The organism is Bacillus sp. PK6-013, from assembly GCF_054161445.1.
Genome location: NZ_CP096417.1, coordinates 4122501 through 4237180 on the forward strand (window position 1 = coordinate 4122501; position 114680 = coordinate 4237180).

General features: G+C 45.8%; 120 protein-coding genes, 11 tRNA genes, 6 rRNA genes, 1 pseudogene and 2 other annotated features (2 of these 140 cut by a window edge). Of the genes and pseudogenes, 3 read left to right on the plus strand and 135 right to left on the minus strand.

All coding sequences use genetic code 11. From position 1 onward, the window contains the following. Positions 1 to 662, plus strand: the 3' portion of a protein-coding gene (gene pdaB / locus M1E03_RS20670) for a polysaccharide deacetylase family sporulation protein PdaB (protein ID WP_458110594.1). Its footprint begins 103 nt before the window's first position; only the last 662 of its 765 coding nucleotides appear in the window; its start codon lies off the left edge, out of view; its stop codon occupies positions 660 to 662. 8 nt (positions 663 to 670) lie between these two features. Here pdaB and M1E03_RS20675 read toward each other — a convergent pair whose 3' ends face one another. Then, a complete protein-coding gene (locus M1E03_RS20675) occupies positions 671 to 1270 on the minus strand; it encodes a KinB-signaling pathway activation protein (protein ID WP_458110595.1) in 600 nt (199 codons plus the stop codon). Between the two features lie 113 nt (positions 1271 to 1383). Here M1E03_RS20675 and gerD point away from each other — a divergent pair, with 113 nt between their 5' ends. Then, complete coding sequence (gene gerD, locus M1E03_RS20680) at positions 1384 to 1965, plus strand: spore germination lipoprotein GerD (protein WP_023855899.1); 582 nt, start codon at positions 1384 to 1386, stop codon at positions 1963 to 1965. 53 nt (positions 1966 to 2018) lie between these two features. Here the strand turns inward: gerD and M1E03_RS20685 are convergent, their stop codons facing one another. The 4 genes from M1E03_RS20685 to M1E03_RS20700 form a co-directional block, all read right to left on the minus strand. Continuing rightward, positions 2019 to 3080, minus strand: a complete 1062-nt coding sequence (locus M1E03_RS20685; protein WP_020449903.1) for an Mrp/NBP35 family ATP-binding protein — start codon at positions 3078 to 3080, stop codon at positions 2019 to 2021. Positions 3081 to 3165: 85 nt separating this feature from the next. Further along, the gene (gene cwlD / locus M1E03_RS20690) at positions 3166 to 3879 is read right to left on the minus strand and encodes an N-acetylmuramoyl-L-alanine amidase CwlD (RefSeq protein ID WP_023855900.1); all 714 of its coding nucleotides are present in this window, start codon (positions 3877 to 3879) and stop codon (positions 3166 to 3168) included. An 84-nt stretch (positions 3880 to 3963) separates the two neighbouring features. Next, positions 3964 to 4407 (minus strand): YbaK family protein, encoded by a 444-nt coding sequence (locus M1E03_RS20695; protein ID WP_023855901.1) that lies wholly within the window; start codon positions 4405 to 4407, stop codon positions 3964 to 3966. A 114-nt stretch (positions 4408 to 4521) separates the two neighbouring features. Next, entirely contained in the window at positions 4522 to 6060 is a 1539-nt protein-coding gene (locus tag M1E03_RS20700) for an SMI1/KNR4 family protein (protein WP_458110596.1), read from the minus strand. Positions 6061 to 6174: 114 nt separating this feature from the next. On the opposite strand from M1E03_RS20700, the gene M1E03_RS20705 reads away from it, so the two are divergent. After that, a complete protein-coding gene (locus M1E03_RS20705) occupies positions 6175 to 6633 on the plus strand; it encodes a DinB family protein (protein WP_026578981.1) in 459 nt (152 codons plus the stop codon). A gap of 48 nt (positions 6634 to 6681) precedes the next feature. Here M1E03_RS20705 and rpsI read toward each other — a convergent pair whose 3' ends face one another. The 130 genes and pseudogenes from rpsI to metG form a co-directional block, all read right to left on the minus strand. Further along, positions 6682 to 7074 (minus strand): 30S ribosomal protein S9, encoded by a 393-nt coding sequence (gene rpsI, locus M1E03_RS20710; RefSeq protein ID WP_023855904.1) that lies wholly within the window; start codon positions 7072 to 7074, stop codon positions 6682 to 6684. A gap of 20 nt (positions 7075 to 7094) precedes the next feature. Beyond that, entirely contained in the window at positions 7095 to 7532 is a 438-nt protein-coding gene (gene rplM / locus M1E03_RS20715) for a 50S ribosomal protein L13 (protein WP_003178393.1), read from the minus strand. Between the two features lie 161 nt (positions 7533 to 7693). Continuing rightward, on the minus strand, positions 7694 to 8437 hold the full coding sequence (gene truA / locus M1E03_RS20720) for a tRNA pseudouridine(38-40) synthase TruA (RefSeq protein ID WP_023855905.1): 744 nt from the start codon (positions 8435 to 8437) through the stop codon (positions 7694 to 7696). A 10-nt stretch (positions 8438 to 8447) separates the two neighbouring features. Further along, positions 8448 to 9245, minus strand: coding sequence for an energy-coupling factor transporter transmembrane component T family protein (locus M1E03_RS20725; RefSeq protein WP_023855906.1), 798 nt, complete (start codon positions 9243 to 9245; stop codon positions 8448 to 8450). After that, positions 9242 to 10111, minus strand: coding sequence for an energy-coupling factor ABC transporter ATP-binding protein (locus M1E03_RS20730; protein WP_020449878.1), 870 nt, complete (start codon positions 10109 to 10111; stop codon positions 9242 to 9244). Before M1E03_RS20730 ends, M1E03_RS20725 begins: the two co-directional genes overlap by 4 nt. Next, complete coding sequence (locus M1E03_RS20735) at positions 10087 to 10932, minus strand: energy-coupling factor ABC transporter ATP-binding protein (RefSeq protein WP_026578982.1); 846 nt, start codon at positions 10930 to 10932, stop codon at positions 10087 to 10089. The genes M1E03_RS20730 and M1E03_RS20735 overlap by 25 nt, the downstream gene beginning before the upstream one ends. A 141-nt stretch (positions 10933 to 11073) precedes the next feature. Further along, positions 11074 to 11436, minus strand: coding sequence for a 50S ribosomal protein L17 (gene rplQ, locus M1E03_RS20740; protein WP_020449876.1), 363 nt, complete (start codon positions 11434 to 11436; stop codon positions 11074 to 11076). Positions 11437 to 11513: 77 nt separating this feature from the next. Further along, complete coding sequence (locus M1E03_RS20745) at positions 11514 to 12458, minus strand: DNA-directed RNA polymerase subunit alpha (RefSeq protein WP_020449875.1); 945 nt, start codon at positions 12456 to 12458, stop codon at positions 11514 to 11516. A gap of 174 nt (positions 12459 to 12632) precedes the next feature. Continuing rightward, entirely contained in the window at positions 12633 to 13028 is a 396-nt protein-coding gene (gene rpsK, locus M1E03_RS20750) for a 30S ribosomal protein S11 (RefSeq protein ID WP_020449874.1), read from the minus strand. Between the two features lie 20 nt (positions 13029 to 13048). Beyond that, on the minus strand, positions 13049 to 13414 hold the full coding sequence (gene rpsM / locus M1E03_RS20755; protein ID WP_003178378.1) for a 30S ribosomal protein S13: 366 nt from the start codon (positions 13412 to 13414) through the stop codon (positions 13049 to 13051). 22 nt (positions 13415 to 13436) lie between these two features. Next, positions 13437 to 13550: a 50S ribosomal protein L36 gene (rpmJ, locus tag M1E03_RS20760; RefSeq protein WP_003156543.1), complete on the minus strand. Its 114-nt coding sequence runs from the start codon at positions 13548 to 13550 to the stop codon at positions 13437 to 13439. Between the two features lie 33 nt (positions 13551 to 13583). Beyond that, positions 13584 to 13802, minus strand: a complete 219-nt coding sequence (infA, locus tag M1E03_RS20765) for a translation initiation factor IF-1 (RefSeq protein ID WP_003178377.1) — start codon at positions 13800 to 13802, stop codon at positions 13584 to 13586. Then, positions 13780 to 14109 (minus strand): KOW domain-containing RNA-binding protein, encoded by a 330-nt coding sequence (locus tag M1E03_RS20770; RefSeq protein WP_020449873.1) that lies wholly within the window; start codon positions 14107 to 14109, stop codon positions 13780 to 13782. The genes infA and M1E03_RS20770 overlap by 23 nt, the downstream gene beginning before the upstream one ends. A gap of 10 nt (positions 14110 to 14119) precedes the next feature. Further along, positions 14120 to 14866: a type I methionyl aminopeptidase gene (map, locus tag M1E03_RS20775; RefSeq protein ID WP_023855909.1), complete on the minus strand. Its 747-nt coding sequence runs from the start codon at positions 14864 to 14866 to the stop codon at positions 14120 to 14122. After that, positions 14863 to 15516, minus strand: coding sequence for an adenylate kinase (locus M1E03_RS20780; protein ID WP_020449871.1), 654 nt, complete (start codon positions 15514 to 15516; stop codon positions 14863 to 14865). The genes map and M1E03_RS20780 overlap by 4 nt, the downstream gene beginning before the upstream one ends. Positions 15517 to 15569: 53 nt before the next feature. Beyond that, positions 15570 to 16865: a preprotein translocase subunit SecY gene (gene secY / locus M1E03_RS20785; RefSeq protein WP_020449870.1), complete on the minus strand. Its 1296-nt coding sequence runs from the start codon at positions 16863 to 16865 to the stop codon at positions 15570 to 15572. 1 nt (position 16866) lies between these two features. Continuing rightward, entirely contained in the window at positions 16867 to 17307 is a 441-nt protein-coding gene (gene rplO, locus M1E03_RS20790) for a 50S ribosomal protein L15 (RefSeq protein ID WP_020449869.1), read from the minus strand. Between the two features lie 30 nt (positions 17308 to 17337). Next, positions 17338 to 17517, minus strand: coding sequence for a 50S ribosomal protein L30 (gene rpmD, locus M1E03_RS20795; protein ID WP_020449868.1), 180 nt, complete (start codon positions 17515 to 17517; stop codon positions 17338 to 17340). Between the two features lie 13 nt (positions 17518 to 17530). Then, positions 17531 to 18031 (minus strand): 30S ribosomal protein S5, encoded by a 501-nt coding sequence (rpsE, locus tag M1E03_RS20800; protein WP_023855910.1) that lies wholly within the window; start codon positions 18029 to 18031, stop codon positions 17531 to 17533. Positions 18032 to 18055: 24 nt separating this feature from the next. Then, complete coding sequence (gene rplR / locus M1E03_RS20805; protein WP_020449866.1) at positions 18056 to 18418, minus strand: 50S ribosomal protein L18; 363 nt, start codon at positions 18416 to 18418, stop codon at positions 18056 to 18058. Positions 18419 to 18449: 31 nt separating this feature from the next. Then, positions 18450 to 18986: a 50S ribosomal protein L6 gene (rplF, locus tag M1E03_RS20810; protein WP_003178356.1), complete on the minus strand. Its 537-nt coding sequence runs from the start codon at positions 18984 to 18986 to the stop codon at positions 18450 to 18452. Between the two features lie 29 nt (positions 18987 to 19015). Further along, positions 19016 to 19414, minus strand: coding sequence for a 30S ribosomal protein S8 (rpsH, locus tag M1E03_RS20815; RefSeq protein ID WP_003178355.1), 399 nt, complete (start codon positions 19412 to 19414; stop codon positions 19016 to 19018). Between the two features lie 31 nt (positions 19415 to 19445). Next, entirely contained in the window at positions 19446 to 19631 is a 186-nt protein-coding gene (gene rpsN / locus M1E03_RS20820; RefSeq protein WP_003178353.1) for a 30S ribosomal protein S14, read from the minus strand. Between the two features lie 22 nt (positions 19632 to 19653). Continuing rightward, positions 19654 to 20193, minus strand: coding sequence for a 50S ribosomal protein L5 (gene rplE / locus M1E03_RS20825; protein ID WP_020449865.1), 540 nt, complete (start codon positions 20191 to 20193; stop codon positions 19654 to 19656). Between the two features lie 25 nt (positions 20194 to 20218). Next, positions 20219 to 20530, minus strand: a complete 312-nt coding sequence (rplX, locus tag M1E03_RS20830) for a 50S ribosomal protein L24 (RefSeq protein ID WP_003178350.1) — start codon at positions 20528 to 20530, stop codon at positions 20219 to 20221. Between the two features lie 35 nt (positions 20531 to 20565). Beyond that, a complete protein-coding gene (rplN, locus tag M1E03_RS20835; RefSeq protein ID WP_020449864.1) occupies positions 20566 to 20934 on the minus strand; it encodes a 50S ribosomal protein L14 in 369 nt (122 codons plus the stop codon). Positions 20935 to 20974: 40 nt separating this feature from the next. Further along, positions 20975 to 21238, minus strand: a complete 264-nt coding sequence (gene rpsQ / locus M1E03_RS20840) for a 30S ribosomal protein S17 (RefSeq protein WP_003178345.1) — start codon at positions 21236 to 21238, stop codon at positions 20975 to 20977. Positions 21239 to 21262: 24 nt separating this feature from the next. Next, entirely contained in the window at positions 21263 to 21463 is a 201-nt protein-coding gene (rpmC, locus tag M1E03_RS20845) for a 50S ribosomal protein L29 (RefSeq protein WP_003178343.1), read from the minus strand. Beyond that, positions 21453 to 21887 (minus strand): 50S ribosomal protein L16, encoded by a 435-nt coding sequence (gene rplP, locus M1E03_RS20850; RefSeq protein ID WP_020449863.1) that lies wholly within the window; start codon positions 21885 to 21887, stop codon positions 21453 to 21455. Before rplP ends, rpmC begins: the two co-directional genes overlap by 11 nt. A 1-nt stretch (position 21888) precedes the next feature. Beyond that, positions 21889 to 22545: a 30S ribosomal protein S3 gene (gene rpsC, locus M1E03_RS20855; protein ID WP_023855912.1), complete on the minus strand. Its 657-nt coding sequence runs from the start codon at positions 22543 to 22545 to the stop codon at positions 21889 to 21891. Between the two features lie 3 nt (positions 22546 to 22548). Beyond that, positions 22549 to 22893: a 50S ribosomal protein L22 gene (rplV, locus tag M1E03_RS20860; RefSeq protein ID WP_020449862.1), complete on the minus strand. Its 345-nt coding sequence runs from the start codon at positions 22891 to 22893 to the stop codon at positions 22549 to 22551. Positions 22894 to 22910: 17 nt separating this feature from the next. Beyond that, complete coding sequence (gene rpsS / locus M1E03_RS20865; RefSeq protein WP_003178334.1) at positions 22911 to 23189, minus strand: 30S ribosomal protein S19; 279 nt, start codon at positions 23187 to 23189, stop codon at positions 22911 to 22913. Positions 23190 to 23246: 57 nt separating this feature from the next. Beyond that, on the minus strand, positions 23247 to 24080 hold the full coding sequence (gene rplB, locus M1E03_RS20870; RefSeq protein WP_020449861.1) for a 50S ribosomal protein L2: 834 nt from the start codon (positions 24078 to 24080) through the stop codon (positions 23247 to 23249). 31 nt (positions 24081 to 24111) lie between these two features. Further along, positions 24112 to 24399, minus strand: a complete 288-nt coding sequence (gene rplW / locus M1E03_RS20875) for a 50S ribosomal protein L23 (RefSeq protein ID WP_020449860.1) — start codon at positions 24397 to 24399, stop codon at positions 24112 to 24114. After that, positions 24399 to 25022 (minus strand): 50S ribosomal protein L4, encoded by a 624-nt coding sequence (rplD, locus tag M1E03_RS20880; RefSeq protein WP_020449859.1) that lies wholly within the window; start codon positions 25020 to 25022, stop codon positions 24399 to 24401. Before rplD ends, rplW begins: the two co-directional genes overlap by 1 nt. Before the next feature lie 27 nt (positions 25023 to 25049). Further along, positions 25050 to 25679, minus strand: a complete 630-nt coding sequence (gene rplC, locus M1E03_RS20885; protein WP_020449858.1) for a 50S ribosomal protein L3 — start codon at positions 25677 to 25679, stop codon at positions 25050 to 25052. 38 nt (positions 25680 to 25717) lie between these two features. Next, positions 25718 to 26026: a 30S ribosomal protein S10 gene (gene rpsJ, locus M1E03_RS20890; RefSeq protein ID WP_003156464.1), complete on the minus strand. Its 309-nt coding sequence runs from the start codon at positions 26024 to 26026 to the stop codon at positions 25718 to 25720. 290 nt (positions 26027 to 26316) lie between these two features. Beyond that, on the minus strand, positions 26317 to 27507 hold the full coding sequence (gene tuf, locus M1E03_RS20895; RefSeq protein ID WP_023855913.1) for an elongation factor Tu: 1191 nt from the start codon (positions 27505 to 27507) through the stop codon (positions 26317 to 26319). 119 nt (positions 27508 to 27626) lie between these two features. Beyond that, complete coding sequence (gene fusA, locus M1E03_RS20900) at positions 27627 to 29705, minus strand: elongation factor G (protein ID WP_023855914.1); 2079 nt, start codon at positions 29703 to 29705, stop codon at positions 27627 to 27629. 49 nt (positions 29706 to 29754) lie between these two features. After that, positions 29755 to 30225, minus strand: coding sequence for a 30S ribosomal protein S7 (rpsG, locus tag M1E03_RS20905; RefSeq protein ID WP_003178317.1), 471 nt, complete (start codon positions 30223 to 30225; stop codon positions 29755 to 29757). 165 nt (positions 30226 to 30390) lie between these two features. Continuing rightward, positions 30391 to 30807: a 30S ribosomal protein S12 gene (rpsL, locus tag M1E03_RS20910; RefSeq protein ID WP_020449855.1), complete on the minus strand. Its 417-nt coding sequence runs from the start codon at positions 30805 to 30807 to the stop codon at positions 30391 to 30393. 104 nt (positions 30808 to 30911) lie between these two features. Then, positions 30912 to 31160, minus strand: coding sequence for a 50S ribosomal protein L7ae-like protein (locus M1E03_RS20915; protein ID WP_023855916.1), 249 nt, complete (start codon positions 31158 to 31160; stop codon positions 30912 to 30914). A 120-nt stretch (positions 31161 to 31280) separates the two neighbouring features. Further along, complete coding sequence (gene rpoC / locus M1E03_RS20920) at positions 31281 to 34880, minus strand: DNA-directed RNA polymerase subunit beta' (protein WP_020449853.1); 3600 nt, start codon at positions 34878 to 34880, stop codon at positions 31281 to 31283. A gap of 59 nt (positions 34881 to 34939) precedes the next feature. After that, positions 34940 to 38521 (minus strand): DNA-directed RNA polymerase subunit beta, encoded by a 3582-nt coding sequence (gene rpoB, locus M1E03_RS20925; protein WP_165425833.1) that lies wholly within the window; start codon positions 38519 to 38521, stop codon positions 34940 to 34942. A gap of 250 nt (positions 38522 to 38771) precedes the next feature. Continuing rightward, entirely contained in the window at positions 38772 to 39377 is a 606-nt protein-coding gene (locus tag M1E03_RS20930; RefSeq protein WP_020449851.1) for a class I SAM-dependent methyltransferase, read from the minus strand. A gap of 139 nt (positions 39378 to 39516) precedes the next feature. Continuing rightward, positions 39517 to 39888: a 50S ribosomal protein L7/L12 gene (gene rplL, locus M1E03_RS20935; protein ID WP_003178305.1), complete on the minus strand. Its 372-nt coding sequence runs from the start codon at positions 39886 to 39888 to the stop codon at positions 39517 to 39519. Positions 39889 to 39932: 44 nt separating this feature from the next. Further along, positions 39933 to 40433: a 50S ribosomal protein L10 gene (gene rplJ / locus M1E03_RS20940; protein ID WP_003178304.1), complete on the minus strand. Its 501-nt coding sequence runs from the start codon at positions 40431 to 40433 to the stop codon at positions 39933 to 39935. 69 nt (positions 40434 to 40502) lie between these two features. Beyond that, positions 40503 to 40644: a sequence feature (ribosomal protein L10 leader region), on the minus strand. Positions 40645 to 40694: 50 nt separating this feature from the next. Further along, positions 40695 to 41393 carry a 50S ribosomal protein L1 gene (gene rplA, locus M1E03_RS20945; RefSeq protein WP_020449850.1) on the minus strand — a complete coding sequence of 233 codons (699 nt, stop codon included), beginning with the start codon at positions 41391 to 41393 and terminating at the stop codon, positions 40695 to 40697. Between the two features lie 101 nt (positions 41394 to 41494). Further along, the gene (gene rplK / locus M1E03_RS20950; RefSeq protein WP_003178300.1) at positions 41495 to 41920 is read right to left on the minus strand and encodes a 50S ribosomal protein L11; all 426 of its coding nucleotides are present in this window, start codon (positions 41918 to 41920) and stop codon (positions 41495 to 41497) included. Between the two features lie 169 nt (positions 41921 to 42089). Further along, positions 42090 to 42623 carry a transcription termination/antitermination protein NusG gene (gene nusG, locus M1E03_RS20955; protein ID WP_003178298.1) on the minus strand — a complete coding sequence of 178 codons (534 nt, stop codon included), beginning with the start codon at positions 42621 to 42623 and terminating at the stop codon, positions 42090 to 42092. Positions 42624 to 42799: 176 nt separating this feature from the next. Next, on the minus strand, positions 42800 to 42979 hold the full coding sequence (gene secE / locus M1E03_RS20960) for a preprotein translocase subunit SecE (protein WP_003178291.1): 180 nt from the start codon (positions 42977 to 42979) through the stop codon (positions 42800 to 42802). A gap of 35 nt (positions 42980 to 43014) precedes the next feature. Continuing rightward, positions 43015 to 43164, minus strand: coding sequence for a 50S ribosomal protein L33 (gene rpmG / locus M1E03_RS20965; protein ID WP_020449849.1), 150 nt, complete (start codon positions 43162 to 43164; stop codon positions 43015 to 43017). A gap of 83 nt (positions 43165 to 43247) precedes the next feature. After that, positions 43248 to 43919, minus strand: a complete 672-nt coding sequence (sigH, locus tag M1E03_RS20970; protein WP_003178288.1) for an RNA polymerase sporulation sigma factor SigH — start codon at positions 43917 to 43919, stop codon at positions 43248 to 43250. 63 nt (positions 43920 to 43982) lie between these two features. Then, on the minus strand, positions 43983 to 44495 hold the full coding sequence (gene rae1 / locus M1E03_RS20975) for a ribosome-dependent mRNA decay endonuclease Rae1/YacP (RefSeq protein ID WP_020449848.1): 513 nt from the start codon (positions 44493 to 44495) through the stop codon (positions 43983 to 43985). A gap of 5 nt (positions 44496 to 44500) precedes the next feature. Further along, a complete protein-coding gene (gene rlmB, locus M1E03_RS20980; protein WP_023855918.1) occupies positions 44501 to 45250 on the minus strand; it encodes a 23S rRNA (guanosine(2251)-2'-O)-methyltransferase RlmB in 750 nt (249 codons plus the stop codon). Next, positions 45247 to 45663, minus strand: coding sequence for a Mini-ribonuclease 3 (locus M1E03_RS20985; protein WP_128823662.1), 417 nt, complete (start codon positions 45661 to 45663; stop codon positions 45247 to 45249). Before M1E03_RS20985 ends, rlmB begins: the two co-directional genes overlap by 4 nt. A 2-nt stretch (positions 45664 to 45665) precedes the next feature. Further along, positions 45666 to 47069, minus strand: a complete 1404-nt coding sequence (cysS, locus tag M1E03_RS20990; protein ID WP_035337469.1) for a cysteine--tRNA ligase — start codon at positions 47067 to 47069, stop codon at positions 45666 to 45668. Continuing rightward, positions 47066 to 47716, minus strand: coding sequence for a serine O-acetyltransferase (gene cysE, locus M1E03_RS20995; RefSeq protein ID WP_020449844.1), 651 nt, complete (start codon positions 47714 to 47716; stop codon positions 47066 to 47068). Before cysE ends, cysS begins: the two co-directional genes overlap by 4 nt. Before the next feature lie 74 nt (positions 47717 to 47790). Further along, positions 47791 to 48021, minus strand: a binding site (T-box leader). After that, positions 48022 to 49479 carry a glutamate--tRNA ligase gene (gene gltX, locus M1E03_RS21000; RefSeq protein WP_103750568.1) on the minus strand — a complete coding sequence of 486 codons (1458 nt, stop codon included), beginning with the start codon at positions 49477 to 49479 and terminating at the stop codon, positions 48022 to 48024. An 81-nt stretch (positions 49480 to 49560) separates the two neighbouring features. Next, on the minus strand, positions 49561 to 50037 hold the full coding sequence (gene ispF / locus M1E03_RS21005) for a 2-C-methyl-D-erythritol 2,4-cyclodiphosphate synthase (RefSeq protein ID WP_020449842.1): 477 nt from the start codon (positions 50035 to 50037) through the stop codon (positions 49561 to 49563). After that, on the minus strand, positions 50030 to 50725 hold the full coding sequence (gene ispD, locus M1E03_RS21010; RefSeq protein WP_020449841.1) for a 2-C-methyl-D-erythritol 4-phosphate cytidylyltransferase: 696 nt from the start codon (positions 50723 to 50725) through the stop codon (positions 50030 to 50032). Before ispD ends, ispF begins: the two co-directional genes overlap by 8 nt. Before the next feature lie 16 nt (positions 50726 to 50741). Continuing rightward, positions 50742 to 51830, minus strand: coding sequence for a PIN/TRAM domain-containing protein (locus M1E03_RS21015; RefSeq protein WP_009330350.1), 1089 nt, complete (start codon positions 51828 to 51830; stop codon positions 50742 to 50744). Positions 51831 to 51961: 131 nt separating this feature from the next. Further along, positions 51962 to 53038 carry a DNA integrity scanning diadenylate cyclase DisA gene (gene disA, locus M1E03_RS21020; RefSeq protein WP_020449840.1) on the minus strand — a complete coding sequence of 359 codons (1077 nt, stop codon included), beginning with the start codon at positions 53036 to 53038 and terminating at the stop codon, positions 51962 to 51964. 3 nt (positions 53039 to 53041) lie between these two features. Further along, positions 53042 to 54421 (minus strand): DNA repair protein RadA, encoded by a 1380-nt coding sequence (gene radA, locus M1E03_RS21025; protein WP_020449839.1) that lies wholly within the window; start codon positions 54419 to 54421, stop codon positions 53042 to 53044. A 79-nt stretch (positions 54422 to 54500) separates the two neighbouring features. Continuing rightward, positions 54501 to 56933 carry an ATP-dependent protease ATP-binding subunit ClpC gene (gene clpC / locus M1E03_RS21030; protein ID WP_020449838.1) on the minus strand — a complete coding sequence of 811 codons (2433 nt, stop codon included), beginning with the start codon at positions 56931 to 56933 and terminating at the stop codon, positions 54501 to 54503. After that, positions 56930 to 58021 carry a protein arginine kinase gene (locus M1E03_RS21035; RefSeq protein ID WP_023855926.1) on the minus strand — a complete coding sequence of 364 codons (1092 nt, stop codon included), beginning with the start codon at positions 58019 to 58021 and terminating at the stop codon, positions 56930 to 56932. Before M1E03_RS21035 ends, clpC begins: the two co-directional genes overlap by 4 nt. Next, the gene (locus tag M1E03_RS21040) at positions 58021 to 58575 is read right to left on the minus strand and encodes a UvrB/UvrC motif-containing protein (protein ID WP_003178271.1); all 555 of its coding nucleotides are present in this window, start codon (positions 58573 to 58575) and stop codon (positions 58021 to 58023) included. Before M1E03_RS21040 ends, M1E03_RS21035 begins: the two co-directional genes overlap by 1 nt. 14 nt (positions 58576 to 58589) lie before the next feature. Further along, positions 58590 to 59054, minus strand: a complete 465-nt coding sequence (locus tag M1E03_RS21045; protein ID WP_020449835.1) for a CtsR family transcriptional regulator — start codon at positions 59052 to 59054, stop codon at positions 58590 to 58592. Positions 59055 to 59229: 175 nt separating this feature from the next. Then, positions 59230 to 59345 (minus strand): 5S ribosomal RNA (rrf, locus tag M1E03_RS21050). A 132-nt stretch (positions 59346 to 59477) separates the two neighbouring features. Beyond that, a 23S ribosomal RNA gene (locus tag M1E03_RS21055) occupies positions 59478 to 62407 on the minus strand. A gap of 170 nt (positions 62408 to 62577) precedes the next feature. Further along, positions 62578 to 64126 (minus strand): 16S ribosomal RNA (locus M1E03_RS21060). A 154-nt stretch (positions 64127 to 64280) separates the two neighbouring features. Continuing rightward, positions 64281 to 64356: transfer RNA gene (locus tag M1E03_RS21065), tRNA-Ala, on the minus strand. A gap of 6 nt (positions 64357 to 64362) precedes the next feature. Next, positions 64363 to 64439: transfer RNA gene (locus tag M1E03_RS21070), tRNA-Pro, on the minus strand. 10 nt (positions 64440 to 64449) lie between these two features. Then, positions 64450 to 64526: transfer RNA gene (locus tag M1E03_RS21075), tRNA-Arg, on the minus strand. Between the two features lie 9 nt (positions 64527 to 64535). Further along, a tRNA-Leu gene (locus tag M1E03_RS21080) sits at positions 64536 to 64621 on the minus strand. Between the two features lie 9 nt (positions 64622 to 64630). Then, positions 64631 to 64705 (minus strand) — tRNA-Gly (locus M1E03_RS21085). Between the two features lie 15 nt (positions 64706 to 64720). Next, positions 64721 to 64803: transfer RNA gene (locus M1E03_RS21090), tRNA-Leu, on the minus strand. Between the two features lie 6 nt (positions 64804 to 64809). Next, positions 64810 to 64885, minus strand: a tRNA-Lys gene (locus tag M1E03_RS21095). Positions 64886 to 64920: 35 nt separating this feature from the next. Beyond that, a tRNA-Thr gene (locus M1E03_RS21100) sits at positions 64921 to 64996 on the minus strand. A gap of 21 nt (positions 64997 to 65017) precedes the next feature. Then, a tRNA-Val gene (locus M1E03_RS21105) sits at positions 65018 to 65093 on the minus strand. 20 nt (positions 65094 to 65113) lie between these two features. Then, positions 65114 to 65229, minus strand: a 5S ribosomal RNA gene (gene rrf, locus M1E03_RS21110). Between the two features lie 132 nt (positions 65230 to 65361). Next, positions 65362 to 68291, minus strand: a 23S ribosomal RNA gene (locus tag M1E03_RS21115). A 170-nt stretch (positions 68292 to 68461) separates the two neighbouring features. Continuing rightward, positions 68462 to 70010 (minus strand): 16S ribosomal RNA (locus tag M1E03_RS21120). The 16S, 23S and 5S rRNA genes sit together here with 9 tRNA genes alongside, the layout of an rRNA operon. 296 nt (positions 70011 to 70306) lie before the next feature. After that, positions 70307 to 71806 (minus strand): lysine--tRNA ligase, encoded by a 1500-nt coding sequence (lysS, locus tag M1E03_RS21125; RefSeq protein WP_128823686.1) that lies wholly within the window; start codon positions 71804 to 71806, stop codon positions 70307 to 70309. An 84-nt stretch (positions 71807 to 71890) separates the two neighbouring features. Further along, positions 71891 to 72892, minus strand: coding sequence for a tRNA dihydrouridine synthase DusB (gene dusB, locus M1E03_RS21130; protein ID WP_128823684.1), 1002 nt, complete (start codon positions 72890 to 72892; stop codon positions 71891 to 71893). 16 nt (positions 72893 to 72908) lie between these two features. Beyond that, a complete protein-coding gene (locus tag M1E03_RS21135) occupies positions 72909 to 73118 on the minus strand; it encodes a helix-turn-helix domain-containing protein (protein WP_031304995.1) in 210 nt (69 codons plus the stop codon). Next, entirely contained in the window at positions 73070 to 73570 is a 501-nt protein-coding gene (gene folK / locus M1E03_RS21140; RefSeq protein WP_020449832.1) for a 2-amino-4-hydroxy-6-hydroxymethyldihydropteridine diphosphokinase, read from the minus strand. Before folK ends, M1E03_RS21135 begins: the two co-directional genes overlap by 49 nt. Further along, entirely contained in the window at positions 73567 to 73929 is a 363-nt protein-coding gene (folB, locus tag M1E03_RS21145; protein WP_023855968.1) for a dihydroneopterin aldolase, read from the minus strand. The genes folK and folB overlap by 4 nt, the downstream gene beginning before the upstream one ends. Further along, positions 73922 to 74779, minus strand: coding sequence for a dihydropteroate synthase (gene folP / locus M1E03_RS21150; RefSeq protein WP_326455598.1), 858 nt, complete (start codon positions 74777 to 74779; stop codon positions 73922 to 73924). Before folP ends, folB begins: the two co-directional genes overlap by 8 nt. 5 nt (positions 74780 to 74784) lie before the next feature. After that, on the minus strand, positions 74785 to 75654 hold the full coding sequence (pabC, locus tag M1E03_RS21155; RefSeq protein WP_212109801.1) for an aminodeoxychorismate lyase: 870 nt from the start codon (positions 75652 to 75654) through the stop codon (positions 74785 to 74787). Next, entirely contained in the window at positions 75651 to 76235 is a 585-nt protein-coding gene (gene pabA, locus M1E03_RS21160) for an aminodeoxychorismate/anthranilate synthase component II (RefSeq protein ID WP_023855970.1), read from the minus strand. The genes pabC and pabA overlap by 4 nt, the downstream gene beginning before the upstream one ends. Further along, positions 76232 to 77662 carry an anthranilate synthase component I family protein gene (locus M1E03_RS21165; RefSeq protein WP_041817136.1) on the minus strand — a complete coding sequence of 477 codons (1431 nt, stop codon included), beginning with the start codon at positions 77660 to 77662 and terminating at the stop codon, positions 76232 to 76234. The genes pabA and M1E03_RS21165 overlap by 4 nt, the downstream gene beginning before the upstream one ends. A 197-nt stretch (positions 77663 to 77859) precedes the next feature. Next, positions 77860 to 78783: a cysteine synthase A gene (gene cysK / locus M1E03_RS21170; protein ID WP_458110597.1), complete on the minus strand. Its 924-nt coding sequence runs from the start codon at positions 78781 to 78783 to the stop codon at positions 77860 to 77862. A gap of 75 nt (positions 78784 to 78858) precedes the next feature. Beyond that, on the minus strand, positions 78859 to 79749 hold the full coding sequence (locus M1E03_RS21175) for a peptidyl-prolyl cis-trans isomerase (protein ID WP_026578991.1): 891 nt from the start codon (positions 79747 to 79749) through the stop codon (positions 78859 to 78861). 52 nt (positions 79750 to 79801) lie between these two features. After that, positions 79802 to 80671: an Hsp33 family molecular chaperone HslO gene (hslO, locus tag M1E03_RS21180; protein ID WP_020449824.1), complete on the minus strand. Its 870-nt coding sequence runs from the start codon at positions 80669 to 80671 to the stop codon at positions 79802 to 79804. An 11-nt stretch (positions 80672 to 80682) separates the two neighbouring features. Further along, entirely contained in the window at positions 80683 to 81459 is a 777-nt protein-coding gene (locus M1E03_RS21185) for a type III pantothenate kinase (protein WP_003178242.1), read from the minus strand. 200 nt (positions 81460 to 81659) lie between these two features. Then, on the minus strand, positions 81660 to 83579 hold the full coding sequence (gene ftsH / locus M1E03_RS21190; RefSeq protein WP_020449823.1) for an ATP-dependent zinc metalloprotease FtsH: 1920 nt from the start codon (positions 83577 to 83579) through the stop codon (positions 81660 to 81662). A gap of 96 nt (positions 83580 to 83675) precedes the next feature. Continuing rightward, entirely contained in the window at positions 83676 to 84215 is a 540-nt protein-coding gene (gene hpt / locus M1E03_RS21195; protein WP_003178236.1) for a hypoxanthine phosphoribosyltransferase, read from the minus strand. Further along, a complete protein-coding gene (gene tilS / locus M1E03_RS21200; protein WP_023855974.1) occupies positions 84199 to 85629 on the minus strand; it encodes a tRNA lysidine(34) synthetase TilS in 1431 nt (476 codons plus the stop codon). The genes hpt and tilS overlap by 17 nt, the downstream gene beginning before the upstream one ends. A gap of 102 nt (positions 85630 to 85731) precedes the next feature. After that, positions 85732 to 86766 carry a protein kinase domain-containing protein gene (locus tag M1E03_RS21205; protein ID WP_020449821.1) on the minus strand — a complete coding sequence of 345 codons (1035 nt, stop codon included), beginning with the start codon at positions 86764 to 86766 and terminating at the stop codon, positions 85732 to 85734. Further along, positions 86735 to 87472, minus strand: a complete 738-nt coding sequence (locus M1E03_RS21210; protein WP_020449820.1) for a vWA domain-containing protein — start codon at positions 87470 to 87472, stop codon at positions 86735 to 86737. The genes M1E03_RS21205 and M1E03_RS21210 overlap by 32 nt, the downstream gene beginning before the upstream one ends. A 76-nt stretch (positions 87473 to 87548) precedes the next feature. Continuing rightward, positions 87549 to 90038: a stage II sporulation protein E gene (gene spoIIE, locus M1E03_RS21215; protein WP_020449819.1), complete on the minus strand. Its 2490-nt coding sequence runs from the start codon at positions 90036 to 90038 to the stop codon at positions 87549 to 87551. A 210-nt stretch (positions 90039 to 90248) separates the two neighbouring features. Further along, positions 90249 to 90320: transfer RNA gene (locus tag M1E03_RS21220), tRNA-Glu, on the minus strand. Between the two features lie 10 nt (positions 90321 to 90330). Next, positions 90331 to 90404, minus strand: a tRNA-Met gene (locus M1E03_RS21225). A gap of 150 nt (positions 90405 to 90554) precedes the next feature. Continuing rightward, positions 90555 to 90953, minus strand: coding sequence for a S1 domain-containing RNA-binding protein (locus M1E03_RS21230; protein ID WP_003178226.1), 399 nt, complete (start codon positions 90951 to 90953; stop codon positions 90555 to 90557). Positions 90954 to 91032: 79 nt separating this feature from the next. Next, positions 91033 to 91410 carry an FtsB family cell division protein gene (locus M1E03_RS21235; protein ID WP_020449818.1) on the minus strand — a complete coding sequence of 126 codons (378 nt, stop codon included), beginning with the start codon at positions 91408 to 91410 and terminating at the stop codon, positions 91033 to 91035. Positions 91411 to 91426: 16 nt separating this feature from the next. Beyond that, entirely contained in the window at positions 91427 to 92053 is a 627-nt protein-coding gene (yabQ, locus tag M1E03_RS21240; protein WP_020449817.1) for a spore cortex biosynthesis protein YabQ, read from the minus strand. After that, on the minus strand, positions 92050 to 92358 hold the full coding sequence (gene yabP, locus M1E03_RS21245; RefSeq protein ID WP_011197470.1) for a sporulation protein YabP: 309 nt from the start codon (positions 92356 to 92358) through the stop codon (positions 92050 to 92052). The genes yabQ and yabP overlap by 4 nt, the downstream gene beginning before the upstream one ends. Positions 92359 to 92434: 76 nt before the next feature. After that, on the minus strand, positions 92435 to 92698 hold the full coding sequence (locus M1E03_RS21250; protein ID WP_003178218.1) for an RNA-binding S4 domain-containing protein: 264 nt from the start codon (positions 92696 to 92698) through the stop codon (positions 92435 to 92437). A gap of 6 nt (positions 92699 to 92704) precedes the next feature. Then, a complete protein-coding gene (gene yabN / locus M1E03_RS21255) occupies positions 92705 to 94174 on the minus strand; it encodes a bifunctional methyltransferase/pyrophosphohydrolase YabN (protein WP_224146597.1) in 1470 nt (489 codons plus the stop codon). Continuing rightward, a complete protein-coding gene (locus M1E03_RS21260; RefSeq protein WP_105980624.1) occupies positions 94164 to 95756 on the minus strand; it encodes a putative polysaccharide biosynthesis protein in 1593 nt (530 codons plus the stop codon). The genes yabN and M1E03_RS21260 overlap by 11 nt, the downstream gene beginning before the upstream one ends. Before the next feature lie 224 nt (positions 95757 to 95980). Continuing rightward, positions 95981 to 96517 carry a stage V sporulation protein T gene (spoVT, locus tag M1E03_RS21265; RefSeq protein WP_020449813.1) on the minus strand — a complete coding sequence of 179 codons (537 nt, stop codon included), beginning with the start codon at positions 96515 to 96517 and terminating at the stop codon, positions 95981 to 95983. Positions 96518 to 96654: 137 nt separating this feature from the next. Beyond that, positions 96655 to 100188 carry a transcription-repair coupling factor gene (gene mfd / locus M1E03_RS21270; protein WP_025809571.1) on the minus strand — a complete coding sequence of 1178 codons (3534 nt, stop codon included), beginning with the start codon at positions 100186 to 100188 and terminating at the stop codon, positions 96655 to 96657. 64 nt (positions 100189 to 100252) lie between these two features. Continuing rightward, complete coding sequence (locus M1E03_RS21275; protein WP_003178210.1) at positions 100253 to 100483, minus strand: anti-sigma-F factor Fin family protein; 231 nt, start codon at positions 100481 to 100483, stop codon at positions 100253 to 100255. 56 nt (positions 100484 to 100539) lie between these two features. Continuing rightward, a complete protein-coding gene (pth, locus tag M1E03_RS21280; RefSeq protein WP_025809572.1) occupies positions 100540 to 101106 on the minus strand; it encodes an aminoacyl-tRNA hydrolase in 567 nt (188 codons plus the stop codon). Between the two features lie 116 nt (positions 101107 to 101222). Further along, complete coding sequence (locus M1E03_RS21285) at positions 101223 to 101849, minus strand: 50S ribosomal protein L25/general stress protein Ctc (RefSeq protein WP_020449810.1); 627 nt, start codon at positions 101847 to 101849, stop codon at positions 101223 to 101225. Positions 101850 to 101929: 80 nt separating this feature from the next. Beyond that, the gene (locus M1E03_RS21290) at positions 101930 to 102880 is read right to left on the minus strand and encodes a ribose-phosphate diphosphokinase (protein ID WP_020449809.1); all 951 of its coding nucleotides are present in this window, start codon (positions 102878 to 102880) and stop codon (positions 101930 to 101932) included. 20 nt (positions 102881 to 102900) lie between these two features. Continuing rightward, positions 102901 to 104271, minus strand: a complete 1371-nt coding sequence (gene glmU / locus M1E03_RS21295) for a bifunctional UDP-N-acetylglucosamine diphosphorylase/glucosamine-1-phosphate N-acetyltransferase GlmU (RefSeq protein WP_026578999.1) — start codon at positions 104269 to 104271, stop codon at positions 102901 to 102903. A gap of 301 nt (positions 104272 to 104572) precedes the next feature. Next, the gene (gene spoVG / locus M1E03_RS21300) at positions 104573 to 104866 is read right to left on the minus strand and encodes a septation regulator SpoVG (protein WP_003178198.1); all 294 of its coding nucleotides are present in this window, start codon (positions 104864 to 104866) and stop codon (positions 104573 to 104575) included. A gap of 181 nt (positions 104867 to 105047) precedes the next feature. Then, positions 105048 to 105425 (minus strand): 2-iminobutanoate/2-iminopropanoate deaminase, encoded by a 378-nt coding sequence (ridA, locus tag M1E03_RS21305; RefSeq protein WP_020449807.1) that lies wholly within the window; start codon positions 105423 to 105425, stop codon positions 105048 to 105050. Further along, a pseudogene (gene purR / locus M1E03_RS21310) lies at positions 105423 to 106276 on the minus strand (pur operon repressor); the annotation flags it as partial. The pseudogene purR and the gene ridA, both read right to left, overlap by 3 nt. Before the next feature lie 56 nt (positions 106277 to 106332). Beyond that, positions 106333 to 107202 (minus strand): 4-(cytidine 5'-diphospho)-2-C-methyl-D-erythritol kinase, encoded by an 870-nt coding sequence (gene ispE / locus M1E03_RS21315; RefSeq protein WP_025809574.1) that lies wholly within the window; start codon positions 107200 to 107202, stop codon positions 106333 to 106335. Positions 107203 to 107618: 416 nt separating this feature from the next. Beyond that, the gene (locus M1E03_RS21320; protein ID WP_003178189.1) at positions 107619 to 107804 is read right to left on the minus strand and encodes a small, acid-soluble spore protein, alpha/beta type; all 186 of its coding nucleotides are present in this window, start codon (positions 107802 to 107804) and stop codon (positions 107619 to 107621) included. Between the two features lie 156 nt (positions 107805 to 107960). Beyond that, positions 107961 to 108221, minus strand: coding sequence for a biofilm formation stimulator Veg (gene veg / locus M1E03_RS21325; RefSeq protein ID WP_003178187.1), 261 nt, complete (start codon positions 108219 to 108221; stop codon positions 107961 to 107963). A gap of 224 nt (positions 108222 to 108445) precedes the next feature. Beyond that, positions 108446 to 109327, minus strand: coding sequence for a sporulation peptidase YabG (yabG, locus tag M1E03_RS21330; RefSeq protein WP_023855980.1), 882 nt, complete (start codon positions 109325 to 109327; stop codon positions 108446 to 108448). Positions 109328 to 109486: 159 nt separating this feature from the next. After that, positions 109487 to 110365 carry a 16S rRNA (adenine(1518)-N(6)/adenine(1519)-N(6))-dimethyltransferase RsmA gene (gene rsmA / locus M1E03_RS21335; RefSeq protein ID WP_020449803.1) on the minus strand — a complete coding sequence of 293 codons (879 nt, stop codon included), beginning with the start codon at positions 110363 to 110365 and terminating at the stop codon, positions 109487 to 109489. Then, positions 110358 to 110918: a ribonuclease M5 gene (rnmV, locus tag M1E03_RS21340; protein ID WP_020449802.1), complete on the minus strand. Its 561-nt coding sequence runs from the start codon at positions 110916 to 110918 to the stop codon at positions 110358 to 110360. Before rnmV ends, rsmA begins: the two co-directional genes overlap by 8 nt. A 167-nt stretch (positions 110919 to 111085) precedes the next feature. Beyond that, entirely contained in the window at positions 111086 to 112282 is a 1197-nt protein-coding gene (locus M1E03_RS21345) for a G5 and 3D domain-containing protein (protein WP_020449801.1), read from the minus strand. Between the two features lie 244 nt (positions 112283 to 112526). Next, on the minus strand, positions 112527 to 113294 hold the full coding sequence (locus M1E03_RS21350; RefSeq protein ID WP_020449800.1) for a TatD family hydrolase: 768 nt from the start codon (positions 113292 to 113294) through the stop codon (positions 112527 to 112529). 83 nt (positions 113295 to 113377) lie between these two features. Then, positions 113378 to 114680, minus strand: partial view of a methionine--tRNA ligase gene (gene metG, locus M1E03_RS21355; RefSeq protein ID WP_035337513.1) — the 3' portion only. The gene runs 686 nt beyond the window's last position; the window shows 1303 of its 1989 coding nt (coding positions 687–1989); its start codon lies beyond the right edge, outside the window; the stop codon is at positions 113378 to 113380.

Sequence of the window (114680 nt, forward strand, 5' to 3'; positions counted from 1 at the left end):
TCCCTCTTCCTGTGTTTTCTACAGAAAGCGGAGCAAAAGCGGTATATAGAGGAGACTCAGATACAAACGAAGTCGCTCTTACCTTTAATATTAGCTGGGGAGATCAAAAGGCCATGCCTATTTTAGATACATTAAAAGCAAACGGTATTAAAGACGCGACCTTTTTTCTTTCAGCTTCATGGGCGGAGCGACATCCGGATGTCGTGGAAAGAATCCGTAAAGACGGTCATCAGATCGGGAGCATGGGCTATGCTTATAAAAACTATTCGCAAATGAAGAAAAGCGAAATCAAAAAAGACTTAACAAAAGCACAAAACTCTTTTCAAAAACTCGGTCTTGAGGATCTCACGCTTTTAAGGCCGCCGACCGGCCAGTTTAATAAAGACGTACTTAATGTCGCTAAACAGTACGGCTATACCGTCGTTCACTACAGTATCAATTCGGATGACTGGACGAACCCGGGGGTTCAAAAGATCGTACAAAACGTAAATGAAACGGTGAGCGCTGGTGATATCGTGCTCTTTCACGCTTCAGATTCGGCCAAACAAACAAAAGAAGCCCTGCCTGAGATCGTGCACCATCTCAGAAGCAAGGGACTCAAAAATGTAACCGTTAGCGATTTAATTGCAAATACGGATGCAAAATCATCAGAAGTAAAATAGCAACCGGTCTAAGCGCGGGCCTGAAACTTTGGCAGCATTAAAAGTTGAAAAGCGTTGCAGGCTAATAAAGGAAGCAGCATTAAATAGAGCCAGTCCTCTTCATTGACCCTTAACGCCGGGAACCACTCCATCACAGTAAAAACAAACATTAGAAATAATGCGGAAACGAACGTTTTTTTAGAGGACTGTTTTTGCTTTGCATAAGCGGCCGCAATGCTTACCGCCAAAATAAAGAGCGGCAGCCAAATATACGGAATGATGGAGCCTCCCTCTTTTTCAAAAAACAGAAAACGCAAGTAAACCAAATCAAACGCGACAAATACAATCAAAAACAGCTGAATCGAATTCCACAAAGAATGAGATCTGAAGATTTCCAGTGCAAAACGGTGAATCGTTAAGAAAATCACAAACCCCATTTGAGCAATCACGCTAAAGATCATGCCAACCCCGATAAACCAAAATAGAACAGAAAGAATCTCCAATATCTCGAAGGAAAGAAACAGCTCCTTATATCTTCCCCACTCAATGGCAAAACCGACAATACTTGTAGTCAAAGCTCCGACACCCAACACGGAAAAGAAAAATCGGACGAGATTACGGCTTTTCATTGTAGACTTCCCAACCCCTAAGTAAACGCTGTAGCAGCGATATTTTGTTATGTATAAATTTATAAAAGACATTCATATTAAAGGTAAGACAAGTTTTCGAAAGGAGCTTAAGCATGTTCAAGACCACAATGCTATCGATAAGCTGTTTTCTGTTTCTATCTGTAACAGCTTGTGCTCCCACGGACCAAGCAGCTGAGATGGACTATGATCAAACCAAAAAGATGGTTGTCGATATATTAAAGACAGATGACGGAAAAAAAGCGATTCAAGAAATATTAAATGATGACAAATTAAATGAAACACTTGTGATGGATGAAAAAACCGTCAAAGAAACCGTTGAAAAAACAATGACCTCCAAAAAAGGAGCCGAATTTTGGAAAAAAGTCTTCGAAGATCCAAAATTCGCAGAAGGCTTTGCCAAAACACTTCAAAATGAACATGAAAAAGTGCTGAAAAAACTGATGAAAGATCCTGAGTACCAAAAAATGCTGATCCAGGTCATGCAGGATCCTGAAATGGCCAAAAAATACGGCGAACTTGTCAGAAGCCAGGAATTCCGAACCCACCTGCAGGAAGTAATATCCGACACTCTGTCAAGCCCGCTCTACAGAAAGCAGTTTGAAGAGGAACTGAAAAAAGCTGCTTCTGAAAGCATGAAAGAAGAAATGAAAGGCGGCGAAGAAAAACAAAGCTAAGCCGCTTTTCATTCACTAAAAGCTTCTTCCGCGGAGGAAGCTTTTTCTGCTCTTTAAGCTTTTACGCCAATGCTTTCGTCGATTTTTTTGGCGATATCCAAATAAATGGCACCGGTCGGATGACTTTCATCATAAACGGACGGCGCGAATTCGCTGTCATCCCAATCGGGCTGCTTCAGCGGAATTTTGCCCAGAATCGGAACACCGAGTTCTTCTGCGAGCTTCTCGCCTCCGCCTTTGCCGAATACGTATTCCTTTTCGCCTGTTTTGACGCTTTCGTAATAAGCCATATTTTCAACGATTCCCAAGATTTCATGATCGGTCTTCAAAGCCATCGCGCCCGCTCTTGCAGCGACAAACGCGGCAGTAGGGTGCGGCGTCGACACGATCACCTCTTTGCAGCTTGGAAGCATTGAGTGAACATCAAGCGCTACATCGCCTGTTCCCGGCGGCAGGTCTAAGATAATATAATCGACATCTCCCCATTCAACCTCATGGAAGAAGTTATTCAGCATTTTTCCAAGCATAGGGCCTCTCCAAATGACAGGGGCATTGTCTTCAACAAAAAATCCCATCGAAATTACTTTGACTCCGAATCTTTCAACCGGCACGACCTTTTCTCCTTCAATCGTCGGCCGTACAGTGATTCCCATCATATCCGGAACGCTGAATCCGTAAATATCGGCGTCGATTAATCCGACTTTCTTTCCGATTCGAGCCAAAGACACAGCCAAATTGACGGACACCGTCGACTTGCCGACGCCGCCTTTACCGCTTGCCACCGCTAAAAACACAGGCTGTTTTTCACTATTCAGCAGAGATTGATCTTGCCCTTGGGCAGACTCTTGATTATTCATCACGACTTCTTCAGGCAGCTCCTCAAAACGCAGGCCGACCGTCTCTGCACCGGCTTCTTTTAACCGTATGACGATTTCCTGCTGAAGCTGCATTTGTTCGGCAGATCCCGTTTTTGCGAGCGCCACCTTTACGCTGACGTGCCGTTTTTCGGGTTTTATTTTAATTTCCTTGACGGCATCCAGCTCTCTGAGCGGCTTGTGAAGAAATGGCTCGTCCAAATCGCCGACTATTTTTTTTACATCGTCTTCTCGCAACATTGATCTCACCCTTTGTTGTATTCGTTTACAAAATAAGTATAGCATATCTTTCCTTATAGTGTCTTTGACACAAAAAGAAACCCTCTTATTCAGGAGGGTCTCTGTCTTCTGTAAAGTAGCGCAATACACCTTTATATACGGATGCCGCGATTTTGTCCTGATATTTGGGCTTGGCCAGCTGTTTTGCTTCTTTCGGATTTGACAAAAACCCGATCTCGACGAGGGCCCCCGGTTTTTTCACATTTTGCATCAAATAAATGCCGTGTATCCGCTTTGCCTTCCGCGTCGTGTTTTCAAGATTATGTCTTAATTCATCCTGAATAAACTTGGCGGCCCGTTCGTTTTCTTCATATTGCCCGTAAAAGAAGCTTTGCGCACCGCTCCATCGCGCGGAAGGAATCGCATTCAAATGGATGCTGAGGTAAAGGTCGGCTTCAGAATCGTTGATCATGTCGACCCTTTTCCGCAAGTCTTCCGCTTTTCTTCTGCTGAGTCCCTTCGTTTCTTCAGGAGCGAGATCATGATCGTCCTCCCGCGTCAGCAACACCAAGGCGCCCTGCTCCTGGAGATAGTCCCTGATTCTAAGGGATACTTCAAGCGCCACATCTTTTTCAAGGAGTTCACCGCTTGATGCCCCTCCATCTGCGCCCCCGTGTCCAGGATCAATATAAATGATCTTGCCGCTCAACGGAAGATTCCATGACCGCCAAGAATCATCATTGTGAAATTGATATTGAAATAAACATAATAAAACGACAAAGCCGAGTAAAAACCCGAGCCATTTTATTTTTTTCTTCATCCCTTTCCCTCCCGCTCGTCCTTACTACAACATATGGGACAAGGAAAGGAAATATGATTCAGCTTGGCCGCACTTTTACATAAATTATCTGAGCCGAAGCTTAAAGCGTCTTTCACGCTGGCTGAAGCCTTCCTTCCACCAGCTTTGGATGAAGTATTCGCACGCATAATACAGCGGTTCATGAGCCGTTTGAATATTAAAAGCCTCAGACCAGCTCACCGCATATTCATAAAGCTCGTGCAGAAGCTGTTTTTCTTCTTTTTCTGAGCGGACCATCGCTCGTTGAACGGGTTCTCCGTGATAGCCGAACTTTCCGTACTCGGCTCCCAGCAAATAGGCCTCAATGGCAAAATCGATGCAGCCGTCATACAAAATATCCGTGTGCTTAGAAAAAAAGTGAAAAAGAGGAGCAAAGCATTCCTCCGCAGAATTCAGCATTTTTTCCAAAGACAGTTCGCGCAGAAGCTTTTTTTCCAAATTGATCTGCTTCTTTTGTTTTTCATTGTTAAAAGATACGACCGTCCCCATAGAACCGCCTCCTTTTTACCTTGTATTGTGCAGTCAGGAGCCGGAAATCATGCTTTTCTAAGGAAGGGAAACGGAGGAAGAAGCCGAAAATATTAGGAGCCGCGAGATGAAAAGCTATTCACTCACATAGCTGCTCCATATCTCCTCTTCTTCTTCAGACATATCGCCAATTACTTTAGAGAAATCCACTTTTTTCTTGCATATGTCCTTCAATACATAAAATTGGTCAAAAGAACCGGTAAACTCCTCTAACGAAGGAGATTGGGCCACCACTTTAAGGTTTACGATTTCAGAACCATCCAATTCCAGCCTTTTCAGATGTTCCAGGCCGGCAAGAACGGTTCCGTCTTTAACGGACGAATTTATAAGTTTTAGTGTTTGAAGCGTATGAATCGTGCCTAAGAAATCAACGTTTTCTAACGTAATATTTTCAACCGTTAAAGACCTTAATGTTTTCAAACCTGCTATCGCTTTTATCTCTTCTTCGGATACATGTTCATCTCCGCGTATATGTAATCGTTTCAACGTGCTGATTTGAGAAATATCGTTTATTTGCTTTTCGTTACAAACATCTACCTTTAAAAACTCAAGGTTTTTACAGTGAATGAGCGGCGCGTATTCTGCAGCTTGAATATCTGTCATATCCAATTCTCTCAAAGATGATAAATCCGCAAGCGGAGACAAATCGGTCACGCATGTTTTCTCCACATTTAAATACTGCAGATGTTTCAATTGAGCGATTGGCTTTAAATCTGCTACCGGGTTATTTCCAAGATAAAGCTTTTTCAAAAAGATCATGCTTTGCAAAGGCGTTAAATCATGAATACGATTTGCACTTATATTTAATTCCCTCATATCCGTACAGATTGATAGCGGTTTAATGTGTATCAGCTCCCTGCCAGCTAAACGCAGCTTTATCTTGTTACAAAATGCCTTTGGACTTTCAGCCATCGTTTCCACAATCGCAGTCCAGCGATCGTCCAGCTGACGAAGCCATCGGTCCGCATGTTCAAGATCGGCTTCCTGCGGCCTTGCATGCAACACCGGAAGTTCCATAGAACGGATGGCATCCAGGAAATGAAGCTCTTCCTCTTTGCCGTAGCTCCAGCTGACAGCATCATCATATTCATCAATTGTATAATGACCATTTTTGAGCGTATTTGTTATATGGATCAGTAGATCTGTCACATGATGAGCAATCACATACTTTATTTCTTCGTCACGCCCGAAATTGATCACTTGTCCGGCTTGCCCCTCCTGATCAGGATCAAGGTCTACACCAATATGATTTCCTCCGTAATCCCTGCTAATCGGAATCCATCGACGATTCACATATTTTTCTTTAATCCAACACGGCGGAACCGAATATGCATCGATCTCTCCCAATTCTTCATCTCCTTCAAGCTCCTTCCATATTCGCCACTCCGTGATCATTTCTTGTAAGGAAAGAAAAGGAAGTCCGAAAAATAATCCGGGACCCGATTCTTTTTCACCATTATGGGTAAGATAAAGCGCCCTGAGCTCTTCAGGAAACGTGACTTCCATTTCATTTTCAGCTTTTTGAATGTCTTCTTCTGCTGCAGGAGGATTCAAAAACGGACGGAAATGTTGTTTTAATTCAGTATGCAACTGTTTCATCATTGTTTGAATCATCTTTTCTCTCCTTCATGCTTTGTAAGACTAATTACATCATGAATGTGTATCCTTGGCAATCCGGGAAGGGAAACAGAGCGAAAAGCCGAACATATTAGGAGAGGTGAGCATGAGATGAAAGGTTTGTTTCAGTATAATTGGCAAGTTCGTGATGAATGGTTTGACTGGTGCCTGAAGCAGCAGCCGGAGGAAATCGAAAAGAAGCGTTCAGGCGGTATGGAAAGCATTTTGAAAAACTTGTTTCATATTGTCGATGTTGAGGTGAGCTGGATGTATGCCATTTTAGACAAGCCGGACTTCACTCCCGAGTTTTCCGACTACCCGTCGATTCAGCACATTATCAAGTTTTCTGAAGCGTATCGTCCCGAGGTTGAGAGTGTGGTTTTTCATTTTTCCAGCACAGCCGAACAAAAGCCTGTCAAAACGTCTTGGTCAGAAGATACCTATACACAAGACGACATTTTAAGGCATTTGATCGCCCATGAAATACATCACATCGGACAAATATCCGTCTGGGCGCGGGAGATGAACCGTGTTCCGGTATCCGCTTCATATGTAGGACGGCAGCAATAAAAAAGACCCCCAAGACAAAAGTCTTGAGAGCCTTTGAAACGCCATAAATTAACGTTTTGAGAACTGAGGTGCACGGCGTGCGCCTTTAAGTCCGTATTTTTTACGTTCTTTCATACGTGCGTCACGAGTCAGTAGACCGGCACGTTTTAGAGTTGAACGGTATTCCGGATCTGCTTCAAGCAAAGCGCGGGCGATACCGTGACGGATTGCTCCGGATTGACCGGATAAGCCGCCTCCATGAACGTTTACTAAAACGTCATAAGTACCAGCTGTTTCAGTCAAATTTAATGGTTGTTTGATATCTTCGATTAGAGCTGCAGATGGGATGTGCTCGCTGATTTCACGATTATTCACGATGATACGGCCTTCTCCTGGAACTAAACGCACACGCGCTACAGAGCTTTTACGACGGCCAGTACCGTAATATTGAACCTGTGCCAAATTGGTAACCTCCTTTTTAATTAACCGCGAAGTTCGTAAACTTCAGGTTTTTGTGCTTGGTGTGGATGCTCAGAACCACGGTATACGTTCAATTTTTTGAACATTTGACGACCTAGAGAACCTTTTGGAAGCATGCCTTTGATCGCAAGTTCAAGCATTTTCTCAGGGTAGTTTGTACGCATTTCAAGAGCAGTTCTTGATTTTAAACCGCCTGGATGTTGAGTGTGACGGTAGTAGATTTTGTCCGTTAACTTTTTACCAGTTAACTCGATTTTTTCAGCGTTGATGATGATCACATGATCTCCAGTGTCAACGTGTGGTGTGTAAGTTGGTTTATGTTTTCCGCGAAGGATAGATGCAACTTCTGTAGAAAGACGTCCTAGCGTCTTACCAGCAGCATCAACAACTAACCACTTGCGTTCAATATTACTTGCGTTAGCCATAGGTGTTGTACGCATTAAATTTCCCTCCTAAATAAATCTGCCATTTTCAATAAACTTCAATTACGTTCTATTTCAAAACACAATAAGTTTCCGGGGCTTATCGTGGGGTTGAAATACATACCATATGATATCTTATAACTTTCTGTACTCTCTGTCAAGAAAATGTTACACCTGGTTTAGTTGTCATAGATAACACGCCATAAATACAAGCCGTGCGCCGGTGCAGTGCGCCCTGCGGCATCACGGCTTCTGGCAAGAATCATCTTTTCAATGTCTCCAGGGGAAAATTTTCCGGTTCCTACATCAAGAAGCGTGCCGGCAATGATTCTAACCATGTTATACAAAAATCCGCTGCCCACAATCCTCATCTGCAGTCCGTCCCCTGTGTCAGACCATTCGAGTTCATAGACCGTTCTAACTTTGTCCTTCACTTCGGTTTTGGTTGCACAAAAGCTTGTGAAATCATGGGTTCCAACCAGAAAGCGGGAGGCTTCTTGGACTTTTTCCATATCAAGGTCATACGGAACATGGTATGCATAGTGGCGTTTAAAAACGTCCGGATGTCTGCCCCTGTAAATCATATACCGGTATTCTTTTCTTTTTGCAGAAAACCTCGCATGAAATTGATCATCGACAGCTTCCGCATTGTGGACCGATATATCATCAGGCAGCAGGGCATTCAAAGCATACGGCCATTTCGCCTCAGGGATGGATAGCGGACTGTCAAAATGAATCGTCTGTCCGACCGCGTGGACGCCGCTGTCGGTGCGCCCGGATGAAACAATAGGAATACGCTCCTTCGCTTTATGGAGCGTTTGCAGCGCTTTTTCAAGCTCATCCTGCACCGTTCTTTGACCAGGCTGCACTTGGTAGCCGTAAAAAAGGTGTCCGTCATATGAAATCGTACACTTCATTCTCATCGTCTATCACCTAAGTCCGCAATAAAATTAGCAATACGCCAAGACCAGCTAAAATGAGGAGCACGGAAGTATCCTTCCATTTCCACGTCAGCTGCCTGTATTTTGTACGGCCTTCCCCTCCCCTGTATCCTCGCGCCTCCATCGCAGTTGCAAGCTCTTCGGCTCTTTTAAAGGCACTGACAAACAGCGGAACAAGAAGAGGAACGATCGCTTTGACACGTTCTTTGACCGGGCCGTTCGTAAAATCAACGCCTCTTGCCATTTGCGCTTTCATGATCTTATCCGTCTCTTCGAGCAGAGTCGGTATAAATCTGAGGGAGATGGACATCATGAGAGCGAGTTCATGAACGGGAAGCTTTAATTTTTTAAACGGACCGAGCAAATGCTCCAAACCATCGGTCACTTCGATTGGAGTCGTCGTCAATGTTAAAATCGTTGTGATCATGATGAGGTAAACAAAGCGCAGCGAAATAAAAATCCCTTGAACAAGCCCCTGCTCATAAATTTTAAACAAGCCGAGATCGGCGAGAAGCGGCCCTTCCCTTGTCATAAAAATATGAAGCAGAAACGTAAACAGCACAATCCAGAACACGGGCTTCATCCCTTTTAAAAGGAATCGCACCGGAACGCCCGACAAAGCTGCGGCTGCGACCGTAAACAGGCCGAGCAGTGCATATGTTTCCGTATTATTCGCGAAAAAAACGATAAAGACAAAAAGGAAAATGGTTAACAGCTTTGTACGCGGATCAAGCCGGTGAATGATCGATGTCCCGGGTACATATTTGCCGATAATGATATTGTCCATCATAGGGCATTTTCCTCCTGAAAAAGAGCTTTAATTTCGGAGGCTGCTTCTTCAATCGTCAAGATCGGCGCTTTGAACGTAATGCCCAGCGTTTCTTCAAGACGTTTTTGGAATTTAATCGTTTCCGGCAAATCAAGCCCAAAGGCAGCGATATCGTCTTTCCTTGAAAAAAGCTCCCGCGGCGTCCCTTTTGCTTTGACCGTGCCTTTATGCATCACAATCAGTTCATCTGCATACGCCGCCGCATCTTCCATACTGTGGGTGACGAGAATCGTCGTCAGATTCCTCTGCTTATGGAGGCTGTAGAACATGTCCATGATCTCTTTGCGGCCTCTTGGGTCGAGCCCTGCCGTCGGTTCATCGAGGACGAGAACCTCCGGCTCCATCGCCAGCACTCCCGCAATGGCCACGCGGCGCATTTGCCCGCCGCTTAGTTCAAACGGGGACCTGTCGGACAGCTCCTCATCCAAACCTACAAGCTTCAGCATTTCCCTCGCCTTTTCTTCCGCCTTCTCCCGGCTCATGCCGAAATTGATCGGGCCGAATGAAATGTCCTTTAAAATTGTTTCTTCAAACAGCTGATGTTCAGGAAACTGAAAGACAATCCCGACCTTTTTCCGCAAAGCTTTTAAGTGTTTATTCTTTTTGCCTGCTTCGAGAACGTCCCCGCCGAGGCGTATCTGTCCTTTTGTCGGTTTTAAAAGCCCGTTCAGGTGCTGAAGCAACGTCGATTTTCCCGATCCTGTATGGCCGATCACTGCGACATAGCTTCCTTCTTTAATCACGGCGTTGACATCATAGATCGCAAGGCGTTCAAAAGGCGTTTTCATCTGGTATCGGTGCTCTACATCTTTGATTTCAATGTCCATAGCTCATTCACCAATCCTTCTTGTGTCAGATGATCGCCTTTCAAAGCCAGACCGCTTTCCTTCAGCATTTGGCTGAGCTGAAAAGAAAAAGGCAAATCAAGCCCGATTTTTATCAGGTCTTGATTCAGACGAAAGACTTCCTGCGGCGTGCCTTCGGCAAATTTTCTTCCGCCGTTCATGACGATGATCCGGTCGGCCTTAGCAGCTTCGTTTAAGTCATGTGTAATCGAAATGACCGTAACCATTCCCTGGTCTTTCAGCCTTCTGACCGTATCCAGCACTTCTTCCCGTCCCATCGGGTCGAGCATGGAAGTCGCCTCGTCGAGAATCATGATGTCAGGACGGGCGGCAAGCACTCCCGCAATCGCAACACGCTGCTTTTGCCCTCCAGAGAGATGGTGCGGCTCTTGATCGAGAAATTCTTGCATGTTCACCTGTTGAACGGCCCAATCCACCCTTTCCACCATGTCTTCTCTTGGAACTCCGTTGTTTTCTAAACCAAAAGCCACATCATCGCGGACGGTTGTCCCGACAAATTGGTTATCCGGATTTTGAAACACCATGCCGATTTTTTTTCGGACATCCCAGACCGTCTCTTCCGTCAGCTGAATACCGCCGACATCAATCGATCCTTCGTCAGGCAGGATCAGTCCGTTTAAAGCACGGGCGAGCGTCGACTTCCCTGAGCCGTTGTGACCTACGATCGCAAGCCATTCTCCTTTCGACACATGGAAAGATACATGATCAAGCGCAGGCCTGTCCGCATCTTTCTGGTAGCGAAACGTGATATCCTCTGCAGCTATTAATCGATCTTGATTCATTTGCCCGTCCGGCCTCCTCTCCTCTAAAGCTCTGCTTTTCTGACTATTCTTTTATCATAGAAAATTCCCCGGTATCTAAAAAAAGGGCATAGATCCAGTTAAAAACTGTCCCGCCCTTCTTTAGACACACAAAATATGTGATTAAACCAATTCGATGATAGCCATTGGTGCTCCGTCACCACGGCGAGGACCAAGCTTCATAATACGTGTGTATCCGCCTTGGCGCTCTTCATAACGAGGTGCTACATCAGAGAAAAGTTTTTGGAGTGCATCTTGGTCTTTCTCTGCATCTGCAACCTCATTGCGGATGTATGCAGCTGCTTGGCGGCGTGCGTGTAAATCTCCGCGCTTGCCAAGTGTAATCATTTTTTCTACAACAGAGCGAAGTTCTTTCGCGCGAGCTTCTGTTGTTTCGATTCTCTCGTTGATGATCAAGTCTGTTGTAAGATCACGCAGCATTGCTTTACGCTGTGCACTAGTGCGTCCTAGTTTTCTGTATGACATGTGGTGTCCCCTCCTTTATTGAAATACTCGATCTGAAATAAAAAACACACGAAAATCCTAGTTCACATGGAAACTAGTCAATCGTCTTTGCGAAGGCCAAGTCCAAGTTCTTCAAGTTTCGCTTTTACTTCTTCAAGCGACTTGCGACCCAGGTTGCGAACTTTCATCATATCTTCTTCAGTTTTGTTCGCAAGTTCTTGAACTGTATTGATTCCCGCACGCTTCAAGCAGTTGTAAGAACGGACTGAAAGATCGAGCTCTTCAATAGTCATTTCAAGAACTTTTTCTTTTTGGTCCTCTTCTTTTTCAACCATGATTTCAGCATGCTGAGCTTCGTCGGTCAAACCGACAAAAATATTAAGGTGTTCAGTCAAAATCTTTGAACCAAGCGCAATTGCTTCTTTTGGTCCAGTGCTTCCATCTGTCCATACGTCAAGCGTAAGTTTGTCATAGTTTGTAATCTGACCCACACGAGTATTCTCAACTTGATATGTTACACGAGAAACAGGTGTAAAGATGGAATCAATCGGGATGACCCCAATTGGCTGATCGTCTCTCTTATTCGAGTCAGCTGGTGTATACCCGCGACCTCTTTGAGCGGTTAAGCGAACTCGAAAACTCGCATTTTGGCCAAGAGTCGCAATGTGAAGATCAGGATTCAAAATCTCAACATCACTGTCGTGGGTAATATCAGCAGCTGTTACAACTCCTTCACCCTGTACATCAATCTCAAGCGTCTTCTCTTCTTCAGAGTAGATTTTCAGTGCAAGTTTTTTAATGTTTAAGATAATCGTTGTAACATCTTCAACGACGCCTTCGATCGTCGAGAATTCATGCAGTACACCATCTATTTGGATCGATGTTACAGCGGCACCAGGGAGTGAGGATAAAAGGATACGACGTAAGGAGTTACCCAAAGTTGTACCATATCCACGCTCAAGTGGCTCTACGACAAATTTACCATACTTGGCATCGTCGCTGATTTCAACCGTTTCGATTTTTGGTTTTTCAATCTCGATCATTTCATAAAACCCTCCTTCAAAACGTCGAAACCCCGGAAAGAATTTCTCTGATTCTATCCGAAATTCCCCATTGTTTAGTCCCGTATGTGCTCAGGCAACGAGTGTGCATTCGTTTTATAAATTAACTGTATCATAACCCATTATTGACAGGGACACAAAATCTATACAAACAAATTACACGCGGCGACGTTTTGGCGGACGGCATCCGTTATGAGGAACAGGCGTTACGTCTCTGATTGCTGTAACTTCCAGTCCAGCAGCTTGAAGTGCACGAATTGCAGCTTCACGGCCAGAACCAGGTCCTTTTACAGTAACTTCAAGAGTTTTAAGTCCATGTTCGATAGAACCTTTAGCAGCTGTTTCAGCGGCCATTTGCGCAGCAAACGGAGTGGATTTTTTAGAACCTTTAAATCCAAGAGATCCGGCGCTTGACCAAGAAAGAGCATTACCATGAACATCTGTGATAGTAACAATCGTGTTGTTGAAAGTTGAACGGATATGAGCAATTCCAGATTCAATATTCTTTTTCACGCGGCGTTTACGCGTGTTTGTTTTACGAGCAGCAGCCATTGTTTAATTACCTCCCTTGCTTATTTTTTCTTGTTAGCTACAGTACGACGCGGACCTTTACGAGTACGCGCGTTATTTTTAGTATTTTGACCGCGAACAGGCAATCCGCGACGATGACGAATTCCGCGGTAGCTTCCGATTTCGATCAGACGTTTGATGTTAAGAGACACTTCACGGCGAAGGTCACCTTCAACTTTCAATTTGTCAATCACGTCACGGATTTTACCAAGTTCTTCTTCAGTCAAATCACGAACGCGAGTATCTTCAGAAACTCCAGCTTCTTTTAAGATTTGCTGAGCCGTTGTACGACCGATTCCAAAGATGTATGTTAATGAAATAACAACACGTTTATCACGTGGGATATCTACACCAGCAATACGAGCCATCTCTCTCGCACCTCCTTAAAAATTATCCTTGTTTTTGTTTATGCTTTGGATTTTCACAGATCACCATTACTTTTCCTTTTCTGCGAATGACCTTACATTTTTCACAGATCGGTTTAACTGATGGTCTCACTTTCATGTGTTTCCAACCTCCTTCAATTTCCGGAGTGCTTTATTTGTAACGGTACGTAATTCTACCACGAGTTAAGTCATATGGAGATAATTCTACCGTAACTTTGTCTCCAGGTAAAATGCGAATGAAGTGCATGCGGATTTTACCAGATACGTGAGCCAAAACCGTATGACCATTCTCAAGTTCAACTTTGAACATTGCGTTTGGCAGCGTTTCGACTACAGTACCTTCCACTTCAATTACATCGTCTTTCGCCATTCAAGTGTTCTCCCTTCTTCAAATCAGTAACTTGCTCTCTGACAAATTTCAAAAGAGAAAATCTCAATTTTCCGTTTGTCACACGCCCTGTTTCGTTTATACTGTTCTGAACTTCCGGAGATACGCAATCATAAAAGGTTAAATGATTGATATTCTTTTTCTTAGGAGAATGAAATTTACGCTTTTCTCCGTCTGCTACCAGCACATGATGATGATCGACTATATCAATAACAACTGCGTATTGGTTCATTTCGCGGCCTTTTGCTATGCGTACGAACTGTCCAATTTCAGGTGTTTTCCGATACATCTCATTTCACCTAGGCTTTTGTCAGTATCTCAAAACCGGCTTCCGTTATGGCAATCGTGTGTTCAAAGTGAGCACACTTCTTCCCGTCCACAGTTACAACCGTCCAGTTGTCAGCCAATGTTTTGACATAGCGTGTGCCTGCATTGACCATCGGCTCAATGGCCAGGACCATGCCAGGCTTTAAACGCGGGCCTTTGTTCGGCGGACCGTAGTGAGGAATTTGCGGATCCTCATGAAGATCCTGCCCTACCCCGTGTCCTACATATTCCCTGACGACTGAAAATTGTTCGCTTTCGACATACGTTTGAATTGCGTGGGAAATATTCGACAAACGTTCTCCCGGTTTTGCTTCCTTCAAGCCTCTATATAAAGACTCCTCTGTCACATCCAGCAGCTTTTGATCATCATCGCTAATCGTACCCACTGGATAAGTCCATGCAGAGTCACCATGATAACCGTTCAGCTTCGCACCGATATCGATGCTGATGATGTCTCCGTCGCGAAGGACCCGTTTTCCCGGAATACCGTGCACGAGTTCTTCGTTGACCGAAACGCAAATGCTCCCGCGAAAACCATTATACCCTTTAAAAGACGGGATTGCACCTTGCTTTGTAATAAAACGTTCGGCAATTTGATCCAGTTCTTTTGTCGAGATGCCGGGTTTAATGTGCTTTTTCAGCTCCTGATGAGTTAAAGCGACAATTCTTCCGGCTTCCCGCATGATTTCGATTTCTCGGGGAGTTTTACAAATAATCATTTGTCCAGGCCTCCGAGAAGCTCCTTTATATCAGCGTAAACTTCATTGATGTGCTTCTGCCCGTCAATGTTTACGAGATATCCTTTATCCGCATAGAAATCGAGTAAAGGCTGGGTTTGCTTCATGTTGACCTCTAACCGTGTAGATACAGTAGCTTCATTATCGTCTTCACGCTGATAAAGCTCTCCTCCACACTTGTCGCATACATTTTCTTTCGCAGGCGGATTAAAGACTAAATGATAAGTTGCACCGCAGTTTCTGCAGATTCTGCGTCCTGTCAGACGTTCCATCAATGCATCTTTATCGACTTGAATGTTGATGACATGGTCAATCGACTTGCCAAGTCCTTTAAGAATTTCCTCAAGTGCTTCAGCTTGAGCGACTGTTCTCGGAAATCCGTCCAGAAGAAAACCTCCGTCACAATCATTCTTGCCAAGTCTCTCCCTGACAATACCAATTGTCACTTCATCCGGAACAAGCTCACCTTTATCAATGTATGATTTGGCTTCGAGTCCCAGATCCGTTTCTTCTTTCATCGCAGCGCGGAACATGTCTCCTGTTGAGATATGAGGTATCCCAAAATCTTCAACAATCCGTTCAGCCTGTGTCCCTTTACCGGCCCCAGGCAGTCCCATTAAGACTAAGTTCATTTCGGATTCCCCGTCCTCTCTATTTTAGAGGGAATGGGCGCGCCCCATTTCCTCTAGTGCTTCATAAATCCACGATAGTTTCGTTTTACCAGCTGGCTTTCAAGCTGCTTCATTGTTTCAAGTGCAACCCCGATGACAATCAGCAAACTTGTTCCACCAATTTGTGCAGATGAAGGCAGCCCAGCAATATTAACGAACAAGACAGGAAGAATGGCAATCACGGCCAAGAATATGGAGCCTACAAATGTAAGTCGATACAAAATGCTCGTAATTCTATCTTGAGTCATTTTTCCTGGACGAACTCCCGGAATATAGCCACCTTGTTTTTTAAGATTATCGGCCATTTGCTCAGGGTTTACCTGCACAAATGCATAGAAATAGGTAAAGGCGATGATCAACGCCGCATAAACTCCCATTCCGACCGGATGCGTGTAATCAAACGTTTTTTGAATCCAATTCGTGACGTCATTGGTACCAAAAAATGTTGCCACGGTCCGCGGAGTGGTGATAAATGCTACTGCAAAGATAACCGGAATAACTCCCGCCGGGTTAACCTTCAGCGGCAAGTGTGTAGACTGGCCGCCAGGAACCGGTGAACGGCCTGAACCTTTCGCATATTGAATTGAAATTTTTCTAACTGCCTGTTGGATGAAAATAACGCCAACGACAATCGCCAAAATCGCAACCAATATAACGACAACCTTTATGATTTGCAAGAATAACTGATCTCCAGCATCTACAAACTGCTGAGCGTAGATCTGATTAATCGTCTGCGGAATGCCGGCAACGATACCGGCGAAGATGATAATGGATATTCCGTTACCAACTCCATGAGACGTAATTTGTTCTCCCAGCCACATTAAAAAAGCAGTTCCAGCAGTTAGTACAACCGCAATAAGCAAATAAGTACCGACTCCAGGGTTTGTAATCAACGCGCCGCCGGCCATGTTGTTAAACCCGTAAGACATACCTAAAGCCTGGATAAATCCAAGAACGATTGTGAAGTACCTTGTGAACTGTGCTAGTTTTCGGCGACCAACTTCTCCTTGCTTAGACCATTCGGTAAACTTCGGCACAACATCCATCTGCAGGAGCTGAATGATGATTGAAGCTGTGATGTAAGGCATGATTCCCATTGCAAGAATGGAGAAGTTGAACAATGCACCGCCGCCAAATGTGTTTAGAATCCCAAATACGCTCATTTGATCCTGTGCCTTTAAAACTTCTGTGTTTACATGCGGCACAGGAATGAACGAACCGAGACGAAAGACGATAAGCATTAAAAGAGTGAAGATAATCTTATTCCGAATATCCTTCACACGCATAAAATTGGAGATTGTCTTAAACAAGTTAGATCACCTCAGCTGTACCGCCAGCAGCCTCAATTGCTTGTTTAGCAGAAGCGGAGAATTTATTGGCTTTAACAGTTAATTTCTTTTCTAATTGACCGTCGCCAAGAATTTTCACTCCAGATTTCAACTTGCTGATTACACCTGTTTCTAAAAGAAGTTCAGGAGTAACTTCCGTCCCTTCTGCAAAGCTGTTGAGTTTGTCTAGGTTGACTACAGCGAAATCCTTGCGGTTGATGTTTGTGAAACCGCGTTTAGGAAGACGTTGGAACAAAGGCATTTGTCCACCCTCGAATCCAGGACGTACACCGCCGCCAGAACGAGCGTTTTGACCTTTATGACCTTTACCTGCTGTTTTACCGTTACCAGAACCAATACCACGACCTACGCGGTTGCGCGTTTTACGTGAACCTTCTGCGGGCTTTAATTCATGAAGTTTCATTTGGACACCTCCTTAGCCTATCGTTTATTTTTAAAGTTCTTTAACAGAAACTAAATGAGATACTTTGTTAACCATACCGCGGATTGCAGCGTTGTCTTCATGAACGACAGTTTGGTTTGTTTTCTTTAAACCGAGCGTTCTTACAGTAATACGCTGATCTTCCGGGCGTCCGATTACACTGCGTTTGAGGGTAATTTCTAATTTAGCCATTAATGTTCCCTCCTTATCCTAACAGTTCTTCTACAGATTTTCCACGAAGCTTCGCAACGTCCTCAGCGCGTTTCAGCTCGCTTAAACCTTGGACTGTTGCACGGATCATGTTGATCGGTGTGTTAGAACCTAAAGACTTAGAAAGGATATCAGCTACACCTGCAAGCTCAAGTACCGCACGTACTGGGCCTCCAGCGATAACTCCCGTACCTTCAGAAGCAGGTTTTAACAAGATGTTTCCTGCACCGAAACGTCCGATGATTTCGTGTGGAATTGTAGTTCCAACCATTGGTACTTCGATCAAATTCTTTTTCGCATCTTCAACAGCTTTGCGGATCGCTTCTGGTACTTCTTGTGCTTTACCAGTACCGAATCCTACGTGTCCGTTTTTGTCACCGACAACGACTAGAGCTGCGAAGCGGAAACGACGACCACCTTTAACAACTTTCGCTACGCGGTTAACGGTAACTAAGCGTTCTTCTAACTCTAATTTGCTTGGGTCAATACGACGCATATTCATATGTCCCTCCTTCTTTTATTAAAATTCTAATCCAGCTTCGCGTGCAGCATCAGCCAATGCTTTTACACGTCCATGATAAAGGTAACCGCCACGGTCGAACACGACATTTGTGATACCTTTTTCAGAAGCGCGTTTTGCAACAAGCTCGCCAACTTTTGCAGCCGCAGACGTATCGCTGCCATTTTCAGCGTTAAAGTCTTTATCAAGAGTTGATGCACTCACAAGTGTAACACCGTTCACGTCATCGATCACTTGTGCGTAAATATGTTTGTTTGAACGGAAAACATTTAGACGAGGTCTCTCAGGGGTTCCTGAAAGCTTCGCGCGAACACGACCGTGTCTTTTAAGACGTGCAGCATTCTTGCTTGTTTTCGTAATCATCTGGGTCACTCCTTTCTCACATTAAGCGGTTTTACTTAGCAGATTTACCTTCTTTACGACGAACCATTTCTCCTTCATAGCGGATCCCTTTGCCTTTGTAAGGTTCTGGAGAACGTACAGCGCGAATGTTTGCAGCAGTAGCTCCAACACGCTCTTTATCTGTACCTTTTACAACCACTTTTGTTTGAGATGGAACTTCGATTTCAATTCCGTTTTCAGGAACGATTTCTACAGGGTGAGAGTATCCAACGTTCAAAACAAGTTTGTTTCCGGATTTAGAAGCACGGTAACCGACACCGACTAATTCCAAACCTCTTTCAAAACCTTTAGATACACCTTCAACCATGTTTCCGATGATGCTGCGAGTTGTGCCATGCAGCGCACGGTGTTCTTTATTATCTGAAGGACGCTCTACAGTAAGTACATTGTCCTCAATTTTAATCTTCATATCAGGATGAAACGTACGAGTTAATTCTCCTTTTGGTCCTTTCACGGTTACAGTGTTGTCGTTCAGAGTAACTGTAACGCCTGAAGGAATCTCAAGTAGCTTCTTACCTACACGAGACATACCAAACACCTCCATTCATGTTAAACTTCTTACCAAACGTATGCTAATACTTCTCCGCCAGCCTGTTTAGCGCGGGCTTCTTTATCTGTTAACACACCTTGTGATGTAGAAAGAATTGCGATTCCAAGTCCGTTCAGTACGCGAGGCACTTCGTTTGACTTAGCGTAAACGCGCAGACCTGGTTTGCTGATTCTCTTAAGGCCAGTGATGACACGCTCGTTGTTTTGTCCGTATTTCAAGAAAACACGGATGATACCTTGCTTGTTATCTTCAATGAATTCTACGTCACGGATGAAACCTTCTCTTTTCAAGATTTCAGCGATTTCTCTTTTCAACTTCGAAGCAGGAATTTCGAGCTTCTCATGACGTACCATGTTTGCATTACGAATTCGAGTCAGCATATCTGCAATCGGATCTGTCATAACCATTATTTAATAACCTCCTTCCCATAAACGGGGATTACCAGCTGGCTTTTTTAACGCCAGGAATTTGTCCTTTATATGCAAGTTCACGGAAACAAATACGGCAAAGTTTAAATTTACGAATAACAGAGTGCGGACGGCCGCAGCGTTCGCAGCGAGTGTACTCTTGTACTTTAAACTTCGGTGTGCGTTTTTGTTTCGCAATCATTGACTTTTTAGCCACGATTTCGCCTCCCTTTCATTGATTATTTCTGGAATGGCATACCTAATTGAGTTAACAGTTCACGAGCTTCTTCATCAGTGTTGGCAGTCGTTACGATAACGATGTCCATACCGCGAACTTTAGTTACCTTATCATAGTCAATTTCAGGGAAGATCAGCTGTTCTTTGATTCCTAGTGTGTAGTTTCCGCGACCGTCAAAAGATTTTTTTGAAATTCCGCGGAAGTCACGAACACGTGGTAAAGAAACAGAAATTAGTTTATCAAGGAAATCGTACATGCGCTCTCCGCGAAGAGTTACTTTCGCACCGATTGGCATTCCTTCACGAAGACGGAATCCAGCAATAGATTTCTTCGCACGAGTAACGACAGGTTTCTGACCAGCGATAAACGTTAGTTCTTCAACAGCGCTATCGATAGCTTTAGCGTTTTGAACAGCGTCACCAACACCCATGTTGATTACGATTTTTTCAATTTTAGGCACTTGCATCACAGATTTGTATTCGAACTTTTTCATTAATGCAGGTGTAATGTCTTTATTGTACTTTTCTTTAAGGCGGTTCATGAGATAGACCTCCCTTCCTTTATTACTAGTTATCTAGAACTTGCCCAGATTTTTTTGCAATACGAACTTTTTTGCCATTTTCCACTTTGTATCCTACGCGAGTCACTTCACCTGTTTTAGGATCGAGCGGCATTACGTTTGACACATGAATTGGCGCCTCTTGATTTAAAATTCCGCCTTGAGGGTTAGCTTGAGTCGGCTTTGAGTGCTTCTTCACCATGTTGACACCCTCAACGATTACGCGGTCTTTTTTAGGGAAAGCTGCAAGGATCACACCTTGTTTCCCTTTGTCTTTACCAGAGATAACCATTACTTTATCGCCTTTTTTAACATGCATCCTGATCGCACCTCCTTAGTCCGGCATTGATATCATTAAAGTACTTCTGGAGCTAGAGAAACAATTTTCATGAAGTTGTTATCACGAAGTTCACGTGCTACAGGTCCGAAGATACGAGTTCCGCGCGGGCTTTTGTCGTCACGGATGATAACACATGCATTTTCATCGAATTTGATGTAAGATCCGTCATTTCTGCGCGCGCCGCTCTTAGAACGTACGATTACAGCTCTTACGACCTCACCTTTTTTGACAACGCCTCCTGGTGTTGCTTGTTTAACCGTGCAAACAATGACATCACCAATGTTAGCTGTTTTGCGTCCAGAACCACCAAGCACCTTGATTGTTAATACTTCACGGGCACCAGAGTTATCAGCTACTTTTAAACGAGTCTCTTGTTGAATCATTATTTGTTACCTCCCTTCGGAAAAAGGTTTCCGAACTTTATTAGATAATAACAGCTTCTTCGACAACTTCAACTAGACGAAAACGTTTAGTCGCAGATAATGGACGAGTTTCCATGATCTTTACGATGTCTCCGATTTTAGCTTGGTTATTTTCATCATGTGCTTTGAATTTTTTAGAGTACTTTACGCGTTTACCGTAGAGTGAATGTTTTTTGTAAGTTTCTACAACAACAGTAATGGTTTTATCCATTTTGTCAGAAACAACACGTCCTTGGTAGACTTTGCGCTGATTGCGTTCGCTCATGTTTTAGAGAACCTCCCTCCGGAATTATTTGTTGGCAGCAATTTCTCTTTCCCGAATCACAGTTTTCATGCGCGCGATTGACTTGCGCACTTCACGAATGCGAGCAGTGTTTTCAAGTTGTCCTGTCGCTAATTGAAAGCGAAGATTGAAAAGTTCTTCTTTAAGAGACTTTACTTTTTGTTCAATTTCAGCAGTGGTAAGGTCACGAATTTCATTAGCTTTCATTTGATTCACCACCAATTTCTTCACGTTTTACGAACTTCGTTTTAATTGGCAATTTGTGAGATGCAAGACGAAGAGCTTCACGAGCGACTTCCTCAGACACACCAGAAATTTCAAATAAAACTTTGCCCGGTTTTACAACAGCTACCCATCCTTCAGGAGCACCTTTACCGGAACCCATCCGAACCTCTAGAGGCTTAGCTGTATAAGGCTTAGAAGGGAAAATTTTGATCCAAACTTTACCGCCACGTTTCATGTAACGAGTCATTGCGATACGCGCAGCTTCGATTTGACGGTTTGTAATCCAAGAAGCTTCTTGAGCCTGGATGCCGTATTCACCGAAATGCACTTCAGAGCCGCCTTTTGCACGGCCGCGCATTTTTCCGCGATGCTCTCTGCGATATTTAACGCGTTTTGGCATTAACATATTATTTTCCTCCTTCCTCAGTTTTCTTCTTAGTAGGAAGAACCTCTCCACGATAGATCCAGACTTTTACACCAAGCTTGCCGTAAGTTGTGTCAGCTTCAGATGTAGCATAGTCGATGTCTGCACGAAGTGTGTGCAATGGAACAGTTCCTTCACTGTAGTATTCAGAACGAGCGATGTCTGCACCGCCAAGACGACCGGAAACCATTGTTTTAACTCCTTGTGCACCAGCGCGCATTGTGCGTTGGATTTGTTGCTTTTGCGCACGACGGAAAGAGATACGGTTTTCCAATTGACGAGCGATGTTATCAGCAACTAGCTGAGCATCAAGATCAGCTCTTTTGATTTCAAGAATGTTAATGTGTACACGCTTGCCAGTAAGGCTGTTAAGGGCTTTGCGAAGCGCTTCGACTTCAGAACCGCCTTTACCGATAACCATACCAGGCTTAGCTGTGTGGATCGTAATATTTACACGGTTTGCCGCACGCTCGATTTCCACTTTAGAAACAGAAGCGTCAGACAGGCGTTGATTAATAAATTCACGGATTTTTAGATCTTCGTGAAGGAAGTCAGCGTAATCTTTGCCAGCGTACCACTTAGATTCCCAATCACGTATAACACCAATACGAAGACCGACTGGATTTACCTTTTGACCCACGAGTTATCCCTCCTTCTTTTCTGATACAACAATAGTAATGTGGCTCGTACGTTTGTTGATTTGGCTTGCACGTCCCATAGCGCGCGGACGGAATCTTTTCAACGTAGGGCCTTCGTTCACGTAAGCTTGAGTAACAACCAGGTTGTTTGCATCCATTTCGTAGTTGTGCTCAGCGTTAGCGATAGCAGATTTTAAAACTTTTTCAATAATCGGGGAAGCAGCTTTTGGCGTAAGGTTTAAGATCGATACTGCTTCACCTACTTGCTTGCCTCGAATCAGGTCCATTACTAGACGTGCCTTACGAGGAGCAATACGGACTGTTCTTGCGACAGCTTTAGCTTGTTGCATTTAAAAGCCTCCTCTCATTAGCGTCTTGTTTTTTTGTCATCACTAGCATGACCTTTGTAAGTGCGTGTCGGTGCGAATTCACCCAACTTGTGACCTACCATATCTTCAGAGATGTAAACAGGCACATGTTTGCGTCCATCATAGACTGCGATTGTGTGACCGATAAATTGCGGGAAAATAGTAGAACGGCGAGACCAAGTTTTCACAACTTGTTTCTTATCCGCTTCATTTAATTTCTCGATTTTTGTCATTAGATGATCATCGACAAATGGTCCTTTTTTTAAGCTGCGAGCCATTTTGGAACCTCCCTTCGTGATTGCACTACGGTCCGATATGAACCGTAGACAACCCCGTTATTTATTTTTACGACGACGTACGATAAATTTATCTGATTTGTTCTTTTTCTTACGAGTTTTGAATCCAAGAGTTGGTTTACCCCATGGAGACATAGGTGATTTACGTCCGATCGGAGCGCGTCCTTCACCACCACCGTGCGGGTGATCGTTAGGGTTCATAACAGAACCGCGAACTGTAGGACGGATGCCTTTCCAGCGTGAACGTCCTGCTTTACCGATGTTGATCAGTTCGTGCTGTTCGTTACCTACTTGACCGATAGAAGCACGGCAAGCAGAAAGAATCATGCGAACTTCACCGGAGTTCAGACGTACAAGAACGTATTTTCCTTCTTTACCAAGAACTTGAGCAGATGTACCAGCTGAACGTACAAGCTGTCCGCCTTTTCCAGGTTTCAATTCAATGTTGTGCACGACTGTACCAACAGGGATGTTGATCAGTGGAAGTGCGTTACCTACTTTAATGTCAGCTTCTGGTCCTGACATGATTTCAGTTCCTACTTGAAGGCCCTTAGGAGCCAGGATGTAGCGTTTTTCTCCGTCTACATAGTTAATTAGAGCAATGTTAGCTGAACGGTTTGGATCGTACTCAACTGTAGCAACGCGTCCAGGTATACCATCTTTATCGCGTTTGAAGTCGATAATACGGTATTGGCGTTTATGTCCGCCGCCTTGATGACGTACAGTTAATTTACCTTGGTTGTTGCGTCCGCCTTTTTTGTGAAGCGGGGCAAGCAAGGATTTTTCCGGCTGATCTGTCGTGATTTCCGCGAAATCAGACGTAGTCATGCCGCGACGTCCGTTAGAGGTCGGTTTGTACTTTTTAATCGCCATTTTGAATTTCCCTCCTTCTTTTTACAAGTGATTAAGCTTCAAAAATTTCGATTTCTTTGCTGTCTTCAGTAAGCTTAACAATCGCTTTTCTGCGTTTGTTTGTCATACCAGAGTAGCGGCCGACACGTTTGAATTTCCCTTTGTAGTTCATGATGTTGACTTTTTCAACTTTCACTCCAAAGATTTGCTCAACAGCGTCTTTCACTTCTGTTTTGTTAGCTCTTACGTCTACTTCAAACGTATATTTTTTCTCAGTCATTAAATCAGCAGAACGTTCAGTAATGACGGGGCGCTTTAGAACATCACGAGGATCTTTCATTATGCAAGCACCTCCTCTACTTTTTCAACCGCTGCTTTCGTGATCACAAGCTTCTCATGACCGACAACATCGAGGACGTTGATTCCGTTAGCTTCAACAACAGTAACTCCTGGAAGGTTACGAGCAGATAGTTCAACTGTCTCGTTTGCATCCGCAGTTACGATTAAAGCTTTCTTCTCGATAGACAGACCTTTAAGGATAGCTGCCATTTCTTTTGTTTTAACCGCATCAAGATTAAGATCTTCAAGAACGATCAAGTTGTTGTCATTCACTTTAGAAGACAATGCTGATTTGATAGCCAAGCGGCGAACTTTTTTCGGTAATTTATATGCATAGCTGCGTGGTGTAGGACCGAATACGATACCACCTCCGCGCCATTGCGGTGAACGGATAGATCCCTGACGAGCACGGCCGGTACCTTTTTGACGCCAAGGTTTGCGACCTCCGCCACGTACTTCCGAACGATTTTTTACTTTATGAGTTCCTTGACGTAAGGAAGCTCTTTGCATAAGAATAGCGTCGAATACTACGCTCTCATTTGGCTCGATTCCAAATACAGAGTCGTTTAATTCGATATCACCAGCAGTAGAACCGTTTTGGTTATATAAAGCTACTTTTGGCATGATCAATTTCCTCCTTTCCTAAGAGAATTATTTAGATTTAACAGCGCTTTTAACAGCGACTAATGATTTTTTCGCACCAGGAACGTTACCTTTAACTAAAAGAAGATTGCGCTCTGCATCCACTTTTACGATTTCAAGGTTTTGAACAGTGATTTGCTCTCCGCCCATACGTCCAGGCAACAGCTTTCCTTTGAATACACGGTTAGGGTCTACCGGTCCCATTGAACCAGGACGGCGATGGTAGCGTGAACCGTGAGACATAGGTCCGCGAGATTGTCCGTGGCGTTTGATAGCACCTTGGAAACCTTTACCTTTCGATGTTCCTGTTACATCTACGACTTCTCCGTTAGAGAAAATATCAACTTTGACTTCCTGACCAACTTCATACGCATCCATATCCACTCCGCGTAATTCTTTAACGAAGCGCTTAGGAGCAGTTTCCGCTTTTGCAACGTGTCCTTTTTCTGGTTTGTTGGCAAGCTTCTCACGCTTGTCGTCAAAACCGATCTGAATCGCTTCATAGCCGTCGTTTTCAGAAGTTTTCTTCTGAAGTACAACGTTAGGAGCAGCTTCGATAACAGTTACCGGAATAAGATCACCGTTTTCTGCGAAAACTTGCGTCATACCAATTTTTCTTCCTAAGATTCCTTTGGTCATTCGTCACACCTCCTATAAAAATCATTCTATATTTTAGATTAAAGTTTAATTTCGATATCGACACCAGATGGTAAATCTAATCGCATTAGAGCATCGACAGTTTGTGGTGTTGGGTTCACAATGTCGATTAAACGTTTATGTGTACGCATTTCGAATTGCTCACGAGAATCTTTGTATTTGTGCACCGCACGAAGGATTGTGTAAACTGATTTCTCAGTTGGCAACGGAATCGGACCAGAAACGCTGGCTCCGGAACGTTTAGCCGTTTCAACAATCTTCTCAGCAGATTGATCAAGGATTCTATGATCATACGCTTTTAAACGAATACGAATTTTTTGTTTTGCCATTATTTTCCCTCCTTTTCGCCTACTTACATTAGACAATTCTCCGTGAGAAAAACCTGAATCACCTTGCCATGGCAAAGCGGCCGGGTGTGTCAGCAACCTCTCACTTCATCGCAGTCAAAGACCAACATGCACTATTATACAAAATTTATAGGCATGATGCAAGGTAATATTGAATATTACCGGCTTTTGCACACTTTTTTTATTATACAGATTCCAGCAAGGATAATCAAGGACTTCAGGACAAATAAAAAACGAGACCCGGTCGGATCTCGTTTTTTATTTTATAAGTATTATTCAGTGATAGAAGATACTACGCCAGAACCAACTGTACGTCCGCCTTCACGGATAGAGAAGCGAGTTCCGTCTTCGATCGCGATTGTTGAAATCAATTCAACAGTCATTTCGATGTTGTCTCCAGGCATAACCATTTCTACGCCTTCTGGAAGCTGAATGATACCCGTTACGTCAGTTGTACGGAAGTAGAACTGAGGACGGTAGTTAGAGAAGAATGGAGTGTGACGTCCACCCTCTTCTTTAGAAAGAACGTAAACTTCAGCTTTGAACTTTTTATGTGGAGTGATTGTACCTGGTTTAGCAAGTACTTGACCACGTTGGATATCTTCACGAGATACACCGCGAAGAAGTGCACCGATGTTGTCTCCAGCTTCTGCATAGTCAAGAAGCTTACGGAACATTTCAACACCTGTAACAGTTGTTTTGCTGTTTTCTTCTTGAAGACCGATGATTTCAACTTCGTCACCGACTTTAACTTGTCCGCGCTCTACGCGTCCAGTAGCAACTGTTCCACGACCTGTGATTGAGAATACGTCCTCAACAGGCATCATGAATGGCTTTTCAGTATCGCGCTCTGGAGTTGGGATGTATTCGTCAACTGCATCCATCAGTTCGAAGATTTTAGCTTCGTATTCAGCGTCACCTTCAAGAGCTTTAAGTGCAGAACCTTTGATAACTGGTACATCGTCACCAGGGAACTCATACTCAGAAAGAAGATCGCGAACTTCCATTTCAACTAGCTCAAGAAGCTCTTCGTCGTCTACCATGTCGCATTTGTTCAAGAATACTACGATGTAAGGCACACCTACGTTACGAGAAAGAAGGATGTGCTCACGAGTTTGTGGCATTGGACCGTCAGCAGCAGATACAACAAGGATCGCTCCGTCCATTTGCGCAGCACCAGTGATCATGTTTTTAACATAGTCAGCGTGTCCTGGGCAGTCAACGTGTGCATAGTGACGAGTTTCTGTTTCGTACTCAACGTGTGCAGTAGAGATTGTGATACCGCGCTCACGCTCTTCTGGAGCACCGTCGATTTGGTCGTATGCCATAGCAGTACCTTTACCAGATTTCTTATGAAGCACAGTTGTGATAGCAGCTGTTAATGTAGTTTTACCATGGTCAACGTGTCCAATTGTACCAATGTTGGCATGTGATTTGGAACGGTCGAATTTTTCTTTAGCCATTCTGAAAATCCTCCTTAAAAAGGTTAGTTTTTGTTATATAGAGTGATAGAAAGTGAAAGCGATGTTTCACTTTCTCATCTTACAATAGTATTTATACTTTAATGAAGAGGCAAAATCAATTATTCACCTTGATTTTTTTTGATGATCTCATCAGCAATGCTCTTAGGCACTTCTTCGTAATGGTCAAAGACCATTGTGAACGTACCGCGTCCTTGTGTGTTTGAACGGAGAGCCGTAGCGTAACCGAACATTTCAGAAAGTGGAACCATCGCGCGAACGACTTGAGCGTTTCCGCGTCCTTCCATACCTTCTACGCGACCGCGGCGTGATGTAATATCACCCATGATGTCTCCCATGTATTCTTCTGGGATAACGACTTCAACTTTGGAGATCGGCTCAAGAATAACCGGGTTACACTTGCTTGCCGCGTTTTTAAGCGCCATTGAAGCAGCGATTTTAAACGCCATTTCGTTTGAGTCGACGTCATGGTAAGAACCGTCAAACAATTTCGCTTTGATGTCGATAACAGGGTAACCTGCGACTACACCGTTTTGAAGTGAATCTTCAAGTCCTGCTTGAACAGCCGGAATGTATTCACGAGGAACGACACCACCGACAATTGCGTTTTCGAACTCAAAGCCTTTTCCTTCTTCGTTTGGAGAGAATTCGATCCAAACGTGTCCGAACTGTCCGCGTCCACCAGACTGACGTACGAATTTACCTTCAACTTGCGCGCTCGCACGGAATGTTTCACGATACGCAACTTGAGGAGCACCAACGTTGGCTTCAACTTTAAATTCGCGTTTCATACGGTCAACGATGATATCAAGGTGAAGCTCACCCATACCGCCGATAATCGTTTGACCTGTTTCAGGGTCAGTATGCGCACGGAATGTTGGATCCTCTTCAGCCAATTTAGCCAGTGCAGTAGACATTTTGTCTTGGTCAGCCTTAGATTTAGGCTCGATTGCAACGTGGATAACAGGCTCAGGGAATTCCATAGATTCAAGAATAACAAGGTTTTTCTCGTCGCAAAGCGTGTCCCCTGTAGTCGTGTCTTTCAAACCTACAGCAGCAGCGATATCCCCTGCGTACACAGTAGAGATTTCTTCACGGCTGTTGGCGTGCATTTGCAGGATACGTCCGACGCGCTCACGTTTGCCTTTTGTTGAGTTTCTTACGTATGAACCGGAATCAAGTGTTCCTGAGTACACACGGAAGAACGTCAATTTACCAACGTAAGGGTCAGTCATAACTTTAAATGCAAGCGCTGAGAAAGGTGCGTCGTCAGAAGACTCACGAGTAACCTCTTCCTCAGAATCAGGCAGAGTACCTTTGATTGCCGGTACGTCAGTTGGAGCTGGCAGGTAGTCAAGAACTGCGTCAAGCACTAATTGAACACCTTTGTTTTTGAAAGCTGATCCACAAAGAACCGGATAGAACTCCACGTTACAAGTTCCTTTGCGGATTGCCGCTTTCAGCTCGTCAACTGTGATTTCTTCGCCTTCCAAGTACTTCATCATAAGCTCTTCATCAAGCTCAGCAACAGCTTCAATCAAGCTGGCGCGAAGCTCTTCAGCTTTGTCTTTGTACTCGGCAGGGATTTCACGCGCATCAGAGCGTGTTCCAAGATCATCTTCATAGTAGTACGCAACGTTTTCTACAAGGTCGATGATCCCTTCGAAATTGTCTTCGGCACCAATCGGTAATTGGATCGCGTGAGCGTTCGCCTCAAGACGGTCTTTAAGAGTTCCTACAGAGTAAAGGAAGTCCGCACCCGTTTTGTCCATCTTGTTGACAAATACGATACGAGGTACTCCGTAAGTTGTTGCCTGACGCCAAACTGTTTCAGTTTGCGGCTCAACGCCTGATTGTGCGTCAAGAACGGCAACGGCACCATCAAGTACGCGCAGGGAACGTTCAACCTCAACTGTGAAGTCTACGTGTCCTGGTGTGTCGATGATGTTTACGCGGTAACCTTTCCACTGTGCAGTTGTTGCAGCGGATGTGATTGTGATACCGCGTTCTTGTTCCTGCTCCATCCAGTCCATTTGGGAAGCCCCTTCATGAGTTTCACCAATTTTATGGATACGGCCTGTGTAGAACAAGATACGTTCAGTTGTTGTCGTTTTACCGGCATCGATGTGAGCCATGATTCCGATATTACGAGTTTTTTCTAAGGAGAACTCTCTTGCCATTGGGTCTTTTCTCCTTCCTTCTTAGGGAATAATATTTTGTCGTGTGAGATTACCAGCGATAGTGAGCGAACGCTTTGTTTGCTTCAGCCATCTTATGAGTATCTTCACGTTTCTTAACAGCTGCACCAGTGTTGTTAGCTGCATCAAGGATTTCGTTAGCTAAACGCTCTTCCATCGTTTTTTCTCCGCGAAGACGAGCGTAGTTTACTAACCAGCGAAGTCCAAGAGTCGTACGGCGTTCAGGACGAACCTCTACAGGTACTTGGTAGTTTGCACCACCTACACGGCGTGCTTTAACTTCAAGCACTGGCATAATGTTCTTCAATGCTTGTTCGAAAACCTCCATTGCATCGTTGCCGGTACGTTCTTTAATAATATCGAATGACTTGTATAGGATTGTTTGAGCTTTACCTTTTTTACCGTCGATCATCATTTTGTTGATCAAACGAGTAACCAGTTTAGAGTTGTAAAGCGGATCAGGTAAAACATCTCTTTTTGCTACAGGACCTTTACGTGGCATCTGATTATCCTCCCTTCTCTTGTTACGGGTTTACAGTAAGCAGAGGGATTTCACGGTTCAGCTGCCGGGATCAAACCAGCGCTAGGCGCGAAAAGCCTGATGCCCTTAACAGCATTGCCAGAACTCCTTGCTTTTAAAAACCCTTTTATTTGTATTTAAACGGAATTATTTTTTCTTAGGACGTTTTGTACCGTATTTAGAACGGCCTTGTGCACGGTTTTCAACTCCGGCAGTATCAAGCGCGCCACGCACGATGTGGTAGCGTACCCCCGGTAAGTCTTTTACACGTCCACCGCGGATCAATACGACACTGTGCTCTTGCAGGTTGTGTCCGATACCAGGAATGTAGGCCGTAACCTCGATTCCGTTAGTTAAACGAACACGGGCATATTTACGAAGCGCCGAGTTCGGCTTCTTCGGTGTCATTGTACCGACACGGGTACATACTCCGCGTTTTTGTGGTGAAGATACGTTAGTGTGCTCTTTCTTGAAGCTGTTGTATCCTTTGTTAAGTGCTGGAGACTTAGAATTTTCAACTTTGCTTACGCGTCCTTTGCGGACTAGCTGATTAATTGTAGGCATTTTGTAATTCCTCCCTTCATCATGTTTTATAACCCACATACCCAGGTGGTTCATTTAAAAGCAAAAAACAATGCCTTTGCATAAAAGCAAAAACAACGAGTACGTTATTGAATAATGGCAACAGCTGCAGCTCCGACTTCAATTCCGCAGGCTTTGCCGAGCTTTTTCATGGACTCTGCCATTGAGACGGGAATCCCTTGTTCATTTGCCAGGTTAATAACATCTGACGTCAGAAAAGGATCAGCGTCTTTTGCTACGACGACTTCCTTAACAGAATTGCGCTTCAGCGCTTTGACTGTCTGCTTCGTACCGATAATAATAGATTGAGCCTGTGATACTTTATCATAAGACATCATATATCCTCCAAAGTAACAGGTTTAAATTGAGCACCTTGGTTATATTATCATCCTGAAAGAAGGATGTCAACACATGATGACAATTTTTAGTGACATCCTTCTTTAGGATTTTTTCATTTATTCAGCCGGAACCATTTCATCAGATGATTGGACTTGCAATACCGGCTTCACTTTACGGTAGTTCAGCATACCCGTTCCAGCAGGAACAAGCTTACCGATGATAACATTCTCTTTCAGGCCGAGAAGCTCATCGCGTTTTCCTTTGATTGCTGCATCTGTCAGGACACGTGTTGTTTCCTGGAATGACGCGGCAGACAGGAAGGAATCCGTTTCAAGCGATGCTTTGGTGATACCGAGAAGCACCGGACGGCCTGTTGCAGGGCGTTTGCCTCCGAGCAGAACTTTTTTGTTCGCTTCGGTAAACTGGTGAATATCGAGCAGCGTGCCTGGCAGCACTTCCGTGTCGCCGGCATCGATGACACGCACTTTGCGAAGCATCTGGCGAACCATAACCTCGACGTGCTTATCCCCGATTTCAACCCCTTGCATACGATAAACCTTCTGCACTTCATGAAGGAGGTATTCTTGCACCGTCGTGATGTCAGTAACTTTCAGAAGCTCTTTCGGATCAACCGAACCTTCTGTCAGCACCTGGCCACGGGAAATTTTCTCTCCTTCAGTGACTTTCAGGCGCGCGTTGTAAGGCGCCGTATATGAACGGCTTTCGACTTCGCCCTGAACGACGATTTCCTGCTGTTTGTCACGCACTTCATTGATTTCAGCTACGACACCGTCAATTTCAGAGATCGTCGCTTGACCTTTAGGGTTTCGCGCTTCAAACAATTCCTGGATACGCGGCAAACCTTGTGTAATATCGTCTCCGGCAACCCCGCCCGTATGGAAGGTACGCATTGTTAACTGTGTACCCGGCTCACCAATGGACTGGGCAGCGATGATTCCGACTGCTTCCCCGACTTCGACGTCGGTTCCTGTTGCCAGGTTGCGGCCGTAGCATCGTTTACATACACCATGTGACGTATTACATGTAAATGCGGAGCGGATCCACACTTCTTCAATGCCTGCTTCGACAATTTCGAGCGCTTTATCTTCGTCGATCAGCTCGTTTTCATCCACAAGCACTTCACCTGTTTCCGGATGTTTAACAGGTTTTCTCGCGAATCGGCCGACAAGACGCTCTTCAAGACGCTCGATCACTTCTGTGCCTTCCGTGATGGCTTTGGCAAGAATACCTCGGTCTGTGCCGCAGTCAGTCTCACGAATGATGACGTCTTGGGCTACGTCTACGAGACGGCGTGTCAGGTAACCTGAGTCGGCTGTCTTCAGAGCCGTATCCGCAAGACCTTTACGCGCACCGTGAGTAGAGATAAAGTACTCGAGTACCGTTAAACCTTCGCGGAAGCTTGACTTGATCGGAAGTTCGATGATCCGTCCAGCCGGGTTGGCCATCAGACCGCGCATACCCGCAAGCTGCGTAAAGTTTGATGCGTTACCCCGGGCTCCGGAATCACTCATCATGTAGATCGGGTTGATTTCATCCAGGGATTTCATCAGCTTGCCTTGGATCGTATCTTTAGCTGCACTCCAGATGGAAATGACCCGTTCATAACGCTCTTCTTCAGTAATCAGACCACGTCTGAACTGCTTCATGACGTTATCAACTTTTCCTTGCGCTTCTTCAAGGATTTCCTGTTTGTCGTCCAATACGACGATATCGGAAACACCGACCGTAATTCCGGCTTTTGTCGAATATTTAAATCCAAGGTTTTTCATGCGGTCAAGCATTTTTGATGTTTCTGTAATATGGAATCTTTTGAAGATCTCCGCAATGATTTTACCCAAAATGCCTTTTTTGAACGGCTGGTTGATTTCCTGGTTCTTAATGGCTTCTTTAACATCTGCACCGTAATCCAAGAAGAAACGGTCAGGTGTTTTTTCTTCAATGTTGCTCTTCGTCGGTTCGTTCATGTATGGGAACGACGGCGGAAGAATCTCGTTGAAGATCAGTTTTCCGACAGTTGTAACGAGCAGCTTGGAACGCTGTTCTTCGGTAAATGTTTCATTTTTCAGGGAGTTAACCGCAACGGCTACTCTCGTATGCAAATGAACATATCCGTTTTGATACGCAAGAAGCGCTTCATCCGTATCTTTGAAAACCATACCTTCGCCGACTGCGCCTGGGCGTTCTAGCGTCAGATAGTAGTTTCCAAGCACCATATCCTGAGACGGCGTAACGACCGGTTTTCCGTCTTTAGGGTTCAGGATGTTTTGTGCGGCAAGCATCAAGATGCGCGCCTCAGCTTGCGCTTCTGCTGATAAAGGAACGTGAACCGCCATTTGGTCACCGTCAAAGTCAGCGTTGTATGCCGTACATACAAGCGGATGAAGACGGATGGCACGGCCTTCGACAAGCGTTGGTTCAAACGCTTGAATACCTAATCTGTGAAGCGTAGGTGCACGGTTGAGAAGCACAGGGTGTTCTTTGATAACTGATTCAAGGACATCCCAGACTTCCGGCTGAACGCGCTCAATTTTACGCTTCGCACTCTTAATGTTGTGGGCAAGACCTTTTTCAACAAGCTCTTTCATGACGAATGGCTTGAACAGTTCCAGCGCCATTTCTTTCGGAAGACCGCATTGATACATTTTCAGGTTCGGACCTACGACGATAACCGAACGGCCTGAGTAGTCAACACGTTTACCGAGAAGGTTTTGACGGAAACGGCCTTGTTTACCTTTCAGCATGTGAGAAAGGGATTTTAACGGTCTGTTTCCCGGACCTGTAACAGGACGGCCTCTGCGTCCGTTATCGATCAGCGCGTCCACGGCTTCTTGAAGCATGCGCTTTTCGTTTTGAACGATAATGCTTGGCGCTCCAAGATCCAAAAGACGTTTTAAACGATTGTTACGGTTGATGACACGGCGGTACAAATCGTTCAGATCGGAAGTTGCAAAACGTCCACCGTCAAGCTGTACCATCGGTCTCAGCTCAGGCGGAATGACCGGAAGAACGTCGAGGATCATCCAGGACGGCTTATTTCCGGAGTTGCGGAATGCTTCCAATACTTCCAAGCGTTTGATCGCACGTGTGCGGCGCTGTCCTTGTGACGTTTTAAGCTCTTCTTTCAGCATATCCACTTCTTTATCGAGGTCGATATCTTGAAGGAGCTTATGAATCGCTTCAGCACCCATTGATGCCTGGAATTTATTTCCGTATTTATCAAGGTACGCCCGGTACTCTTTTTCAGAAAGAAGCTGTTTTTTCTCAAGCGGTGTATTGGCCGGATCTGTTACGACATAAGAAGCAAAGTAAATGACTTCTTCCAATGCGCGCGGAGACATATCCAGCACAAGACCCATACGGCTCGGGATTCCTTTAAAATACCAGATGTGAGAAACAGGGGCTGCCAGCTCGATATGCCCCATTCTCTCACGACGGACTTTAGCCCGGGTTACTTCAACTCCACAACGGTCGCAGACTACGCCTTTATAACGAACCCGCTTGTACTTTCCGCAGTGGCATTCCCAGTCCTTTTGAGGACCGAAAATGCGCTCGCAGAATAGACCATCTTTTTCAGGTTTCAAAGTACGATAGTTGATTGTTTCAGGCTTTTTCACTTCTCCGTAAGACCATGAACGGATTTTGTCAGGTGAAGCGAGACCGATGTTCATATACTCAAAATTGTTCACATCCAGCAAGGGGCCTACCTCCCTTTTTATCTTCGGGTTATACCCTGTCACTTGCGTATAAAATTCGTTTATTCTTTTGTGACGACATCGCGCTCTGCGTCAGCAGAAACGAATTCTTCAGACTCTTCATCATTCGGCAGAGAAAGCCCTTCGTTTTGTTTCGCGTCTTCGTCGTCTTCCAAGTCTCTCATTTCGATTTCTTCTTCGTCGCTTGATAGGATTTTGACGTCCATACCTAAGCTTTGAAGCTCTTTGATCAATACTTTGAACGATTCCGGAACACCAGGTTCTGGAACATTGTCGCCTTTTACGATGGCTTCGTATGTTTTCACACGGCCTACGACATCATCCGATTTAACAGTCAGGATTTCTTGAAGTGTATATGCTGCACCGTAAGCTTCAAGCGCCCAAACTTCCATCTCTCCAAAACGCTGTCCACCGAACTGCGCTTTACCTCCGAGAGGCTGCTGGGTAACGAGTGAGTAAGGACCTGTAGAACGCGCGTGCAATTTGTCGTCAACCATGTGAGCCAATTTGATCATGTACATGATGCCGACAGACACCCGGTTGTCAAACGGCTCCCCAGTTCGGCCGTCGTAAAGGACTGTCTTTGCGTCCCTTGACATGCCGGCTTCTTCAAGCGTTTCCCACACATCTTCTTCGCGGGCACCGTCAAATACCGGCGACGCGACATGCAGACCGAGACGGCGTGCAGCCATACCAAGGTGCAGCTCCAACACCTGCCCGATGTTCATACGCGATGGTACGCCCAGCGGGTTTAACATGATGTCAATCGGTGTTCCGTCAGGCAGATACGGCATATCTTCCTCAGGAAGGATTTTCGAAATAACACCTTTGTTCCCGTGGCGTCCGGCCATTTTGTCCCCTTCAGAAATTTTACGCTTCTGAACGATGTAAACGCGGACGAGCTGGTTAACGCCCGGAGGCAGTTCGTCTCCGTCTTCGCGGTTGAACACTTTTACATCAAGGATGATACCGCCGCCTCCGTGAGGCACACGCAGCGACGTATCGCGGACTTCACGCGCTTTTTCGCCGAAGATGGCGTGAAGCAGGCGCTCTTCTGCAGTAAGCTCTGTAACACCTTTAGGCGTTACTTTACCAACAAGAAGATCTCCGTCTTTTACTTCAGCACCGACACGGATAATTCCGCGTTCATCGAGATTGCGAAGAGCGTCTTCACCGACGTTTGGAATATCACGTGTAATTTCTTCAGGTCCGAGTTTTGTATCCCGGGCCTCTGATTCGTATTCCTCAATATGAATAGACGTGTATACGTCGTCTTTTACAAGGCGTTCGCTCATGATGATGGCATCCTCGTAGTTGTAGCCATCCCATGTCATAAAGCCGACCATGACGTTGCGTCCAAGGGCAAGCTCACCTTTTTCCATAGACGGACCGTCAGCTAAAATTTCACCTTTTACAACCTCATCACCGACGCTTACGATCGGACGCTGGTTGTAGCAAGTTCCCTGGTTGGAACGAACAAACTTCAGCAGGCTGTATTTATCAAGGTTTCCTTTGACTTTCTGGCCGTCGACTTCTTCATAACGGCGCACCCAGATGTTTTTCGCTTCCACCCGTTCAACGATTCCAGGATGGCGGCAAATAACAGCGGCACCGGAGTCTTTTGCAGATACATACTCCATTCCGGTTCCGACGATCGGAGATTCAGGCTGCATAAGAGGTACAGCCTGCCGTTGCATGTTCGCTCCCATTAGGGCGCGGTTTGAGTCATCGTTTTCCAAGAATGGAATACATGCAGTCGCGGCAGAGACAACCTGTTTAGGCGAAACGTCCATATAGTCGACGCGGTCTTTCGGAACAACGGTGTTCTCCCCTCTGAAACGGGCGACGATGCTGTCATCCACAAAAGATCCGTCATCATTCAGACGTGCGTTAGCCTGGGCAACGACATAGTTGTCTTCTTCATCAGCTGTCAAGTAATCGATTCTCGGCGTTACTTTTCCAGTCTCAGGGTCAACGCGGCGATACGGCGTTTCGATGAAGCCGAAACGGTTCACTTTCGCGAATGAAGAAAGCGAGTTGATCAAGCCGATGTTTGGACCCTCAGGAGTTTCAATCGGACACATCCGGCCGTAGTGGGAATAGTGAACGTCACGGACTTCCATTCCGGCGCGCTCACGGGTCAAACCGCCCGGTCCGAGCGCTGACAGACGGCGCTTATGCGTCAGCTCAGCAAGCGGATTCGTCTGATCCATAAACTGAGAAAGCTGCGAGCTTCCGAAAAACTCTTTGATTGATGCGATGACAGGGCGAATATTGATCAGCTGCTGTGGCGTGATCGTGTTTGTATCTTGAATAGACATTCTTTCACGAACAACACGCTCCATTCTGCTTAAACCGATACGGAATTGGTTTTGCAGAAGCTCTCCCACTGAACGGAGACGGCGGTTTCCTAAATGGTCGATATCGTCGGTATCGCCCACTCCGTGAAGCAGGTTAAAGAAATAGCTGATGGAAGAGATAATATCAGAAGGTGTAATATTTTTAACGCCTTCTTCAATATAAGCATTTCCAATCACATTGATTGTCTGCTCCCCTTCTTGATCTGTCGGGGCATAGATTTTAATAGACTGAAGCGTCACTTCATCTTCGACAACTCCGCCGTTCGGATACAGCTTTTTAAAACCGATTCCGTTTTCAAGGTACGGAAGGACTTTGTCAAGCGTTCTTCTGTCTAAAATCGCGCCTTTTTCGGCAAGAATTTCGCCTGTTTCAGGATCGATCAGCGTTTCAGCAAGCCGCTGATTAAACAGTCTGTTTTTGATGTGAAGCTTTTTATTAATTTTATAACGTCCTACACTTGCAAGGTCATATCTTTTCGGATCAAAGAACCTTGAATCAAGCAGGCTTTTTGCGTTTTCTACTGTAGGCGGCTCTCCTGGACGAAGACGCTCGTAGATTTCAAGAAGCGCTTTATCGGTGTTTTCCGTATTATCTTTATCAAGCGTATTGCGCAAATACTCGTTTTCACCGACGAGATCAATGATCTCTTGGTCAGATCCGAAGCCAAGAGCACGCAAAAGAACCGTAACCGGCAACTTACGTGTGCGATCGATGCGTACATAAACAACATCTTTCGCATCAGTCTCGTATTCTAACCATGCGCCACGGTTTGGAATGACAGTCGCGGTAAAACCTTTCTTACCGTTTTTGTCTACTTTACCACTAAAATATACACTTGGAGAACGAACGAGCTGAGATACAATGACCCGTTCCGCACCGTTGATAATAAAGGTTCCAGTGTCTGTCATAATAGGGAAATCACCCATGAAGACATCCTGATCCTTTACTTCACCGGTCTCTTTGTTGATTAAGCGGACTTTAACACGCAGCGGAGCTGAGTAGGTCACGTCGCGCTCTTTTGATTCTTCTACCGGATACTTAGGCTCGCCCAAGCTGTAGTCGATAAATTCCAGAGAGAGGTTACCAGTGAAATCCTCAATTGGCGATATGTCTTGAAACATCTCTCTAAGACCCTCATCAAGAAACCACTGATAAGAAGAGGTTTGAATTTCAATGAGATTTGGTAATTCTAACACTTCGCTAATGCGTGCATAGCTTCTGCGCTGGCGGTGTCGTCCATACTGAACTAGTTGACCTGTCAACTGATTCACCCCTCAAATCATGCGTAATATATGTGTAACAAGCATTTCTTCCGCAAATATGTAAGAAATACTTTTACAAGACAAAAGAAAAAAGGGTTTCTAATTTAGAAAACCACATCCAAAAACAAAATACCGATTTTATTAGTGTTCCCAAAAATGTATATTTTATACAAACCTAGGCGTTTCTTAAAAACAGCAGCAAAATATATACATTGGCATTTTATAATATTAACATAGCTGAAAATCCGAGTCAAACTTTTTTTGCTTTGATGATATAGTACCCTTTCTTTTTGTGAACGACTTCAACGTCCGCAAAAAGTTCTTTTAATTTTTCAATGGCAGAAGGCCCGCCTTGTTTTTTCTGAATGACGACCCACAGCTCTCCTGAAGGCCGCAAATGTTCAGCGCTTTTTTCAAAGATGGCGTGCACAGTTTTTTTCCCGGCGCGTATGGGGGGATTAGTAATAATAGAAGCGAATTTTTTTGCAGGTTCGACGTTGGCAAACAGATCACTCTGATAGATCTTTGTGTTGTCGATCTGATTATTTAACGCGTTTTCCTTCGAAAGTTCGACAGCTCTTTCATTAACATCGATCATGTGAACCATTCGGTCTTCGAAATCCGCAGCAAGCGAAAGACCAATCGGGCCATAGCCGCAGCCTACATCCAAAAAATCACCTTCTGTATCCGGTTCCCGGAAAGCTTCAATCAGCAGCCTTGAGCCAAAGTCCACTTCTCTTTTTGAAAAAACTCCGCTGTCGCTGATAAAAGTAAACGTCCGGTTTCTCAAGCGAAATGCCCACGTTGATCTGCTGCTTTTTGCTGAAGGTTTTTCCGAATAATAATGGTCAGTCATCACAGAACCTCCTCAGTTGGTGAACTCTCCAGATATCTTGAAACAAGATGGCGTATCTTATGCGGAAGGGACTACAATTAATTAGCAAAGAAAAAGCCCGCTTTTAAAAGCGAGCTTTCCCCTAAAGATTAGGTGAAGATTACTTAACTTCTACAGAAGCGCCAACTTCTTCAAGTTTAGCTTTAAGCTCTTCAGCTTCTTCTTTCGCAATACCTTCTTTAAGAGGTTTTGGAGTGTTGTCAACAAGTTCTTTAGCTTCTTTCAAGCCAAGACCAGTGATTTCACGAACAACTTTGATAACTTTGATTTTTTGATCTCCTGCACCAGCAAGAACAAGATCAAATTCAGTTTTTTCTTCAGCAGCACCGCCTGCAGCAGCTCCGCCAGCTACAGCTACAGGAGCAGCAGCAGTTACGCCAAATTCTTCTTCGATTGCTTTTACTAAGTCGTTCAATTCAAGTACAGTTGCTTCTTTAACGGAAGCAATGATTTCTTCGATATTTAAAGCCATTTGTAATTCCTCCATTTTGTTTTATTTTTTAGATACTGATGCTATTAAGCGCCTTGTTCTTCCTTTTGTTCTGCAACAGCTTTAGTTGCAAGAGCAAGGTTGCGAACTGGAGCTTGAAGTACGCTAAGCAACATAGAAAGCAAGCCTTCGCGAGATGGAAGTTCAGCAAGAGCTTTCACTTCTTCAACTGTAGATACTTTGCCTTCGATTACGCCCGCTTTGATTTCAAGAGCTTCGTGCTTTTTAGCAAACTCGTTAAGAACTTTAGCTGGAGCGACAACATCTTCAGTGCTGAATGCAATCGCATTCGGTCCTGTTAAGAAATCGTTCAAACCATCAAGTTCAGCTTGTTCAACCGCACGGCGAGTCATCGTGTTTTTGTACACTTTGAACTCAACGTTAGCTTCGCGAAGCTGTTTACGAAGTTCTGTTACTTCAGCTACGTTAAGGCCGCGATAGTCAACGATGATCGTTGATTTACTTTCTTTCAGTTTAGAAGTAATTTCTTCAACAACAACTTTTTTTGTTTCAATTGCGCTACTCATGGTTACACCTCCTGTAAGATTCATCTGTGTAACACTTATACCGTTCGGTGATCACGTTCTTTAACGACATGTTCCATATAAAAAGCCTCCATTCGACATGGAGGCTGTATATACAAGCATACGTAACGCTAGAGCTGTGATATATATACACCTCGGTAGGAGATTAAGCCTTATGGGCACCTACTGTCTACGGTATAAATGGACATATTTTATTTTTACAACGTTTTGAATTATATCAGAACGTCTTATCAAAAGTCAATATTATTTTACGTTGAAAGTTGATGGGTCCACTTTGATTCCAGGTCCCATTGTAGATGTAACAGAAACGTTTTTCACGTATACACCTTTAGCAGCAGCAGGTTTCGCTTTCAAAATTGTGTCGTACATTGTCGCGAAGTTTTCTACAAGCTTGCCTTCTTCGAATGACACTTTTCCGATTGGAACGTGGATGTTTCCTGCTTTATCAACGCGGTATTCAACTTTACCAGCTTTGATTTCGTTGACTGCTTTTTCAACTTCGAAAGTAACCGTTCCTGTTTTAGGGTTTGGCATAAGACCTTTTGGTCCAAGCACGCGTCCGATTTTACCGACTTCACCCATCATATCAGGAGTCGCAACGATTACATCAAAATCAAACCAGCCTTGCTGAATTTTGTTGATGTAATCAGAATCGCCTACGTAGTCTGCACCAGCAGCTTCCGCTTCTTTCGCTTTTTCGCCCTTAGCGAAAACAAGAACGCGCTGAGTTTTGCCTGTTCCGTTTGGAAGTACAACTGCACCGCGGATTTGCTGGTCGTTTTTACGAGGGTCAACACCTAAACGGAATGCCGCTTCAACAGTGGCATCGAATTTAGCTGTGTTTGTTTTTTTCACAAGCTCAATCGCTTCGTTTACGTCGTAAGCTTTTGTACGCTCTACAAGCTTGGCAGCTTCGACGTATTTTTTACCTTTTTTAGCCATTTTAAAATTTCCTCCTTAGTGGTTTTAGCGGAATAACCTCCCACGAATAAGGGTTGCGAACTTGTCTGATCCAAACTCGCAACCCAGCAAAGAGACAAAAATTAGTCTTCGATCACAATACCCATACTGCGGGCAGTTCCTTCAACCATACGCATAGCCGCTTCAACATCTGCCGCATTTAAGTCAGGCATTTTTGTTTCGGCGATTTCACGTACTTTATCGCGTTTAACGGTTGCGACTTTATTACGGTTAGGCTCACCAGAACCTGACTCAATTCCAGCCGCTTTTTTAAGCAATACAGCAGCAGGCGGAGTTTTTGTGATAAATGTAAATGAACGGTCTTCGTAAACCGAAATTTCTACAGGAATGATCAGACCAGCTTGGTCAGATGTACGAGCGTTAAACTCCTTACAGAATCCCATGATGTTAACACCGGCTTGACCCAATGCAGGACCAACTGGCGGAGCTGGATTCGCTTTTCCAGCAGGAATTTGCAATTTTACAACTTTAACTACTTTTTTAGCCACGAGACACACCTCCTTAAGTCCGTGATGTGGTAATAGGGTGAACCCTCCCACTCAAGGTCTCATTCTTTATATGAATGATGAAAATATCAAGCTAGCTGCCTTGACCTTTTTGCCAAGACGCACCTTTGTATATTATCACTTTTATATAGTGATTTCAAGCGCTTTTCCATTACAATTTGTCAACTTGAGTAAATTCGAGCTCAACCGGGGTCTCTCTTCCGAACATATTAACGAATACTTTGACTTTATTTTTGTCGTGGTCGATCTCTTCGATCGTCCCTGTGAAATCAGCAAACGGGCCGTCGATCACCTTGACGGTTTCTTTTAATTCAAAGTCGATTTCTGTTTTTCTTTCTTCAAGCCCCATCCGCTTCAGAATTTTTTCCGCTTCGCCCGGAAGCAGCGCAGTCGGCTTTGAACCTGATCCGGCTGAACCGACAAACCCGGTCACGCCAGGCGTATTTCGAACAACATACCAGGAATCATCCGTCATGACTAGTTCGACAAGTACATACCCAGGGAATACTTTCTTTTTAACGACTTTTTTCTTGCCGTTTTTAATATCGGTTTCTTCCTCTTCAGGTACAACGACGCGGAATATCTTATCCTGCATCCCCATCGATTCCACCCGTTTTTCCAAATTCGCCTTTACTTTATTTTCATAGCCGGAGTACGTATGAACCACATACCATTTCTTTTCCATTCTCATTCAGGACCCTTTCAGTCCTTCCCTCCCCACACCTTAAAAGTTTTTGGCCGTACCGGGAAACTGACACTTTCTTTTATACGAGCCTCATATTTTGAAACAATGAAAAAACCCGTTAAACGGGTTTTTTGGCAAGTCATATTTAGATCTATTATAACACGTTATGCTGATCATTATTCAACTATTAAACGAATTAATTGCGTAATACCCGAATCGATGAGTGCAAAAAAGATAGCGAAAAAGATAACGGTGGTGATAACAGTGATCGTATAGCGCGTTAGTTCTTTTCCTTTAGGCCAGGTGACCTTTTTCATTTCTTTTCCGACATTCTTTAAAAATTTGATAATACCCATGGTAAGAAACCTCCACAACCTAAAAACAAAAACGCCTATTTTGTTTCCAGATGTACTGTATGTGAATTGCAGTTATTGCAGTATTTCTTTACTTCGAGCCGTTCAGCCAAAGCTGCGGAGCTTTTCATTGTCGTATAATTACGACTTCCGCAATTTTTGCAGGCTAACGTTACTTTTTTCTTCATGTTTACACCTTTTTCTGGACGATCATTTTCCTAAGTAACATATCACAGTCATAAAATGACTGTCAATATGCCATAAGCATTGGCTACAAGCTGATTTCGCGGAGCTCCAGGTACTTTTCAAGCTTTCTTTTGACACGCTGGAGCGCATTATCGATCGATTTTACATGGCGGTTTAGTTCTTCGGATATTTCCTGATAGGATCTTCCGTCGAGATAGAGCGCAAGAACTTTTCTTTCTAAATCACTAAGCAATTCTCCCATTTTCAGCTCGATATCATCGAATTCTTCCTGATTGATGATCAGCTCTTCAGGATTCATGACCTTGGCTCCGGAAATCACATCGAGAAGCGTCCGGTCTGATTCCTCGTCATAAATGGGCTTGTCCAGCGACACATAAGAATTGAGCGGAATATGTTTCTGGCGAGTAGCTGTTTTGATAGCGGTAATAATTTGGCGGGTAATGCATAATTCTGCAAAAGCTTTGAATGAAGTCAGCTTGTCCTCTCTAAAATCACGGATAGATTTGTAGAGTCCAATCATGCCTTCCTGAACGATATCTTCCCGATCAGCCCCGATTAAGAAGTAGGATCTTGCTTTTGCCCTTACAAAATTACGGTACTTTGTAATCAAGTAATCTAACGCATCACTGTCTCCGACATGAACCATTTCAATGACCTGCTCGTCTTCCAACTGGCAAAAACGTTCTTTGCTGAACTGTTCTTTGCTGAATTTTCCCTGGTTGTTTTGTAAGTTCACTCCGATCCCCCCGACCGCACGTAGATAGAAATATTATACAGTAATGGACAAAAAAGCGTCAACCTAATCCAAGTCGCCACGCCGCCATTTTTCGAAGATCTTCAAGACGTCTTCTGACAATGGAATTTTCCCCGCGGGACGTTCTGAAGTGATTTGTTTCACCCTTTTTTCGATTTGCCTTTCGATCGCTTCGACTTCCCTGAGCAGCTCCCTGGCTGATTTGCGCAGGGCCCCTTGGCCGAAAATCGCCCATTGCTCTGTGTAGTCAGATGTGGCAACATGGAGTTGCGTCTGAATATTATTCAAGTCTGACACCAGTTTTTCGATCCGTTCATCAGCCGTTTCATTTTCCCTTGTGAATATCACTTCTACGCGATGATTGACCTTCTTTTTCTCGATTCCTTTAACGAGATGCGCATCAAAGACAACGATTACCCGGAACCCAGTATACGATTGATATTCCGCCATCTTCTGTATCAACAGATCCCTTGCTTCTTCAAAACTGTTTTCTTTTAAATCTTTCAACTGAGGCCATGCCCCAATCATGTTATAACCGTCGACCAACAGGATGTCCATTCCGTCTATTCTCCCAGAGGGCTTCGTTTCCGGTACACTTCATACATCAGGAGGCCGGCTGCGACTGAGGCGTTCAGGGACGTAACTTTTCCCGCCATCGGCAGGCGGATGAGAAAATCACATTTCTCTTTTACAAGCCTTCCCATGCCTTTTCCTTCGCTGCCGATGACAAGCGCAAGCGGCATATTTCCGTCAAGCGACCTGTAGTCCTGTTTTCCAGACGCATCGGTACCGACTACCCAAATGCCCCGTTGCTTCATTTCTTCCAGGGTTCGCGACAGGTTGGTCACTTTGACGACCGGAATATGTTCGATGGCTCCTGTCGAGGCTTTGGCGACAGTCGTCGTAAGGCCGACCGCGCGCCTCTTCGGGATGATGATGCCATGAGCCCCTACCGCGTCTGCGGTGCGCATAATAGAGCCCAGATTGTGCGGATCCTCAATCTCGTCTAAAACGAGGATAAACGGCTGTTCATTTCTGTCTTCGGCCTTTTGAAAAAGATCATCCAGTTCGGCATACTCGTAAGCCGCGACCTGAGCGACGACGCCTTGATGCTGTCCGGAAACCATTTGATCAAGTTTTTTTCTTGGGACATAATGAATCGTGATGCCTTTTTTGGCGGCAAGTTCAACGACTTGCTGAGCCTGTCCCTTCACTGTGTTTTCCGCCATCCACAGCTTATACAATTCCCGGCCTGACTTTAATGTTTCGATGACCGCGTTTTTTCCTATGACGTAATCATGCTGCTCACTCATTTGACTTCCTCCCTGCCATCCCGTTTTTCCAGTGCTGCTTTGATGAGTTCATTAAGCCTATCTTCCCTGTTCTCAAGAAAAAGATACCCGATGACCGCCTCAAAAGCCGTACTGTAACGATATGTTTGAACATCCGTATTTTTCGGTACCGTTCCGGATTTGGCATTCCGTCCTCTTCTCAGCACAGCCTGTTCTTCCTCGGTGAAAAATTCCTGCTCCTCTAGCGCAAACAGCATGCTTGCCTGCGACTTGGCAGAGACATAGCGCCTCGACCGCCTGTGCAGATCATTGGGCCTTGTCCTGCCTTGCTTTAAGAGGTGATGCCTGACGTATACCTCTAATACGGCATCACCCATGTAAGCAAGCGCCAAACCATTCAGCTGTTTGGCGTCTTTAATGGTTTCCAAATTCATGTTTACGATTCTCCTCTTTTCCAGCGTGTACCCTGTGGAGTGTCCTCCAGGATAATGTTCATGCTTTTCAGCTGGTCGCGAATCTGGTCAGATGTTGCGAAGTCACGGTTTCTGCGGGCTTCATTCCGCTTCTCGATCAGTTCTTCAATGTCCTTATCCAAAAGTTCCTGTTCCTTGAGGGAGAAGCCGAGAACTGAGCAGATCTCGTCAAACAGCTGTAGAAATGCCTGAATGACATGTTCTGAAGTATTCTTTTCCTGCAGATAGTAGTTGGCGTGTTTGGCCAGATCAAACAGGACGGAAATTGCATTCGCTGTATTAAAATCATCATCCATTGCCGTTTCAAAGGCTTTTCGCTGCTCTTCAATTTTTCCAAGCCATTCTGAATCGCCCTCTGTTAAATTTGTACTGCTTTTCAGGCGATACTGCAAATTGCTATAAGCTGTTTTTAGACGACCAAAAGCATTTTTTGTGTTCTCAAGAAGTTCGACCGAATAGTTGATCGGATGTCTGTAATGAACAGACAGCATGAAAAACCGCAGCACTTGGGGATCATGCTCTTTAATAATGTCATGCACAAGCACAAAGTTACCGAGCGATTTTGACATTTTCTCATTATCGATATTAATGTAGCCGTTATGAAGCCAATACTTTGCGAAAGGCTTCCCTGTCAATGCTTCCGATTGGGCAATTTCGTTTTCGTGATGTGGGAAGGTCAAATCCTGGCCGCCGGCGTGAATGTCGATCGAATCGCCCAAATATTTTTTCGCCATCGCAGAGCACTCGATATGCCAGCCGGGACGGCCTTTTCCCCAAGGGCTATCCCAGGAGATTTCGTTATCTTTCGCCGCTTTCCATAATGCGAAATCGAGCGCATCTTCTTTTTTCTCGCCCACTTGAATCCGGGCGCCTGATCTCAGCTCATCGACTGATTGATGCGACAGCTTTCCATAACCTTCAAACGATCTTGTTTTATAATAAACATCCCCGTCTGCCTCATAAGCATAGCCCTTATCGATCAGCGTTCGAATAAAATCGATGATTTCATCCATGTTTTCAGTGACGCGCGGATGGCAATCCGCTTTTGTGCAGCCCAGTGAACCGACATCTTCGAAGTACGCCTTAATAAAGCGTTCGGCGATGACCGGCACTTCCTCTCCAAGCTCATTTGCCGCTTTAATTAATTTGTCATCGACATCTGTAAAATTGGAGACGTATTGGACGTCATAGCCTTTATACTCCAAATACTTTCTGACCGTGTCATAGACGATCGCCGGCCTCGCGTTTCCGATGTGAATGTAGTTATATACGGTCGGACCGCACACATACATTTTGACCTTGCCTTCTTCAAGAGGCACAAACGGCTCTTTTTTTCGTGTGAGAGTATTATACAGTGTTAGTGTCACAGCTCATCTTCCCTTTCTTTTCTCCGGAGCTCTTGTTTCAGCTGCCTGATTTCGTTTTCCAATTCTCTGAAGCGGTCAGCCACCGGATCCGGCAAGTCCTGGTGGTTCAAGTCGCGTCTGATTTTCTTTCCGTTTTGTACGACGACGCGGCCCGGGATGCCGACAACGGTGGAGCATTCAGGCACATCATGCAGGACGACGGAGCCGGCGCCGATTTTCGCCCCTCTTCCGATTGTAATGGATCCAAGCACTTTTGCCCCTGTTGAGATCAGGGCATGATCCTCGATTGTCGGATGCCTTTTGCCTTTTTCTTTTCCAGTTCCTCCTAGCGTTACGCCCTGAAAAACCGTGACATTGTTTCCGATCTCACAGGTTTCGCCGATCACAACCCCCATGCCGTGATCGATGAAAAACCTCCTGCCGATCTTGGCACCCGGGTGAATTTCGATGCCTGTAAAGAAGCGGGCGATTTGAGAGATCGTTCTGGCGATGAAAAACCTTTTTCTTTTATATAAAGCATGTGCAATTCGATGCGCCCATATAGCATGCAAACCTGAATAAGTTAAGATGACTTCAATGTAGCTTCTCGCAGCTGGATCTTGATCAAATACGACGTCTACATCTTCTTTCAGCATTTTAAAGAACACATGATTCCCCCCGTTCCCCGCTTCCTTTGTCTCTATCTATTGTCAAACCATATAAAAAAACGCCTCTGTCTAATGACAGAGACGCTTTTTGACGCGCGGTTCCACTCTGTTTAGAAAACAGCACAACTGTTTTCTCAACTCTCATCCATAACGGCGGATACCGCCTTTGAATACTTGTGTAAAAACGTTCTTCAAAGGTCTCAAGAGGTGCATTTCTAAAGCCCGGCGCTTAAGTCTTTTCCAGCCGATGAAGACTCTCTCTTTAAAGGCCCTGGCTTTATACTTATCCCTGTCAACGATTTATCTTATTGAATAATGTTATTCAGCCGTTTTAAAACGGTGTCTTTCCCCAATAATTCAATGGACTGAGGCAGTTCAGGACCGTGGGTCTGGCCTGTCGTCGCTACGCGGATCGGCATAAACAGCTTTTTCCCTTTATGTCCTGTTTCTTTTTGAACGGCTTTGATGGATGCCTTGATCTCATCTGCCGTAAACGAGTCAAGCTGCTCAAGCTTTTCGGCAAATACGCGAAGCACTTCCGGAACCTGCTCTTCTTCTAAAACTGTTCTTGCTTCACGATTATACTGGATATCGTCTTTAAAGAACAACTCTGTTAACTCGACGATTTCAGCGCCGTAGCTCAACTGTTCCTGATATAGAGAAATCAGCTTGCGAACCCATTCCTGTTCGCTGCCTGTTAGCTCTTCTGAAACCTTGCCCGCTTTTTGCAAATGCGGAACGGTCAATTCGATCACCTGATCAAGATCAAGTTTTTTCACATACTGGTTGTTGACCCATTTCAGTTTATGCGTATCAAATACCGCTGGTGATTTTGACAAACGGTGTACATCAAATATCTCAATAAACTGTTCTTTTGTAAAAAGCTCTTCTTCTCCGACCGGCGACCAGCCGAGAAGAGTGATGAAGTTAAACAATGCTTCCGGCAAATAGCCGAGCTCTTCGTACTGTTCGATAAATTGAATGATGGACTCATCCCGTTTGCTCAGTTTTTTACGGTTTTCATTGACGATTAATGTCATATGTCCAAATGCCGGGATGTCCCAGCCAAGGGCGTTGTAAATCATGATCTGCTTCGGCGTATTGGAAATGTGGTCTTCGCCGCGCAGGACATGCGTCATTTTCATTAAATAGTCATCGACAGCTACGGCAAAGTTGTAAGTAGGCGTTCCGTCTTTCTTCACGATAACGAAGTCGCCGATGCCGTCTGTTTCAAAAGAAATTTCTCCTTTGACGATGTCATTGAAGCTGATGACTTCTCCTTGAGGGACTTTAAAGCGGATGCTCGGCTGTCTTCCTTCAGCTTCGAGCTTTTCCTGCTCTTCTTTAGTTAAATTGCGGCACTTGCCTGAGTAGCGCGGCATTTCTCCGCGGGCAGCCTGTTCCTCGCGCTCTTTCTCAAGCTCTTCTTCCGTGCAGTAACATTTGTAGGCAAGCCCTTTTTCAAGAAGCTCCTCGTGATATGTTTTGTAAATGTCGTTTCTTTCGGATTGGCGGTATGGTCCGTATTCTCCGCCGACATCCACGCTTTCATCCCAGTCGATGCCCAGCCATTTTAAATAGTTCAGCTGGCTTTGCTCTCCGCCTTCAATGTTACGCTTCCGGTCCGTATCTTCAATGCGGATGATGAATTTTCCGCCTTGGCTCCGGGCAAACAAATAATTAAAGAGAGCGGTTCTGGCATTTCCGATATGTAAATGGCCTGTTGGGCTCGGCGCATAACGAACCCGAACTTCGTTTCCCATCTGTCTAACTTCCTTTCGTCTCTAACAGAGTTCAAATTTATTTCCTATTCTATCATCAAATGAACCTGTCTTCAAAATGAATTATACCTTTTGGAGCAGAACGGAAGCCTGAGCGGCGATTCCTTCGGCTCTTCCCGTAAATCCGAGCTTTTCGGTTGTGGTCGCTTTTACGTTAATTTGGGACATTTCCGCCTCAAGCCCTTCGGCAATTCTGGCTCTCATGTCTTCGATATACGGCGCCATTTTAGGCTTTTGGGCGATGATTGTACAATCCAGGTTCCCGAGCGTATAGCCTTTTTCCTTCACAATCATCCAGACGTGACGAAGGAGTTTGAAGGAGTCGGCATCTTTGAACTCAGGGTCGGTATCCGGAAAGTGTTTTCCGATATCGCCCTCGCCGACGGCGCCGAGACACGCATCCGCAATCGTGTGCAAAAGCACATCGGCATCCGAATGTCCGAGCAGGCCTTTTTCGTAAGGAATCGTAATTCCCCCGATAATGAGCGGCCTGCCTTCCACTAGTTGATGGACGTCAAATCCTTGGCCTATTCTAAACATGTTCATTCCTCTTTTCCGCTTCTAATATCGCTTCTGCGACAAGCAAGTCATCCGGGGTCGTCAGTTTGATGTTTTGATAATCCCCTTGAATGATTGCAACCGTACCTCCGGCTTCCTCGACCAGACTGGCGTCGTCCGTACCGAGGAAACCTTTTGTTTCAGCCTCAAGGTGAGCATTCATCAGAATAGAAAGACGAAAAGCTTGTGGGGTTTGAGCGGCCCACAAGCTTGAACGTTCAATCGTTCCGGCTACTTCACCGTCTTGAACGCGTTTGATCGTGTCTTTAACAGGTACGGCAACGATAGCAGCCCCTGTTTCCTTCGCTTTCTCGACAAGCTGTTCGATATATTCCCGTTTAATAAAGGGTCTTGCTCCGTCATGGACGAGGACCGTTTCCTCTTTGCCGGCCGCTTTAATACCCGCAAATACGCTTTGCTGGCGTTCTCTTCCGCCCGGAACCATCTCGATCGGAGTTGTAAAATGATAGGTTTTTAAAAGGGTGCTGAATTCACCGAATTCCTGTTCATTGATGACAAGAATGATCCTTTTGCAGGCATCATGGTTTTCAAACACCTTTAATGTATGAATAATCACAGGTATTCCTTTCGCCTCGATAAACAGTTTGTTTTTCCCGGCATTCATTCGTTTACCTTGTCCGGCGGCAGGAATGACGACTTCGTAATTCATTTTATTTCTCCCTTTTTCAAAGCGCCTTTTCCAGCAGTTTTGGCTTGGCGAATATCATTCTGCCAGCCGCTGTCTGCAGCACGCTGGTCACGAGCACGTCGATATGTTTGCCGATATAATTCCGCCCTTCTTCCACGACAATCATCGTGCCGTCGTCCAGATAAGCCACGCCCTGATTATGTTCTTTCCCGTCTTTGATGACCTGCACCTTCATTTCTTCTCCCGGAAGCACGACAGGTTTGACGGCGTTGGCAAGGTCGTTGATGTTCAATACGGCAACCTTTTGGAGCTCGCATACTTTGTTCAAATTGAAATCGTTGGTAACGACAACGCCTGAGGTCAATTTCGCCAGTTTGACAAGCTTGCTGTCGACCTCTTGAATATCTTCAAAATCGCCTTCATAAATTTCAACTTTGATATCGAGCTCTTTCTGGATCCGATTTAAAATATCCAGTCCTCTCCGTCCTCTGTTTCGTTTGAGGACGTCTGAAGAGTCGGCGATATGCTGCAGCTCCTCAAGCACAAACTGAGGAATCACAATGACGCCTTCAAGAAATCCGGTCTGACAAATATCAGCAATTCTCCCATCTATAATAACACTTGTGTCTAAAATTTTCAGCTTTTTGTCTTCTTCAGGACGCTCTTCCTCAGCAGAACCTTTTTTCTTTCTCGATGTGAAAAGTGTCAGCATTTCATCCTTTTTCTTGAAACCTACACGGAATCCGAGATAGCCGAGAAATGCGGCCAACACAATCGGAATGACCGTGCTGATCAACTGATAAGGGATGTCTTTTAACGGAATGACGTTGACGATAAGATAAGCGAGCATAAGTCCGAAGATTAATCCCAAAGAGCCGAACAATAAATCTGAGACAGGTGCTTTGATCAAGGAATCCTCAATTTGTTTCACCCAGTTGATGACATGATCCGCACACCAGATGCCCAGAAGAAAAAAGATGATAGCTCCTAAACAAGCGGACGCATACGGGTTTGTTACTAAAGGTATGTCCTGTACATTTAACAGCACAAACAATTCCGGTATGAGAAAAATACCGATAACGCCTCCCAAAATCGCAAAGAACGCTTGAACTATTCGTTTCAACATACCTTCACCTCCTTTAAAATAATCGTTTTAATTTTTATGAATGCAGCTGTTTCAACCGGAAAAAGGGAAAACAAAAAGTAAGAATAATATACCCATAAATTGCAAATTTTAATCACTTTTAGAAATTTTTCTCACAGCTGCCTGTCAGTATAATGTTTCTCCTGAAGTCTCTTTAACCCTTTCTTTATCTTTTGGGCACGGACCGCCCCAATTCCTTCCACTTCATCCAATTCTTTTACATCCGCTTCGATAATGAGCTTTAAATGGCCAAATGCTTCGACAACATTTTCTACGATCGGCATCGGGAGACGGGGGATTTTGTGAAGGAGCCTGTAGCCTCTCGGGAAAACGTATTCCTCCATATTCGTAGTTGCTGAATAGCCTAAAAGCTTAAGGAGAATCGAGTCATCCAGCAATTCGAAACTCGACATATCCTGTAGCTGCTTCAGCAGGACAAACGGGTCTTTGATTTTTTCTTTCACATAATCTTTAACGAACAGCGCCGCTTCCTGCTCCATATCAGTGATCAGTTCACTAACCTGGAGCCTGATGAGATGGCCTTCTGTTCCAAGCTCTTTAATATACATATTAATTTCGTTTTTGATTCTGAGCACCATTTCATATCGATGCAGAACAGAGATGACATCCCCAAATGTCACAAGCTCTTCAAACTCCAGCGCATTCAAATTGGAAATCGCATGGTCCAAAATGAGTTTGTATTTTTCGAGTGTCTGAATCGCCTGATTGGCTTTTGTTAAGATAAAGCCGATATCTTTGAGTATATATTTCATATTTTCCTGATAGAGCGTAATCACATTCCGCCTTTCAGAAATCGCAATGATCAGACAGCCGGTCTGCTTGGCCACACGCTCGGCCGTTCTGTGCCTCATGCCCGTCTCAGAGGATGGTATCGTCGCCTCAGGCATAAGCTGCGTATTGGCATATAAAATTTTCTGCCCTGAATCGCTGAGAATAATCGCCCCGTCCATTTTAGCCAGCTCGTACAGATGAGCCGGAGAGAAAGAAGAATTAATGTGGAACCCTCCATCAACCACTTCTTTCACTTTATCATTGAAGCCGACCACGATTAATCCGCCTGTTTTGGCCCGAAGGACGTTTTCGATTCCCTCGCGAAGAGGTGTGCCGGGGGCGACAAACTGCAATATTTCTGAAAGATCCTGTTTCGCTCCTTTTTTGTCTTTTTCCATATATTATGATCCTCCTAATGAAGCTCGAAGGGCCTCAGCTACATTTTCAACGCCGACGACTTCAATTCCTTTCGGCTTTGTCCATCCTTCCACATTTGCAGAAGGAATAATCATTCTTTTAAAACCAAGCTTCGCCGCTTCCTGCACCCTCTGTTCTATCCTTGATACTCTGCGGACTTCCCCTGTCAAGCCGACTTCGCCGATAAAACAATCCGTCGGATGAGGCGGGGTGTCTCTGAAGCTTGAGGCGATGCTCACAGCAACGGCGAGGTCGATCGCCGGCTCGTCCAGCTTGACGCCGCCGGCGACTTTTAAATAGGCGTCTTGATTTTGCAGCAGCAGCCCAACCCTTTTCTCTAAAACCGCCATCAGCAATGAGACGCGGTTATGATCAATTCCGGTTGCCATCCTGCGCGGATTTCCAAAACTTGTCGGGGAAATCAGCGCCTGAATCTCTACTAAGACCGGCCTCGTGCCTTCCATTGAAGCCACGACACTCGAGCCGGCTGCTCCAGCCGAGCGCTCTTCGAGAAAGATCTCCGACGGATTCAGCACTTCTGTCAGGCCCTCTTCCCTCATTTCAAAGATTCCCATTTCATTCGTTGATCCAAACCGGTTTTTGACGGCTCTTAAAATCCGAAATGTATGATGCCGCTCACCTTCAAAATAAAGGACGGTGTCGACCATATGTTCCAGAAGTCTCGGTCCGGCAATCGAACCTTCTTTTGTGACATGCCCGACGATAAATATCGGAATCCCTTTTGTTTTTGCAATTCTCATCAGCTCAGCGGTGCATTCCCTGACCTGGGACACGCTGCCTGGAGCAGATGTAATATCACTTTGGTAAACGGTTTGAATCGAATCAACCACCACGAATGATGGATTCATCTCTTCTATAGAAGACGTAATATACTCCATATCGGTTTCAGATAAAACGTGAAGAGTGGGACTGTTGATGCCTAGACGGTCTGCTCTCAGCTTTGTCTGCTTGACCGATTCTTCACCTGAGATGTACAGGACATTTTCTTTTGAATCAGCGAGCTGGGCAGATACTTGAAGCAGCAAGGTTGATTTCCCGATGCCGGGATCGCCTCCGATTAAAACGAGTGAACCTTTGACAATACCGTTTCCCAAGACGCGGTTGAATTCGCCCAGTTTCGTTTTAATTCGCGGCTCTTCTGTTGTTTCGATTGAAGTGAGAGGTGAAGGCTTTTGCACCGTTTGAACGGAATGTGAAAAAGCGGTTCTTCTGTTGGCGGCGGGTTTTTTTATCGTTTCTTCCACCATGGTATTCCATGTGCCGCATCCGGGGCACTTCCCCATCCACTTGGCGGATTCGTAACCGCATGAGTGACAAATGAATTTAGTCTTTGTTTTAGCCATTGATTTTTCAAAACGCTCCCTTTATAAGAAAGTGAGGCATACTGATGAACATCGTATGCCTCTTTCTTTTGTCTCTATATTAGTTCGTTTTAGCTTCGGTTTTTACGACAAATTCTCCGCCTTCTACATCCAAAACAATATGCTGGCCTTTTTCAATATGGCCTTTCAGGAGCTCTTCAGACAGCCGGTCCTCCACGTGTTTTTGGATTGCTCTTCTGAGAGGGCGCGCCCCGTATTCGAGATCCACGCCTTCATCGGCAATTTTTTCTTTAGCCGCTTCAGTCAGCTCAATTGACAGATCCTGTTCTTTCAGACGCTTAGTTAATTGTTCTGACATGAGGGATACAATATCTTTCAAATGTTTTTTCTCCAAAGAGTGGAAGACGATAATCTCATCAATCCGGTTGATAAATTCAGGTCTGAAGGCGCGTTTTAATTCGCCCATGACTTTGTCTTTCATATCTTTATAATTCTGGGTTTCATCCTGCACATTAAACCCGACGTATTTATTTCTTCTCAGTTCGCTCGCACCGACGTTTGATGTCATGATCAAAATCGTATTTCTAAAGTCGACCGTGCGCCCTTTTGAATCAGTCAGGCGACCGTCTTCAAGCACTTGCAGCAAAATATTGAAGACATCAGGGTGCGCTTTTTCGATTTCGTCAAGCAAGACGACGGAATACGGTTTTCTTCTCACTTTTTCAGTGAGCTGTCCGCCTTCATCATAGCCGACATATCCCGGAGGGGAACCGACGAGTCTTGATGTTGAATGTTTTTCCATATACTCGGACATATCGATGCGAATCATGGCTTCTTCATCGCCGAAAATGGACTCGGCAAGTGCACGGGCAAGCTCCGTTTTTCCTACGCCTGTAGGGCCGAGGAAAATAAACGAACCGATAGGACGTTTTGGATCTTTTAAGCCGGCACGTGCGCGTCTGACTGCTTTGGCAACCGCAACGACAGCCTCATCTTGGCCGATAACGCGGGAATGAAGAATGCTCTCCATGTTCAGTAATTTGTCTGTTTCAGTCTGCGCAATTTTCGAAACCGGCACTCCGGTCCAGCTTGAAACAACCATTGCAATATCGTCGACGGTCACTTCGGAATTTTCCTGTCCCTGCTTTTCTTTCCAGGTTTTTTTGGTTTCTTCGACCTGTTCGCGCAGGCGCTGCTCCGTATCCCGTAATGACGCTGCTTTTTCGAATTCCTGGCTTTGGACAGCGGCATCTTTTTCTTTCCTTACCTCATCAAGCTTTTGTTCAAGCTCTTTTAAGTTCGGAGGCGTTGTAAATGAACGCAGGCGAACCTTTGAACCGGCTTCATCGATTAAGTCGATCGCCTTGTCAGGCAGAAAACGGTCCGAAATATACCGGTCTGACAGCTTCACAGCCGCTTCGATCGCTTCATCCGTAATCGATACGCGGTGGTGGGCTTCATAGCGGTCTCTGAGACCTCTCAATATTTGAATGCTCTCTTCAGGAGACGGCTGGTCAACCTGAATCGGCTGAAAACGCCGTTCGAGTGCAGCATCTTTTTCAATGTATTTGCGGTATTCATCAAGGGTTGTCGCTCCGATGCATTGCAGCTCTCCGCGCGCCAGCGACGGTTTAAGGATATTGGAGGCATCGATGGCCCCTTCCGCTCCCCCGGCTCCGATGAGAGTATGCAGCTCATCGATAAAGAGGATGATATTTCCCGCTTGACGAATTTCGTCCATCACTTTTTTCAGGCGGTCTTCAAATTCACCGCGGTATTTCGTACCAGCAACAACCGTTCCCATATCAAGCGTCATAACTCGCTTATCGCGGAGAATCTCCGGTACTTCGTTATTGATGATCTGCTGGGCGAGGCCTTCGGCAATCGCTGTCTTACCGACACCGGGCTCCCCGATTAACACAGGGTTGTTTTTCGTTCTGCGGCTCAGCACTTCAATTACGCGCTGAATTTCTTTGCTTCTGCCGATTACGGGGTCAAGGCTGTCTTCTTTTGCAATCGCCGTGAGATCCCTGGCAAGACTGTCTAAGGTTGGTGTGTTGGCATTGCTGTTGGCGCCTGAAGCAGCGCCACCGCTCTCATTGCTGCCCAACAGCTGCAATACTTGCTGTCTCGCTTTGTTTAAGCTGACGCCTAAATTATTCAGCACCCTTGCCGCAACACCTTCCCCTTCTCGGATTAAGCCGAGGAGGATGTGTTCAGTTCCAACGTAGGAGTGACCAAGCTTTCTTGCTTCATCCATCGCCAGTTCAGTCACTTTTTTGGCTCTCGGTGTGTAATGGATCGATTGTGACATCTCTTGCCCTCGGCCAATGAGGCTTTCAACTTCTTTTTGAATCTTGTCAGGGCTGAGTCCCAATGCCTGCAGCGCCTTTGCAGCAATCCCTTCTCCCTCGCGGACAAGGCCGAGGAGAATATGTTCTGTTCCAATGTTATTATGGCCCAGACGCAGAGCTTCTTCTTGAGCAAGCGCCAATACTTTTTGTGCTCTTTCTGTGAATCTTCCAAACATCATATCGTTTCATCCTCCTGTCTATTGCCGTTGTTTTCTAATTTCAGACGCTCCCTGATAAGAGCAGCCCGCCTGATGTCCCTCTCGTTTGGCCTTAAGACTCCTCCTGAATATTGCTGGAGAAATCCAGGCTGCGTGAGGATCATCAGCTCATTAAGTATATTGCTGGAAAGACCTTTTATTATCCCCAGGTCAATTCCAAGACGAACGTCTGAAAGACATCTTGCTGTTTCTTTCGATTCGATCATCCGGCAATTGGACAGTACGCCGTAAGATCTGTAGACGCGGTCTTCAAGCTCGATTTGCGAAGTCTGATAAAGCGCCTTTCTTGCTGAACGCTCTTGTTCGATCAACTGAGCAACGACGCTGTTCAGATCTTCGACAATGTCGTGTTCCGATTTACCGAGGGTAATTTGGTTGGAAATTTGAAAGATATTCCCTAATGCTTCGCTGCCTTCACCGTAAATTCCTCTAACAACAAGCCCCAATTGATTAATTGCCGGAATAATTCTGTTTATTTGCCTAGTTAACACTAAAGCAGGAAGGTGCATCATGACAGAAGCTCTAAGCCCGGTTCCGACATTTGTAGGACAGCTGGTTAAGTAGCCTCTTTGTTCTGAAAAAGCATAGTCAATCCGTTCTTCAATCCAATCGTCCACCTGATTTGCTGCTTTTAATGCTTCTGAAAGCTGAAATCCCGGGAACAGACATTGAATGCGAATATGATCTTCCTCATTCAGCATAATACTCACTTCTTCATTTTCAGAAAGAAGGCATGCGCCAAAGGAAGCTTCCGTCAAATGCGGACTGATCAGATGTTTTTCTACAAGAACCCTTTTTTCCAAAGGCTGCACCTGATCCATTTTCACAAGCTCAAATTTCCCAATACCTGGCACTTCATAGCCTGTGAATTGTTCTTCAAACAATGTAATAATCGCTGAAGCCTCTTCGTTTGAAAAAAGCGTTGGAAAACGAACTTTATCCAAGTTGCGAGCAAGACGGATCCGGCTGCTAAGCACGATGTCACTTTCAGGGCCTTCCTGCCGCATCCAATTGCTTAAAGCATTCTGAATAAAATGCTGCAGTGACATCAGTCCTCCTCCTCCTTGTTTGCATTCAGGTTTTGTTCAAGCGACCTGATCTGGTCTCTAATGTTGGCTGCTTTTTCAAATTCCTCCTGCTGAATTAATTCTTTCAGCTCTTTTTTCAATGCTTCAATTTGTCTTCTTACATGCAGGTTACCGCCGATCCGCTTTGGTATTTTACCGGCATGGACCGTGTTCCCGCTGTGAACTTTCCTTAAAACCGGAGTGATATAGGAATGGAAGGTTTTATAACATTCCGAACATCCAAATCGGCCTGTTTTTCGAAATTCCGGGAATGTCATATTGCATTTTTTGCATCTCAGAACCTGGTCCGGCTGTTGAAAAAGCTGAGCCTCGCTGCTGTTAGTAAAAGACGAGTCAAAATTCAGCAGTCCGGATAACAAATTATGGATGGAAAATCCGCCACTTTCATTCATAGAATATGACTCACTGTTTTCTTTCGCACATTGTTCACAGATATGCATTTCTTTTTTTTCGCCATTAATGACTTTCGTAAAGTGAAAAGTTGCTGGTCTTTCTTTACACTCTTGACATATCACGCTTCTCACCCGCTTTACTTAAATTTAAGTGACGTAAGCATGGCTTTCATCATTCTTGCTCTTAATTCGTCTCGTTCAGGCAAATCAATATATAATACAGAACGATCCATGACACTCACCATCAATTTTGCTTCACTTTTTGTAATGACACCATTTTCTAAAAGCCTTAAAATGATATCGTCTGAAGCAGCCTGGGAGAGCCTTGTATAGATATGATTCATAATGTTGTCAATCAAATCAATTTTATCGTTCATTTTAATTTTAATAATTCGGATATAACCGCCGCCGCCTCTTTTGCTTTCGACGATGTATCCGCGCTCACTCGTAAAACGCGTATTGATCACGTAATTGATCTGAGAAGGAACACACTGAAATTTATCGGCTATTTCGCTCCGTTTAATCTCTAATATTTCTTTCCCGTTCTGTTCTAATATTTGTTTCAAATACTGTTCGATTATGTCAGAAATATTTTTCCCCACTCAGCCCCCTCCTTCACTTGACTTTGACTATATTTGACTTTAACTTTACTATAAGTGGTTTTCGCTTTTTTTTCAACTAATTGCTCTTCGTCCTTTATTATTTCCACTTTTGGCTATCGTAAAACCTTAGGGAACAAGAAAAAAGACCAGCTGATATCAGCTGGTCTTTTTAAGTGCTTGGCGGCGTCCTACTCTCACAGGGGGAAGCCCCCAACTACCATCGGCGCTGAAGAGCTTAACTTCCGTGTTCGGTATGGGAACGGGTGTGACCTCTTCGCTATCGCCACCAAACTATTGCCTTCAGGATGAAGGTACTGGGCGTTCCTCACAGGATGTGAGGGCCTTTAGCCGAGTTTCCTTGCCTTTGGCTTTTGAGAGGCATTCTCTCAAAACTAGATAACGGTCAGACGATTCACAAACATTTAGGTTAAGTCCTCGATCGATTAGTATCTGTCAGCTCCATGTGTCGCCACACTTCCACCTCAGACCTATCAACCTGATCATCTTTCAGGGATCTTACTTCCTTGCGGAATGGGAAATCTCATCTTGAGGGGGGCTTCATGCTTAGATGCTTTCAGCACTTATCCCGTCCGCACATAGCTACCCAGCGATGCCCTTGGCAGAACAACTGGTACACCAGCGGTGCGTCCATCCCGGTCCTCTCGTACTAAGGACAGCTCCTCTCAAATTTCCTGCGCCCGCGACGGATAGGGACCGAACTGTCTCACGACGTTCTGAACCCAGCTCGCGTACCGCTTTAATGGGCGAACAGCCCAACCCTTGGGACCGACTACAGCCCCAGGATGCGATGAGCCGACATCGAGGTGCCAAACCTCCCCGTCGATGTGGACTCTTGGGGGAGATAAGCCTGTTATCCCCGGGGTAGCTTTTATCCGTTGAGCGATGGCCCTTCCATGCGGAACCACCGGATCACTAAGCCCGACTTTCGTCCCTGCTCGACTTGTAGGTCTCGCAGTCAAGCTCCCTTGTGCCTTTACACTCTGCGAATGATTTCCAACCATTCTGAGGGAACCTTTGGGCGCCTCCGTTACCTTTTAGGAGGCGACCGCCCCAGTCAAACTGCCCACCTGACACTGTCTCCCCGCCCGATAAGGGCGGCGGGTTAGAAGGTCAATACAGCCAGGGTAGTATCCCACCGATGCCTCCACCGAAGCTGGCGCTCCGGTTTCCAAGGCTCCTACCTATCCTGTACAAGCTGTACCAACATTCAATATCAGGCTGCAGTAAAGCTCCACGGGGTCTTTCCGTCCTGTCGCGGGTAACCTGCATCTTCACAGGTACTATAATTTCACCGAGTCTCTCGTTGAGACAGTGCCCAGATCGTTGCGCCTTTCGTGCGGGTCGGAACTTACCCGACAAGGAATTTCGCTACCTTAGGACCGTTATAGTTACGGCCGCCGTTTACTGGGGCTTCAATTCGCACCTTCGCTTACGCTAAGCGCTCCTCTTAACCTTCCAGCACCGGGCAGGCGTCAGCCCCTATACTTCGCCTTACGGCTTCGCAGAGACCTGTGTTTTTGCTAAACAGTCGCCTGGGCCTATTCACTGCGGCTCTCTCGGGCTTGCACCCTAACAGAGCACCCCTTCTCCCGAAGTTACGGGGTCATTTTGCCGAGTTCCTTAACGAGAGTTCTCTCGATCACCTTAGGATTCTCTCCTCGCCTACCTGTGTCGGTTTGCGGTACGGGCACCTCTCACCTCGCTAGAGGCTTTTCTTGGCAGTGTGGAATCAGGAACTTCGCTACTATATTTCGCTCGCCATCACAGCTCAGCCTTACGGGAAACGGATTTGCCTATTTCCCAGCCTAACTGCTTGGACGCGGATATCCAATACCGCGCTTACCCTATCCTCCTGCGTCCCCCCATTGCTCAAATGGTGAGGAGGTGGTACAGGAATATCAACCTGTTGTCCATCGCCTACGCCTTTCGGCCTCGGCTTAGGTCCCGACTAACCCTGAGCGGACGAGCCTTCCTCAGGAAACCTTAGGCATTCGGTGGAGGGGATTCTCACCCCTCTTTCGCTACTCATACCGGCATTCTCACTTCTAAGCGCTCCACGAGTCCTTCCGGTCTCGCTTCACAGCCCTTAGAACGCTCTCCTACCACTGTTCGTAAGAACAGTCCGCAGCTTCGGTGATACGTTTAGCCCCGGTACATTTTCGGCGCAGAGTCACTCGACCAGTGAGCTATTACGCACTCTTTAAATGATGGCTGCTTCTAAGCCAACATCCTGGTTGTCTAAGCAACTCCACATCCTTTTCCACTTAACGTATACTTTGGGACCTTAGCTGGCGGTCTGGGCTGTTTCCCTTTCGACTACGGATCTTATCACTCGCAGTCTGACTCCCAAGGATAAGTCTTTGGCATTCGGAGTTTGACTGAATTCGGTAACCCGGTAGGGGCCCCTAGTCCAATCAGTGCTCTACCTCCAAGACTCTTACCTTGAGGCTAGCCCTAAAGCTATTTCGGAGAGAACCAGCTATCTCCAGGTTCGATTGGCATTTCACCCCTACCCACACCTCATCCCCGCACTTTTCAACGTGCGTGGGTTCGGGCCTCCATTCAGTGTTACCTGAACTTCACCCTGGACATGGGTAGATCACCTGGTTTCGGGTCTACGACCACGTACTCATGCGCCCTATTCAGACTCGCTTTCGCTGCGGCTCCGTCTTTTCAAACTTAACCTTGCACGGGATCGTAACTCGCCGGTTCATTCTACAAAAGGCACGCCATCACCCGTTAACGGGCTCTGACTACTTGTAGGCACACGGTTTCAGGATCTCTTTCACTCCCCTTCCGGGGTGCTTTTCACCTTTCCCTCACGGTACTGGTTCACTATCGGTCACTAGGGAGTATTTAGCCTTGGGAGATGGTCCTCCCGGATTCCGACGGAATTTCACGTGTTCCGCCGTACTCAGGATCCACTCAGGAGAGAACGAAATTTTGACTACAGGGCTGTTACCTCCTATGGCGGGCCTTTCCAGACCTCTTCATCTACCTCGTTCCTTTGTAACTCCGTACAGAGTGTCCTACAACCCCAAGAGGCAAGCCTCTTGGTTTGGGCTGTTCCCGTTTCGCTCGCCGCTACTCAGGGAATCGCATTTGCTTTCTCTTCCTCCGGGTACTTAGATGTTTCAGTTCCCCGGGTCTGCCTTCTCATATCCTATGAATTCAGATATGGATACTGCTCCATTACGAGCAGTGGGTTTCCCCATTCGGAAATCTCCGGATCAAAGCTTGCTTACAGCTCCCCGAAGCATATCGGTGTTCGTCCCGTCCTTCATCGGCTCCTAGTGCCAAGGCATCCACCGTGCGCCCTTTCTAACTTAACCGTTAAAAAGAATCACTACGTGATATCTTGCTTACTAATTGAATGTGATGTCTACTGTTATCTAGTTTTCAAAGAACACGCTTTGAAGGAATGATCCTTCAAAACTAAACAAGATCTAAACGCACCTGTCTATAAGACCGCAAGGTCTTATATTCCGTATAATATCCTTAGAAAGGAGGTGATCCAGCCGCACCTTCCGATACGGCTACCTTGTTACGACTTCACCCCAATCATCTGTCCCACCTTCGGCGGCTGGCTCCAAAAGGTTACCTCACCGACTTCGGGTGTTACAAACTCTCGTGGTGTGACGGGCGGTGTGTACAAGGCCCGGGAACGTATTCACCGCGGCATGCTGATCCGCGATTACTAGCGATTCCAGCTTCACGCAGTCGAGTTGCAGACTGCGATCCGAACTGAGAACAGATTTGTGGGATTGGCTTAGCCTCGCGGCTTCGCTGCCCTTTGTTCTGCCCATTGTAGCACGTGTGTAGCCCAGGTCATAAGGGGCATGATGATTTGACGTCATCCCCACCTTCCTCCGGTTTGTCACCGGCAGTCACCTTAGAGTGCCCAACTGAATGCTGGCAACTAAGATCAAGGGTTGCGCTCGTTGCGGGACTTAACCCAACATCTCACGACACGAGCTGACGACAACCATGCACCACCTGTCACTCTGCCCCCGAAGGGGAAGCCCTATCTCTAGGGTTGTCAGAGGATGTCAAGACCTGGTAAGGTTCTTCGCGTTGCTTCGAATTAAACCACATGCTCCACCGCTTGTGCGGGCCCCCGTCAATTCCTTTGAGTTTCAGTCTTGCGACCGTACTCCCCAGGCGGAGTGCTTAATGCGTTTGCTGCAGCACTAAAGGGCGGAAACCCTCTAACACTTAGCACTCATCGTTTACGGCGTGGACTACCAGGGTATCTAATCCTGTTCGCTCCCCACGCTTTCGCGCCTCAGCGTCAGTTACAGACCAGAGAGTCGCCTTCGCCACTGGTGTTCCTCCACATCTCTACGCATTTCACCGCTACACGTGGAATTCCACTCTCCTCTTCTGCACTCAAGTTCCCCAGTTTCCAATGACCCTCCCCGGTTGAGCCGGGGGCTTTCACATCAGACTTAAGAAACCGCCTGCGCGCGCTTTACGCCCAATAATTCCGGACAACGCTTGCCACCTACGTATTACCGCGGCTGCTGGCACGTAGTTAGCCGTGGCTTTCTGGTTAGGTACCGTCAAGGTACCGCCCTATTCGAACGGTACTTGTTCTTCCCTAACAACAGAGTTTTACGATCCGAAAACCTTCATCACTCACGCGGCGTTGCTCCGTCAGACTTTCGTCCATTGCGGAAGATTCCCTACTGCTGCCTCCCGTAGGAGTCTGGGCCGTGTCTCAGTCCCAGTGTGGCCGATCACCCTCTCAGGTCGGCTACGCATCGTCGCCTTGGTGAGCCGTTACCTCACCAACTAGCTAATGCGCCGCGGGTCCATCTGTAAGTGGTAGCCGAAGCCACCTTTTATAATTGAACCATGCGGTTCAATCAAGCATCCGGTATTAGCCCCGGTTTCCCGGAGTTATCCCAGTCTTACAGGCAGGTTACCCACGTGTTACTCACCCGTCCGCCGCTGACATCAGGGAGCAAGCTCCCATCTGTCCGCTCGACTTGCATGTATTAGGCACGCCGCCAGCGTTCGTCCTGAGCCAGGATCAAACTCTCCATGAAGTTTGATAATGACTACGCACATTCGCATGTGCGATTTATTTAATGAATTAACAGGTACGTTTTGTCTTGTTTAGTTTTCAAAGATCATTATTAAAGCAACTCTATTATTATATCTCTTTTAAGATAAATAGTCAAGTGCTTTTTTGAAAATAAATGGTGGAGCCTAGCGGGATCGAACCGCTGACCTCCTGCGTGCAAAGCAGGCGCTCTCCCAGCTGAGCTAAGGCCCCAAAGAATGGTCGGGAAGACAGGATTCGAACCTGCGACCCCATGGTCCCAAACCATGTGCTCTACCAAGCTGAGCTACTTCCCGTTACACATAATGGCGCGCCCGAGAGGAGTCGAACCCCTAACCTTTTGATCCGTAGTCAAACGCTCTATCCAATTGAGCTACGGGCGCATATGTCAATGCCGAGGGCCGGACTTGAACCGGCACGGTAGTCACCTACCGCAGGATTTTAAGTCCTGTGTGTCTGCCAATTCCACCACCCCGGCGTGGATGGTTGGAGCGGAAGACGGGATTCGAACCCGCGACCCCCACCTTGGCAAGGTGGTGTTCTACCACTGAACTACTTCCGCAAATCTTTTTTATAATGCGGGTGAAGGGACTCGAACCCCCACGCCGTAAAGACACTAGATCCTAAGTCTAGCGCGTCTGCCAATTCCGCCACACCCGCATAAAATGGTGAGCCATGAAGGACTCGAACCTTCGACCCTCTGATTAAAAGTCAGATGCTCTACCAACTGAGCTAATGGCTCTTTAAAAGAGACTTAAATATTATATCATAAAAAAGTGGTGCCGGCAAGAGGACTTGAACCCCCAACCTACTGATTACAAGTCAGTTGCTCTACCAATTGAGCTACACCGGCTTAATCAACAAAATATTATAATGGTGGAGGATGACGGGATCGAACCGCCGACCCTCTGCTTGTAAGGCAGATGCTCTCCCAGCTGAGCTAATCCTCCGTTTGCACTTGCGTGCAACAGCTTGGCGGCGTCCTACTCTCACAGGGGGAAGCCCCCAACTACCATCGGCGCTGAAGAGCTTAACTTCCGTGTTCGGTATGGGAACGGGTGTGACCTCTTCGCTATCGCCACCAAACTATTGCCTTCAGGATGAAGGTACTGGGCGTTCCTCACAGGATGTGAGGGCCTTTAGCCGAGTTTCCTTGCCTTTGGCTTTTGAGAGGCATTCTCTCAAAACTAGATAACGGTCAGACGATTCACAAACATTTAGGTTAAGTCCTCGATCGATTAGTATCTGTCAGCTCCATGTGTCGCCACACTTCCACCTCAGACCTATCAACCTGATCATCTTTCAGGGATCTTACTTCCTTGCGGAATGGGAAATCTCATCTTGAGGGGGGCTTCATGCTTAGATGCTTTCAGCACTTATCCCGTCCGCACATAGCTACCCAGCGATGCCCTTGGCAGAACAACTGGTACACCAGCGGTGCGTCCATCCCGGTCCTCTCGTACTAAGGACAGCTCCTCTCAAATTTCCTGCGCCCGCGACGGATAGGGACCGAACTGTCTCACGACGTTCTGAACCCAGCTCGCGTACCGCTTTAATGGGCGAACAGCCCAACCCTTGGGACCGACTACAGCCCCAGGATGCGATGAGCCGACATCGAGGTGCCAAACCTCCCCGTCGATGTGGACTCTTGGGGGAGATAAGCCTGTTATCCCCGGGGTAGCTTTTATCCGTTGAGCGATGGCCCTTCCATGCGGAACCACCGGATCACTAAGCCCGACTTTCGTCCCTGCTCGACTTGTAGGTCTCGCAGTCAAGCTCCCTTGTGCCTTTACACTCTGCGAATGATTTCCAACCATTCTGAGGGAACCTTTGGGCGCCTCCGTTACCTTTTAGGAGGCGACCGCCCCAGTCAAACTGCCCACCTGACACTGTCTCCCCGCCCGATAAGGGCGGCGGGTTAGAAGGTCAATACAGCCAGGGTAGTATCCCACCGATGCCTCCACCGAAGCTGGCGCTCCGGTTTCCAAGGCTCCTACCTATCCTGTACAAGCTGTACCAACATTCAATATCAGGCTGCAGTAAAGCTCCACGGGGTCTTTCCGTCCTGTCGCGGGTAACCTGCATCTTCACAGGTACTATAATTTCACCGAGTCTCTCGTTGAGACAGTGCCCAGATCGTTGCGCCTTTCGTGCGGGTCGGAACTTACCCGACAAGGAATTTCGCTACCTTAGGACCGTTATAGTTACGGCCGCCGTTTACTGGGGCTTCAATTCGCACCTTCGCTTACGCTAAGCGCTCCTCTTAACCTTCCAGCACCGGGCAGGCGTCAGCCCCTATACTTCGCCTTACGGCTTCGCAGAGACCTGTGTTTTTGCTAAACAGTCGCCTGGGCCTATTCACTGCGGCTCTCTCGGGCTTGCACCCTAACAGAGCACCCCTTCTCCCGAAGTTACGGGGTCATTTTGCCGAGTTCCTTAACGAGAGTTCTCTCGATCACCTTAGGATTCTCTCCTCGCCTACCTGTGTCGGTTTGCGGTACGGGCACCTCTCACCTCGCTAGAGGCTTTTCTTGGCAGTGTGGAATCAGGAACTTCGCTACTATATTTCGCTCGCCATCACAGCTCAGCCTTACGGGAAACGGATTTGCCTATTTCCCAGCCTAACTGCTTGGACGCGGATATCCAATACCGCGCTTACCCTATCCTCCTGCGTCCCCCCATTGCTCAAATGGTGAGGAGGTGGTACAGGAATATCAACCTGTTGTCCATCGCCTACGCCTTTCGGCCTCGGCTTAGGTCCCGACTAACCCTGAGCGGACGAGCCTTCCTCAGGAAACCTTAGGCATTCGGTGGAGGGGATTCTCACCCCTCTTTCGCTACTCATACCGGCATTCTCACTTCTAAGCGCTCCACGAGTCCTTCCGGTCTCGCTTCACAGCCCTTAGAACGCTCTCCTACCACTGTTCGTAAGAACAGTCCGCAGCTTCGGTGATACGTTTAGCCCCGGTACATTTTCGGCGCAGAGTCACTCGACCAGTGAGCTATTACGCACTCTTTAAATGATGGCTGCTTCTAAGCCAACATCCTGGTTGTCTAAGCAACTCCACATCCTTTTCCACTTAACGTATACTTTGGGACCTTAGCTGGCGGTCTGGGCTGTTTCCCTTTCGACTACGGATCTTATCACTCGCAGTCTGACTCCCAAGGATAAGTCTTTGGCATTCGGAGTTTGACTGAATTCGGTAACCCGGTAGGGGCCCCTAGTCCAATCAGTGCTCTACCTCCAAGACTCTTACCTTGAGGCTAGCCCTAAAGCTATTTCGGAGAGAACCAGCTATCTCCAGGTTCGATTGGCATTTCACCCCTACCCACACCTCATCCCCGCACTTTTCAACGTGCGTGGGTTCGGGCCTCCATTCAGTGTTACCTGAACTTCACCCTGGACATGGGTAGATCACCTGGTTTCGGGTCTACGACCACGTACTCATGCGCCCTATTCAGACTCGCTTTCGCTGCGGCTCCGTCTTTTCAAACTTAACCTTGCACGGGATCGTAACTCGCCGGTTCATTCTACAAAAGGCACGCCATCACCCGTTAACGGGCTCTGACTACTTGTAGGCACACGGTTTCAGGATCTCTTTCACTCCCCTTCCGGGGTGCTTTTCACCTTTCCCTCACGGTACTGGTTCACTATCGGTCACTAGGGAGTATTTAGCCTTGGGAGATGGTCCTCCCGGATTCCGACGGAATTTCACGTGTTCCGCCGTACTCAGGATCCACTCAGGAGAGAACGAAATTTTGACTACAGGGCTGTTACCTCCTATGGCGGGCCTTTCCAGACCTCTTCATCTACCTCGTTCCTTTGTAACTCCGTACAGAGTGTCCTACAACCCCAAGAGGCAAGCCTCTTGGTTTGGGCTGTTCCCGTTTCGCTCGCCGCTACTCAGGGAATCGCATTTGCTTTCTCTTCCTCCGGGTACTTAGATGTTTCAGTTCCCCGGGTCTGCCTTCTCATATCCTATGAATTCAGATATGGATACTGCTCCATTACGAGCAGTGGGTTTCCCCATTCGGAAATCTCCGGATCAAAGCTTGCTTACAGCTCCCCGAAGCATATCGGTGTTCGTCCCGTCCTTCATCGGCTCCTAGTGCCAAGGCATCCACCGTGCGCCCTTTCTAACTTAACCGTTAAAAAGAATCACTACGTGATATCTTGCTTACTAATTGAATGTGATGTCTACTGTTATCTAGTTTTCAAAGAACACGCTTTGAAGGAATGATCCTTCAAAACTAAACAAGATCTAAACGCACCTGTCTATAAGACCGCAAGGTCTTATATTCCGTATAATATCCTTAGAAAGGAGGTGATCCAGCCGCACCTTCCGATACGGCTACCTTGTTACGACTTCACCCCAATCATCTGTCCCACCTTCGGCGGCTGGCTCCAAAAGGTTACCTCACCGACTTCGGGTGTTACAAACTCTCGTGGTGTGACGGGCGGTGTGTACAAGGCCCGGGAACGTATTCACCGCGGCATGCTGATCCGCGATTACTAGCGATTCCAGCTTCACGCAGTCGAGTTGCAGACTGCGATCCGAACTGAGAACAGATTTGTGGGATTGGCTTAGCCTCGCGGCTTCGCTGCCCTTTGTTCTGCCCATTGTAGCACGTGTGTAGCCCAGGTCATAAGGGGCATGATGATTTGACGTCATCCCCACCTTCCTCCGGTTTGTCACCGGCAGTCACCTTAGAGTGCCCAACTGAATGCTGGCAACTAAGATCAAGGGTTGCGCTCGTTGCGGGACTTAACCCAACATCTCACGACACGAGCTGACGACAACCATGCACCACCTGTCACTCTGCCCCCGAAGGGGAAGCCCTATCTCTAGGGTTGTCAGAGGATGTCAAGACCTGGTAAGGTTCTTCGCGTTGCTTCGAATTAAACCACATGCTCCACCGCTTGTGCGGGCCCCCGTCAATTCCTTTGAGTTTCAGTCTTGCGACCGTACTCCCCAGGCGGAGTGCTTAATGCGTTTGCTGCAGCACTAAAGGGCGGAAACCCTCTAACACTTAGCACTCATCGTTTACGGCGTGGACTACCAGGGTATCTAATCCTGTTCGCTCCCCACGCTTTCGCGCCTCAGCGTCAGTTACAGACCAGAGAGTCGCCTTCGCCACTGGTGTTCCTCCACATCTCTACGCATTTCACCGCTACACGTGGAATTCCACTCTCCTCTTCTGCACTCAAGTTCCCCAGTTTCCAATGACCCTCCCCGGTTGAGCCGGGGGCTTTCACATCAGACTTAAGAAACCGCCTGCGCGCGCTTTACGCCCAATAATTCCGGACAACGCTTGCCACCTACGTATTACCGCGGCTGCTGGCACGTAGTTAGCCGTGGCTTTCTGGTTAGGTACCGTCAAGGTACCGCCCTATTCGAACGGTACTTGTTCTTCCCTAACAACAGAGTTTTACGATCCGAAAACCTTCATCACTCACGCGGCGTTGCTCCGTCAGACTTTCGTCCATTGCGGAAGATTCCCTACTGCTGCCTCCCGTAGGAGTCTGGGCCGTGTCTCAGTCCCAGTGTGGCCGATCACCCTCTCAGGTCGGCTACGCATCGTTGCCTTGGTGAGCCGTTACCTCACCAACTAGCTAATGCGCCGCGGGTCCATCTGTAAGTGGTAGCCGAAGCCACCTTTTATAATTGAACCATGCGGTTCAATCAAGCATCCGGTATTAGCCCCGGTTTCCCGGAGTTATCCCAGTCTTACAGGCAGGTTACCCACGTGTTACTCACCCGTCCGCCGCTAACATCAGGGAGCAAGCTCCCATCTGTCCGCTCGACTTGCATGTATTAGGCACGCCGCCAGCGTTCGTCCTGAGCCAGGATCAAACTCTCCATGAAGTTTGATAATGACTACGCACATTCGCATGTACGATTTATTTAATGAATTAACAGGTACGTTTTGTCTTGTTTAGTTTTCAAAGATCATTATTAAAGCGACTTTTATATTATATCCAATCTCGGATATTAAGTCAAGAACTTTTTTTAAGTTCTTTTTTTCTTTCGCCGCCGTTTTGCGGCAACGAATAATAATATACCACCGTATTTATGATTGTGCAATACTTTTTTGAGAAAAAATTTAATTTGTTTTAAATGCGCAGCAGCCGCTTGTTACACGGCTGCTGCCCAAACGTCATTTAACGATGTCTCATTTGCGGGAATAGTAAAACGTCCCTGATTGAAGGAGAATTCGTCAAAAGCATAATCAGTCTGTCAATGCCGATTCCAAGACCGCCGGTAGGAGGCATTCCGTACTCCAGTGCTTCGACAAAGTCTTCATCCATCATATGCGCTTCATCGTTTCCTTCTTCACGTTCTTTTAATTGAGCTTCAAAGCGTTCTTTTTGGTCGATAGGATCATTTAATTCAGTAAATGCATTCGCGTGTTCACGGCCGACGATAAACAGCTCAAAACGGTCTGTAAATCGAGGGTCTTCAGGGTTTTTCTTAGCAAGCGGAGAAATCTCCACAGGGTGTCCGTATATAAAAGTAGGCTGAATCAACGTTTCTTCAACTTTTTGCTCGAAGAACTCATTAATGATATGTCCTACTGACATGCTTTCAGAAATTTCAATTCCGTGTTCTTTCGCGAATGTTCTTGCTTCTTCTACCGATATTTCTTTCCAGAAGTCTACACCGGTGGCTTCTTTAACAGCATCGACCATATGAAGTCTCTTCCATTCAGGCTTGAGGTCAACTTCATAATCTCCGTATTGAACGGTTGTAGTGCCAAGCACTTCTTGTGCAATATGAGCGATAAGGTTTTCCGTCAAGCTCATAATATCTTTATAGTCAGCATAAGCTTCGTAAAGTTCAATCATTGTAAATTCAGGATTGTGCCGTGTGGAAACTCCTTCATTTCTGAATACACGTCCGATTTCATAGACTTTTTCCAATCCGCCGACAATCAGCCTTTTCAAATGGAGCTCGATAGCGATCCTCATGTAAAGCGGCATATCAAGCGCATTATGATGCGTAATGAACGGACGGGCAGACGCTCCGCCCGGAATCGCGTGCATCGTAGGCGTCTCAACTTCTAAGTATCCGTGGTCATCTAAGTATCTTCTCATCGATTGAATGATTTTGCTGCGCGTAATAAACGTATTTTTGCTTTCCGGGTTTACGATCAAGTCCAAATAACGCTGACGGTAGCGCTGTTCGATGTCTTTTAATCCGTGATATTTGTCCGGAAGCGGACGAAGTGCTTTTGTTAATAAATCAAAGGATGTAGCTTTGACAGACAATTCGCCAACATTCGTTTTAAACATGACGCCTGTAACGCCGACAATGTCCCCGAGGTCAGAGCTTTTAAACCATTCGTACTGCTCTTCACCGACACTGTCTTTCCTGACATAGATCTGAATCTGGCCCTTTAAATCCTGAATGTGCGCGAATCCCGCTTTTCCTTTTCCACGCTTTGTCATCATCCGGCCGGCAATCGTCACTTCAATTGCTTTTTCCTCTAATTCTTCTTTTGAGAATTCATTATATGATTCAATGAGATCAGTTGATTGATGGGTGCGGTCAAAACGCTGCCCGAAAGGATCTTTCCCGTTTTCTCTCAATTGATTCATTTTATCGCGTCTGACTTGCAGCTGGTCGTTTAATTCTTCATGGTTATGCTCTTCATGACTCATCATATATCACTCCGTTACTTTTAGTCTTTCAGGAAAAAAGCAGAAAAACTGCCAGTGAAAACTGGCAGTGAGCAGAGGTCGGATTTATCCTACTTTTGCATCCTGAAGCTCTTTTGCCTCGGCTTCAATCGTAAACGCGTCTAAAAGCTGAACGAGCTCATCCCTCGTTTCGCAATGATTAATTTCATTCCGGACCTTTGCGTTTCCTCTTATGCCTTTTAGATACCAGGCTGCGTGCTTTCTCATTTCGCGAACCGCAACATTTTCGCCTTTCAGTCCAATTAATCGGTCAAGGTGAAGTTTGCAGACAGACATTTTCTCACGCACTTTCGGCTCATCTTTCAATTCGCCTGTTTCTAAATAGTGAACCGTACGGTAAATCATCCACGGGTTACCCAGCGCTGCACGGCCGATCATGACACCGTCAACCCCTGTTTCATCAAGCATGCGTTTTGCATCTTGCGGAGTTTTGACATCACCGTTTCCGATTACCGGTATTGAAACGGACTGCTTCACTTCTTTGATAATATCCCAATTTGCCGATCCTTCGTACATTTGCACGCGGGTCCGCCCGTGAAGAGCGACCGCTTTTCCGCCTGCGCGCTCTACAGCTTTCGCATTCTCAACGGCAAAGATATGGTCTTCATCCCAGCCCATTCTCATTTTTACGGTCACCGGCTTGTCAACAGCCTCCACTACTGCAGAAACCATTTCATAAATTTTATTCGGATCAAGCAGCCATTTGGCTCCTGCATCACATTTTGTAATCTTTGGCACCGGACATCCCATGTTTATATCAATAATATCCGCAGTTGTGTTTTGGTCAACAAACCTCGCCGCTTCGACAAGCGTTTCTTTTTCGCCGCCGAAGATCTGCAGGCTGAGCGGTTTTTCACGTTCATCGATATAAAGCATTCCCATCGTTTTTGCATTATTGTAAAGGATCGCTTTATCGCTGACCATTTCGGCGCAGACCAAACCCGCTCCGAATTCCTTAACCGTCAAGCGGAAGGCGGAGTTGCAGACACCGGCCATCGGCGCAAGCACAACCCTGTTTTTTAATTCTATATCACCGATTTTAAACATTTTTAGTCCTCCTTTCTTATTCTTCTGATGGAGATAATTCCTCCACTGTTATATTTAAAGTATTGGCTACATCCCTGAGCATGCTCTCCGACGGCATACGATTCCCGCGTTCTACTTCACCAAGCACAGAAACGGATATACCCAATGCTTTTGCAAACCCTTCTTGAGTATAACCCTTCAGCTTTCGATATGCACGAATTCGTCTACCCCAGATTTCTGCTTCCATACTCTTACACCTTCTTGATTTTTCGCATGATTGACAGCTCCCTCAAGCTCGGGATAAATCTCCAGCAGCGGGATGAGCACAAACAAACGTTCATGCATTCTAGGATGAGGAACGATAAGTTGCTCTGTCTCAATATTTTCACGATTATACAACAAAATGTCAAGGTCTGCAGTTCTCGGCCCCCATCTGATGTCGCGTTTGCGGCCGAGTTCTTTTTCAATACGCTGAGTCAAATCAAGCAATTCAAACGGTGAAAGAGATGTTTTAACAGCTGCAGCCATGTTTAAAAATAGATCTTGGTCTGTATACCCGACAGGATCTGTTTCATAAATCGACGAGATGTCTGTCACCTGTACAGACGGATGTTGATGGAGGAGAGAGACAGCTTTTTTTAAATATTCTTCCCGCTGGCCGATATTCGAGCCGAGCGCTATATATGCCGAATTGTTCATTGTCGTTTCCTCGTCATCTCGATGGCCACCGATTTATAGTGTCCCGGTATAGGCGGGTCAGGCTTGACGACTTTGACCGTGCATTCCTGAACCGCTTCAAAATGCTTCAGCACTTTTGCGGCAATCGTTTCTGCGAGGGTCTCCACAAGGTTGACCGGCTCTCCCTCCACAACCTCTTTGCACAGCTTATACAAATCAGCATAATTAATGGTGGCATCAATACGATCCGTTTTTCCGGCTTCGCTTAAGTCTAGAAATGCTGTCAGATCAACGCGGAATCTTTGGCCAAGTTTGTTTTCTTCTTTGAAAACACCGTGATATCCGTAAAACTCCATGCCCTCTACATACACTTTATCGATGATAAACGCCTCCTTTATCAATCATGGCATCCATCATTTTTGCCATCCTGGAAATTTGCTTGACGTCATGCACCCTGACGATATCGCACCCTTTTTGAATACCGAGGCATACCGTCGCGCCCGTGCCTTCCGCCCTCTCCTCAGGCGGCAGATCCAGAACACGGCCGATAAATTTTTTGCGTGACGTCCCCAATAAAACCGGGTATCCGAGTTCGCTGAATTTCTCAAGCTGGTTCATGACCGCCAGATTGTCATGATACGTTTTGGCAAAGCCGATACCCGGATCAAGTACGATGTGATGATCTTGAACGCCTGCTGATTTTGCAATGCTCACACATTCCATCAAATCAGACAGCATGTCCGGGATCAAGTCCTTATAATTCCGTTCCTCGCGGTTATGCATCAAGATAATCGGCACATTATGAGCGGCCGCAACCCGGGCCATGTCATGGTCTGCTTTTGCTCCCCAGACATCATTGATAATCGCTGCACCGGCCTTAAGGGCTTCATCCGCCACTTTTGCTTTATAAGTGTCAACAGAAATCGGCACGTCGATTTCCTGAACAAGTTTTTCAATTACAGGTATGACCCTTGACAGCTCCTCATCAAGAGAAACCTTTTCCGCCCCCGGCCTCGTTGATTCTCCTCCGATATCAAGGATATGGGCGCCGTCTTCGATCATTTGCTTTGCATGAATAACGGCGCGGTCGATGCTGATATATTTTCCGCCGTCTGAAAAAGAATCGGGCGTCACATTTAAAATCCCCATGATCAATGTTTTATCTTCATAAGACAATGTGTATTGCTTTGCGGTCAACTTCTTTGAACGCACTGCTGTTTGAAGCGCCATATCCTTCACCCTTTAATTGAAATATAGTCTTTTGCTGCTTTTCTATCGTTAGTGTATGCCTCTTGCAGACGTTTCGACAAATTTCCATCCTTTCCCGGAAATTGAGTGCTGCCGATTCTCCGGAATGGAACGATTTCCTGAACGGAATTGGTCATCCATGCTTCGTCCGCAAAGAGAAGCTCCTTTAAAGGGTATACCCCCTGCATAACTTCGATTCCCATATCTGCAAGGCGCTCGATGACATAACGCCGGGTGACGCCGCCTAATATGCCGGTATCAAGAGAAGGTGTATACACACAACCGTCTTTTTCCCAAAAAATGTTGGAAATGATCCCTTCGGCTACAGCTCCGCCTTCGGTAAGAAAAATCCCTTCTTTGGCAGCGTCTGGTCCGAGCTCTCTTTTTCCGAACAGATTATTTAAAAAGTGATGTGATTTCAAGCGGAACGGACCTTCTGGCGTATTGCGTCGGACCTGTAAAATGACACCCTCCTTTTCAAACGGAACCGATTCAGGATGAAAAGGATTCATCATCACCATAACACCGGGTTTTTTGTATGAATCAGGAAAAAGACCTGAGTCACCGGGACCGGCAGATATATTTAACCGGACCTTGGCATCCAGATTTGGGGGCTGATTCAACTGAAGCAGCCTGTCAAGAATGGCAAGCACTTCGCTTTTTGTCAGCTCAAGCTCAATTCTCAGCTGTTCCAAAGCGTTGTTCAGTCTGTCCATATGCCAGTCTAAAAGGAAGGGCTCCCCTTCATAAAGGCGGAACGTTTCAAATACCCCGATTCCGTATAAAAAACCATGGTCAAAAGGAGAAAGTCTTGCTTCCTCCTCCTTCACATATTGACCGTTCAGGTAAATGATCATGTGTTCACTTTCTTTCGGTAAGTCTCAATAAAATTCTTCAGCATTTCTTTTCCGGAGGCAGTCATAATCGACTCCGGATGGAACTGAACGCCTTCAATAGGCAGTTCTTTATGCCTGATGGCCATAATCTCCCCTTCTTCCGTCCAAGCCGATGTCACAAAACAACCGGGCAGCGTATCCGGTTTGACGATCAACGAATGATACCTCGTGGCCGTGAGCGGATGTTCCAAGTCTTTAAAGACCGTCAACCCGTCGTGCAAGATCTCGGAAGTTTTCCCATGCATTAACCGTTCCGCCCTGACGACATCGCCTCCGAAAACCTGGGCGATCGACTGATGTCCGAGACAGACCCCGAAAATCGGTATCTTCCCGGCAAAATGGCGGATCGCTTCAAGGCTGATCCCGGCCTCATCCGGACTGCAAGGACCGGGAGATATCATCAAAAAGTCAGGCGACATATCCTCTATTTCCTGAAGCGTGATCTCATCGTTCCGCTTGACGACTAACTCCTCGCCAAGCTCGCCTAAATACTGAACCAAATTGTACGTAAATGAATCGTAATTGTCGATCATTAGAATCATATCTCAGCTCTCCTCTGCTCTTTTTTCTCTTCTTCACTCAACTGCAGCGCCTTTTTCATCGCCAGGGCCTTTTTAATTGACTCTTTATATTCATGCTTAGGGTTGGAATCGATGACGATTCCAGCTCCGGACTGCATGAACGCCTGGCCCGCTTTCACATATATCGTTCGGATAACGATATTAAAGTGCATATCCTGATTATATCCGAACCATCCTATAGAACCAGTATAAAGCCCCCGTCTCGTCGGCTCAAGCTCCTCTATAATTTCCATCGTTCTAACTTTCGGCGCTCCTGTAATCGTACCGCCGGGAAACACGGCATGGATGACATCCACGGCATCGCATTCGTCCCTTAGTTCCCCGCACACATTAGAGACGATATGCATGACATGGGAATACTTCTCAATCACCATGAATTCATCGACCCTGACCGAACCGTACTTGGAGACCCTGCCGAGGTCATTACGCTCTAAATCAACGAGCATCACATGTTCGGCGCGCTCTTTTTCATTCATGATCAGTTCGTTCGCGAGCGCTTCATCCTCCGCTTCATCCGCCCCGCGGGATCTCGTCCCGGCAATCGGTCTTGTCTCAAGCCTGGTGCCCTTTTTCTTAATGAGCAGTTCGGGCGACCCGCAGATGATTTGAAAATCCGGGGTTTCCAAGTAGGACATGTACGGCGAAGGGTTGATTTCTCTTAACATTTTGTATACCTCATAAGGAGGCGCAGACAGGCGCTCCGACTGGCGAACAGAAAGGTTCACCTGAAATACGTCGCCGCTTGCAATGTATTGCTTCACCTTCTCAACGGCCTGAGAAAAGCCGGCTTCTGTAAATGAAGCTGCGAATGACGGGCTTTTATTATCATTTGTTTGATGACCGCCAGCGGTCTTCGGATGTTCCGTCTTCCACATTTGCTCAAGCCTGTCCAGTTTCTCTTCCGAAGCGGCCGGCGATTCTTCAACGGTGTGGGTAATCACCCAAAGCTGCTGCTGCTTATGATCATAGACGGCTATATCATCAAATACGAGAAAGAATAAATCCGGCGTTTGCAGATCATCGATAGACAGGATTTTGAATTTCTCAATATATCGGGCATAGTCATAGCTTAGAAAACCGACAGCCCCGCCCTGAAAGTCGGGAAAATCTGCAACCGTCTCCGTTTTCAGCGTTTCAAACCACTGAGAAAACTGCTGAAACGGATCCCCCTCTTTGAATATGATGTCCCCTTTGTATTGAATCGTCGTGATGCCGTCTTTCCCTTTTGCTATTGCGACAGGGTCGAGCCCGGCTATGCTGTATTCTCCGCCTCTCGCACTTTCGAGCAGAACGCGGTATTGCTTTCCTTTCGACAGGCTTTCAAATTGCTCTAAAAACCGTTGATTGGAAAATGGGAACGCTCTGGCTACAGGCCTTCGTTGTCTCATCATATCATTCCTCTGCCGTTAGTCTAATGTCCTTATTGTAATGCATATCTTTTTTCTAGGAAAAGAGAATTTCATTTCCAATATAGAAAAAAGTCCTTGAGCATGTTCACTCAAGGACACCGAGCTTTTAAAAGGCTTCGCCCGCGAAAAACAAAAGGCCGCCGACATTGTCGGCAGCCTCCCGTTTCAACTGGAGCCTATTCAAATTGATAAAGAGGCGTGCTTAAGTATCTCTCTCCGTTACTAGGAAGAACAGCGAGAACTTTTTTGCCTTTCCCAAGCTTTTTAGCGACTTGAAGAGCAGCACAGATCGCAGCACCCGAAGAAATTCCTCCGAGAATTCCTTCTTCTCTCGCCGCTTTACGGGCAAATTCAAAGGCTTCTTCGTTTTTCACTGTGATGATTTCATCGTAAATTTCCGTATTCAAGATTTTCGGAACGAATCCCGCTCCGATTCCCTGAATTTTGTGCGGACCTGGTTTTCCTCCGGAAAGAACAGGAGAATCAGTCGGTTCCACCGCGAAAATCTTGATGGACGGATTTTTTTCTTTCAGGACTTCTCCGGCACCTGTTATCGTTCCGCCGGTTCCGATACCTGCAATGAATGCATCTAAACCGTCTCCGAATTGTTCGGCGATTTCTTTTCCCGTTGTGCGGCGGTGAACTTCTGAGTTCGCAGGGTTGTTAAATTGCTGAGGCATAAAATAGCCGTGCTCCTCAGCCAGTTCTTCCGCTTTTTTAATCGCGCCTTTCATTCCTTCAGCACCCGGAGTCAGCACAAGCTCAGCTCCATATGCACGCAGAAGGTTGCGGCGCTCAGAACTCATTGTATCAGGCATAACAAGAATCGCTTTGATGCCCTTCGCTGCAGCGACCATGGCAAGTCCGATTCCCGTATTTCCGCTGGTCGGTTCAATCAGTGTATCTCCTTCTTTCAGAAGGCCTTTCTCTTCAGCATCTTCTATCATGGCAAGCGCAATCCGGTCTTTTACGCTGCTTCCAGGGTTTATATACTCCAGTTTCACATATACTTCAGCACTGTCTTCATCAACTAGTCGATTTAATTTAACGACAGGTGTATTTCCGATTAAGTCATAAACAGAGTTTGCAACGCGAACCATTTGAACACCTCAATTTCCGAGTAATTTTATTGGGATTATATCTAATTTATCAATATCAAAATATTTTGTCAATCTTTATTTTTTATCGTCATAAAACCAAGATACTTTCGCATCTTTCCAAAGTGTCTTCACCGAAGCTTTGTCGCCTAATTGATCCATCGCGATCTGCCTTCTGATTTGATTTTTCACTTCGCTGTAAGTGAAAGCTTGCCCCGGGAGCTTTTCTTTGAGCTGGATGATTGCATAGCCTTGGCTCGTTTTAATCGGTTCATCCACCCATTGATTTTCCTTTAGCTGCTCAGCTTTCTCTAAATATTCGGCCGGAATGTTTTCGTGCTGATCATTGACGAACCCGAGGTCGCCGCCGTAAGGAGACGTATACCGGTCAGTCGAATGTTCAGCCGCGGCCGCTTCAAAGCTGGATCCTTCCTTCAGCTCTTTAAGAACTTGTTCTGCTTCGTCTTTATCTTTGACAACGATATGCTTGAGGCGATAAGAATCATCGAATTTATATAAGTCCTTATTTTTGTTATAGAATGACTTCAATTCGCTGTCAGAAATGACAATATCTTTTGTCAGGAGCTCTTCTAGAAGAATATTATGCTTGATCTGCTCTTTCCATTCTTTTTCTGTTGTGGCTTCGTCTTCGTAGAAGGAATTGTATACAGCTTTAATCAGCAGAAATTCTCTTTCAATGTCTTCATCAGACACTTTGATCTTATTTTTTTCGGCCATTTGGGTAACAACGCGGTCGTTGATCATATCTTCAAGCGTTGATTTTCCATAGCGCTCTTCCATTTCGCTCAGCCATTCTTCACGCGTGATGCCGTTTTTTCCGATATGTGCAATGACTTCTTGAGCGGACGGTGAAGAAGCAGTCTGCGATTTCGTCAAAACATACGCGATCACGATACAGTTGACAAAGATCGCACCTAAAATAATCGGCCAAAGTGTTCTTGATTTCAATATGGTGTCTCCCCTTTCCCCATTGTAAAAGACCCGCTACTGCATAGCGGGCTTATATTTCATCTCGAAGCGCTTCAAGCTCTTCCTTTGTAAACAGATACTTCTCATTGCAAAAATGGCATTGAGCCTCAGCTTGGCCATCTTCATCAATCATCTGTTGAATTTCATCTTTGCCAAGACCGATGATGCCTCCTGAGAAACGCTCTTTTGAACAATTGCATGTAAACCGGACAGGAACGGTTTCCAGTATTTCCGGTTCTTCTCCCAATACCGCAGCCAGCACTTCCTCAGGTGTCAAACCTTTCTGAATCAGCTTTGAAATGGGCTCCACTTGAGAAAGGTTTGTTTCAAGCTTCGTGATTGTTTCATCGTCCGTGCCCGGCAGCAGCTGAAGGATAAATCCGCCTGCAGCTAAAATCGTATTGTCGGGGTTGACGAGCACCCCTACACCCACCGAAGAAGGAACCTGTTCAGAAGATACGAGATAATATGTAAAATCCTCGCCGATTTCTCCGGAAACGATCTCAACCTGGCCTGTAAATAAATCGCGGAGACCGAGATCTTTTACTACGCTTAGTGTGCCGGACGTACCGACGGCTCTTCTGACGTCCAGTTTGCCGTGTTCATTTAAGTCAAAATGAACGTGCGGATTGGACACGTAGCCCCTGACATCTCCTTTTGCATTTCCGTCAGCGACAATCGCGCCGATAGGTCCGCCTCCTTCAATCTTGACGGTAAGCTTGTCTTCGCCTTTCAGCATGGCACCGAGCATGACAGCCGCCGTCATCGTTCTTCCTAAAGCGGCGGAAGCGGTAGGCCATGTGTTATGCCTTCTTTGGGCTTCATGAATCGTTTCTGTTGTATTCGCTGCATATGCTCTCACTTTGCCGTCATATGCGATGGCTTTCACTAAATAATCCATACCTCATCCTCCTATACACTTTCAACACGATTCCGTTCATAAATAAGCTCTAGTCCCTTCAATGTAAGGAACGGGTCAACGATATCGATGCAGTCCGATTCGTCTGCTATCAAGGAAGCAAGACCTCCCGTCGCAATGACTTTCGGATTTTTCTTGGACTGCCATTTCATCCGTTTGACAATGCCTTCAACCTGTCCGACGTAGCCGTAAAGGATTCCGGACTGCATCGCGCTGACCGTACTTTTGCCGACAATATGATCGGGCCGTGCAATTTCAATTCTGGGAAGCTTGGCAGCTCTCGAATAAAGCGCTTCAGTTGAAATCGTGATGCCCGGCGCGATCGCACCGCCCATGTACTCCTTGCGCTCGTTAATATAACAGTACGTCGTAGCGGTTCCAAAATCAACGACAATCAGGGGGCTCCCATAGAGATGAATAGCCGCCACTGCATTTACAATGCGGTCTGCTCCGACTTCTTTCGGATTATCGTATTTTATGTTTAATCCTGTTTTCATTCCCGGACCGACAATCTGAGGCTCGATCTGAAAATATTTAATACACATTCTTTCGAGGGAGAACATGATCGGAGGTACAACTGATGAAATAATAATTCCTTCGATCTGGTCAAACATCAGTCCGACATAATCAAATAAAGAACGAAGAAGCATGCCGAATTCATCTTCCGTTTTATGGCGGCTTGTCTCAATCCGCCAATGATATTCGAGCTCTCCTTCGTGGTAGATGCCAAGGACGGTGTTTGTATTTCCCACATCTATAACAAGCAACATTCTGATCACCACTTTTGACTAGTTTCTCTTACTTGGGCATAAAACATTCTACCATCATACAATACACGATGCCGATTCTGTTTGTAAACGAATCAAATCGTAGTGAACAAAGATTTTCCAAAGAGGTTTTTTAACCATAAAAAAAGAAAACTGCCAAAAGCAGAGCTTGGCAGTTTTCCTGAAGAGGCGGAAATAAGTCGTTATTCTTTCTCATCCTCGTTTTTTTCTTCGTCATCTCGTTTATTGATGTTGACTTTCACATCGTCTGTCTTTTCCTGATCATCCGAATATGTGCGATCAGGAAGTCTTCCGTGCTCAGACAAATGTTTGATTTGCTCAGCGTCGAGCGTTTCAACTTCCAGCAATGTTTGAGCGATCAGCTCAAGTTTGTCGCGATTTTCAGTAAGGATTGTTTTTGCACGTTCATAACATTCCTTAATGAAGCGCTGAATTTCTTTATCGATTTCATACGCAATCGCGTCGCTGTAGTTTTGGTCATTGTTGAAATCGCGTCCCAAGAACACTTGCCCGCCTTGCGATTGTCCGAATTGAAGAGGACCGAGCTTTTCAGACATACCGAATTCAGTTACCATTCGTCTGGCAATGCCTGTAGCGCGCTGGAAGTCGTTATGGGCACCCGTGCTGACCTCACCGAAGATGATCTCTTCAGCTACACGGCCTCCAAGCAAGCCGACGATCTTATCGAGAAGTTCGGGTTTGGTTTGGAAATAACGGTCTTCCTTAGGAAGCATAACGGCGTATCCGCCCGCTTGGCCGCGCGGTACGATCGTTACTTTATGCACCATATCCGCTTCATCCAAGACAAGTCCGATTACAGTGTGTCCCGCCTCGTGATAAGCCACGATATTGCGTTCTTTTTTCGAAATGACCCTGCTTTTCTTTGCAGGTCCGGCGATGACGCGGTCTGTCGCTTCATCGATGTCTCGCATATCGATCTTTTTCTTATCTTGACGCGCTGCTACGAGAGCCGCTTCATTTAAAAGGTTTTCAAGATCTGCACCTGAGAATCCAGGCGTCCGCATCGCGATCGCTTTTAAGTTTACGGATTCATCAAGCGGCTTGTTTCTTGCGTGTACTTGAAGTACAGCTTCACGGCCTTTAACATCTGGGCGGTCAACTGTAATTTGACGGTCAAAACGTCCCGGACGCAGCAATGCAGGGTCTAAAATATCGGCGCGGTTTGTCGCAGCGATAATGATGATTCCTTCATTGGCGCTAAATCCGTCCATTTCAACAAGAAGCTGGTTGAGCGTCTGTTCACGTTCATCGTGCCCTCCGCCAAGACCTGCTCCCCGCTGGCGTCCGACAGCATCAATTTCATCGATGAAAATCAGACACGGTGCATTTTTCTTAGCGTTTTCGAATAAGTCGCGAACACGTGATGCACCAACCCCGACGAACATTTCAACGAAGTCAGAACCGCTGATGCTGAAGAAAGGCACCCCTGCTTCTCCGGCACAAGCTTTCGCCAGCAATGTTTTACCGGTACCCGGAGGTCCGACCAAAAGCACGCCTTTCGGAATCCTTGCTCCGAGTTCAGCGAACTTGCGGGGATCCTTGAGGAAATCAACGACTTCCACAAGCTCTTGCTTTTCTTCATCCGCTCCTGCCACATCTTTGAATTTGACGCGTTTCTTTTCTTCTGTATAGAGCTTCGCCTTGCTTTTTCCAAAGTTCATAACACGGCTTCCGCCGCCTTGAGCCTGATTAAGCAGGAAGAAGAAAAGAATGAAGATAATAACAAAAGGGATGATGGTGGTAAAGAACGTCATCCATCCATTTGCTTCCTGTGCAGGTTCTACTTGTATCTTCGTTTTTTTCACTTGATCAATGATTTGATCTGCCCCTTTTCCTTCAGGAACATGGGTCAGGAAATATTGATCTTTCTCATAGGTCGTCAGCTGTCCCCGAACCTCGTACACGCCCCTGACAGGCTGGATGGAGACATTTTCAACCTTCCCTTTATCTAGGTTTGAAACAAAGTCACTATACGTCATATTTTCTGTTTTCGGATTTGCGGTTTGGAAGTAGCTCACAACTCCGATCACAACTAATAAAATAAGTAAATAAAAAATGGTATTACGGAAGACCCGATTCATTCCTTACCTCCTCCCACAGTAAGCACAACTATGTTCAATAGTATCATAGAAAATCGTTCCAATACAACAGATATCCCTTTCGCTAACAAGCCCGAATCAGCTCTCATAAACCGCAGGTTTCAGCACTCCGATGTACGGAAGGTTACGATAGCGTTCAGCATAATCGAGACCATATCCGACAACGAATGCATCGGGAACTTCAAAGCCGACGTAATCCGCTTTGATATCCGCTTTTCGTCCGCTTGGTTTATCAAGAAGGGTTACGATCTTAATCGATTTTGCTTTGCGGTATCGGAAAAGCTCTACAAGATAACTCAAGGTCAGCCCACTGTCGATGATATCCTCAATAATTAAGATGTCACGGCCCTCTACAGATGTGTCCAAATCCTTAATGATTTTTACCTCTCCGGAAGAAACCGTTGAACTGCCGTAGCTTGATACATCCATGAAATCCATTTCCAAATATGTATCAATATGCTTCAAAAGATCAGCCATAAACGGCATGGCTCCCTTTAACACACCGATTGCCAGCGGAAACTTGCCGCTGTACTCTTCTGTCAGAGTTGCGCCCAGCTCCTTGACTTTCTTTTGGATCTCTTCTTCTGAGATCAAGATATTTTCAATATCCTGTTTCATTCTTTGCTAGCCCCCTACACTTTTCATGCTGTCTATATTGTAATACAATGCGATCATTGTTTGTAACATCAAGTTCCTCAAAAATGGTTTTTTTCAGACCAGGTATCCAAATAATGTTTCCAACCGCGTCTGTTACAATGGGCCAGCTGTCTCTTTTCGCAAGAGGCACTTTTTCATCAATAAATATATCTTTAACCTTTTTTGAGCCGTTCATCCCTTTAAGTTTGATTCGGTCTCCGTTTTGCCTTGTCCGTACATAAAGGGGGAATTGAACCTGCTTGGGACTTGTTGCAAAAACATCGTTTCCTTGCAGCTTCCGGGTTGAACCGGGTCCGCTCACATGAAGGGAGGAGCCGTCGGGAAGCTTCAGTTCTTCTTCGTCTGCCCCGCTTATTTCATAATGATAGGAAACATTTTCACATTGTAAACGCTGAAATGTAAACAAACATGTATGATAAGATTTTGCAACTTTTAGCCCATTCGGAAAATCAAGGGAACCGGATGGTCCACCTTGTGAAATCCAATCCAGAAACACTTGAATATGATGGGCTGAAAACGCTGATGGAACGTTTTCATAAAGATAGTTTAATATTAGATGAACTCCCCTTCTTTGTAAAGGCATAGGGAGCGCAAGAAGCCGATCGATGCTGATTTCGACACCGGAACTTGACTTGCTTGTGATTACTGTATTCATTTTGTCTTTCGTTAATGCCTGTAAGTATAATTCGTCTTCTGTCAGGAATTCACTGACGGATTGAAACCTTTTATGGACATCTTCCGACTCTTTCTTCAGAAAAGGGAGAACATGGTGCCTGAACCGGTTCCTTGTGTAATCATCCTCACTGTTGCTCGGATCGGTTCTATACGGTATTCGATTCTCTTTGCAGTAAGCCAAAAGATCATCCTTTGACAGCCTTAGAAACGGCCTAAGCAGCCAGCCGCTGTCAAAACGGCGCTTTGGCTGAATTCCAGCAAGCCCGAGCCCGACAGTGCCTTTTGCCATCTTCATCAGCATCGTTTCCACCTGATCATCGCCATGATGAGCCAGAACCAGGTATTCAGCCCGGCGCCTTTTCATTAATTCTTGAAAAAACGCATACCGGCATTCTCTCGCAGCAGCCTGTTTATTCAGATTGTTTTCCGCGGCAAATGTCAGGACATCGATTTGCACCGCCTCGCATTGTATGCCTTCCGCCTCGCAGTAGTCCTGAACGAACCGCATATCATGCTCAGACTCTTCGCCTCTGAACATATGATCGACGTGTGCGGCAATCAGCGTCGCCGAGGCAGGAACCGTACGTTGCAGAGCATGCAGCAGCGCCATCGAATCAGGCCCGCCGGAGACGCCTGCAACCAGTGTCGCTCCATCAAATGACAGTTCGTATTTTCTCATGAAATCTTCAATACTTTTCACAATGTCCTCCCACTAAGAGCAGGGTGTATTTCAAAAGATATAAATATCCTAACACTTTCAATCGGTCCCTGCAAAGAAGAGCTATCCGCCAGCAAAGCAGAGCTAAATAAAAAAGAGAACGATATACGCAAAGTAAAGGGCAAGAACGCTTACGACGATCAGCAGCGTTTCAAAAACACCGCCGGATTTAGAACTGTTTCTTTGCTTTCTGCGCCCGCTTCTTAACATTTGCTGCTGAGGCGTCCCCCGCTTATGCCGCGGGCCTTGAGACGGGGCGGATGCCGATGAAGAGCGGGCGGTTCTCGACTGGCGGCTGCTTTGCATTCTGGCCGGCCGTCCGATTGCCAGGAGGTCTCCCTTCATTTCATCAGCTGTTCGATAGCTTCCTTTTAAAGCAGAAGCAAGAACCGGCTTATACCGCTTTAAAAACGGCTGTCCGTCGATGACTGACATAAGCTGTTCCTGAGGTCTTGCTGTCTTTTTAAATTCTTTTTTCACCGCACAGTTCACCATAATCATGGCGACTGAAAACAGATCATACGAAGGCTCAGCCTTACGGGTTCCAAATTCCCAATAGCCTCTGTCAAAAAACTCTGTATATTCCTTGATTGCCCGGCCTTCTTTTGTCGTCCCGCCCACATCAATGCAGCGGATTTGCGGCGGCGGGCCCGTCACGATTAAATTCTCGGGCTTTAAATCTCCAAACACCCATCCTTCGCGATGAATGGCCGACAAACTTGAGAGAAGCTGGCTGATTAGCACCGGTATCCATTCCTCGCCTTTTTCGTTTACATATCTTAAAAGAAGCGGACCTTCAATATATTCCATGACATAAAATGAAAGTTTTTTGCCCGCACCCGCAACCATCATGTCATCCACATCAAAAAAAGAAGGCCCCATTGCTTTTGCCTGGGCCTTTGAGAAAGATTTCAGAACATTCACTTCCGAGGTAATGGACAGGCTGTCATCGCTCACTTTTAATGCAACGCGGCCCTTTCCCGAATCGGCCAGATATACAACGCCATTCGCCCCTTTTCCAAGCTGTCTGATGATCTTGTAGGAATGATTGTTCCACTTTCCAACAACGGCTGCACCCGGCTTTAGACTAGCCGCCAAACTCGTCGAAGTGTTTTTCATCGTCTTCTAACATTCTCCTTCTTGAGCCGATTTTGTTAAAATGCTGAATCGCCTCTCGTATTGCGGGTCCTGTCGGCGTAATGCCGCCGGCTGAAAGCTTGGAAAATATTGAAGAAAGAGATTCAAACTTCGGGGTCCAATCAAGCACAAGCTCGACCTCTTGTTTTTTCCCGGGAAATATAAGCATCGCAAATTCATTTTCGCCGATTCTTGAATTGAGACTGATGGAAAGGTCTATCAATGCTTCTTTAACAGTCGGCAGCTTCGGATTCATGCTCGCGCTTGTATCGACAAGAACCAATACATGAAGATGTACGGTCTCACCGAGCTCATCTACGACTTCCATAACTTCACCGCGTTTATCAGGAGGCAGTTCATCCATTTCGGTATGCTTGCCGAGAATTTGTTTGAGCTCACTATTGACAACGCCTTGAAGGGTTTGCGTCATCGCCTTTTTTGTCACCATTTGAACAGTCTGCGACAGCTGCGACGCGTAAACAACCTGGTGAACTCCCCCGCCTGCGAGGGCGATCCCTTCAACTTCTTTCATCGCCTCCTGATCCATTTCATGCTCGTCCATAATCCCAATCACATTCACGGTAATTCCCTGCTCCTTCGCAAAGGCGGCCATGGCCTGCGGGTCTTCGCCGCGGTTTGAACAGCCGTCCGTCAAAAGCAGGATTTGATTCAAGTGCCCCTTTTTCATCGTTTTTATTCCTCCTGGACAAAGATATCTTGATTTAGTTCCATCATCGCCAGAAGAAATTTGATTTATACGAAGGCTAAGAAATCTCTTGATTCTTTTGGAAAAAAGACGGCGCCGGAATGGAGGCCCACTTTGGCGTATTATGGTCCAGCTTGATAACAATCACCGTCATATCGTCCTCAATCAGACCCGACCTTGTCCGAATCACTTCTTCCATGATCAAGTCGGCGATTTCCTGCGGCTCCTCGGTTTTCAGAGATTTCAATTTACGCTTCATCCACAGATCATGATTTTCAACATGTCTAGGCCCTTCAAAGATTCCGTCGCTCATCATGATCAAAAGGTCTCCCGCTTTTAATTGCTCGCTGACTACATCAACATCGAATTCTGTAATGATGCCGATCGGCAGATTGCTGGCCTGCACTTTGATAATCTGATCGCCTCTTTTAATAAAGCTCGGGGTGGAGCCGATTTTCAAAAACTTGCAGCTCGCATCCTGAAGATCGATGACCGATAAATCCAATGTCGAATATATTTCATCTGTCGTCCTTAATGAAAGAATGCTGTTGATCGTTTTAATCGCCACTTTTTCGTCGATGCCCGACTGAAGAATCTTTTCCAACAGCTTGATCGTCTCATTGCTTTCAAAATGGGCCCTTGCGCCATTTCCCATACCATCGCTGATGGCGGCCGCATATTTGCCGGTGCCGAGCTCCATCATATTGTAGCTGTCGCCGGAGACAAGCCCTCCTCCTTTTGCTGCATGTGCGGCTCCCGTCACCACCCTGTATGACTTCGCCGAACCGAAAGCAACATGACAATATCCATTCGGATGGCCGGCGCACTGTTCCGCTTTGACGATAATTTGTTCTTCCAAAATATCGGACAGCATCGGAGCGATGATTTTTTCACACTCCCCGTGGCCGTTGCAATACGGGATACTCATTTCGATATCGATATTTCCCTGCTCTAGGCTGTAAATTTCGACTTGTTGAATTTCAATGCCGAAATGCTGCAGCGCATCCCGAATTTGTTCTTCTTGAATAAAATGCTGCTCCCTCTCCCTTTTTATTTCCCGAGAAAAGTCCGCCATGACCTGAGAAACCCCGAGCAGCTGCTCTGCGACGAGACGCCTGCTGTCATGCACCTTTTGTTTTAATGTCTGGTTTGCCCTAAAATGAGACAGCTCGTCTTCCATCAGCGCTTCTACTTGCTTTGATTTGGAGCAGTGCTGATGAAACTCCTTTTTCAGCTTGCGGTTTTTAAAATATTGCTTTTCTTCTGTTTCCTGCATAACTCGTTTCATCAAGTCATATGTTTTATCAAAGTTCTGAACCCAGCACTTGTTTTTCTTATAACAGGACTGGCAGGAGTGTTCTGTTACAGTGCTCAAAAACAGATCGATCTCTTTTTCTTTTCCTTCATCATCCGGAACCGAATGATAAAAGGTAGCGAAGCTTTCGGATAATGCGTGAAAAACACTCGAAAACTGATCGACCTTCTGCGCGGTGACATCGCGGATTTTTCTTGCATATTGCTGCTGTTCCTGAGCGTGTTCAGTCGTTCCCGGTATATACTTAGCCACTTTTTTCGTAATCGACTGAGGGGTTAAAAGGAACAGACCGATTGCAATCAGTGATTCATAAAGCGTCGGCACAAGTTCAGCTGAACCTTCTCCGTACAGAGAAATCAATAGAGATCCGATCAATAAGCCGACCGCAGCACCGAACTTTTTTCCTTCTTTTAACAAACCGCCGAGAAGGCCTGAAAAAGCCAGCAGGCTCATCTGATATAAATTGCCGATATTTGAAAGGCTGAGGATCAGCCCGGTCACAACACCGACTGTACAGCCGATGCTCGCGCCCCCGATGAACGCGAAAGCGAGCACGACATAACGGGCCAATATCAGTTCAGCCTGCATGCCTTGAAAAGAAACGCCTGTCAAACCTGTGAGAACAGAAGCGATTAAAATCATAAAACAAATGATCTCTTCAATTTTCAGCGACTGTTTCGCCCGCTTTGATGTAACAATCGGCAGGCTTTGCAAAAAAATCAGTGTGAGGATAAACGATAACCCGGCTTCAACAAAAGCCATAATATAGTGATAACCCGAAACCGTTCCGTATTCGGCATATACAAATCCGCATCTTGTCACAGCCATCGCTAAAAAGACGACGACAGGCAGCGTTCTGACGCGATCTTTTATAATAAGAGACGTCATTTTGGAACATATCGCAAATGCAAACAGAGCCGCAAGCACGAACAGCGAATGCTGAGGCGATATGCTCAGAGCCCCGGCAAGAAGTGCCAGGCATGCAAGAAAAGCTTTATCTTTTTTAATTAAAAGCATCGCTCCGAAAAATGGAAGAGCAAAGGGAATGACCTCTGACAGAATGAAGGCTCGTCCCAATAAAAAACCGATGATCATATAGATCAGCCCTTTATAAAAAAAGAGGGAATATAAATGCTGCATTACAAGCTTCGTCGTGCTGCCAATCCATGAATACAATTTTTGAACAACAGGTCCAGCTATTGGGCTGTTCACTCTTCTTTCCGCTTTTTCCATGCTCTCATCTCCCACTCGTTTATTCGTTGCTTGCCATTATAACGAAAGATGAAATAGGATTTTGTCAAAAGAAGGTAATGAATTCAAAGAACTGTTCGACGCTTTTTGTAGCATGCTTCAATCACTCTTGATAAGTCGAGTCCATTCCCGTTATTTTGCGTATTTTTATGCAGCAAAAAAACCGGCTTCAGAAGAAGCCGGTTTCCGGAATGACCCGTACGGGATTCGAACCCGTGTTACCGCCGTGAAAGGGCGGTGTCTTAACCACTTGACCAACGGGCCTTCATATAAGTAGCGGCGGAGGGGATCGAACCCCCGACCTCACGGGTATGAACCGTACGCTCTAGCCAGCTGAGCTACACCGCCATGTTGTTGATTTCTTTTAACGCACAAGTTCTATAATACAAAGGATTGTCCTATCCGTCAATAGAAATTTTAATAAAAATTTTATAAGACAATAAAAAGGCATCCGTTGGGATAAGACGAATGCCTTTCGTATATATAGAAAGCAGCAAGTTAACCTCTTCTTGCTCCGCGCCCTCCACGTTTTGATTCCGTGTTGCGTTTTAGAGACGATAAGCGATCTTCACTGTCTTTTAAAAACTTATTCATTTTCTGTTCAAACGTTTCTTTAGAGCGGAAATCATTTTTAGGTCTCGCAGGTCTTGATGATTGAGGACGGTCTACAGCCTTTTTGATCGACAAGCCGATTTTCCCATCTTTCTCAACATTGATGACTTTAACTTCTACTTGATCACCAACCTTCAGATGATCATTAATGTCCTTCACGTAGTTATCGGCTACTTCGCTAATATGAACAAGACCTGTTGATCCTCCAGGCAGTTCAACAAACGCTCCGAAATTTGTAATACCTGTTACTTTCCCTTGCAACTTGCTGCCAACTTCAATCGACATAAAAAAAGTGCTCCTCCTTAGACTTAAAAAAGATCATTTGTTTAATTATACATAAAGAAAAAAATAAGTGTCAACAAGGCTACTTGCTCTTATCTTCAAACTTGAAGATGATTTCGCCATCTTTTGAGAGGTAATAATCCTTTCTGGCAAGCTCTGCAACGTAGTCCTCATCCTTTAATTTCACAATCTCATCTTTCAAATCCGATTTTTTTGCTTCCAGTTGTTCCAATTGTTTCAAAAGGTCTTCTTTCTTCTCTTGCTTCGCGCTGATATCCGAAGTCTGCGACCAAAGAGAACTGACAATCACAATCGCCGACAGCAGCACAACGGCGCCGAAAACCATCAACCGTCTGTATAGACCGCGTCTTTTTCTTTTCAGCTGCTGCTGTTTTCGCTCCATCTGCTCTTTGTATTCGTTCTGTATTTGCGATATGTTGCGTCTCATGGGATCATTCATTCCAGACGGCCTCCCCTCATTTTTTTAAAAGTTTTGCCTTAATTGTTATGAATAGTTTCTTCCCCTTTTCGAAAAATCCTGCTCCTTTTTGCAAAAAGCGTCTCAACAATCCCCGAACCGGGGCGGGAAGAAGCCTGCAGCATTGATATAGTATAAAATAGATCGGATATCCTGCAAATTTTAATATCTTATATAAACATACCGCAAAAAAACGAAAAAGAACATAGATATTTCTCATTGTAAAGAGAATGATGGCAAAAATAGCTTGAAACGTCCATACAACAGGCCGAAACACCATCATCTGCATCATCTTTGAGACCAGCCTGGAGATGAATATGAAAAAGGAAATCATCCATTCCAAAAGCTTGATATAGATCTGCTTAAAAAGGCTTTGATAAGCGGCAAATCCAAGCATGACCGCCAGAAAGATATAAATTCGGAATTCCCCTTCATTCACGCTCAGCAAAACATAGAAAAAAAGGAGACCTTGTACCACCCAAAACAAAAAGTCATGGAGAAACAACAGCCACCTTGCTGTTTTCGAGCGGACAACGAAACGGGTGTAGGTGTCAAGGGAAGCGCCAAGCCATGCCCCCATTCCGGCCATGGCCAGCATCGTATAGAACTGAGTGGTCAGCGTCATTTAAACAACTTGCTAAAAAATCCTTTAGCTTTCTCCCCCTGCTGCTCATCCAAATAGACGAGATCAAGCACTCTTCCCTTGATGGAGACAACGCCTTTTTCCACATCGAGATTCTTCATCTGCAGGTTTTCGCCTCTGACTGCCAGCATGCCCATGACCGTCTCAAGTAAGAATTCCTCATTGTCAAAGCTCTCGACCTGTTTGACACCGGATATATCCAGCAGCTTGCGGCCCTTCATCGTCACATTATGTTCAGGACCAGATGCCCCGCCGGAAGGGTTGTGCTGATCATAATATACATTCATCGATTCATCCCCCATATCCTCATACTAAAGATTCGATACTGCATTGTATGAGACGGGGGATTTTTTTAGAACAAGCCTATTCTCCTCCCAGCTTCTCTTCTTTGAGAACGGTATACATATCAGCGGCTTCTTCTTTTTTTGTCGTATCCTTCAATTCATTGACTTTGACGGTTACAAGCTTTTGGCCAAAACGCACCGCAAGCTCGTCTCCCGCTTTGACAACAGAGCTTGCTTTCGCCTGCTGGCCATTGATCGAAATTCTTCCCTGGTCAGCCACTTCTTTTGCAAGCGTCCGTCTTTTAATCAGCCTTGATACTTTGAGAAATTTGTCGAGTCTCATCACTTGTCAGCTCCTTTCAATGTCTTTCGCTTCATTCCACAATTCGTCCATTTCTTCAAGCGTCATAATTTCCAGATCCTTGCCCATGCGCTTTGCAGATTGTTCAATATGTGTGAACCTTCTGTAAAACTTGGCATTTGTCATCGCCAGGGCTTCTTCCGGTTCAATTTTATAAAACCGGCCGATGTTGACGAGAGCGAATAAAAGGTCGCCGAACTCTTCTTTCATTTTTTTGCTGGACTGTTCGGCTTCGGAAATTTCTGAAGAAAATTCTTTCATTTCCTCGTGAACTTTATCCCAAATATCCTGGACATTCGACCAGTCGAATCCGGTCTTTGCCGCCTTTTTCTGAAGCTTGTTCGCTTTTGACAAAGCAGGCAGCGGCTTTGGAATGTCGTCGAGAAGGGATGGATCGTCCGCTTGTTTCTCCTGTTTCTTGATCTCTTCCCAGTTTACCATGACGTCGGCCTCATCACGAACAGATACTTCTCCGAAGACATGCGGATGCCTTCTGATCATTTTTGCCGTAATGCCGCGAATCACATCGTCAATTGTAAAAAGACCGTCATCCTCGCCGATCTGCGCATGCAGCAGAACTTGGAGCATCACATCGCCGAGCTCCTCAACAAGGTGGTCGGGATCTTCTTCATCAATCGCCTCGAGCACCTCATAGCATTCTTCAATTAAGTATTTTTTGAGCGATTCATGGGTTTGTTTCCGATCCCACGGGCAGCCGTCCGGTCCGCGCAGCTTCCTGATGACGCTGCGGAACATCGAAAATTCCTTGTACAGAACCTCCTCGTCTTTGACCGGCGGAACGTAGACGCTCGTTAAATTATTGATACCGACACTTCTGTCCAATTCGTAAAGAGGCACTGTCCGAATGTCTTGCATACTGCTTCCGGCCGCTGTGACAATGACGACTTCATAGTCATCAGGGAGCTTTTCCATCAACGTCAGTTTGACCTCTGATGCCGTCATTTGATCATATACCTGGCAAATAATCAAATGATGACGGAGCTCGACTTCGTCAGCGGAAAACCGGACGGCGTCGACAAACTGAAACCCGTCAATCGGATCGATCTGCAAAGCATTTAATGTCGCATCAATAAAGCTGTGGCCTCCCTCGACAACGACATCGGCCTGATGAGCGCCCCGCCTCTCAAGCAAAAGCTGAACCGTTTTTTCAGCGACGAACGGATGGCCCGGAACGGCATAGAGCACATCGCGCTGCTTCGCCTCCTCAAACAGCCGCTCTACGATCTCCTCGTAAACATCTTCGAATTGATCATGCTTTTCATAGACCTCATCAAAAAAATGAATCTCAGCTATTTCTTTTTTCAGGTCTTCTATTAACGGATGGTCTTTCGTCCTGACATAAAGAACCTCCGCTTGTGTGAGCCGTTTATATACACCGAGGGTTAATTGATTCATATCGCCTGCCCCCAGGCCGACTACCGTGATTTTACCGGCCATGCCTGCCGCCCCTTTCTCGTTTTAATGTCAGGAGCTTGCTGCCAAAAGGTACAAGCTCAAGTTCTTTTTCTGAAAACACGCGTAATGTGAAGATACCGGACAAAAAGACAATGCCGCCGACGAATACGGCGCTAAGACTTTCCGCAGTCGCGATCCATCTGTTTTCATGAGGTATGGCCGCTTCAAAAGCAAAAAGCCACACCGCCAGAGCGGCCGACATGATCACAGCCGACAGCAAAACTCCCGCTATCCTGTATTCCGGCAGCTTGATCCAGCCTTTCCTTTTCAGCTGAAAAAAATTGAGTCCAGCGACAGTAGCGAATGACATCATAGTCGCAAAAGCGGCGCCGGAAATGCCGAAACCGGGGATCAGGAGCTCGTTCAATACGGCTTTCACAAAAAAGCCGCAGCAGACGGAAACAGCTGGAAGACATGTATTGCCGAGTCCTTGCAAAACAGCAGTCATCGTGATCGCCAACGATGCAAACAGAATCGACACGCTGAAAATCTGCAGCGCAGCCGTTCCATCGCTGTTCTTAAACAGCATGACATTCACCGGCTCCAAAATGCATATCAGACCGGCGGCTGCTCCAGTGCCGATGACGAAGCTCATTTTTAGCGAATAACGGATCTTTTCCTCCAGAACCGCCGTTTCTCCATTTTTCTTCGCTTTTGTAAGGGACGGGACAAGAGCTGTCGCAATGCTCGCAGCAAAAACGGTTCCAAGCTGCAAAAGCGGCTGTCCTCTGTCATACACCCCTTTTGTATGTTTCGCCTGAAGTTCGTCCATTCCTTGTCCGGCCAGCAATGAATACAAGTTCATTGCGTCGACGAGCTGGATGAGAATCAGCATGAGGCCGGCCGTGCAAATCGTAACCGAGTACAGACACAGCTGTTTCAAAATATCGCCTGTACCGGCCTCTATCCCGGCGGCAGCGGGTTGCTTTTCACGCTTGGCCCAAAACACGGCGAGAATGAAAAACGCCGCAAGGCCGCCGACAAGGGAGCCAAAGGCAGCCCCTGCCCCGGCGTCATATAAGGAAAAGCCGTTTTTGACGAGCCACCACGTCAAAATGAGGATCGCCCCGACCCGGAGTGTCTGCTCTCCAATTTGAGAAAGTGCCGTCGGAAGCATCCGTTCGCCTCCTTGAAAATAGCCTCTAAGCAAAGACACGAGCGGCAGCAGCAAATAAGAAAACGACACGGCGCGGATCACCCCGGCAAGGGCGGGATCACCCATAAACCCTGCGATGGCTTCGGCTCCGGCAAACAAGAGAAGAAAAAAGCCAAGGCCCACGACCGACAAAAAAAACATAGACACCCGGAGAATTTTTGCCCGGTTTGCCGTCCCGTAATCATTCAACAACTTTGAAATGATGACCGGGAACCCGGAGGTGGCAAGCATCACAGATATTCCGATCATCGGATACACCTGCTGAAAAATATAAAAACCGACATCTCCAACTATATTTTGAAAAGGCACTCTATATACAGCGCTTAATATCTTTGATAATATCCCCGCCAATGATAAAACAAAGGCGCCTTGCCAAATCCATTGTCTTTGGCCTTTTAAAAACCCCATTCCTTTAAGCTCCTTCCAATGCGCTTTCTCTCAGCTTTCTAAAAAGCGCACGAAACGTGCTTATTATACCATATTCAAGACTCATACCCCGCCTGCAACTGTGAACTAAAAAAGAACAGCCCAAAAGGTGCTGTTCCAACTGCTGATGCTGATTCAAGCTGAGAAAAACGCTTTCGGCATTCCAGCTCGTTCGAGCAGGAATGTCAAAATAAAAGGAATGAGACCTATTGTTCCATTTGACGGGCCAAAAAACCAGCGGCGGTTTCAACCGCTTTATGTTCCACTTCTCCGATTGACTGGTCTTTCGAAAAAATGACAACCGCTCCGATCGGATCGCCGTTTGCAACAATCGGACCGACGGTATAAGAAGCAACCTCTTCGTCAATACCATCAATAAGCTGAATTGTCTTGGCGTCTCCTTCCAAAACAGAATTTCGCTGATCCATCGCCTTTTCGACCATGTCGCTGATCGATTTGTTTAAATAGTCTTTTTTAGACCCCCCGGATACTGCGATATACACATCCCGGTCGCAAATCAGCACGGAATGGCCCATGCTGTCATAAAGCGCATCAGCATACTCCTTTGCAAAGTCGCCGAGCTCGCTGATCGGAGAATATTTTTTTAAAATAACCTCCCCATCCCGGTCCACAAATATTTCCAAAGGGTCTCCTTCACGAATGCGCAAAGTTCTGCGGATTTCCTTCGGGATCACGACCCGGCCTAAATCATCAATTCGACGTACGATACCAGTTGCTTTCATCTCTGCTGCCTCTCTTTCATTTGATGATATATCTGGTGGATATAAACAGAGCTGTGTACTTATGTAACACTCTCCACTCTTGATTGGTTTTAGTATCCTTCACATCAAATGTAATATACGCGAGAAACAACAAATTTTTATGATGAAGCGATCGTTTGCTTTTTAACGTTTTGAAGGCCTTTCAATATTTCGAGAAGCGTTTCCAGCCACTCTTCCGGATTTCGGTTTTTCACTTGAATCGAAATTTTCAATTTCTTTCCTTCCATCCCGAGGCCGATCTGTCTGCCGTACTTACTGCCGAGTTCAAACAGTTTTTGGCCGTCTATTTCGGCACTAGCTTTTTCGTCAATCGTCAGTCTGACGGCGTCTTTATCCTGCTTGATCAGCTCGACGCGTTCGGTGATGGCATATACCTTCGCCTCTGCGATGGCGAATAAATATTCGACTTCTTTCGGGTATTCGCCGAAGCGGTCGATCATCTCGTCTTGAAGCTCGCTCTTTTCTTCAATGGTTGAAATCGCTCTGAACCGTTTATACATATCTATTTTTTGCTTGCCGTCTGTCACATAAGTCTGCGGAATATATGCGTCAAGCTCCAAATCGATTTCCGGTTCAAATTTTTCAGCTTGCGGTACATCTCCCTTGCGAGCTTCTATTGCTTCCTTGAGCATTTGCGAATATAAATCAAAACCGACAGAATCAATGAACCCGTGCTGCTGCGCACCTAAAAGGTTTCCGGCGCCGCGGATCGTTAAATCGCGCATCGCGATTTTAAATCCTGACCCGAGTTCTGTAAATTCTTTAATCGCCTGAAGCCTTTTTTCGGCCACTTCCGTAAGGACTTTGTCCTTCCGGTACGTAAAGTAAGCGTAAGCTACACGGTTTGAGCGCCCGACACGGCCCCTCAGCTGGTACAGCTGGGAAAGCCCCATCTTATCTGCGTCAAATACAATTAGGGTATTGACGTTTGGAATATCAACGCCCGTTTCAATAATCGTTGTGCTGACGAGCACATCCGATTCTCCCTCTAAGAAATTCAGCATGACCGATTCGAGTTCGTTTTCTGTCATCTTCCCATGGGCATACGTCACCTTGGCATCAGGCACAAGCATCGAGATTTCTTCCGCTTTTCTTTCAATATCCTCCACCCGGTTGTACAAGAAGTAAACCTGACCGCCCCTGGCCAGCTCGCGTTCTATCGCTTCTCTGACTAGGGCCCCGTTGTATTCGACAACGTACGTCTGTACAGGGAAGCGGTTTTCCGGAGGCGTTTCAATGACTGACAAATCTCTGACACCGAGCATGGACATATGAAGGGTTCGAGGTATCGGAGTTGCCGTTAACGTCAAAACGTCGACATTCGCTTTAATGCGTTTAATTTTTTCCTTGTGCGTGACACCAAACCTTTGTTCTTCATCGATGATAAGCAGTCCAAGATCTTTGTACACGACATCCTTGGACAACAGCCTGTGAGTGCCGATTACGATGTCAATCGTTCCGTTTTTTAAGCCCTTGATCGTTTCATTTGCTTCTTTTCTCGTCCGGAACCGGCTGAGCAAACCGATATTAATCGGGTAGTCCTGGAAACGTTCCAATATCGTTTCATAGTGCTGCTGTGCGAGGATCGTAGTCGGCACGAGGATCGCGACCTGTTTTCCGTCTGCAATCGCTTTAAAGGCGGCGCGGATCGCCACTTCCGTTTTACCGTAGCCCACATCGCCGCAAAGGAGCCGATCCATCGGTCTTTCTTTTTCCATGTCTCTTTTAATCTCATGGATCGATCTCAGCTGGTCCTCTGTCTCCTGATAAGGAAATGCGGCTTCAAACTCACGCTGCATTTCATGGTCGGGAGAAAACGCGTAACCTTTGCTTGCTTCCCTTTCGGCATAAAGCTTGATCAAGTCATCGGCGATATCCTGGACAGAGCTTTCAACCTTTTTCTTAACCCGTTTCCATTCGCTTCCCCCGAGTTTATAAAGCTTCGGCTCTTTGCCTTCGGAACCGACGTATTTTTGCACCTGATCAATTTGGTCAACCGGTACGTAAAGCTTGTCGCTTCCCTGGTAGTGAATATTCAGGTAATCCTTATGAATGCCGTTGATCTCCAGCGTTTCAATCCCTAAATACTTTCCGATACCGTGGTTCACATGGACGACATAATCGCCGATCTGAAGCTCCGAGTAGCTTTTGATCCGTTCGGCATTGGTCAGTTTTTGTTTGCGCGCCTGCTTTTTGACACGCTTTTTAAACAGTTCTTCTTCGGTAATGACGGCCAGCTTGATCATCGGAAGTTCAAAGCCGGATTGAAGACCGCCTTCCATAATGTAAATCTGGCCTTGGGCAAGCGCTGCATCCTGGTCGGCCTGGGCGGCTTCGATCTCATAATCGGACAATACAGACGCAAGTTTTTCGACGCGTTCTTTGCTGTCCCCTAGAAAAACCGTTGTATATTTCGATTTCTTAAACCGTTCAATCTCATTTTTGAGCACATTCATTTGTCCGTGAAAGCTCTGCATTTGCTTGCTTGAAACATTGACGATGTTTTGCGGACTGGTGTGCTGCACATGCCTTAAAAACAGCGAGTAATACAAAATCGGGCGGGACTGTTTTGAAATGAGGCTGTGAAAAGGAAATGACATTGCTGTATCATGAAGGATTTTCCCTTCTTCCAGCAGGCTCGTAATCCATTCTGCCTCTTCCTTTTGAAGCTGGTCTTCCATTTCATGAATACGGCTGATCTCATCTAGTATCAGCAAAGTATTTTTTGGGAAATAATCTAGTAAACTAGCAGGCCTCTCATAGAAATAAGAAAGGTATTTAACCATTTCCTGGCCGATATGACCTTCCTTGAGCCGCTCTTTATCTTCCGCGATATTTTGATCGAGAATTTCCTTTTGTTTATCAAGCTTCAGCTTTTTAAGACTGTTGGCAAGACCTTTATCGATTTGTTCAAGCGCTCTTTGCCGATCTTCATCCCGCACGATCAGTTCCTTCGCAGGGCCGATCGTTACTTCATCGCGCGTTTCCAGTGAGCGCTGATCATCCGTATTGAATATACGAATCGAGTCAACTTCTGTATCAAACAATTCAATCCGGACAGGGTTTTCTTCGGTCAATGAATAGACATCGATAATCCCCCCGCGAATACTGAATTCGCCTGGAGCCGCCACCATATCCGTACGCTCATACCCCATTTGAACAAGCTTCTGAAGCAGCTGTTCCGGGTCGATGTCGCGCCCCGTCTCAATGCGAATCTGACTGTTTTGCCATACTTCGACAGGGGGCAGCATTCTTCTGACGGCTGCTGCCGGAGCAATAACGATAGGCGTTTCACCGCTTGCAAGCCGATTTAAGACATCAAGCCTTTGCGAGCGCAGCTCAGGGCTTGCCACCGCAATTTCAGAAGAAATCAATTCGTTGACAGGATATAAAAGGACAGGCTGATCTTTTATGAGCCCTGTCAAGTCATCTGTAATTTTTTGAGCCTGATAAAGGTTATGCGTAATTAAAAATACCGGCCGTCTCGTTTCTTTTGTAAGAGCGGCTGTAAATAACGACCGGGCAGATCCGGAGAGCCCCGCAAGCAGCTGTTCCTTCAGCCCTTCGTTCAAGCCGTTGACGATGGATTTAAAATCATCGCTTTTTGTGATATAGGATTGAATATTGTTCAAATGAGCCCCTCCTCTCTTCCTCAAATAGAAAAATGCTTTGGTCTAGTCTCTACACCAAAGCTATTTATTGAATAAACGAATGATATTGGTGATAATCCGGGTTTCGCTCAAGCGCTTCTTGACAATCTTCACATATCGTCTTCACGTGTAAATCCCCATTATCCATATAAGAAATCATATCGTTTCTTTCATCGTTTGTTAAGTGGTTAAAGCCTAACTGTTCACTGTTTACATAAGAATGATCAAGACTTCCGACTTTAACGCCGCAATGCCGGCAATAATAATGTAAAGCCATAAAGGAACCTCCATACCGAGTCTTTTTAAAACTAGTATGTTCCGTTCCCTTCTGCCTTATACCTTGGCATTAAATTCATTCATGACTTCTAAAAAAGGTTTTTCCAGAGAAGCTTCACAGGCCTTGGCCGATTGTCTGACGGCCTCTTGTATCGCCGGCTCTTCTTCATCTGTAAAAGCGCCAAGCACATAATCGACGATTTTCATGCCGTTGACCGGACGGCCGATTCCGATTCTGATCCGGTTAAACTCAGTTGTTCCCAGATGCTGAATCATCGATTTGATGCCGTTATGGCCTCCTGCGCTTCCTTTCGTCCTCAGACGGATTCTTCCGGTCGGAAGATCCAAGTCATCGTAAATCACTTTCAAATTGTCAACAGGGATCTCATAATAGTCCAAAAGCGGCCTCAAACATTCTCCCGATAAATTCATATATGTAAGCGGCTTAACAAGTAGAACCTTTTTGCCGGAAACAAATCCGATTCCGTATTGACCGTTGAACTTTGTTTTATCAAGCGGAATGTTCCACTCTTTTGAAAGCTCGTCGATCGTCATAAATCCTACATTATGTCTCGTATTTTCATATGTTTTACCCGGATTGCCCAATCCTGCAAACACAAGCATTATTCTATATCCTCCCTTAAGCAAAACCCTGCCTCAGCATACTGAGGGGGAGCATCCTAATTTCCCCTCATTCTAGCACAAAAGACGTAACCGCGGGAGGATTACGTCTTACGTACTTATTCTTCTTTTTCCTCTTCAGTGCCTTTTTCTGGTTCCTCAACGTCTTGAGCGGCTGATTCGGCTTCCGTTTCTTCCTGCTTTTGAGGAGGAAGAATGGATGCAACAACTTCATCAGGCTCATGGTTGTATGAATAATCGCCTTTAGACGGAATATCGCCGACGGTTAGAACATCGTTGACTTCGAGACTGGAAATATCGACCTCGATCGTTTGCGGAATGTTCTTCGGCTTCGCTGTGACAGACAGCTCGTAAAGCGGCTGCTGAAGAACACCGCCCTGTTTAATCCCCTCTGCTTCACCCGTAAGGTTTACAGGAACCGTCGCCTCCATTTCCGCTTCCATATCAACCACTTTAAAATCGGCATGTACAATTGAATCTTTTAATGGATCCGTCTGCAGCTCAGTCACCATAACAGAGTGCTGGTCTCCGTTTATATCCAAGTTGATAATCGTATTTTTGCCCTCAGCTCGCAAAATTTTTAAAAGCTCAATACTGTCTAACGCAACGGATTTGTTTTCCAGGTTTCTTCCGTAAATGACACCCGGCACATACCCGGATTGCCGGATCTTTCTTAAAGAAGACCGTCTGGAATCCGTTCTTTCTTCCGCTTTTAAAATTGCCATGTTCAGCACCATCCTATCGTTAGATTGGTCTTTCTAAAACCATACCCATAACGACAAAACTTTAAACCAGAATCAGCAAATTAATCGAACAGGAAGCTGACAGATTGTTTTTCATGCACACGAATAATCGCTTCTGCCAGAAGCGGTGCAACAGAAAGCTGCTTGAACTTCGCGATTTTCTTTTCTTCAGGAAGCTCAATGCTGTTGGTCACAACGAGCTCTTTAATTTTCGAATTGTCGATTCTTTCGATCGCCGGACCGGAAAGAACCGGATGTGTACAGCATGCATACACTTCCTCTGCGCCGCTTTCGACGAGCGCATTAGCCGCAAGCGTAATCGTTCCTGCCGTATCAATAATATCATCAATTAAAATGGCTGTTTTCCCTTCAATATGTCCGATGATATTCATAACCTCGGCTACATTCGGCTTAGGTCGGCGTTTATCGATAATCGCAATCGGCGCTTTCAAGCGGTCCGCCAATTTGCGGGCACGCGTCACACCGCCGTGGTCAGGGGACACGATCACGACATCCTTGAAATTTTTCTCTTCAAAATAATTACCTAAAATCGGAACACCCATTAAATGATCGATCGGTATATCAAAGAAACCTTGGATTTGCGGCGCGTGAAGATCAAGTGCAATCACACGGGTAGCTCCGGCGGTTTCCAGCAGGTTTGCCACCAGTTTGGCTGTGATCGGCTCACGGGAACGGGCTTTACGGTCCTGACGGGCATAGCCGTAGTAAGGCATCACGATATTAATCGTTTTCGCCGATGCGCGTTTCAGCGCATCCACCATAATCAAAAGCTCCATAATATGCTCGTTCACGGGTGCGCTTGTCGATTGGATGACATAGCAGTCGCAGCCGCGGATGCTTTCTTCAATATTAATTTGAACCTCACCGTCGCTAAAGCGTTTAACAGAACTCTTTCCTAGCTCAACTCCGACGATATCTGCGATTTCCTTCGCAAGACCCGGATTTGAGTTTAAAGAAAAAATCTTCAAATTGTCGTCTTCATATTTAGACATGGTAAACCTCCGATTTAGGATTATTTTTTGTGTATGTTCTCAGCGTAGTCTTCTTTGTTGACTTGTCTTGCTCTGGCAATAGACAAAGCCTTGCCTGGTACATCGTCGGTAATCGTTGAACCCGCAGCGACGTATGCGCCTTCGCCGATTGTCACCGGAGCGACCAAATTGGAATTGCAGCCGATAAATGCCCCATTTTCAATCTTCGTTTTGAACTTATGTTTCCCATCATAATTTACGGTAATCGACCCGCAGCCGAGATTGACATCCGTTCCGATTTCCGCGTCTCCTATGTAGCTTAAATGAGATGCTTTGCTGCGATCACCAAATTCCGATTTTTTCACTTCGACGAAATTCCCGATCCTTACCTCATTGCCGATCTTTGAATCAGGTCTGATATGAGCAAACGGTCCAATTGTAACATCGTCACCGACTTCACTGTTCACGACAACGGACTGCTTAATAACCGTTCTGCTGCCGATCGTACTGTTTTCGAGTTCGCTGTTCTGTCCGATGACCGCGTCCTCACCGATGACAACCCGCCCTTTAATAACGGTGCCGGGATAAATCACGGTATCTCTGCCGATGACGGCTTCCGGTGAAATATATGTGTTGTCAGGGTCGATTAAGCTTACGCCGTTTCGCATGTGGCGTTTATTGATCCGCTGCTTCATATAAATTTCCGCTTGTGAAAGGGCGACTCTGTCATTGACTCCGAGCGTTTCCTGGAAGTTGCCAGTCTGATAAGCGGCTACAGTCTCACCTTGATTTTTCAAGATCTCAATGACATCCGGAAGATAATATTCCCCTTGTACGTTGTCATTGGAAACCTGCTCGATCGTTTGAAAAAGAGCTTCGTTGTCAAAACAATAAGTTCCTGTGTTAATTTCTTTGACAAGTCTTTCCTCGTCTGTTGCATCTTTATGTTCGACAATTTTTGCAACATCGCCGTTTTCATTGCGAATAATGCGTCCGTAGCCTGTCGGATCCTCCGCTACAGCGGTTAAAATCGTCACTTTTGCTGCTTTTTTCTGGTGCTCATTGAGCATGGCTTCCATCGTTTCGGCAGTTAAAAGCGGTGTATCTCCGCAAATGACGATAGTCGTTCCTTTTTCGCTTCCAAGAATCGACTTGGCCTGCTTAACGGCATGGGCTGTTCCGAGCTGTTCAGCCTGCAGGGCATATTCGCTTTTTTCCCCGAGGTGTTTTTTGACATCTTCGGCTCCATGTCCAACTATTGTGACAAGTTTTTCTAATGATAGCTTGCGAGCTTCGTCGACAACATGCTCGACCATAGGTTTTCCGCAAACCGGATGAAGAACTTTATAAAGCTTTGATTTCATTCTTGTTCCTTGACCAGCTGCTAACACAACTGCAAACCGCTTATCCATGTATTGGCCTCCATTATCCCTATTATCCATAGAAAAATATATCCTAAATATGAGTTGATTTCAAGCAAGCCAAAATGAGAAATCGGAAAATCAAGACAGCATATTTTGGATATTCAGAGTATATTTAGGATTCACTGATCAGGGAGACAAATTGATTCCTTCGGGATGGGATTCTCAAACCGCCATATGTTTTACCTCCTGTTTCTGTTATACGCAATCACAAACCATATATTGTCATTTTATTATGATAAGATTATTTTTTTTCAAAACAAAAAGGGCTTATCCATAAGCCCTTCTTTTTTTAAGAAGCTCCAGCTTCTTCATATTCTATTTCCTCAACGTCACCCAAACGATGATATTCATTTAACACCGCGTCCTGAATTTTTCCGCGGGTGCTTGAGTTGATTGGATGAGCGATATCACGAAATTCTCCATCAGGTGTACGCTTACTTGGCATCGCAACGAAAAGACCATTGTTTCCATCAATTACACGAATATCATGCACTACAAATTCGTGATCCAGCGTGATGGATGCAATCGCTCTCATGCGACCATCGGTATTCACGCGGCGTAATCTTACGTCGGTAACTTCCACAGTAGTTCACCACCTTTTCCCAATATAAAAACATTAGTGTAACTATTCAACGGTTTTTTTTTGTTTTCCTGCATAATTAAAAATATTTTTGTAATATTGGGATAAAAAAACACTGAATTGACAAATTTTCCAAACAAAAAAGATGATTTTGGAGACCAAAACCATCTTTTCGGAGTTTTTTCTATTTTACTAATGCGACGACTTCTATTTCAACGAGCGCGTCTTTCGGCAGCCTTGCCACCTCAACACATGATCTCGCCGGTTTGTGGGTATCGAAGTACTGTCCGTAAACTTCATTCACCTCTGCGAACTGATTCATATCCGCCAAAAACACAGTTGCTTTGACGACAGTCTCCAGAGAGGCGTTCGCTTCTTTCAGCACGGCTTTTAAATTGCGGAAAACTTGATGCGTCTGTTCTGTGATGTCTCCAGTCACCATTTCACCCGACGGGGTCAGTGGAATTTGCCCTGAACTGTAAAACATATTATTGACAACAATTCCTTGTGAATACGGTCCGATCGCCGCCGGTGCTTCTTTTGTCTGAACAACCTTTGTCATCTCAAACTCCCCATTTCCTATTCATTGTCTGCAAAAAAACGCTGAAAGTTTCCGTTTTGGATTTCCACCTTTTTTTCCTTCATATCAATTTCAGAAAGAGTCAAAAGGGACATGTACTCATCGACCAGCCGCTCCTTGACTCCCTGAGCCTCCACAAGAACACCGATGCCTGCTACATGGGCATTGAATTCCTCGAGAAGATTGATCATACCGTTGATCGTTCCTCCCGCTTTCATAAAGTCGTCTATAATCAAAACGCGCGAGCCCGTCTGCAAGTTGCGTTTTGCAAGAGACATCGTCTGAATGCGGTTGGAAGATCCAGACACATAGTTAATGCTGACCGTTGAACCTTCAGTTACCTTATTGTCTTTTCTGACGACCACCGTCGGCACATCAAGGTAGCTGGCTACCGCATATGCCAGAGGAATTCCTTTTGTCGCCACCGTCATCACGACATCGATCTCCCTGTCTGAAAAAGCTGAAGCAAAAATCTTGCCGGCCTTCGTTAATACAGAGGGCTTGCCAAGGATATCGGTTAAATACAAATATCCGCCGGGCAATATCCGTTCCGAATCGATCAATGACTCACCGAGCGACTTTACAAATTCCTCCGCTTCATCGCGTTTTACCTTTGGAATGTATTTAACGCCGCCTGCTGCTCCCGGCACGGTCTGAAGCGTCCCGATCCCCTGCTGCTCGAAGGTCTGCTTAATAATGGTTAAATCTTCACTAATGGATGATTTAGCAGATTGATACCGTTCTGAAAAGAAGGTTAATGGCACTAAGACATGCGGATGGGTCAACAAATAATTTGTCAGATCCACCAATCTGCCGCTTCGACGAAACTTCATGCACTTACCTCCAAAATCCGAATATTTTTAAAAATAATATAACTTAACATACGGATTTAATCAAGTTCATTTTGTTCTCCGATCATCCGCACCGCATAAACCTGATCGCAAAACCCTCTTAATCCGTTATAGATTCTTTGTACTTTTGATTCGTATTGAACCAATCCGAACACAGTGGGGCCGCTCCCGCTCATCAGCACAGCATCGGCGCCAAACCGCTTCATTTGATTTTTGATCATCGCGACTTCGGGATGCATATTCAATGTAACAGATTCGAGAACATTGCCGAGTTTGTCGCACATTTTTTGAAAATTCTTCTCTTCGATCGCAGAAATCATACCTTGAACATCCGGATGTTCAATCTCATCGACTTTCAGCTGCTTGTACACTTCTGCAGTTGATACGCCGATCGTCGGCTTTGCCAGCACAACCCAGCAGTGCGGCGGAGTCTCGATATGACGGATTTTCTCTCCTCTTCCAGTTGCAAGAGCCGTTCCTCCATGTACGCAAAAGGAGACATCAGATCCGATCTCAGCGCCAAGCTCAGCCAGTTCATTCATCGAAAGCTTCAAATCCCACAGCCGGTTCAGCCCTCTGAAGACGGCAGCCGCATCGCTGCTTCCTCCCGCAAGCCCCGCAGCAACGGGAATCACTTTCGTAATAAATATAGAAACACCTTTTTTAATGCCGTATCGTTCTTTCATGAGCATTGCAGCCTGATAAGCAAGGTTTCGCTGATCGTCGGGAACAAAGCGGTTATGCGAAGAAACCGTTACTTTATCTTCTGCCAGCTCGGTTAATTCAATCCGATCCGCCAAATCAATTGTCGTCATGACCATCTCTACTTCATGATACCCATCTGGACGTTTGCGGCGAACGTCGAGCGACAAATTAATTTTAGCCGGCGCCTTCTCTAAAATACGCAATCCATTCACCTACTTCTCCATCTAAACATAAGTATCCACATTGTAACATATTTTGAAGTACAGGACGTACAAATGCATGCGCCCGCGCAAGACGCCGCGCCTTTAGCATGCGGTCATCCTTACAAGTACAAATGCATGCGCACGTGCAGCACACCGCGCCTTTAGCATGCGGTCATCCTTACAAGTACAAATGCATGCACCCGTGCAGGACACCGCGCCTTTAGCATGCGGTCATTTTCCATACAAGTACAAATGCATGCGCACGTGCAGGACACCGCGCTCTTAGCATGCGGTCATTCCCGCAGATCGCGATTGCCCCCTTCAGCGAATCCTCAAGGCGTTTGCAGCACCTGATCGGCTGAATGCAGATCAATGAAAAAAACGGAGGACAGAAGCGCCCTCCGTATGTCACTGTTTTAATGATTTTGCTGGTTTTGAGCCATATGCTGTTCGGCTAATTCAATGGCCCTCTTCACCATGTTACCGGCGTCTCTGGCCCGAATTCCGCCCCAGCCCTCGGTTTTTACCGTGTCGTAAAATCCAAGATCCTTAGCCAATTCATTTTTGAATTCCTCTGACATGATGCTTCGACGTCTGCCCATGCGAAACAGCCCCTTTCAAGTATCATACCATCCGTCTGACTCATCATAAAACAAGTGACATGTATTAGCTTTGCTCGATTTGTGCAGAACTTCCCCGAAAAATTCTGGATAAAAAAAGGCAAAACAAAAAGCAGCAAACATAAAGTCCGCTGCTTATTAAAGGGCTACTGAGCTGGTTTTATCATCAGAAAATCTCAATTCAACCGTCTCAGTAAGAATATCCGCATAACTGTATGAAACTCTTTCAAACGAATTCTCGTCTTGGTCTAGTTGTATCACAAAAACAGAAGGGTACGTCTCAGCTAAAATGCCCGAACGCTCAATCGTTTTTCGGCGGCCACCGTTTGCTTTTAACGTCAGCCTTTTTCCCAAATGTCCATCAAGCGATCTTTTAATATCGGACAACGTTTTCGCCATTGCATCCACCTCACTATATTCAGTATACACCAGAAGCCCATTTTTGTCAAATAAAATTTAAATTATATCAACGTTCATAAGCCTCTGTCAATAAAATATTTGTGACAAATTATACGCCGACTTTCCCTTATTTTCCTCATTTTTCGTTTCATTATGTATGTTTTTTTAAAAAAAGGTAAAAACATTCGGCTGTATGGCAAAAACCCGCCATCCGGCGGGCTCGTTTAATCGTTTTCTTTTGTTTTATATGGCATTCCGATTCGCAATACGCCTCGCGTCTCAATGCCTCCGAGTCCCTTTTCCCTCGTCAGGGTGTTTCTGAGCACTTCCCAGACGTTAATGCGGTCCATAAACGGTGTGAAGCTGATTTTTGCGACTATATAGACCGGATCAAGCGCATGGATGTTGACTCTTGACGGAGAGCTTGCAAAATTTGCACCGGCTCTGATCAGTGATTCAAAATGGGACTGGCATGCGCCTGCAAAAATGACAAGCTGATCAAGATGGGGAATTTTTTTTCTCGCTTTTTGAACGGTTTCGATAAAATCTTTTGAATGCCTGTAGGCATCCAGATTGTTAATATCACCCTTCTGCTTAGAATAGGCATCGTGTCCGGTGATGACGAGAAGATCCGGGCGGTACTCATCGATCAGTTCCTCGATGACCGATGACATTTTCTTTTCATAACAATGAATGCCGTATACAGGAACCCCGATCTTTTCATAGAGCGCCAGACATTTTTTTAAATAAGCCGAATCCCCGTCTAAATGAAGGACTCTTCCAGGCATATGAAAGTACTGCTGTTGATTGTTATATTGGTTTGTGGCGCGGTACTCATGTTTATTGTGAAGGAGTTTGTAATCCTGGCGGAGAAGATCGAGGGATTCCTTCATTCTCGATTCTTCTTCCCGCTTTCTCATCTGCCGCTCAGCCTCGCGGACCATCTCCAAGTCCGTTAAATATGCGTCAGCGATTAATCTGACCTCATCTCCGTGCAAAACGGCCACAGGTTCTCCATTTGCCGATTGATCAATTCGTATAATTCGAAATAAGATATCTCTTCGATAAGATTTTCTGACGACCATATCGCCTATTTTAAATTGCATGCTTTTCACTCCACACATAGACTAAGCCCCATCCTGATGAATATAAAGCAATGAAAAGTAAAGGTGCTTCTTTAGCCTATGTGCCCGCCCTTCAAGTGGTGAACGGATGACAAGCCTGATCAGGCTTAAAGCCCGGCTTCAAATAAAAAAAGCCCTCCATTAAAGAAGGACTGCTCTCAAGCGGTCAGATAAGACGGCGAACTCTTCAATGCTCAGCGATTCTCCGCGTCGTTTTCCGTCGATTTGTGAATCCTGAAGCGCTCTTTCAATTTTTGATTTATTCTCTTTGCCATTCGGCAGGTTGTTAACGAGGTTGTTGAAAAGCGTTTTTCGGCGCTGTGCAAAGCTGGATTTTACGACTTGAAAGAAAAAGGCTTCATCTTGAACCGCGACAGCCGGTTCTCCCCTCAGCGTCAGCCTGATGACCGCGGAATCCACGTTAGGCTGAGGGACAAATACAGTCTTTGGCACATTCATGACCGTTTTGGCTTCGGTATAAAACTGAACCGCGATGGAAAGGGACCCGTATTCCTTTGTAGAAGGTTTCGCAGCCATTCGGTCCGCCACCTCTTTTTGAAGCATGACGACGATCCCTTTCAGCGGCAGATTTTCTTCTAAAAGCTTCATGATGATCGGAGTCGTGACGTAATACGGGAGGTTGGCGACAACCATCACCTCATCGCAGTCTTGAAACTGCTCGTCCATTACCGCCCGGACATCGGCTTTCAGGACATCCTGGTGAATGACAGTCACATTATCATACGGAGAAAGCGTATCTTTTAAAATCGGCAGGAGCCTTTGGTCGATTTCGAAGGCCGTCACTTTCTTCGCACGCTTTGCCAGCTGCTCGGTCAATGCCCCGATCCCCGGACCGATTTCAATCACGCCGGTACGCTCCGTCACCCCCGCATGGTCGACAATTCTGTCCAATATGTTCGTATCAATCAAGAAGTTCTGCCCCAGGCTTTTTTTGAATGAAAATCCGTATTTATTGAGAATTTCCTTAGTTCTAATTGGGGTGGCGATATCTTTATTCATGCTCTTCCTCCCGCAGCACAACATCCAGTGCGCTTAAATAATCACTCTTTTTGATCTGAAACATTTGCAGCCGCTTTTGAAGCTGTTTCCCATTTGTATAGCCGATATTCAATATCTCGCCGAGCCGCTCCCGCCTTTGTTTTGCCAGAGGGCCCCCGATCAGGCCGGCTTCGATTAAATCCCGAGCCTCAATCTCAGGTTCCGTCGCCTCCATTTCCTCCTGAACGGTTTTTAAGCATTCGCGGATTGCCTCAAGCGAAGCATGTTCAACACCGATTCCGCGCTTATTTTTAGGCTTTGCCAAATGCTTGGGTAAAAATGCATGCTTGCAGCCGGGGACTTTTTCTGCAATCGTTTTTCTGATTTTTTCCCCCGGGAAATCAGGATCGGTTAAAATAATGACCCCGCGCGTTTCCTGGGCAAGCCGAATCCGTTTGATGACGTCTTCCCCTATGGCAGATCCGTTCGTTTCAATCGTATCAGCATCAACAGCCGATTTGATTTTTGCTGTGTCATCACGGCCTTCGACAACAATGATTTCTTTAATCTTCATTTCTTCCTCCGTATAGTGAAAAACCTTTTATTACATTTTTAAAATTATTGAAACCTTTTTGTAATAAAACCGTCTAATTAATTAGAAAACAAGATGGATCTATTATAACCAAAAAAACAGAGGGCGCAAAATCCCTCTGCTTATATAAGAAGCGTAATAAATGATATTTAGTTCAACACCTTGATTTTAACTCTTTTGTTACCCCAGCGGTAAGCTGTAGACTTACTCGGAAAGAATACATCGATTTTACGGCCTTTGATGGCTGAGCCTGTATCGGCTGCAACCGCGTAGCCATATCCTTCTACATGTACTTTAGAACCCAGCGGAATGACGCTCGGATCGACAGCGATCACTTTAGCACCCGGATTATTTTTCAAGTTAACGCCGGTCGCAGTGTGGCCAGAGCATCCGTTGCAGCTTGCCGTATAAGCTGTAGAGGATACATAAAATTCTTTTCCTGAGGATTGATTTCCGCGCGATACATTCGCGCTGACTGTAGCCACTGCGGCTTGCTTTGTACCGACAGCAATGATTTTGGCTTTGCTTTCAGCGGCTGTTTCCTCTTTAACCAGTTCTCTGGAAACTTCCTTGCCGTTTTTCATCACAACGGCATAGTGCTTTTTAAGCTTGCCATGTTTACCGTCCCGTACAACTTTTTCTTTCCCCTTTTCAAGTGAATCGTCCTCTTTTTTGCGGACTTCAAAAGGGATGTTCTCTTCCACTACATCGGTGACTTTTTTGATACGAGTAATGTGAATCGCCTGATCTTTTGTCAGCTTTTTATCAAGCGCAGGCTTAACTTCATCATCGCCTTTTATGCTGATCTTATGATGTTTTAAAAAGTCAGCGACCGTAGTCGAAGTCGTCCATATATCTTTATCTTTACCGGCATCCTTTACGGTTACTTTAAAAGCCCTTTGCAAAGTCAGCTTCATGTCTTTCGTTATTTCTTTATCAACTGAGGGTTCAATTTGATCGTGTTCCGCCAACTCTAGATTTAAATCTTTCAGCAGTTTGCCGACAGTACCCGCTGTTGTCCAGATTTCTTTTTCCTGTCCGTCGACCGCGAAATGAACAGGTTTTGCGGCAACATACTCAACATTCGTGTTCGCCGTTAATTTTGTATCTTCAGCGGGAGAGATGTGATCTTCTTTCCTCGTCTCGATGTCTAAGCTTTTCAGCAGTTCACCTACGGTTTCCGCATTCGTGCGAACATCCTGCTTTTTCCCGTTTATCGAAATGGTGACTTGCTGTTTAGCGAGCTCATGTGCTCCGTAAGCAGTTCCGCTTCCTGCGACAAGCAGTCCAGCAGCAATCAGTATCCATCTGCTTTTGCTAAGCTTTACGGAAAACAGCTTTTTCATTTTTTGTATGATGAAAAACGCCTCCTTCTCCTCGGGGAGATTATATAGAGTATCTACAAGCCTGTCAACCCTCCTCTCTATTTCTCCGCAAGCCCGCCATCTCTTTTATTATGGGAAAACCACCTCATAAAAGAAAGAAAGACTTGTCGACAAAGATATCCTATGAGTGCAAACAGACATGTAGAACTTTTTAGAACCGTCCCCCGAAGAGACAAGCTTGAACAAGGCTCGATATCAAATCGTGTCAGCTGATGCCGAAAAGTTTTTTTGCATTTTCTGTGGTGATGGCCGCTATTTCTTCATAAGTCATCCCTTTCAATTCAGCAATTTGTTCGGCGACAAGCTTCACATAGCTTGGTTCATTCCGCTTTCCTCTGTATGGATGCGGCGTTAAATACGGGCAGTCCGTCTCAATTAAAAGTCGGTCATTTGGTATTTGTTTGACCACTTCCTTCGGCTTTTTGGCATTTTTAAATGTGACGGGACCGCCGAAAGATAGGTAGAAATTCATATTTATGCACTCTTGTGCAATTTCGGCGCTTCCGGTATAACAGTGCATGATCCCGCCGACTTCCTCGGCCCCTTCTTCCCGCAAAATAGAAACGACATCCTCTGTTGCATCACGGTTGTGAATCACGATTGGCAAGCCGACTTCTTTTGCCAAAGCAATCTGTTTTCTGAACACCTCTTTTTGAACGTCCTTCGGCGACTTATCCCAATGATAATCAAGTCCCATTTCACCGATCGCCACAACTTTTTCATGGGCAGAGAGGTCTTTGATCCAAGCCAAATCTTCATCGGTCATATCAATTGCATCAACCGGATGCCACCCGATGGCAGCATAAATAAAATCGTATGCTTCAATCAATTCCATTGCGCGCTTAATCGTCGGACGATCGAATCCCACAACAACAATGTGCTCCACTTTTTCTTCCTTTGCCCGAGCAATGACTTCTTCCAAATCCTCATTAAATTGCTCGGCATTTAAATGTGCATGTGTATCAAATAACATCAAAATGCCACCTTTTTTAGATATTGTCGAAAAACAAAAGGTGTTCGACGAAATGTTACACGTGGAACACCCTTTGCCAACATTTATTTGATTCGCGTTCCGTTTGATAATGAACTGTCTACCGCTGCAAGCGACAGAACGCCGTTGTCTTCTCCAGCCAATATCATGCCTTGAGAAAGTTCTCCTCTTAGTTTGACCGGTTTTAAGTTTGTTACACAAATGACTTTCCGGCCGACAAGCTCTTCAGGTTTGTAGTGCTTGGCAATTCCTGAAACGACCTGGCGTTTTTCAAAGCCCAAATCAAGCTGAAGCTTTAACAGACGGTCCGCTTTTTTGACGGGTTCGGCATGGATGACTTCAGCCACTCTCAGCTCCGTGCTCATAAAATCGTCTATCGTGATTTCCGGAAGCCTTTCAATTGCTTTTTCCTCTTGTTTCGGTTCTTCTTTTGGAGCCGTTCCCTGCATTTTTGATTTGATATAAGCGACTTCGTCTTCCGCTTCAAGACGCGGGAACAACGGTTCTCCTTTTTGAACTTTGACCGATTTCAGCTGGCCGAAGCTTTTAATGCTGTCCCAGTTTTTCAATGACGCATCCGTAACACCGAGCTGTGCAAAAATCTTTTCAGGCGTCTGCGTTAAGAACGGCTGCAGCAATACAGCAGTGATGCGCAACGACTCTGCCAAATGGTACATGACCGATTGAAGATCTTTTTCTTTGTCCTTATCTTTTGCCAGTACCCATGGGGCTGTCTCGTCAATGTATTTATTCGTTCTGCTGACAAACTGCCACAATGAAGAAAGCGCTACAGAAAACTCCATATTTTCGATCGCCTGTTCGTACGCTTCAATTGTCTTTTGTGAGAATGATGACAACTGTTCGTCAAAAGCGGTAACCGGGCCTTCGTATGACTGAACCCGGCCGTCAAAGTATTTGTTGACCATGGCGACCGTTCTGTTTAACAGGTTGCCTAAATCATTCGCTAAATCATAGTTAATCCGCTCGACAAATCCTTCCGGTGTAAATACGCCGTCAGAACCGAACGGCACTTCGCGGAGAAGATAATAACGCAATGCATCAAGTCCGTATTTGTCGATTAATGTGACTGGATCGACCACATTTCCTTTTGATTTAGACATTTTTCCGTCTTTCATCAGCAGCCATCCGTGGGCAAAAACTTTTTTCGGCAGCGGAAGGTCCAATGCCATCAGCATAATCGGCCAGTAAATGGTATGGAAACGGACGATCTCTTTACCGACAAGATGAACGTCTGCCGGCCAATATTTTTGATAATTTTCATCGTTTGCCGTATTAAAGCCAAGTGCCGTAATGTAATTAAACAGCGCGTCTATCCAAACATAGATGACATGCTTCGGGTTGCCGGGC

Excerpts from the sequence above, each read along its gene's own strand:
- M1E03_RS20675 (WP_458110595.1), bottom strand. The coding sequence starts at position 1,270 with ATGAAAAGCCGTAATCTCGTCCGATTTTTCTTTTCCGTGTTGGGTGTC.
- gerD (WP_023855899.1), top strand. The coding sequence starts at position 1,384 with ATGTTCAAGACCACAATGCTATCGATAAGCTGTTTTCTGTTTCTATCT.
- M1E03_RS20685 (WP_020449903.1), bottom strand. The coding sequence starts at position 3,080 with ATGTTGCGAGAAGACGATGTAAAAAAAATAGTCGGCGATTTGGACGAG.
- cwlD (WP_023855900.1), bottom strand. The coding sequence starts at position 3,879 with ATGAAGAAAAAAATAAAATGGCTCGGGTTTTTACTCGGCTTTGTCGTT.
- M1E03_RS20695 (WP_023855901.1), bottom strand. The coding sequence starts at position 4,407 with ATGGGGACGGTCGTATCTTTTAACAATGAAAAACAAAAGAAGCAGATC.
- M1E03_RS20700 (WP_458110596.1), bottom strand. The coding sequence starts at position 6,060 with ATGATTCAAACAATGATGAAACAGTTGCATACTGAATTAAAACAACAT.
- M1E03_RS20705 (WP_026578981.1), top strand. The coding sequence starts at position 6,175 with ATGAAAGGTTTGTTTCAGTATAATTGGCAAGTTCGTGATGAATGGTTT.
- rplM (WP_003178393.1), bottom strand. The coding sequence starts at position 7,532 with ATGCGTACAACACCTATGGCTAACGCAAGTAATATTGAACGCAAGTGG.
- truA (WP_023855905.1), bottom strand. The coding sequence starts at position 8,437 with ATGAGAATGAAGTGTACGATTTCATATGACGGACACCTTTTTTACGGC.
- M1E03_RS20725 (WP_023855906.1), bottom strand. The coding sequence starts at position 9,245 with ATGATGGACAATATCATTATCGGCAAATATGTACCCGGGACATCGATC.
- M1E03_RS20730 (WP_020449878.1), bottom strand. The coding sequence starts at position 10,111 with ATGGACATTGAAATCAAAGATGTAGAGCACCGATACCAGATGAAAACG.
- M1E03_RS20735 (WP_026578982.1), bottom strand. The coding sequence starts at position 10,932 with ATGAATCAAGATCGATTAATAGCTGCAGAGGATATCACGTTTCGCTAC.
- rplQ (WP_020449876.1), bottom strand. The coding sequence starts at position 11,436 with ATGTCATACAGAAAACTAGGACGCACTAGTGCACAGCGTAAAGCAATG.
- M1E03_RS20745 (WP_020449875.1), bottom strand. The coding sequence starts at position 12,458 with ATGATCGAGATTGAAAAACCAAAAATCGAAACGGTTGAAATCAGCGAC.
- rpsK (WP_020449874.1), bottom strand. The coding sequence starts at position 13,028 with ATGGCTGCTGCTCGTAAAACAAACACGCGTAAACGCCGCGTGAAAAAG.
- rpsM (WP_003178378.1), bottom strand. The coding sequence starts at position 13,414 with ATGGCTCGTATTGCTGGTGTAGATATCCCACGTGATAAACGTGTTGTT.
- rpmJ (WP_003156543.1), bottom strand. The coding sequence starts at position 13,550 with ATGAAAGTGAGACCATCAGTTAAACCGATCTGTGAAAAATGTAAGGTC.
- infA (WP_003178377.1), bottom strand. The coding sequence starts at position 13,802 with ATGGCGAAAGACGATGTAATTGAAGTGGAAGGTACTGTAGTCGAAACG.
- M1E03_RS20770 (WP_020449873.1), bottom strand. The coding sequence starts at position 14,109 with ATGTATCGGAAAACACCTGAAATTGGACAGTTCGTACGCATAGCAAAA.
- map (WP_023855909.1), bottom strand. The coding sequence starts at position 14,866 with ATGATTATTTGTAAAACTCCCCGAGAAATCGAAATCATGCGGGAAGCC.
- M1E03_RS20780 (WP_020449871.1), bottom strand. The coding sequence starts at position 15,516 with ATGAACTTAGTCTTAATGGGACTGCCTGGGGCCGGTAAAGGGACACAG.
- rplO (WP_020449869.1), bottom strand. The coding sequence starts at position 17,307 with ATGAAACTTCATGAATTAAAGCCCGCAGAAGGTTCACGTAAAACGCGC.
- rpmD (WP_020449868.1), bottom strand. The coding sequence starts at position 17,517 with ATGGCTAAATTAGAAATTACCCTCAAACGCAGTGTAATCGGACGCCCG.
- rpsE (WP_023855910.1), bottom strand. The coding sequence starts at position 18,031 with ATGCGTCGTATTGACCCAAGCAAATTAGAGTTAGAAGAACGCTTAGTT.
- rplR (WP_020449866.1), bottom strand. The coding sequence starts at position 18,418 with ATGATTACGAAAACAAGCAAGAATGCTGCACGTCTTAAAAGACACGGT.
- rplF (WP_003178356.1), bottom strand. The coding sequence starts at position 18,986 with ATGTCTCGTGTAGGTAAGAAGCTACTTGAGATTCCTTCAGGCGTTACA.
- rpsH (WP_003178355.1), bottom strand. The coding sequence starts at position 19,414 with ATGGTTATGACAGATCCGATTGCAGATATGCTGACTCGAATTCGTAAT.
- rplE (WP_020449865.1), bottom strand. The coding sequence starts at position 20,193 with ATGAACCGCCTTAAAGAAAAGTACAATAAAGACATTACACCTGCATTA.
- rplX (WP_003178350.1), bottom strand. The coding sequence starts at position 20,530 with ATGCATGTTAAAAAAGGCGATAAAGTAATGGTTATCTCTGGTAAAGAC.
- rplN (WP_020449864.1), bottom strand. The coding sequence starts at position 20,934 with ATGATTCAACAAGAGACTCGTTTAAAAGTAGCTGATAACTCTGGTGCC.
- rpsQ (WP_003178345.1), bottom strand. The coding sequence starts at position 21,238 with ATGAGCGAACGCAATCAGCGCAAAGTCTACCAAGGACGTGTTGTTTCT.
- rpmC (WP_003178343.1), bottom strand. The coding sequence starts at position 21,463 with ATGAAAGCTAATGAAATTCGTGACCTTACCACTGCTGAAATTGAACAA.
- rplP (WP_020449863.1), bottom strand. The coding sequence starts at position 21,887 with ATGTTAATGCCAAAACGCGTTAAATATCGCAGAGAGCATCGCGGAAAA.
- rplV (WP_020449862.1), bottom strand. The coding sequence starts at position 22,893 with ATGCAACAAGCTAAAGCTGTCGCAAGAACAGTCCGTATTGCTCCTCGT.
- rpsS (WP_003178334.1), bottom strand. The coding sequence starts at position 23,189 with ATGGCTCGCAGCTTAAAAAAAGGACCATTTGTCGATGATCATCTAATG.
- rplB (WP_020449861.1), bottom strand. The coding sequence starts at position 24,080 with ATGGCGATTAAAAAGTACAAACCGACCTCTAACGGACGTCGCGGCATG.
- rplW (WP_020449860.1), bottom strand. The coding sequence starts at position 24,399 with ATGAAAGATCCTCGTGATGTTCTAAAGCGCCCCGTCATTACTGAACGT.
- rplD (WP_020449859.1), bottom strand. The coding sequence starts at position 25,022 with ATGCCAAAAGTAGCTTTATATAACCAAAACGGTTCTACTGCTGGTGAT.
- rplC (WP_020449858.1), bottom strand. The coding sequence starts at position 25,679 with ATGACCAAAGGAATCTTAGGAAGAAAAATTGGTATGACGCAAGTTTTC.
- rpsJ (WP_003156464.1), bottom strand. The coding sequence starts at position 26,026 with ATGGCAAAACAAAAAATTCGTATTCGTTTAAAAGCGTATGATCATAGA.
- tuf (WP_023855913.1), bottom strand. The coding sequence starts at position 27,507 with ATGGCTAAAGAAAAATTCGACCGTTCCAAATCACATGCCAACATTGGT.
- fusA (WP_023855914.1), bottom strand. The coding sequence starts at position 29,705 with ATGGCAAGAGAGTTCTCCTTAGAAAAAACTCGTAATATCGGAATCATG.
- rpsG (WP_003178317.1), bottom strand. The coding sequence starts at position 30,225 with ATGCCACGTAAAGGTCCTGTAGCAAAAAGAGATGTTTTACCTGATCCG.
- rpsL (WP_020449855.1), bottom strand. The coding sequence starts at position 30,807 with ATGCCTACAATTAATCAGCTAGTCCGCAAAGGACGCGTAAGCAAAGTT.
- M1E03_RS20915 (WP_023855916.1), bottom strand. The coding sequence starts at position 31,160 with ATGTCTTATGATAAAGTATCACAGGCTCAATCTATTATTATCGGTACG.
- M1E03_RS20930 (WP_020449851.1), bottom strand. The coding sequence starts at position 39,377 with ATGACTGACCATTATTATTCGGAAAAACCTTCAGCAAAAAGCAGCAGA.
- rplL (WP_003178305.1), bottom strand. The coding sequence starts at position 39,888 with ATGGCTTTAAATATCGAAGAAATCATTGCTTCCGTTAAAGAAGCAACT.
- rplJ (WP_003178304.1), bottom strand. The coding sequence starts at position 40,433 with ATGAGTAGCGCAATTGAAACAAAAAAAGTTGTTGTTGAAGAAATTACT.
- rplA (WP_020449850.1), bottom strand. The coding sequence starts at position 41,393 with ATGGCTAAAAAAGGTAAAAAATACGTCGAAGCTGCCAAGCTTGTAGAG.
- nusG (WP_003178298.1), bottom strand. The coding sequence starts at position 42,623 with ATGGAAAAGAAATGGTATGTGGTTCATACGTACTCCGGCTATGAAAAT.
- secE (WP_003178291.1), bottom strand. The coding sequence starts at position 42,979 with ATGGGTATTATCAAATTTTTAAAGAATGTCGGAAAAGAAATGAAAAAG.
- rpmG (WP_020449849.1), bottom strand. The coding sequence starts at position 43,164 with ATGAAGAAAAAAGTAACGTTAGCCTGCAAAAATTGCGGAAGTCGTAAT.
- rae1 (WP_020449848.1), bottom strand. The coding sequence starts at position 44,495 with ATGGACATCCTGTTGGTCGACGGTTATAACATGATTGGGGCATGGCCT.
- rlmB (WP_023855918.1), bottom strand. The coding sequence starts at position 45,250 with ATGAGTGAGCAGCATGATTACGTCATAGGAAAAAACGCGGTCATCGAA.
- M1E03_RS20985 (WP_128823662.1), bottom strand. The coding sequence starts at position 45,663 with ATGAATTTGGAAACCATTAAAGACGCCAAACAGCTGAATGGTTTGGCG.
- gltX (WP_103750568.1), bottom strand. The coding sequence starts at position 49,479 with ATGGGAAACGAAGTTCGGGTTCGTTATGCGCCGAGCCCAACAGGCCAT.
- ispF (WP_020449842.1), bottom strand. The coding sequence starts at position 50,037 with ATGTTTAGAATAGGCCAAGGATTTGACGTCCATCAACTAGTGGAAGGC.
- ispD (WP_020449841.1), bottom strand. The coding sequence starts at position 50,725 with ATGAATTACGAAGTCGTCATTCCTGCCGCCGGACAAGGTAAACGAATG.
- M1E03_RS21015 (WP_009330350.1), bottom strand. The coding sequence starts at position 51,830 with ATGTTGAAACGAATAGTTCAAGCGTTCTTTGCGATTTTGGGAGGCGTT.
- disA (WP_020449840.1), bottom strand. The coding sequence starts at position 53,038 with ATGGAAAAAGACAAAAAAGGAGCGAAACAGGATCTTTCAGAAATATTG.
- radA (WP_020449839.1), bottom strand. The coding sequence starts at position 54,421 with ATGGCTAAAACAAAGACTAAATTCATTTGTCACTCATGCGGTTACGAA.
- clpC (WP_020449838.1), bottom strand. The coding sequence starts at position 56,933 with ATGATGTTTGGAAGATTCACAGAAAGAGCACAAAAAGTATTGGCGCTT.
- M1E03_RS21035 (WP_023855926.1), bottom strand. The coding sequence starts at position 58,021 with ATGTCACTGCAGCATTTTATTCAGAATGCTTTAAGCAATTGGATGCGG.
- lysS (WP_128823686.1), bottom strand. The coding sequence starts at position 71,806 with ATGAGTCATGAAGAGCATAACCATGAAGAATTAAACGACCAGCTGCAA.
- dusB (WP_128823684.1), bottom strand. The coding sequence starts at position 72,892 with ATGTTTAAAATCGGTGATATAGAATTAAAAAACAGGGTTGTGCTTGCG.
- M1E03_RS21135 (WP_031304995.1), bottom strand. The coding sequence starts at position 73,118 with ATGGAAGCAGAAATCTGGGGTAGACGAATTCGTGCATATCGAAAGCTG.
- folK (WP_020449832.1), bottom strand. The coding sequence starts at position 73,570 with ATGAACAATTCGGCATATATAGCGCTCGGCTCGAATATCGGCCAGCGG.
- folP (WP_326455598.1), bottom strand. The coding sequence starts at position 74,779 with ATGGCGCTTCAAACAGCAGTGCGTTCAAAGAAGTTGACCGCAAAGCAA.
- pabC (WP_212109801.1), bottom strand. The coding sequence starts at position 75,654 with ATGATCATTTACCTGAACGGTCAATATGTGAAGGAGGAGGAAGCAAGA.
- pabA (WP_023855970.1), bottom strand. The coding sequence starts at position 76,235 with ATGATTCTAATGATCGACAATTACGATTCATTTACGTACAATTTGGTT.
- M1E03_RS21165 (WP_041817136.1), bottom strand. The coding sequence starts at position 77,662 with ATGAGACAACGAAGGCCTGTAGCCAGAGCGTTCCCATTTTCCAATCAA.
- cysK (WP_458110597.1), bottom strand. The coding sequence starts at position 78,783 with ATGGTTCGCGTTGCAAACTCTGTTTATGACTTAATCGGAAATACACCT.
- hslO (WP_020449824.1), bottom strand. The coding sequence starts at position 80,671 with ATGGATTATTTAGTGAAAGCCATCGCATATGACGGCAAAGTGAGAGCA.
- M1E03_RS21185 (WP_003178242.1), bottom strand. The coding sequence starts at position 81,459 with ATGTTGCTTGTTATAGATGTGGGAAATACAAACACCGTCCTTGGCATC.
- ftsH (WP_020449823.1), bottom strand. The coding sequence starts at position 83,579 with ATGAATCGGGTCTTCCGTAATACCATTTTTTATTTACTTATTTTATTA.
- hpt (WP_003178236.1), bottom strand. The coding sequence starts at position 84,215 with ATGAAACAGGATATTGAAAATATCTTGATCTCAGAAGAAGAGATCCAA.
- M1E03_RS21205 (WP_020449821.1), bottom strand. The coding sequence starts at position 86,766 with ATGAAAAACACTTCGACGAGTTTGGCGGCTAGTCTAAAGCCGGGTGCA.
- M1E03_RS21210 (WP_020449820.1), bottom strand. The coding sequence starts at position 87,472 with ATGAAAAAGGGGCACTTGAATCAAATCCTGCTTTTGACGGACGGCTGT.
- spoIIE (WP_020449819.1), bottom strand. The coding sequence starts at position 90,038 with ATGGAAAAAGCGGAAAGAAGAGTGAACAGCCCAATAGCTGGACCTGTT.
- M1E03_RS21230 (WP_003178226.1), bottom strand. The coding sequence starts at position 90,953 with ATGTCGATTGAAGTTGGCAGCAAGTTGCAAGGGAAAGTAACAGGTATT.
- M1E03_RS21235 (WP_020449818.1), bottom strand. The coding sequence starts at position 91,410 with ATGAATGATCCCATGAGACGCAACATATCGCAAATACAGAACGAATAC.
- yabQ (WP_020449817.1), bottom strand. The coding sequence starts at position 92,053 with ATGACGCTGACCACTCAGTTCTATACGATGCTGGCCATGGCCGGAATG.
- yabP (WP_011197470.1), bottom strand. The coding sequence starts at position 92,358 with ATGAATGTATATTATGATCAGCACAACCCTTCCGGCGGGGCATCTGGT.
- M1E03_RS21250 (WP_003178218.1), bottom strand. The coding sequence starts at position 92,698 with ATGAGACTCGACAAATTTCTCAAAGTATCAAGGCTGATTAAAAGACGG.
- yabN (WP_224146597.1), bottom strand. The coding sequence starts at position 94,174 with ATGGCCGGTAAAATCACGGTAGTCGGCCTGGGGGCAGGCGATATGAAT.
- M1E03_RS21260 (WP_105980624.1), bottom strand. The coding sequence starts at position 95,756 with ATGGGGTTTTTAAAAGGCCAAAGACAATGGATTTGGCAAGGCGCCTTT.
- spoVT (WP_020449813.1), bottom strand. The coding sequence starts at position 96,517 with ATGAAAGCAACTGGTATCGTACGTCGAATTGATGATTTAGGCCGGGTC.
- M1E03_RS21275 (WP_003178210.1), bottom strand. The coding sequence starts at position 100,483 with ATGGCTTTACATTATTATTGCCGGCATTGCGGCGTTAAAGTCGGAAGT.
- pth (WP_025809572.1), bottom strand. The coding sequence starts at position 101,106 with ATGCTTGTGTTTGCAGGATTGGGCAATCCGGGTAAAACATATGAAAAT.
- M1E03_RS21285 (WP_020449810.1), bottom strand. The coding sequence starts at position 101,849 with ATGGCAATTTTAAAAGCGGAAGAAAGAACGGATTCCAGACGGTCTTCT.
- M1E03_RS21290 (WP_020449809.1), bottom strand. The coding sequence starts at position 102,880 with ATGTCTAAATATGAAGACGACAATTTGAAGATTTTTTCTTTAAACTCA.
- glmU (WP_026578999.1), bottom strand. The coding sequence starts at position 104,271 with ATGGATAAGCGGTTTGCAGTTGTGTTAGCAGCTGGTCAAGGAACAAGA.
- ridA (WP_020449807.1), bottom strand. The coding sequence starts at position 105,425 with ATGACAAAGGTTGTTCAGACAAAAGAAGCACCGGCGGCGATCGGACCG.
- M1E03_RS21320 (WP_003178189.1), bottom strand. The coding sequence starts at position 107,804 with ATGGGCAGACGTCGAAGCATCATGTCAGAGGAATTCAAAAATGAATTG.
- veg (WP_003178187.1), bottom strand. The coding sequence starts at position 108,221 with ATGGCGAAAACGTTGTCCGATATTAAAAGATCGCTTGATGGACATTTG.
- yabG (WP_023855980.1), bottom strand. The coding sequence starts at position 109,327 with ATGCAATTTAAAATAGGCGATATGGTCGTCAGAAAATCTTATCGAAGA.
- rsmA (WP_020449803.1), bottom strand. The coding sequence starts at position 110,365 with ATGAATAAAGATATCGCCACCCCAATTAGAACTAAGGAAATTCTCAAT.
- rnmV (WP_020449802.1), bottom strand. The coding sequence starts at position 110,918 with ATGAAGATTAAAGAAATCATTGTTGTCGAAGGCCGTGATGACACAGCA.
- M1E03_RS21345 (WP_020449801.1), bottom strand. The coding sequence starts at position 112,282 with ATGAAAAAGCTGTTTTCCGTAAAGCTTAGCAAAAGCAGATGGATACTG.
- M1E03_RS21350 (WP_020449800.1), bottom strand. The coding sequence starts at position 113,294 with ATGTTATTTGATACACATGCACATTTAAATGCCGAGCAATTTAATGAG.